Annotated in this window: 89 protein-coding genes and 16 pseudogenes; 38 read left to right on the forward strand and 67 right to left on the reverse strand. The window is 59.1% G+C overall.

Translation table 11 applies throughout. The features are described 5' to 3' along the window. Window positions 1–72 precede the first annotated feature (72 nt). Both tnpB and tnpA read right to left on the reverse strand, forming a co-directional pair. A complete protein-coding gene (gene tnpB, locus AC0L2U_RS27750; RefSeq protein WP_473602919.1) occupies window positions 73–204 on the reverse strand; it encodes an IS66 family insertion sequence element accessory protein TnpB in 132 nt (43 codons plus the stop codon). Next, on the reverse strand, window positions 201–590 hold the full coding sequence (tnpA, locus tag AC0L2U_RS27755; protein WP_473602920.1) for an IS66-like element accessory protein TnpA: 390 nt from the start codon (window positions 588–590) through the stop codon (window positions 201–203). Before tnpA ends, tnpB begins: the two co-directional genes overlap by 4 nt. A gap of 144 nt (window positions 591–734) precedes the next feature. Between tnpA and AC0L2U_RS27760 the strand changes: the two are divergent. Continuing rightward, window positions 735–1,663: pseudogene (locus AC0L2U_RS27760) on the forward strand (IS630 family transposase); the annotation flags it as partial. Between the two features lie 47 nt (window positions 1,664–1,710). Then, window positions 1,711–1,845: pseudogene (locus AC0L2U_RS27765) on the forward strand (transposase); the annotation flags it as partial. Between the two features lie 647 nt (window positions 1,846–2,492). Here the strand turns inward: AC0L2U_RS27765 and AC0L2U_RS27770 are convergent. From AC0L2U_RS27770 to AC0L2U_RS27780, 3 genes are all read right to left on the reverse strand, one after another. Further along, window positions 2,493–3,242 carry a LuxR family transcriptional regulator gene (locus AC0L2U_RS27770; RefSeq protein ID WP_473602921.1) on the reverse strand — a complete coding sequence of 250 codons (750 nt, stop codon included), beginning with the start codon at window positions 3,240–3,242 and terminating at the stop codon, window positions 2,493–2,495. A gap of 294 nt (window positions 3,243–3,536) precedes the next feature. Beyond that, window positions 3,537–3,779 carry a hypothetical protein gene (locus AC0L2U_RS27775; protein WP_473602922.1) on the reverse strand — a complete coding sequence of 81 codons (243 nt, stop codon included), beginning with the start codon at window positions 3,777–3,779 and terminating at the stop codon, window positions 3,537–3,539. 178 nt (window positions 3,780–3,957) lie between these two features. Next, a complete protein-coding gene (locus AC0L2U_RS27780) occupies window positions 3,958–4,083 on the reverse strand; it encodes a hypothetical protein (protein WP_473602923.1) in 126 nt (41 codons plus the stop codon). A 561-nt stretch (window positions 4,084–4,644) separates the two neighbouring features. Here AC0L2U_RS27780 and AC0L2U_RS27785 point away from each other — a divergent pair. From AC0L2U_RS27785 to AC0L2U_RS27800, 4 genes and pseudogenes are all read left to right on the forward strand, one after another. Continuing rightward, window positions 4,645–5,163 (forward strand): asparagine synthase-related protein, encoded by a 519-nt coding sequence (locus AC0L2U_RS27785; protein WP_473602924.1) that lies wholly within the window; start codon window positions 4,645–4,647, stop codon window positions 5,161–5,163. A 53-nt stretch (window positions 5,164–5,216) separates the two neighbouring features. After that, window positions 5,217–5,270: pseudogene (locus AC0L2U_RS27790) on the forward strand (asparagine synthase-related protein); the annotation flags it as partial. 17 nt (window positions 5,271–5,287) lie between these two features. Then, a pseudogene (locus AC0L2U_RS27795) lies at window positions 5,288–5,707 on the forward strand (asparagine synthase-related protein); the annotation flags it as partial. Beyond that, window positions 5,704–5,925, forward strand: coding sequence for a hypothetical protein (locus AC0L2U_RS27800; RefSeq protein ID WP_473602925.1), 222 nt, complete (start codon window positions 5,704–5,706; stop codon window positions 5,923–5,925). The pseudogene AC0L2U_RS27795 and the gene AC0L2U_RS27800, both read left to right, overlap by 4 nt. Window positions 5,926–6,099: 174 nt before the next feature. On the opposite strand, the gene AC0L2U_RS27805 is transcribed toward AC0L2U_RS27800, so the two are convergent. The 9 genes from AC0L2U_RS27805 to AC0L2U_RS27845 all read right to left on the reverse strand — a co-directional run bounded on the left by AC0L2U_RS27805 (window position 6,100) and on the right by AC0L2U_RS27845 (window position 15,963). After that, window positions 6,100–7,113: a 1-aminocyclopropane-1-carboxylate deaminase gene (locus AC0L2U_RS27805; protein ID WP_473602927.1), complete on the reverse strand. Its 1,014-nt coding sequence runs from the start codon at window positions 7,111–7,113 to the stop codon at window positions 6,100–6,102. Between the two features lie 299 nt (window positions 7,114–7,412). Further along, window positions 7,413–7,700: an exopolysaccharide production repressor protein gene (locus AC0L2U_RS27810; RefSeq protein WP_473602988.1), complete on the reverse strand. Its 288-nt coding sequence runs from the start codon at window positions 7,698–7,700 to the stop codon at window positions 7,413–7,415. Window positions 7,701–7,771: 71 nt separating this feature from the next. Continuing rightward, window positions 7,772–8,089, reverse strand: coding sequence for a ferredoxin III, nif-specific (gene fdxB / locus AC0L2U_RS27815; RefSeq protein WP_473602928.1), 318 nt, complete (start codon window positions 8,087–8,089; stop codon window positions 7,772–7,774). Then, window positions 8,086–8,535 (reverse strand): CCE_0567 family metalloprotein, encoded by a 450-nt coding sequence (locus tag AC0L2U_RS27820; protein ID WP_473602929.1) that lies wholly within the window; start codon window positions 8,533–8,535, stop codon window positions 8,086–8,088. The genes fdxB and AC0L2U_RS27820 overlap by 4 nt, the downstream gene beginning before the upstream one ends. Before the next feature lie 552 nt (window positions 8,536–9,087). After that, entirely contained in the window at window positions 9,088–10,242 is a 1,155-nt protein-coding gene (locus AC0L2U_RS27825) for a TlpA disulfide reductase family protein (protein WP_473602930.1), read from the reverse strand. Window positions 10,243–10,952: 710 nt separating this feature from the next. After that, a complete protein-coding gene (locus AC0L2U_RS27830; RefSeq protein WP_473602931.1) occupies window positions 10,953–12,224 on the reverse strand; it encodes a class I tRNA ligase family protein in 1,272 nt (423 codons plus the stop codon). A 2-nt stretch (window positions 12,225–12,226) separates the two neighbouring features. Beyond that, the gene (locus AC0L2U_RS27835) at window positions 12,227–12,934 is read right to left on the reverse strand and encodes a cupin domain-containing protein (protein WP_473602932.1); all 708 of its coding nucleotides are present in this window, start codon (window positions 12,932–12,934) and stop codon (window positions 12,227–12,229) included. Between the two features lie 324 nt (window positions 12,935–13,258). Beyond that, window positions 13,259–14,038, reverse strand: coding sequence for a phytanoyl-CoA dioxygenase family protein (locus tag AC0L2U_RS27840; protein WP_473602933.1), 780 nt, complete (start codon window positions 14,036–14,038; stop codon window positions 13,259–13,261). A 644-nt stretch (window positions 14,039–14,682) separates the two neighbouring features. Beyond that, a complete protein-coding gene (locus AC0L2U_RS27845) occupies window positions 14,683–15,963 on the reverse strand; it encodes a lysine N(6)-hydroxylase/L-ornithine N(5)-oxygenase family protein (protein WP_473602990.1) in 1,281 nt (426 codons plus the stop codon). Between the two features lie 1,933 nt (window positions 15,964–17,896). Here AC0L2U_RS27845 and AC0L2U_RS27850 point away from each other — a divergent pair. Continuing rightward, window positions 17,897–19,467: pseudogene (locus AC0L2U_RS27850) on the forward strand (peptidase domain-containing ABC transporter); the annotation flags it as partial. Window positions 19,468–20,373: 906 nt separating this feature from the next. On the opposite strand, the gene AC0L2U_RS27855 reads toward AC0L2U_RS27850, so the two are convergent. The 9 genes from AC0L2U_RS27855 to nifH all read right to left on the reverse strand — a co-directional run bounded on the left by AC0L2U_RS27855 (window position 20,374) and on the right by nifH (window position 30,210). Next, window positions 20,374–21,264: a universal stress protein gene (locus AC0L2U_RS27855; RefSeq protein ID WP_473602934.1), complete on the reverse strand. Its 891-nt coding sequence runs from the start codon at window positions 21,262–21,264 to the stop codon at window positions 20,374–20,376. Window positions 21,265–21,342: 78 nt separating this feature from the next. Next, on the reverse strand, window positions 21,343–22,047 hold the full coding sequence (locus AC0L2U_RS27860) for a response regulator transcription factor (protein WP_473602935.1): 705 nt from the start codon (window positions 22,045–22,047) through the stop codon (window positions 21,343–21,345). Between the two features lie 98 nt (window positions 22,048–22,145). After that, on the reverse strand, window positions 22,146–22,625 hold the full coding sequence (locus AC0L2U_RS27865; protein WP_473602937.1) for a NifX-associated nitrogen fixation protein: 480 nt from the start codon (window positions 22,623–22,625) through the stop codon (window positions 22,146–22,148). 14 nt (window positions 22,626–22,639) lie between these two features. Continuing rightward, the gene (gene nifX, locus AC0L2U_RS27870; protein WP_473602938.1) at window positions 22,640–23,137 is read right to left on the reverse strand and encodes a nitrogen fixation protein NifX; all 498 of its coding nucleotides are present in this window, start codon (window positions 23,135–23,137) and stop codon (window positions 22,640–22,642) included. Further along, on the reverse strand, window positions 23,103–24,485 hold the full coding sequence (gene nifN, locus AC0L2U_RS27875) for a nitrogenase iron-molybdenum cofactor biosynthesis protein NifN (RefSeq protein ID WP_473602939.1): 1,383 nt from the start codon (window positions 24,483–24,485) through the stop codon (window positions 23,103–23,105). Before nifN ends, nifX begins: the two co-directional genes overlap by 35 nt. Further along, the gene (gene nifE, locus AC0L2U_RS27880) at window positions 24,482–25,984 is read right to left on the reverse strand and encodes a nitrogenase iron-molybdenum cofactor biosynthesis protein NifE (protein ID WP_473602941.1); all 1,503 of its coding nucleotides are present in this window, start codon (window positions 25,982–25,984) and stop codon (window positions 24,482–24,484) included. The genes nifN and nifE overlap by 4 nt, the downstream gene beginning before the upstream one ends. 62 nt (window positions 25,985–26,046) lie before the next feature. Next, complete coding sequence (nifK, locus tag AC0L2U_RS27885) at window positions 26,047–27,588, reverse strand: nitrogenase molybdenum-iron protein subunit beta (protein WP_473602942.1); 1,542 nt, start codon at window positions 27,586–27,588, stop codon at window positions 26,047–26,049. Window positions 27,589–27,721: 133 nt separating this feature from the next. Continuing rightward, the gene (gene nifD, locus AC0L2U_RS27890; RefSeq protein ID WP_473602943.1) at window positions 27,722–29,224 is read right to left on the reverse strand and encodes a nitrogenase molybdenum-iron protein alpha chain; all 1,503 of its coding nucleotides are present in this window, start codon (window positions 29,222–29,224) and stop codon (window positions 27,722–27,724) included. 92 nt (window positions 29,225–29,316) lie between these two features. Next, window positions 29,317–30,210 (reverse strand): nitrogenase iron protein, encoded by an 894-nt coding sequence (gene nifH, locus AC0L2U_RS27895; RefSeq protein WP_404926324.1) that lies wholly within the window; start codon window positions 30,208–30,210, stop codon window positions 29,317–29,319. A 625-nt stretch (window positions 30,211–30,835) separates the two neighbouring features. Here nifH and AC0L2U_RS27900 point away from each other — a divergent pair. Then, the gene (locus AC0L2U_RS27900; RefSeq protein ID WP_473602944.1) at window positions 30,836–32,053 is read left to right on the forward strand and encodes an MFS transporter; all 1,218 of its coding nucleotides are present in this window, start codon (window positions 30,836–30,838) and stop codon (window positions 32,051–32,053) included. Window positions 32,054–33,017: 964 nt separating this feature from the next. Here AC0L2U_RS27900 and AC0L2U_RS27905 read toward each other — a convergent pair. The 3 genes from AC0L2U_RS27905 to AC0L2U_RS27915 all read right to left on the reverse strand — a co-directional run bounded on the left by AC0L2U_RS27905 (window position 33,018) and on the right by AC0L2U_RS27915 (window position 36,160). Further along, window positions 33,018–34,181 carry a DUF418 domain-containing protein gene (locus AC0L2U_RS27905; RefSeq protein WP_473602945.1) on the reverse strand — a complete coding sequence of 388 codons (1,164 nt, stop codon included), beginning with the start codon at window positions 34,179–34,181 and terminating at the stop codon, window positions 33,018–33,020. Between the two features lie 696 nt (window positions 34,182–34,877). Further along, window positions 34,878–35,612: an AAA family ATPase gene (locus AC0L2U_RS27910; protein ID WP_473602946.1), complete on the reverse strand. Its 735-nt coding sequence runs from the start codon at window positions 35,610–35,612 to the stop codon at window positions 34,878–34,880. Then, window positions 35,558–36,160, reverse strand: a complete 603-nt coding sequence (locus AC0L2U_RS27915) for a hypothetical protein (RefSeq protein WP_473602947.1) — start codon at window positions 36,158–36,160, stop codon at window positions 35,558–35,560. Before AC0L2U_RS27915 ends, AC0L2U_RS27910 begins: the two co-directional genes overlap by 55 nt. A gap of 919 nt (window positions 36,161–37,079) precedes the next feature. Here AC0L2U_RS27915 and AC0L2U_RS27920 point away from each other — a divergent pair. Both AC0L2U_RS27920 and rpoN read left to right on the forward strand, forming a co-directional pair. After that, window positions 37,080–37,613: a redoxin family protein gene (locus AC0L2U_RS27920; RefSeq protein WP_473602991.1), complete on the forward strand. Its 534-nt coding sequence runs from the start codon at window positions 37,080–37,082 to the stop codon at window positions 37,611–37,613. A 177-nt stretch (window positions 37,614–37,790) separates the two neighbouring features. After that, window positions 37,791–39,200 (forward strand): RNA polymerase factor sigma-54, encoded by a 1,410-nt coding sequence (gene rpoN, locus AC0L2U_RS27925; protein WP_473602948.1) that lies wholly within the window; start codon window positions 37,791–37,793, stop codon window positions 39,198–39,200. Here the strand turns inward: rpoN and AC0L2U_RS27930 are convergent. From AC0L2U_RS27930 to AC0L2U_RS27950, 5 genes and pseudogenes are all read right to left on the reverse strand, one after another. Further along, complete coding sequence (locus AC0L2U_RS27930) at window positions 39,179–39,820, reverse strand: nitrogen fixation protein NifQ (protein ID WP_473602949.1); 642 nt, start codon at window positions 39,818–39,820, stop codon at window positions 39,179–39,181. The genes rpoN and AC0L2U_RS27930 overlap by 22 nt on opposite strands. Window positions 39,821–40,223: 403 nt before the next feature. Beyond that, the gene (locus AC0L2U_RS27935) at window positions 40,224–40,793 is read right to left on the reverse strand and encodes a nuclear transport factor 2 family protein (protein ID WP_473602992.1); all 570 of its coding nucleotides are present in this window, start codon (window positions 40,791–40,793) and stop codon (window positions 40,224–40,226) included. A 126-nt stretch (window positions 40,794–40,919) separates the two neighbouring features. Continuing rightward, window positions 40,920–41,102: pseudogene (locus tag AC0L2U_RS27940) on the reverse strand (ferredoxin); the annotation flags it as partial. Window positions 41,103–41,133: 31 nt separating this feature from the next. Then, window positions 41,134–42,351 (reverse strand): cytochrome P450, encoded by a 1,218-nt coding sequence (locus AC0L2U_RS27945; protein ID WP_473602951.1) that lies wholly within the window; start codon window positions 42,349–42,351, stop codon window positions 41,134–41,136. Between the two features lie 1,340 nt (window positions 42,352–43,691). Further along, a complete protein-coding gene (locus AC0L2U_RS27950) occupies window positions 43,692–44,753 on the reverse strand; it encodes a hemin-degrading factor (protein WP_473602952.1) in 1,062 nt (353 codons plus the stop codon). 319 nt (window positions 44,754–45,072) lie between these two features. Between AC0L2U_RS27950 and AC0L2U_RS27955 the strand changes: the two genes are divergently transcribed. From AC0L2U_RS27955 to AC0L2U_RS28025, 15 genes are all read left to right on the forward strand, one after another. Beyond that, on the forward strand, window positions 45,073–45,393 hold the full coding sequence (locus AC0L2U_RS27955) for an iron-sulfur cluster assembly accessory protein (RefSeq protein WP_473564609.1): 321 nt from the start codon (window positions 45,073–45,075) through the stop codon (window positions 45,391–45,393). A 169-nt stretch (window positions 45,394–45,562) separates the two neighbouring features. After that, window positions 45,563–46,780, forward strand: a complete 1,218-nt coding sequence (gene nifS, locus AC0L2U_RS27960) for a cysteine desulfurase NifS (RefSeq protein ID WP_473602953.1) — start codon at window positions 45,563–45,565, stop codon at window positions 46,778–46,780. A 571-nt stretch (window positions 46,781–47,351) separates the two neighbouring features. Beyond that, window positions 47,352–47,729, forward strand: coding sequence for a nitrogenase stabilizing/protective protein NifW (gene nifW / locus AC0L2U_RS27965; RefSeq protein ID WP_473602954.1), 378 nt, complete (start codon window positions 47,352–47,354; stop codon window positions 47,727–47,729). A 158-nt stretch (window positions 47,730–47,887) separates the two neighbouring features. Further along, entirely contained in the window at window positions 47,888–48,736 is an 849-nt protein-coding gene (locus AC0L2U_RS27970; RefSeq protein WP_473602955.1) for an electron transfer flavoprotein subunit beta/FixA family protein, read from the forward strand. Between the two features lie 18 nt (window positions 48,737–48,754). Then, window positions 48,755–49,864 carry an electron transfer flavoprotein subunit alpha/FixB family protein gene (locus AC0L2U_RS27975; protein ID WP_473602956.1) on the forward strand — a complete coding sequence of 370 codons (1,110 nt, stop codon included), beginning with the start codon at window positions 48,755–48,757 and terminating at the stop codon, window positions 49,862–49,864. Between the two features lie 11 nt (window positions 49,865–49,875). Then, complete coding sequence (locus tag AC0L2U_RS27980; protein WP_473564650.1) at window positions 49,876–51,183, forward strand: FAD-binding protein; 1,308 nt, start codon at window positions 49,876–49,878, stop codon at window positions 51,181–51,183. Window positions 51,184–51,196: 13 nt separating this feature from the next. Next, a complete protein-coding gene (locus tag AC0L2U_RS27985) occupies window positions 51,197–51,496 on the forward strand; it encodes a ferredoxin family protein (protein ID WP_473564604.1) in 300 nt (99 codons plus the stop codon). Window positions 51,497–51,660: 164 nt separating this feature from the next. After that, window positions 51,661–53,421, forward strand: a complete 1,761-nt coding sequence (gene nifA / locus AC0L2U_RS27990; protein WP_473602957.1) for a nif-specific transcriptional activator NifA — start codon at window positions 51,661–51,663, stop codon at window positions 53,419–53,421. Window positions 53,422–53,918: 497 nt separating this feature from the next. Continuing rightward, a complete protein-coding gene (gene nifB, locus AC0L2U_RS27995; protein WP_473602958.1) occupies window positions 53,919–55,400 on the forward strand; it encodes a nitrogenase cofactor biosynthesis protein NifB in 1,482 nt (493 codons plus the stop codon). 32 nt (window positions 55,401–55,432) lie between these two features. Beyond that, a complete protein-coding gene (locus tag AC0L2U_RS28000; RefSeq protein ID WP_027162783.1) occupies window positions 55,433–55,627 on the forward strand; it encodes a 4Fe-4S dicluster domain-containing protein in 195 nt (64 codons plus the stop codon). 88 nt (window positions 55,628–55,715) lie between these two features. After that, window positions 55,716–56,018: a nitrogen fixation protein NifZ gene (locus tag AC0L2U_RS28005; protein WP_473602960.1), complete on the forward strand. Its 303-nt coding sequence runs from the start codon at window positions 55,716–55,718 to the stop codon at window positions 56,016–56,018. After that, window positions 56,015–56,227 (forward strand): putative nitrogen fixation protein NifT, encoded by a 213-nt coding sequence (nifT, locus tag AC0L2U_RS28010; RefSeq protein ID WP_027162785.1) that lies wholly within the window; start codon window positions 56,015–56,017, stop codon window positions 56,225–56,227. Before AC0L2U_RS28005 ends, nifT begins: the two co-directional genes overlap by 4 nt. Before the next feature lie 39 nt (window positions 56,228–56,266). Beyond that, window positions 56,267–57,151, forward strand: coding sequence for an SIR2 family NAD-dependent protein deacylase (locus tag AC0L2U_RS28015; RefSeq protein ID WP_473602961.1), 885 nt, complete (start codon window positions 56,267–56,269; stop codon window positions 57,149–57,151). Between the two features lie 92 nt (window positions 57,152–57,243). Beyond that, window positions 57,244–59,106 (forward strand): ABC transporter ATP-binding protein, encoded by a 1,863-nt coding sequence (locus AC0L2U_RS28020; RefSeq protein ID WP_473602962.1) that lies wholly within the window; start codon window positions 57,244–57,246, stop codon window positions 59,104–59,106. After that, on the forward strand, window positions 59,106–61,010 hold the full coding sequence (locus AC0L2U_RS28025; protein ID WP_473602963.1) for an ABC transporter ATP-binding protein: 1,905 nt from the start codon (window positions 59,106–59,108) through the stop codon (window positions 61,008–61,010). Before AC0L2U_RS28020 ends, AC0L2U_RS28025 begins: the two co-directional genes overlap by 1 nt. A 155-nt stretch (window positions 61,011–61,165) precedes the next feature. On the opposite strand, the pseudogene AC0L2U_RS28030 reads toward AC0L2U_RS28025, so the two are convergent. The 7 genes and pseudogenes from AC0L2U_RS28030 to AC0L2U_RS28060 form a co-directional block, all read right to left on the reverse strand. Further along, window positions 61,166–61,951, reverse strand: a pseudogene (locus tag AC0L2U_RS28030) (transposase); the annotation flags it as partial. Between the two features lie 23 nt (window positions 61,952–61,974). Continuing rightward, window positions 61,975–63,012 carry a type III secretion protein gene (locus AC0L2U_RS28035; RefSeq protein ID WP_473602965.1) on the reverse strand — a complete coding sequence of 346 codons (1,038 nt, stop codon included), beginning with the start codon at window positions 63,010–63,012 and terminating at the stop codon, window positions 61,975–61,977. 203 nt (window positions 63,013–63,215) lie between these two features. Further along, window positions 63,216–63,437 (reverse strand): DUF4172 domain-containing protein, encoded by a 222-nt coding sequence (locus AC0L2U_RS28040; RefSeq protein ID WP_473602993.1) that lies wholly within the window; start codon window positions 63,435–63,437, stop codon window positions 63,216–63,218. Window positions 63,438–63,678: 241 nt separating this feature from the next. Continuing rightward, window positions 63,679–64,707 carry an LLM class flavin-dependent oxidoreductase gene (locus AC0L2U_RS28045; RefSeq protein ID WP_473602966.1) on the reverse strand — a complete coding sequence of 343 codons (1,029 nt, stop codon included), beginning with the start codon at window positions 64,705–64,707 and terminating at the stop codon, window positions 63,679–63,681. A gap of 87 nt (window positions 64,708–64,794) precedes the next feature. Continuing rightward, a pseudogene (locus AC0L2U_RS28050) lies at window positions 64,795–65,450 on the reverse strand (aminotransferase class I/II-fold pyridoxal phosphate-dependent enzyme). A 222-nt stretch (window positions 65,451–65,672) separates the two neighbouring features. Next, the gene (nifA, locus tag AC0L2U_RS28055; RefSeq protein ID WP_473602967.1) at window positions 65,673–67,457 is read right to left on the reverse strand and encodes a nif-specific transcriptional activator NifA; all 1,785 of its coding nucleotides are present in this window, start codon (window positions 67,455–67,457) and stop codon (window positions 65,673–65,675) included. Between the two features lie 73 nt (window positions 67,458–67,530). After that, a complete protein-coding gene (locus tag AC0L2U_RS28060; protein ID WP_473602968.1) occupies window positions 67,531–67,815 on the reverse strand; it encodes a hypothetical protein in 285 nt (94 codons plus the stop codon). Between the two features lie 787 nt (window positions 67,816–68,602). Here AC0L2U_RS28060 and AC0L2U_RS28065 point away from each other — a divergent pair. From AC0L2U_RS28065 to AC0L2U_RS28075, 3 genes are all read left to right on the forward strand, one after another. Continuing rightward, window positions 68,603–69,898: a dicarboxylate/amino acid:cation symporter gene (locus AC0L2U_RS28065; RefSeq protein ID WP_473602994.1), complete on the forward strand. Its 1,296-nt coding sequence runs from the start codon at window positions 68,603–68,605 to the stop codon at window positions 69,896–69,898. A gap of 277 nt (window positions 69,899–70,175) precedes the next feature. Then, window positions 70,176–71,240, forward strand: a complete 1,065-nt coding sequence (locus AC0L2U_RS28070; protein ID WP_473564649.1) for a LacI family DNA-binding transcriptional regulator — start codon at window positions 70,176–70,178, stop codon at window positions 71,238–71,240. Between the two features lie 830 nt (window positions 71,241–72,070). After that, complete coding sequence (locus tag AC0L2U_RS28075) at window positions 72,071–72,751, forward strand: transposase (protein ID WP_473602969.1); 681 nt, start codon at window positions 72,071–72,073, stop codon at window positions 72,749–72,751. A gap of 38 nt (window positions 72,752–72,789) precedes the next feature. Here AC0L2U_RS28075 and AC0L2U_RS28080 read toward each other — a convergent pair. The 4 genes and pseudogenes from AC0L2U_RS28080 to pdxR form a co-directional block, all read right to left on the reverse strand. After that, window positions 72,790–73,639, reverse strand: a pseudogene (locus AC0L2U_RS28080) (TIM barrel protein). A 577-nt stretch (window positions 73,640–74,216) separates the two neighbouring features. Then, window positions 74,217–74,652: pseudogene (locus tag AC0L2U_RS28085) on the reverse strand (FMN-binding negative transcriptional regulator). Between the two features lie 1,525 nt (window positions 74,653–76,177). Beyond that, a pseudogene (locus AC0L2U_RS28090) lies at window positions 76,178–76,843 on the reverse strand (B3/B4 domain-containing protein). 186 nt (window positions 76,844–77,029) lie between these two features. Continuing rightward, window positions 77,030–78,568, reverse strand: a complete 1,539-nt coding sequence (gene pdxR / locus AC0L2U_RS28095) for a MocR-like pyridoxine biosynthesis transcription factor PdxR (RefSeq protein ID WP_473602995.1) — start codon at window positions 78,566–78,568, stop codon at window positions 77,030–77,032. Window positions 78,569–78,636: 68 nt separating this feature from the next. Between pdxR and AC0L2U_RS28100 the strand changes: the two are divergent. Together AC0L2U_RS28100 and AC0L2U_RS28105 are read left to right on the forward strand one after the other, a co-directional pair. Then, a pseudogene (locus AC0L2U_RS28100) lies at window positions 78,637–79,874 on the forward strand (trans-sulfuration enzyme family protein). Between the two features lie 40 nt (window positions 79,875–79,914). Further along, entirely contained in the window at window positions 79,915–80,817 is a 903-nt protein-coding gene (locus AC0L2U_RS28105) for a dihydrodipicolinate synthase family protein (protein ID WP_473602970.1), read from the forward strand. 264 nt (window positions 80,818–81,081) lie between these two features. Here AC0L2U_RS28105 and AC0L2U_RS28110 read toward each other — a convergent pair whose 3' ends face one another. Beyond that, complete coding sequence (locus AC0L2U_RS28110) at window positions 81,082–81,330, reverse strand: DUF982 domain-containing protein (protein ID WP_473602971.1); 249 nt, start codon at window positions 81,328–81,330, stop codon at window positions 81,082–81,084. A 537-nt stretch (window positions 81,331–81,867) separates the two neighbouring features. Here AC0L2U_RS28110 and nodU point away from each other — a divergent pair. Continuing rightward, window positions 81,868–83,553 (forward strand): nodulation protein NodU, encoded by a 1,686-nt coding sequence (nodU, locus tag AC0L2U_RS28115; protein ID WP_473602972.1) that lies wholly within the window; start codon window positions 81,868–81,870, stop codon window positions 83,551–83,553. A 997-nt stretch (window positions 83,554–84,550) separates the two neighbouring features. Here nodU and AC0L2U_RS28120 read toward each other — a convergent pair. The 5 genes from AC0L2U_RS28120 to AC0L2U_RS28140 form a co-directional block, all read right to left on the reverse strand. Next, entirely contained in the window at window positions 84,551–84,739 is a 189-nt protein-coding gene (locus AC0L2U_RS28120; RefSeq protein ID WP_473602973.1) for a hypothetical protein, read from the reverse strand. Window positions 84,740–85,261: 522 nt separating this feature from the next. Continuing rightward, window positions 85,262–86,167 (reverse strand): LysR family transcriptional regulator, encoded by a 906-nt coding sequence (locus AC0L2U_RS28125; RefSeq protein ID WP_473564586.1) that lies wholly within the window; start codon window positions 86,165–86,167, stop codon window positions 85,262–85,264. Between the two features lie 51 nt (window positions 86,168–86,218). Then, window positions 86,219–87,340 carry a nodulation factor fucose acetyltransferase NolL gene (gene nolL / locus AC0L2U_RS28130; protein WP_473602996.1) on the reverse strand — a complete coding sequence of 374 codons (1,122 nt, stop codon included), beginning with the start codon at window positions 87,338–87,340 and terminating at the stop codon, window positions 86,219–86,221. Continuing rightward, window positions 87,333–87,680 (reverse strand): hypothetical protein, encoded by a 348-nt coding sequence (locus tag AC0L2U_RS28135; RefSeq protein WP_473602974.1) that lies wholly within the window; start codon window positions 87,678–87,680, stop codon window positions 87,333–87,335. Before AC0L2U_RS28135 ends, nolL begins: the two co-directional genes overlap by 8 nt. A gap of 46 nt (window positions 87,681–87,726) precedes the next feature. Beyond that, complete coding sequence (locus AC0L2U_RS28140) at window positions 87,727–87,903, reverse strand: hypothetical protein (protein ID WP_473602998.1); 177 nt, start codon at window positions 87,901–87,903, stop codon at window positions 87,727–87,729. Window positions 87,904–88,055: 152 nt separating this feature from the next. Between AC0L2U_RS28140 and AC0L2U_RS28145 the strand changes: the two genes are divergently transcribed. Continuing rightward, entirely contained in the window at window positions 88,056–88,997 is a 942-nt protein-coding gene (locus tag AC0L2U_RS28145) for a LysR family transcriptional regulator (RefSeq protein ID WP_473602975.1), read from the forward strand. Window positions 88,998–89,035: 38 nt separating this feature from the next. Here AC0L2U_RS28145 and AC0L2U_RS28150 read toward each other — a convergent pair. From AC0L2U_RS28150 to AC0L2U_RS28185, 8 genes and pseudogenes are all read right to left on the reverse strand, one after another. Next, window positions 89,036–89,375, reverse strand: a pseudogene (locus tag AC0L2U_RS28150) (TIM barrel protein); the annotation flags it as partial. 72 nt (window positions 89,376–89,447) lie between these two features. Further along, complete coding sequence (locus tag AC0L2U_RS28155) at window positions 89,448–90,086, reverse strand: FMN-binding negative transcriptional regulator (protein WP_473602976.1); 639 nt, start codon at window positions 90,084–90,086, stop codon at window positions 89,448–89,450. Window positions 90,087–90,350: 264 nt separating this feature from the next. Further along, window positions 90,351–91,010, reverse strand: coding sequence for a chitooligosaccharide deacetylase NodB (nodB, locus tag AC0L2U_RS28160; protein ID WP_473602977.1), 660 nt, complete (start codon window positions 91,008–91,010; stop codon window positions 90,351–90,353). A 93-nt stretch (window positions 91,011–91,103) separates the two neighbouring features. Continuing rightward, window positions 91,104–93,119 carry a carbamoyltransferase family protein gene (locus AC0L2U_RS28165; protein ID WP_473602978.1) on the reverse strand — a complete coding sequence of 672 codons (2,016 nt, stop codon included), beginning with the start codon at window positions 93,117–93,119 and terminating at the stop codon, window positions 91,104–91,106. A gap of 277 nt (window positions 93,120–93,396) precedes the next feature. Beyond that, window positions 93,397–94,185: an ABC transporter permease gene (locus tag AC0L2U_RS28170; protein WP_473565008.1), complete on the reverse strand. Its 789-nt coding sequence runs from the start codon at window positions 94,183–94,185 to the stop codon at window positions 93,397–93,399. Window positions 94,186–94,188: 3 nt separating this feature from the next. Continuing rightward, window positions 94,189–95,211: a nodulation factor ABC transporter ATP-binding protein NodI gene (gene nodI / locus AC0L2U_RS28175; protein WP_473602999.1), complete on the reverse strand. Its 1,023-nt coding sequence runs from the start codon at window positions 95,209–95,211 to the stop codon at window positions 94,189–94,191. Between the two features lie 49 nt (window positions 95,212–95,260). Beyond that, window positions 95,261–96,535 (reverse strand): chitooligosaccharide synthase NodC, encoded by a 1,275-nt coding sequence (nodC, locus tag AC0L2U_RS28180; RefSeq protein ID WP_473565006.1) that lies wholly within the window; start codon window positions 96,533–96,535, stop codon window positions 95,261–95,263. Window positions 96,536–96,662: 127 nt separating this feature from the next. Continuing rightward, window positions 96,663–97,256: a NodA family N-acyltransferase gene (locus AC0L2U_RS28185; RefSeq protein ID WP_473565005.1), complete on the reverse strand. Its 594-nt coding sequence runs from the start codon at window positions 97,254–97,256 to the stop codon at window positions 96,663–96,665. Window positions 97,257–97,619: 363 nt separating this feature from the next. Here AC0L2U_RS28185 and AC0L2U_RS28190 point away from each other — a divergent pair, with 363 nt between their 5' ends. Beyond that, window positions 97,620–97,952, forward strand: a complete 333-nt coding sequence (locus AC0L2U_RS28190) for a hypothetical protein (protein WP_473602979.1) — start codon at window positions 97,620–97,622, stop codon at window positions 97,950–97,952. 182 nt (window positions 97,953–98,134) lie between these two features. Here the strand turns inward: AC0L2U_RS28190 and nodS are convergent, their stop codons facing one another. The 4 genes from nodS to AC0L2U_RS28210 form a co-directional block, all read right to left on the reverse strand. Further along, on the reverse strand, window positions 98,135–98,749 hold the full coding sequence (gene nodS / locus AC0L2U_RS28195) for a nodulation methyltransferase NodS (RefSeq protein ID WP_473602980.1): 615 nt from the start codon (window positions 98,747–98,749) through the stop codon (window positions 98,135–98,137). A gap of 955 nt (window positions 98,750–99,704) precedes the next feature. Next, entirely contained in the window at window positions 99,705–100,658 is a 954-nt protein-coding gene (locus tag AC0L2U_RS28200) for a GDP-L-fucose synthase family protein (RefSeq protein WP_473565000.1), read from the reverse strand. 87 nt (window positions 100,659–100,745) lie between these two features. Next, the gene (gene gmd / locus AC0L2U_RS28205; RefSeq protein ID WP_473602981.1) at window positions 100,746–101,846 is read right to left on the reverse strand and encodes a GDP-mannose 4,6-dehydratase; all 1,101 of its coding nucleotides are present in this window, start codon (window positions 101,844–101,846) and stop codon (window positions 100,746–100,748) included. Window positions 101,847–101,985: 139 nt separating this feature from the next. Next, window positions 101,986–102,978, reverse strand: a complete 993-nt coding sequence (locus AC0L2U_RS28210) for a nodulation protein NodZ (RefSeq protein ID WP_473602982.1) — start codon at window positions 102,976–102,978, stop codon at window positions 101,986–101,988. A gap of 700 nt (window positions 102,979–103,678) precedes the next feature. Here AC0L2U_RS28210 and AC0L2U_RS28215 point away from each other — a divergent pair. Next, window positions 103,679–104,090, forward strand: a pseudogene (locus AC0L2U_RS28215) (transposase family protein); the annotation flags it as partial. A 109-nt stretch (window positions 104,091–104,199) separates the two neighbouring features. On the opposite strand, the gene AC0L2U_RS28220 reads toward AC0L2U_RS28215, so the two are convergent. Continuing rightward, window positions 104,200–105,366, reverse strand: a complete 1,167-nt coding sequence (locus AC0L2U_RS28220) for an NAD(P)/FAD-dependent oxidoreductase (protein WP_473602983.1) — start codon at window positions 105,364–105,366, stop codon at window positions 104,200–104,202. Window positions 105,367–106,071: 705 nt separating this feature from the next. Between AC0L2U_RS28220 and AC0L2U_RS28225 the strand changes: the two are divergent. After that, window positions 106,072–106,736 (forward strand): annotated as a pseudogene (locus tag AC0L2U_RS28225) (helix-turn-helix domain-containing protein); the annotation flags it as partial. 65 nt (window positions 106,737–106,801) lie between these two features. Here AC0L2U_RS28225 and AC0L2U_RS28230 read toward each other — a convergent pair. Beyond that, window positions 106,802–107,329 carry a hypothetical protein gene (locus AC0L2U_RS28230; protein ID WP_473602984.1) on the reverse strand — a complete coding sequence of 176 codons (528 nt, stop codon included), beginning with the start codon at window positions 107,327–107,329 and terminating at the stop codon, window positions 106,802–106,804. 604 nt (window positions 107,330–107,933) lie between these two features. On the opposite strand from AC0L2U_RS28230, the pseudogene AC0L2U_RS28235 reads away from it, so the two are divergent. Next, window positions 107,934–108,184, forward strand: a pseudogene (locus tag AC0L2U_RS28235) (aspartate 1-decarboxylase); the annotation flags it as partial. 87 nt (window positions 108,185–108,271) lie between these two features. Here the strand turns inward: AC0L2U_RS28235 and AC0L2U_RS28240 are convergent. From AC0L2U_RS28240 to AC0L2U_RS28260, 5 genes are all read right to left on the reverse strand, one after another. Next, a complete protein-coding gene (locus tag AC0L2U_RS28240; RefSeq protein ID WP_473565042.1) occupies window positions 108,272–108,457 on the reverse strand; it encodes a hypothetical protein in 186 nt (61 codons plus the stop codon). Between the two features lie 316 nt (window positions 108,458–108,773). Further along, window positions 108,774–109,364, reverse strand: coding sequence for a NodA family N-acyltransferase (locus AC0L2U_RS28245; protein ID WP_473602985.1), 591 nt, complete (start codon window positions 109,362–109,364; stop codon window positions 108,774–108,776). Between the two features lie 443 nt (window positions 109,365–109,807). After that, the gene (fabG, locus tag AC0L2U_RS28250) at window positions 109,808–110,545 is read right to left on the reverse strand and encodes a 3-oxoacyl-[acyl-carrier-protein] reductase (RefSeq protein ID WP_473602986.1); all 738 of its coding nucleotides are present in this window, start codon (window positions 110,543–110,545) and stop codon (window positions 109,808–109,810) included. Window positions 110,546–110,858: 313 nt separating this feature from the next. Beyond that, on the reverse strand, window positions 110,859–112,067 hold the full coding sequence (locus AC0L2U_RS28255; RefSeq protein WP_473565045.1) for a beta-ketoacyl-[acyl-carrier-protein] synthase family protein: 1,209 nt from the start codon (window positions 112,065–112,067) through the stop codon (window positions 110,859–110,861). After that, on the reverse strand, window positions 112,068–112,343 hold the full coding sequence (locus tag AC0L2U_RS28260) for an acyl carrier protein (protein ID WP_473565046.1): 276 nt from the start codon (window positions 112,341–112,343) through the stop codon (window positions 112,068–112,070). Between the two features lie 599 nt (window positions 112,344–112,942). Between AC0L2U_RS28260 and groES the strand changes: the two genes are divergently transcribed. Both groES and AC0L2U_RS28270 read left to right on the forward strand, forming a co-directional pair. Continuing rightward, on the forward strand, window positions 112,943–113,239 hold the full coding sequence (gene groES, locus AC0L2U_RS28265; RefSeq protein WP_006203049.1) for a co-chaperone GroES: 297 nt from the start codon (window positions 112,943–112,945) through the stop codon (window positions 113,237–113,239). Window positions 113,240–113,303: 64 nt separating this feature from the next. Next, window positions 113,304–113,839: TCP-1/cpn60 chaperonin family protein (locus tag AC0L2U_RS28270; protein ID WP_473602987.1), on the forward strand; the 536-nt coding region annotated here is incomplete at its 3' end.

The raw sequence follows: 113,839 nt of genomic DNA on the forward strand, positions 1-113,839 counted from the left end.
AAATATTATGTGGCGGAGGATTCCAGATTTGGCAGACCCCGGCTGGCACGAGGACGGCTCCGCCACAAAATCTCACCCGATGCATAAGAAGGGATCGGCGGCCAGCACGTTCTGGATCTGGGCGGCCAAGCCATCCATCCCTTTGCGCATATCGCACGGCTGCGTCGCCAGATAGACCCGCACCCCAGACCCAGGCGCTATCATGCCACCGCCTTCAGAGCCGACAGCACCCGCCGCAGCACTGCCTCGCTGACCTCGGCGTCCACCCGCACGCGCACACCGCCGACCAGGACGATCTCAATCATGCCGCGCTGTTCCGCCCCGGCCGCCGCGGCTGGTGAGGCAGCCGACGCGCTGCTGATAACTTCGACGGGGACCAATTCCAGCGGCGAAGCCGCCGACGTCGGCGTGCGCATCTGCCTGCCCCACGTGAACAACAGGTTCGCATTGATGTCATGCCGCCGCGCCACCAGCGACACCGACGCCCCAGGCTCACAGCTCTCGGCAACCAGCCGCTGCTTCTCTTCGAGAGTGTATGACTTGCGCCGGCGGGCGCGCACCGTCTCGCCACGAGAATGTTGGCCTGCCACTCCATCCGTCGCGATCGTGTCCGCTCGTGGACACTATCTTCAGCGTCCAGAGCCCGACCAATATCCGATCCGAACCCCGCCAGGGAAGGCGGTCGTCACCGGGCACTTACGATTCAACATCCACCTCGATGGAGGTGGACGACGATGGGAAGAGCATTGAGCGGGGATCTTCGATCGCGGGTTTTGAAGGCTTCGGACGAGGGCATGTCCGCGCGGCAAGCGGCGGCGCGGTTCGGCGTAGGAGTGTCCAGCGCGATCCGCTGGATTGCGCGAGCCAAGATCGGCGAACTGGCGCCACGCCCGCAGGGCCGCCGTCGCGCCTCCAGCCTCGATGCGCATGAAGCCTTCATCGTCGGGCTGATCGAGGAGCGCAAGGACATCACGCTGAACGAGATGGTGGAGCGGCTCGTCGCCGAGCAGTCGGTGCGGATCAGCCGCAGCGCCTTGAGCGCCTGGCTTCGCGGTCACGGCTGGACATTCAAAAAAAGTCCGCGCACGGACTGGAGCAGGATCGCCCCGACATCCTGAAGCGGCGCCGGGACTGGTTCGACGGCCAGCTCGATCTCGATCCGGCGAAGCTCGTGTTCAGCGACGAGACCGGACTCTCCACAAAGATGGCCCGCCTGCGTGGCAGAGCGCCGCGCGGCGAGCGCTGCCGGGCCGGCGTGCCGCATGGCCACTGGAAGACCACGACCTTCACCGGAGCGCTGCGGCTGACGGGCATGACTGCGCCCTTCGTCTACGACGGCGCCATGAACGGCAACGTGTTCCTGGCCTATGTCGAGTAGGTGCTGGTCCCGACATTGTCGGAGGGCGACGTAGTCGTCATGGACAACCTGCCCGCCCACAAGGCCGCCGGCGTGCGCGACGCGATTGAGGCCGCAGGGGCAAACCTGCTCTACCTGCCGCCTTACAGTCCCGACTTCAATCCGATTGAGAACGCCTTCGCCAAACTCAAGGCGATGCTGCGCGCAAAGGCCGAAAGAACGATCGCCGCGCTGTGGGACACGGTCGGCCTGGTCATCGACCTCTTCACCCCAGCCGAATGTGCCAACTACTTCAAAGCCGCAGGATTGAACCGGATTAAACAGGACGGTGCTCTAGGCATGAAGACCAGCACGAGCCGATCTGGACGGAGTTCCTGCGCAAGCTCACCCGCGGGGGGGTACATGGCGTCAAGCTCGTCGTCTCCGATACCCACCAGGGCCTGAAGGCCGCCGTCACCAAGGTGCTCAACACCACGTGGCAGCGCTGCGCGTCGCGCAACCCATGCCGGCAAGATCGGCCGGCGCGGACTCCATCGCCACAGCTTCCCCAGGAGGCCGAGCCAGCAAATGCCCAATGGCGCGCCGTCGTCGACGAGATCCGGTGGAAGGTTCTGAAACTGGCGACAATTACAAGGCTGAGCCCGACGTCCCCTGCATCAGCTTGTCTTCAGGACTCCTTGGGGCGGTTGCGCAATCAGACCTTCTTCTCGCGGGCAGAAGCCAATGCGGCCATTCGTCAGGCACTTGATTGCATCAACGACCACATCATGCGCCGGCTGTGGGCGTCAGTTGCCGGCAACTGTTCGAGAGTGTCGAGCGTGCCGCACCCGCAAGCCTTATAAGGTGTTTGTGCCTGCGCTGCTGGCTTTACGGGCGAGACGCGCGCGTGCGAGATGGTCAGGGCTCAAGGGTCAAGGAGGAGGACCACCGGCGACATCGGCTGTGAACGCGAGGAGGCTGCGGTCTCACAAGCGAACGAAGCACCCGCTCGGTATTCGCCACGCCCCACCGGCCGACTGTCTGTTCGGGACGCCAGCCCCTTTCTCCTGGCGTACCCGATCAGAATTTCCAGGGATGCGAAGTTCTTTGCAGACGTGACATACCTGCCTTATCCTTCACTATATTGACGCACGCCTTACAATTGTATTATGCCGGCACTGGCCGCCTTGATAGCGGCGACCGTTCTGTTAGCAACGTCCAATTTTTTCATCACATTCTTTATGTGGAAATTCACGGTGTTATCCGAAATCTTCAGAATTTTTCCTATTTCCCACGATGATTTTCCTCTGGCCACCCATAGAATGCACTCCGTTTCTCTTTGCGAGAGACTAACTGGCTTTTCGTTGCCACTCGAATTCGCGAACTCGGCGATTCTAAGGTGGAAGTGTAAGGCTGCGAGCTGCAAGTATGTGATAGTTATATTTTGTAACTCTCGGTCGCAACTCTGAGCGAAGCTCACGACTGCAAGGCTACCATCCGGGCGGTGCAATGGAATGCTAATGCCCGACTTTAAACCAAACGTCGCAGCCTCGTCGAAAACGCGACGTTCGTCTTCTGTCGTACTTGAGTCGTTGTACACGTCGCTCCAACGAAAGGCTCCTGTCCGCTTTCGGCTTGTCTTAATGATGGGATCTATTTTGTCGTATCCCATATCGATATAGCGCTGCAGCCATTCATCAGGATAATTCAGCATGACCGCAGGATCGCGCCGGACCGGCCTCAAAAATTTCTGATTGGGGGTAAGAAGGCCATATGCGATCCACGGGCAATCAAACTTCAGGGCAAAAGAACCTACCAGGCCGAACAACTTTTCCGGTTGAGCAATATCATAAGACTGGTCGAGAAATCGGCCGAACTCGACCGCAAATGCCTCCTTGGTTGCCATTCGCAAATCCGTCGTGGGGACCAAAGAAACCTGGTCGGGAACTCCGATTGCCAACTTTCCAAGTTGAGGAACTGCAGTCATCCGCGAGCTTCCATAGTCTCTGCTCAGCCGCGATCGCGCAGGTGTGTTCACTGGTGCACGAAGCTGCCGGGTCTAAGGTGCCGTATTCGGCACACAAGGCACCGCTAACCTCTACTCCAGCCAACCGCGGCATAAAGTTATTTTATGTTAAGTTCAGTTTTTGAGCGCTTTTTGTAAAAGTCGTATATTGTAAACGCACATGACATAATGGATTTAGCGGTCGGTCATGGGCGGAATATTGTATTCGTTTTCCTGATTGAGTTTGTTTGTTGCTGCGGTATAGCCAGATGATGCTGGCGGGAGAGCCGATCGATAGTTCCGCCCGCCGTAGCTACAATTGTCGTCATCAAAAAAGACGACGCCGCACGCTGACACATGCGCGCTCGAATGCTCGCTGGAAAAATCCTTGAAAGCCTCATTTATCCATAAGCGGAGTTGTTTAAGAAGATTATCCAATATTCCATCTCCAGGTCGTGCCAGCGTTGTTAGACGGTGATTTAAGCCCGAGGATCCCAGCCCAGTGACGAGAGCGACAGTCATGCCGGCGACATGTGGTTCGTGGGCGGGATCGACGTATGTCCTAGTTCCGACCGCCTCGATGACCGCGTCGCCGTCAGCGAGATGCTTTCCAAACCTATTCCGGATTTAATCCGGCGCAGCCGCCCGCCTCGACCATGATGCGCCGACCTTCGGCCGGCTTGGCGGCCAGCGAGAGCGCGGCCTTAAATGCGGCGCGGGCATTTTCGGTGAGCCTGATCATAGGACGACATCCGCTGATGCGTTCGGAAAGTCTCAAGCATGGAACGTGCCAAAAAGGAAATTATCATTAAAGCAATGGGTTAGCAGGTTTGTGTTCCTGTCGGGTACCCGACATTCAGGGGGAAACCTTGCGCCGACGCTAGTCCATGCCGTTCCGTTAAGGCGCAGCGCCACTTGATCGCGATCGCGCGCGGCGTAGCCAATGCTGAGACCGGGCTGAGCGGATGGCCCGGTCGGGGCTAGTTGAGCATGTGCGCATGCTGAAACGACTAGCGTGTTGCACGGGCATTGCTGCCGCAGACCACAACGAGGAAGAGAATTTAGAGGAAAAAGAAACACGGACGCTGCTGCGCCAGTCCTCCTCTCCGCCAAATGTCTGGGCTCGTTCGCTTCAATCAATGTCGATTGGCAATAATGCTCCGGTCCGAGATATGTGCCTCTCTGGTCTTCGACCGAAAATAGCGGGACTCTCGCTCTTTCGCCAGACATTCGCCTAATAGCGCTGTCCCTTGTTGACGCCGGCGCGCATTCACCCGCTCCTAATAGTCTCGCGGAACGGGCCATGGACGCCGACGGGCTTCGTCGCACCCTATGCTCCGTCGCCGACCCGTACAACACCGTATTCCGCGGTATGCGTGAGGTACGTCCTGGCCACATCGTCCGCGTGACCCGCGACGGCGTCCAGCAGATGAGCTACTGGCAGCTCACAGACAGAGGGCACACCGACGATGTGCCTACCACCGTTCGGCACGTCCGCGAGTTGCTGGATGACACAGTTCAGCGGCAGCTCATCGCCGACGTGCCGCTATGCACGCTCTTGTCGGGCGGGCTTGATTCCTCGGCCATGACCGCACTGGCCGCGGGCTTCAGCGACGAACGGATACGGTCGTTCGCCGTCGACTTCGTCGGCTACACTGACAACTTTGTCCCCGGCCCGTGGCGCCCCACACCCGACGGGCCGTACGTGCAGGAGGTCGCGAAATACCTTGGTACTGACCATACGGACATCACGTTGTCCGCAGACGACCTCATGGACCCGAACGTGCGGGCCGCTACCCTTCACGCCCGGACCTGCCGTTGACATTGATAACCTAGAGAGCTCGCTCTACCTGCTGTTCCGGGCCATCGGGCAAACACTCGACGGTGGCCCTGTCTGGGGAGGCCGCGGACGAGCTTTTCGGCGGCTACTCGTTTTCCACGATCCCGCGCACGTTCAAGCCGACACGTTTCCCTGGATCGAAGACAGCGACGATATCGTTCGGCGGTCCCTAGACCCCGGCTTGGTCGAGAAACTCGACCTTCCCGGCTACCTCGACGAGCAGTACCGCAGGGCACTTGCGGAAGTACCCGCTCTGACCGGGCCTGCCTCGGCCGATCCGCACGAGCCTCGCATGCGCGAGGTCTGCTACCTCTTTCTCACGCGTCACCTGCCGACGCTGCTCGACCGCAGGGACCGGATGAGCATGGCTTTGGGTCTCGAGGTGCGGGTCCCTTTCTGCGACCACCGCCTCGTCGAGTACGTGTTCGGCACCCCATGGGCCCACAAGACTTTCGACGGGCGCGAGAAGAGCCTGCTGCGACCGCCACCGCGGACCTGCTCCCGCAGTCGGTGGTGCAGCGAGTGAAGAGTGCGTATCCCGCTATCCAGGATGCCACCTATGACAGAATGCTGCGCATGCGGTTCACCGCGCTGCTGAATGACCGCAATGCGGCAGTGGCACCGCTGTTGTCCGTCGACAGGTCCCGCGCGTTGCTCGATACGACCGACAACCTCAGGGGGGTAGAGCAAATCCTGACCCTGCAGGATTTCCTGACCGATTACAACGTGAGCTTCACCATCTGAGACGACAGAACACGCAAAAGGATAGCAAGGAGGTCCGGCGTCCCAACGGCGTTGGGCTCCATGGCCAGGAGACGACGGGCCTGATATCGGGTGGCACTGAATTAACAGCATGCTGTAACTTGCAAGTGCGACATGCTAATAAAACAAGACTTCTGCCTTTAAGACTATCGAGCCTCAGCCACTGCGAAAGGTGTAGCCGTAACCATTGATCGCGGGCGCGCCGCCGAGATGCGCGTAGAGGATCCTCGACCCTTCTGGAAAGAAGCCTCTGTGGACGAGGTCGATCATGCCTTGCATTGATTTGCCCTCATACACGGGATCGGTAATCATGCCCTCGAGCCGCGCGCACAGACGGATCGCCTCCTTGGTTTCCTCCGATGGAATGCCATAGCGCGGATACGCGTAATCCTCGAGCAACACCACGTCATCCTCGACAAGTTCCGTTCCGAGCTCGACGAGGGTCGCTGTATGTCGGGCAATGCCAAGCACCTGCGCCTTTGTCTTTGCGGGAGTGGCAGAGGCATCGATACCGATGACGCTGCGCTGGCGACCGTCCTCGGCGAACCCGACGATCATGCCGGCATGCGTTGAACCCGTCACAGTGCAAACGACAATGTAGTCGAAGGCAAACCCAAGCTGTTTCTCCTGGGCGCGCACTTCCTCGGCGAACCCGACATAACCAAGGCCGCCGTATTGGTGGACAGAGGCACCGGCTGGTATCGCATAAGGTCTGCCGCCCCTTGCCTTGACATCATAGAGCGCCTTTTCCCAACTGTCGCGGATACTGATGTCAAAGCCCTCGTCGACCAGGCGCACCTCTGCGCCCATGATGCGGCTCAAGAGAATATTGCCGACCCGGTCATAGACGACATCTTCATGTGGGACCCAGCTCTCCTGAACCAGAAGACATTTCATGCCGATCTTGGCGGCGACCGCGGCGACCATGCGCGTGTGGTTGGACTGCACGCCGCCGATGGTGACGAGCGTATCGGCATCTGACGCGATCGCATCAGGAACAATGTATTCGAGTTTGCGCAGCTTGTTTCCGCCGAATGCGAGACCGGAGTTGCAGTCCTCGCGTTTGGCGTAGATCTCCACCTTGCCGCCCATATGGTTGCCGAGGCGGTCGAGCTTCTCGATGGGCGTAGGTCCAAAGGTGAGCGGGTAGCGTTTGAACTTTTTCAGCATGTTTTCTCCAGCGGCACGTGGTTGAGCTGAACGAGCGACGCAGAGCTTTTTGTAAGAGGCTTATTTGACGGTGAAGTCGGCTGCCTTCGGATGTTCAAACAGAGCGCCACTGTTATGTTTTCCGGCGCTTCGTTCGCCAGCGAGACGAAGCAATCCATGTCTATGGACCGAAACTGCACCCCTGGCGTTAGAACAATCAGAATGCCATCACCCGCAACCATACCAGGCATCGATCAGTTCAATATTCAATAGTAGATCCAAAGTGATGAATCCGTGCTCCTATCTTGTTATAAGGCGCCTCATGGGAGGAGCAGCGATATGCCTAGCATTCGATTGCGCTGGGACACGTCTTGAGTTTCATTCCTACGTTCTTCTTCATCGGGCGACTGGTGTCGAACTTCCTGGGAACCGAAAAGCTCAGCACCTTGCCCGGCGTTTCCAGCGCAGCTGGATCGCCAAATCAGAAACAGCACACTTACGAAATAGCCGATCTGGAGCAGCAACGAACAGCCCAGCGTCGTGACCACTGCTAGACGGATCGAATGCGAGGCGCAGTAAACCGTCACAGCGTTGATGCACAGGACCACTCCGAGGAACCGACAAAAGATTATGAAGCGCAATGCCGTTCTCCTCGTTTTGTCTCGTCAAATCATCCAGCTCATGCTGCGATCTGATCTGCCGCGACATGGGTCTGGCAGTTCTTTGGGCAGACCCGCCCGCAGGCTCCGCAACCAATGCATCGGCCGGCATGGTCGACGACCATGATCATGCGATTGAGCTCGCCATCGAAATCGTCGTCACCGCCGTCGCAGGCGCCGAGGATTTCACCCGTGTCATCTACTCCGTAAAGGTGCATGACCTCCCGAGAGCAGACCTTGAAACAGCGCCCGCAGCCGATACAGATCTTGCCATCTATGGTCGTCAGATATTCCGGTATCCATCTGGAACCGTCACGCGTGATGAATGCGCTCCTCACTGTAAACTCTTCATTTTCGCGAGCTCTCTCCTGGCACCGTGCAACTCCGCGTAAACGGCGTGCGCCTTGTCGGCCACTTCCTCTATCTCAGTCCATTTCACCGGAAGACCCTCGGCAAGGTCGCGCAGGTTCGTCTTAGCAATTGCTGCGCGCAGTTGAAGCTTTCGGACCTTCTTCACCATCTCATCCAAGCTTGACATGATCCTTCCTTGAAAATCGGTCTTTTCACGCCCGCGACATCGCAATAGCTGCAATCGCATCATCGACCAGTTTGGTTCCGTCCGCGACTTCCCTGAAAGCCTGGAAGCCCAACCGCCGGACGCCTCGACAGAACGACCAACTGCCGTCCGCAAAAAGCATGAGCCAGAGGCCCAGAAACTTTCAATCCTATTGTGGCGTTTCATCACGCCTGAGCTCACCTCGATCGCTATCTCCGCCGGAAACATAGTGCCTCCACATGCAGATCCGGATCGCGCATGATCGGATCTTCCGGCGCAGTTCCTTGACGATGAAGCCGGCCAGCGGCTCGATCCCCGATTTCCCTTGCATGAGCCCTGTGAGTCCCTGAGCATCGGATAAGCCGCAGGGGAGGCGTTGGTCCACAGGGGCAAGTCGCTCCTTTTTGACGGCAGGCCAGGCGAGAGATTTCGTTTCCTCAATCCACTCCTCGTCCGCAACGGAGGATTTCCGCTTTCCGATACGCCGAGTTCGGGCACACCTGCGCAATCCACGGCTGGCGTGGGAAGCGCGATTCCACGCAGTTGACGTCTTCGTGGCCGATCTCGAATACGCCCTGAACTGTGATGCCTTCAAAGACAGGCCAAATTTGGCTCGAACTTCTCTTCCGCGCCGTGTCCGCTTGTTGGTCACTAATGTCTGAGCCTCTATTTGCAGCAAACGATCCCGCCTCTACTGCCCTGGGCATACTTCCTGCCGACGCGCCGCCGCAGACAGTCGGCCAGGTTCAATTCCACGTGTTCCTTTGTGATCTTTGCTCATCAGGCGGCTGCGGTTTGAGTTTCCGGAGCCTTATTTTGCGGAACTACGCAGAGATCCGCGTAAGAGGCGTTCTCACCCGTGTAGTTGGCCATGGCTTGGAGCAAGGGGGTAAGGTAGTACTGTTCGATGTGGGCTGGCATTGGCTCCGGAAGGTCGAGCGATTTCAGCGCAACCTCGATCAGCTCGATCGCGCGAACCTTGTTGCCACACTCATAATAATACTGAGCGACCGGAACGTACCAAACAAATTTGAGGGGGCCGTCGCTTTGTGGGGAACTCAGTGCCAAGATCTGTTCAGACAGCTCTTTGCCCATCGCGAAGCGCTCAGCAGGAGGAAGATGGGAGTTGTTCGTCGAGGAATCGAAGAGTTGCTTCAGGGCCATTACCATCCAGGACACGGCCTCAAACTTCTTGTCGATAGCGTCGTCGACTAGTTGGCGCATAACTGGCAAGCCGGTCTCCAAGTCGCGCATCTTGTGAAGCAGAAGATCCGCATGAGTATGCCGGAACCCGTAATTGTCTGGCATCAAAGCGAGGCCTTCTTCGACGGCCGAGAGTGCCGCCTTCCATTCCTGCGCCTGCATCGCCGGCTGGAGTTTGGCGTATATCGGTTCGGTCAGCGCCAGTTCGCGCGCTGTGCGCTGGTTCCCATCGATCCGCCCTTTGTCGGCGGCTTTCGCTTCGTCGCTGCTGCGCCAGCTTCCTCCTATAACTCTGGGTAAAACGTCATCGAGTTCCGATGGGTGGCCGATGAATGCGATGCGGCCGTCGCGGTCCACCAGGAACGAGGCAGGAATCCCGAGAGAAGAACTCGCCTTCATCCAAAGTCTGTTCATTTCGCCTGTATAATCGAGGGCAATCCGATAATTTAAATTGGGGAATCTCTGAACCAGCCAAGCATCCAAGCTCGTCCGCGTCTCCTCCGCGGTCGGGCCATCTTCGCTAGCTGCGACTCCGACCACCTCAAATCCGCTATTTTTAAATTTGTCCTGTAGCTGCATCAGATGGGGCATCGCCGCCACACAAGGTCCGCATCCAGTCGCCCAAAACTCAACAAGGTACACCTTGCCGGGTTGAAAGTTCGCGAGGGGCTTGCCACGGACCCAGTTGCTGACTTTGATCGGAGGAGCCGGGGACTCGATACGCAACACCATGTTGTTCTCCAAAAGCTTTTCCCGGACCTCGTTAGCGCCCATAAGCGATCTGGCACTACCCTCAGGACCGGAACACACGGAAGGCCATCACACCTGTTGCGTGGTCTCATGCGGGTCAACCCACCATCGCCGCCCCTCAACGAGCAAAGGCCGTGCCAGCGCGCCTGGCACGCTGCAAACGCTTTATTGGCTTCAATAAGTTGGACAGAGCCAAGAGGACGGTTGTTTCCATCCCGACATGTTTTCTGCCGGCTGTCAGGTTTTGGACACGCATCTCTGGTGCGTAAATCGCTTAGAACAGCGAACAGCGCCGGGTCGATGAGGCCGGGCATATCGAGTGCGAGCTGCCGGAGCGCGTATGCTGTTTCGCTAGAGGGCGGATGCCGCATGCACCTTCCATTATTTTCATGACAGAGGTTCGGCAGCGTTGCAGATTCCAGTGCCTCGACCCATGGCGGGTTTGACCGTACTCGGACGGCAATCCCCCAATGCCGGAGCGGTTGTTCAGCGCAGAGCCCACACCGGCATTTGCGGCAGTAAGGACTGGAAGCTCGGCGTCAACCATTTGCTGGTTCAGTTGGCAAATCTGGTCTCAAGAGCTAGGTAGCGGCCTTCAGGCGTCAGCGGCAGCGAGTAAAGACATTGTCTTCATCGGGCTTTGATTGCCGCGCACCTCCGGTCGAGGTTCGGCTAGCTCATACGCTCGCTGGTCATTTAAGGTTTTCTGACTTGGCATAGAACGCGAGCAGGGGTCCGAGATCAAAGATCGTCCCTGGCGCAAGTCGCCGCACGGACGTGGGCCATGTTTCGGGTGAGACGCCGTCAATGCCTCGCGCAAGCGTTGTGGCAAATCGGGGCATCAGCGGTGCGAGCGTATGCGCAAGGATAGCAGCGGCCGTTGCCTGAAGCGCGAGCCAAGTCCGGGTGCGAGCGAGATAGAGACTTCGCGCCACTGCATAGTCTTGCGCCTGACGGTAGATTACGCAATCGCGCACGAAATCGCAGGCCTGCACGGCCGCGCGACGGACCGAGAAGCCATCATCCGAATAGGTGCGTTCCATCGCTGCGCGATGGTTCTCTATCCGAGCAAGGAAAGCGCGATCTGTGGGAGCCCAGTCGCCTGCGTCGGGCACACAGCCACCAAAGTCCTGCTTGATTTCCCGGTGCAGCGCATCAAGCCAATTCAGCCAGATCGCCTGGAACACCTCATTGTCGGTGGGGTGTAGCGCGTCCAGCGTGAAGTTCGTCCGCTCACCTTCCGGGCGTGTCAGGCCCAAATGAAGGCGCACGACGTCGACTGTCCTTGGACCCAGAACCTCCTTACCCCACACCGCATGGCGGCGGCTGGTCGAGAACTTCTGCCCATCGAGCAGGTAGAACTCATTCACGTGATACCGGACTCGCGGGGTCCAGTGGGAGAACACCTCGGCATAAACAGCGGGGTAGAGTAGCGCGTGGTAGAAGGAATTGTCGAAACCGAAGAAATGGACAATCTGCCAGTCGTTGCTGGGCATGGCCGCATTCCAGTCGCGCCCAAGCATGCGAGCTAGCGTCTGGATGTTGTAAAGGAATCCGAAAGCCATCTCCGGCCAGACCCAGATGACCTGCCCAGGCAGTCCTTCGGCCGGCAGGCCCCAGTTCGAGGGGTGGGTTATGGGCACGGAAAGGTCGGCGCGTTGGCGTAGACGCGCGAAGAGGTCCAGGATCCGAACGGGGGCGCCCGACGCCCTTAAATGCCGGTCTATGTTGACATAGCACCGTTCCAGAGCGAGTTCGGGGCGGCGCACGAAGCCGACCAGCGGCGCCTGGGCCGAGTGCCGCGACCGGACTGCACCCAGGTCGTGGCATAGATTCGGGGCGCCGCATTCCTCGCAGATGTTGCCACCGGCGGAGGCGCCGCAATCGGGACAGAGGCCGCTAACATCCGGTTCGTAAAGGTAATCGCCTGTCACGGCGTCAAACAGCGCAGGGCTCTCGGTCACATCTACGGCCGGCTGCTCAGAAGACTACGGAAACACGCGGCTTGAAATTCGCCATAAGCGGCATCGCCCATCGTCTGTAGGAAGCTGTGGATCTCGCAGTCAAGAAGACCAAGCGTGGTGCGAACCTCGTGCGCGTAGTGGCGAGCCACCTTTGCGGGCGTCGATTGATCGGCATCGGCACGCGTCACAACGTAGCTTTGGTAATCGTCGCTCCCAGTCAGATGATAGGCCTCGGCCCCTTTCATGCGCAGGAAACGCGTGTAGACATCTGCACCCAAATAAGGACCAGAAAGATGCCCCAGATGCAGATCGCCATTAGGCGTCGGCGGCGTGGAGAAGACGAAGATCGGCCGGCCGGGAGCCGCGACCTGTGCAGCGGCATCGAGGGCGACCTTGCCGTCACGCCAGTAGACATCCACGAAATCTAGATCTTCGTCCCCATCGTTATGTAGTACATGGGCTTCAAATGGGTCGAACAGAACTACGTCGCCGGCTTTGATCGAGATTTCCCCTTGGTCGGTCCTGACCTTGCCCGCGCCAGACAGGACTACGAAAGCCTCGATTTCGTCGTGCCGGTGGAGCTCGGATGTGACGCCCGGTGCCACCTTGCCAAATGAAAATCCGGTGCCCGCGCTTCCGGTTCCAAACGTGGCCACGTCAATACCGAACGCCCGCGACAGTTCCGTTCGAGAAAACGTGGATTTGCGCATAACGAACCTCAGCTATTCAAGCAGTGGTATCTTCGGCCGCCAACGCAAAGCCTCTGCCGCAAGTAACGAAGAGAGGCGGCAGCCCGGACCCGTTGGCGCTCCCTCCAGAATAATCCAACTCTAGCCCCCAGGCGGGCCAAGACGGGCACGCCAGTACGGCTTTAGGCGTCACGGAAGACCGCCCGGCGATCACCCCACAATCGTCGTGCCAAAGCCGTGACGGCTGCGGCGCTGCTCCAGCAGCCCACAATCGAAAACGCAATGCTCTCCGCATTTTGAGCAGCCGATCAGTTTCCTGTGCATGCCTCGCCTAGCTGCGTGAGTTCAATCGCGGTAGAAGATGCCGTTTGGCGGCTTGAGATTGTCTAGATCGGCCACTTTGCCCTCTGGCGGATTAACGGCGCGCTTAAGCACATTATATTCGGCGCGGGTCGGCCCACCGGTTGAAGCACGCCGGAAGACCAAGTAGAGCGTCCGCCGCGAACGGTTGCTCTTGTTCGGTTGCGAGTAATGCGGTGCGTAATCGTCGAAGATGAAGATGTCGCCAGCCTTCCATATTACGGGTTCCCAGGAGAACGTTTCGGCGACCTCAGGATCAATCACGCCACAGGCATCCATGGGAAAGATCCCCTTCTTGTGGTTGCCGGGGCTGAAGAAAAGGCCGCCGTTGTCCGGGTCGGAGTCGTCGATGCCTACCGCAACGACCGCATGGACCATCCGGTCGGGCAGTCCGTGTGGAATGTGATAGATGTCCTGATGCGGGCGATAGCCGCCGCTGTCGGGATACTGGATAATCAGCAACTCCTTGAGCCTGCGCGACCGTTCATCAAGCAGCTCCTCGACGGCAGCCTCTATGCGCTGATCGTCGAGGAGCAGATGACGCAATGGATCATGGAAGTCGAGAATATTCTCGGCCTTCGAGGTGATCTTTCGATTATCCGTCGTCTTCTCGAACCACATGAGCCATTTGTCATCGCTGACCTCCCAGCGTGATACGTCTTCAACAAAACTGGAAATGCATTCCACAGCCACGGCATCGAAAAACCTTTCGAGCCTGACATAGCCGTCCTTATGCCACTTTTCTCTTTGTGCGTCAGTCAACATACGAAAAGCCTCCTGTTCGTAGGACGGTGGTCTAACTCCCGCTTATGGCAGTCGGGCTCGGGTCAGGCTGTGCATCGACGCAGACGGTACTCCACGGCATCTGGGGCGGCGGTGCTAAGCACGTTCCGCTCCGGGTATGTTGCAGGGCTTTGTTGTCCCTCCTCACTGGAGAGATCGTCGAGGCTTGTAAACGTCTGCGGGGCGGTACGTCTAAAGGGTACACGGCCGACCATGCTATTGATGATGCGGCTGCTCGGTAGGCGACCTTTCGTGCGGTCTGATCCAGCACAAGCCGTGCCCCACACAAACTTCTGCGACACGGTCCCATTGGGGCTGGGCGATCAGGGCCGGCACATGCGCGACATGAGCTCCACCGATGAGCCACGACGCCCACTGCTACGGGCCGGTACCCTCCGCTGAGCGTCGACCAGGAATGGCCACCAAGGCCACTGCGCAGTTTCGAGTGAGCGACCTGCTAGGGTCTTTGCGGCCGAAGGCGAAATGCTCGCTCGCGGAGTCATGAGATGGGCCGCTGAGTCCAGCTGGTTCAGTTGCGATGTTTTCGGAGAAGGCTCCGGCTTTCGCTACGGCGAAGGACGACATCGTTCCTTGGATGCCACCGCTGATGATCCGTAGTCGGCGGGTCATATCCCGCCGCCCATTTCTGCAACGGGGTCGAACCAGCTGTCGGCGGAGGTAGGGCTGATGAAGCCGGGATGCTCAGAGTCGGCGCGCGGCGCGCGCCCCAGAAGGCTGTCGAGGATGCGACGCGCTCGCCAGGCCAGTAGGCTTAGATTCGGATCAGCCAGCCCGCGCTGCCCGAGGCTCGCGTTTTGTACGAAGATGCGTCTGTCACACGGTCCGTCCCAGCTCACCGAAAAATCGTCGCCAATGGCCAGTTCATTGTCGATCTTTTCCAGCCGGTCCGCCATCGGTTCCAGGAAGGCTGGTATCGCGTTCTCGTAACCGGTGGCCAGGATGACGAAGTCGGCCGTGACTTCTTCGAACTCGTCCATGCCGTGCCGCAGGGTCAGCCTGTGAGCCGCGCCGGCATTGGTGCAGTGCAAGACCGTGCAGCCCGGCCGCAGTGCGATTGCGCATTGGTTTGGCTCAAGAAATGCGTGGCGGTACAGCGCCCGATAAACAGCGCGCAAAGTGCTTTCCGAAATGCCGTCCGAAGCAAGCATAAAACGCCTCAGGAACAGCCTGCGGTGTGACTCGCTCATAGCCGCAAAACGATCCGAAAAGCAGGGCATGAACAACTCGTTTGTGAACGGGCTGTCGTCGAGGGGCAGGTAGTTTTCGCGTTGCGAGGCCCAAGTGATTGAGGCAGGCCGCCCTTCTTCCGGCAGGCCGACAAGATGCAACAGCACCTCGGCTCCCGACTGTCCCCCGCCGACCACACAGACACGCTTTTTGTGCACCTCAGGGTGGATGTGCAGTAATTCAGATGAGTGGAACAGATTGCGTCCAGTCCACCCCTTAAACTGAGGCGGAACTTTCGCCTGCTTGCCAATGCCGATCACGACGTTTCTGGCGCTGAGAGCCGCGTTATCCGTGCGCACCCGAAACTCGCCGTCAAAGCGAATTTCGCGCACCGTCTGGCCGCCCCTGACAAGCGGGTTCCTCTGGAAGGCCCAGCTCAGATATTGCTCGAACTCAGCTCTGAGCACGGCCTCGAACTGTGCATTCAGGAAATGGTAGAGACGCCCGTTCTCGTGCAGGTAGTTTATGAAAGTGTAGGCTGATCGCGGATTCACGAGCGTGACCAGATCCTTGAAGTGGCTGACCTGGAGCTCCGAGGAATCGAATGCGCTGCCTGGGTGCCAGCGGAAGTCGACTTGCCGATCCAGGAACAAGGCCCCTTGCCCAATTTGCTCGTGTATCTGACACGCAAGGCTCAAATTAGACGGCCCGGCACCCACTCCAATGCAAGAGAGCTCTACTTGCTCTGCTCGTGTAGGTGTTTCCCAATCAGGCGACGATCGCGGCGAATATCGGCCACTTGGTTTACGCTCCACACGGGCATTCTCCTCCGCGCCGCTGGAGTTGCTAGAAGCTTTCGAGTGGTTAGCTGTGAAGCCCGTGGATCCCAGCATAGTGATGAGATCGACACTCATGTCGGCGAGGTGTGGGGCGGCGCGATCGACGGCCCGCTGCCCGCTTCGAATGATCGCGTCTCGGTCAGCGAGATGCTTTCCAAGCTTATCCCGTGTTTTGATCGAGCGCAGTCGCTCCCTCCAACATAAGCCGCCGACGTTTGAGCAGCTTGAGGATTCGCGAGGGCGCGGTCTCGAATACGGCGATAGCATTTTTCCGTGGGCCTGATCATAGGAGGCATCCTTGATGTGTTCAGAAGGACCCTTGCATCTAGCGTGCCACAAGGAAATTGACCGATATCGGACAGTGAGGGGTAAACCGTACGCCGGGCAAGGCCCAAGCGGCCGATCGGTCGAATTGCGTCATGGCAGGCACTATGACCCAGTGGACACAGCCTCGGTTGCTTAGGCCGTCCGGCCTCTGTCCGACATACGGGTCCTGACCTCATTGCCAACCCAACGCGACGACTTAGTCCCTGCTGGCGGTTTTCCGGTTGTCGGGTCCGCCATCCGCGATGCTTTGCTGGTGACACGCGCGCACTCCATGTAGCCGTCGAATCTGCTGAACAGGGTTCTAAGACGCTCCCCGTGGGATTGGGATGTCTTTTGAGGTTCTCTTTGCCTGGCACCACACGCCGCCGACCGGCATCACGGATTCATTCTCTTGGGCTCTATGAGAGGAGGACCGGCGATCTGCCGGCCGACAGCATCGTTGACTGATGTGCCTGTTCTCTACGGGAACAATGAAGCATACGTGTACGGAAGAGAGCATCCTCTCCAGACGATCAGAACGACTTTGGTAGACTGTTGTCGGGTTTGTCGAATTCGCGACATGGTGATGTTCGGCCCGATGTGTGGCCGCGTTCGCAACTAAGCCTCTAACGATGCGCAAGCGCTGTTTGGAGTTTCCTGTACAGTTGGCACGACATTTGATGATCTCCTTGTGCGGCGGCACACGCCGCTACGATGCAGCTATTGTTTCATCCCGTAATTTCACGATCTATGAAAGAAAAAATGAAGATCAATATGCAAGCCTATGGTTTGATCGAGTTAACGCGCGAAGAAGCACGTGCAACGTCCGGAGGGTGGTTCTGGCTAGCGTCGTAAATATTTGGCTGAGTTGCTGCGATAGCTCTTGGTATAGCAGCTGTGATAGAATATGTTAAGCATCATTAAGTGATTTATTTTATTCGAGACTGCTCTGGGGTTGACCTCGGTCATCTCCAGGCAGTTGTCGCCTGGGTTTGCCGGCAGCGTGATGTTCGGCCGACGCAATCTCAGTTGGATTGGGAATAAAGCTACAGAACGCCTTTTTGGCCTCTATTTGCGTGGTCGGCATGGGTATCGCCGCCATTGGACGCGGGGGAGTGCTGCCAAGCGGCAGAATGATAGGCCGACATTCATCGTTTTGAAAAAGAAAACCAATGAATACCGAGACATCAGTATACGGATTGACCGCGCCAACCCGAGAAGCGGGATCGTCAACTTCCGGTGGTCTTTGGTTCATAGCCTTAGCTTCTGCGGTAGGATTCGTTGGTGTACGCGCCGAAGACATGGTGAATGATTGGCAACATTATCGACCAATATCATTGTAACCAGCGAGATCGGCATCATTATCTCACTTGTTCCTGAGCTCGCCAACTGCACTGCAGAGAGCATCCTTTCTCGAGGATCAGAGAGAGCTTTGATCATCTACAAGATTATCGTGCTCTCTGGGCTGCGGCCTTGGCGTCGCTGCCTTTCATCACCGTAATGCTGGGGCAACCGCAATCTGCTCAACCTGATGAGTGTCGCCATGCTGCTGATGTTGGTTGTGCAGATCCTGGTCGATCTCCTCAGAAACCGGCTCGTGCTGCAAACGGGGCAGAAGATCGACGTCCAGCTGATCCTCGGCTACTACAATCACATCCTGAGCTTGCCTCAGAACTTCTTCGACAGCATGCGCATGGGCGAAATCATCTCCCGCATGAATGACGCGGTGAAGATCAGGAGCGTCCTGAACGACGTCTCGATCAACATGTTCGTCGACGTGCTAACGATACTGTTCTCGTTAGGGCTGATGTTCCTCTACTCGTGGAAGATCGCCTTGGTCGTGGCGGTCTCCATCCCCTTGTACCTCTCAGTCTATTGGACCATTAACCGGCTGAATAGGGGCCGCCAGCGCGCTGTGATGGTGAGCGCTGCCGAACTGCAGACGCAACTGGTGGAATCACTCGGAACTGTCTCCACGATCAAGACCTCCGGCATGGAGAGCTTTGCCAACTTTAAGATGGAGACCCGCTTCATCAAAATGCTGCACTCCGTCTACAGCTCCGGCCTGATCTCGATCTTTGGAAACAGCACCTCGACTTTCCTCGCGACTCTATTCACCATCATGCTGATGTGGTACGGAACGACGCTTGCCCTGGATTAAACCGTCACACCCGGCGAATTACTGTCCTGCTATACCTTGCTGGGCTATGTCACCCGGCCGGTTGCCAGCCTCATCCAGACCAACCGGGTCGTTCAGGATGCTTTTATCGCGGCAGATCGCCTGTTCGATATATTCGACCTGGAGCCGGAAAGCGGTGGGGGCATCGACGCCACCAAATGCGGCATTGGCGACATCCACCTGGGGAATGTCACGTTCCGCTATGGCGGGCAGCTGGACCTTTTCCAGGATCTTAGCGTCACCTTCCCCCGCGGGGAATGACTGCGGTTGTGGGTGAAAGTGGCTCGGGCAAGAGCACCCTTGCGGCGCTGCTGCAGAATGTCTACCCCCTTGAGGGTGGGCACATCCGGATTGGCCCCTATGCTATCCAAGACCTCTCGACCGTATCCCTGCGCAAGGTCGTCGCTGCGGTGCCCCAATCGATCGACGTGTTCTCGGGATCGGTCATCGACAACATCGCAATTGGCGAATTCGAGCCGGACATCGCGAAGATCCATCGCATCTGCGCTCAAACAGGGCTGAGGGATGTGATCGAGCGCTGGCCGGGTGGCTTCCAGGCCTATCTCGGCGAGAACGGCGTGCGCCTCTCCGGGGGCGAGAAGCAGCGCCTAGCGTTGGCTCGTGCTTTGTACCGGGATCCGGAGAGCCTGATCCTCGATGAAGCGACGTCATCACTCGACTCCGTCGCCGAGGCGTTTGTCCTACGCGTGGTCGAGGATCTGCGTCGGGACGGCAAGACTGTCGTCGTCATCTCTCATCGACTGAGCACCATCCGTGGGGCCGACAAAATAGTCGTCTTAGAAAAGGGGCGGGTCGTTGCGGAGGGAAAGCATGCTGATCCGGTGACAAGTGAAGGCGCCTACACCCGCTTGTGGCGAGCGCAAACTGAATCCAGCTAACAGCTGGGTGAGGCTTGATCGCAGAATCTCCCAAGGCCATAAGCTAGACTAGGGTGGCGTAATGTTGTTGCTGTCCGGCCTCAGGGGCGCACTCCAAATCTGCGGCCGCCCGTCGCCTCATGGGATCTTTGTATCATGCGGGCGGTCTGCCTTCGCCGCGCGGAGTTGGTTAGAATTGCGCAGCCGGGGCGAACGCGGATGGCACTTCGCAGTTTGATGAAGCCCCAGGACGGTCTCATCGATTTCGCAATGGTGGGCAATGTTGGTGGTGGTCCACGCACTGCCCGCGAAAACTCCTGCCGCCCGGCAAGTCGGCTGGAAGCCCGTTCTTAAAAGGCCCCGCCTTTATGAAGGTAGAACCTGAATTCGCGTCGCGATCTGGCATGGAGTCCTTAGTCGCATTTGGTGGCCCGCATTCTTGCCGTAGATGCGCTTCATCGAAAAACGATTAAATTTTACAAACGCCAACGAATGAAATCGCTGCTCGGGACCTTCTGAGGACGATCAGCTGCATGAACTTCCGTCGACGTTGTTTCGGTTGTCCTATGTCATGCTGGTTTTTCAGCTGTCAGCAGCGCGTTCGCTATGGTCGACTATCTTCTTTGTGATCTCGGGATTCCTGATCAAGTCCGACATCGTCGAGCGGACAGACAGAGCCTAATTCTCGCTACTGGACGTCTGTCCCCGCCGTATTCGACGGAATTTTCCCTGCCCTGCGCGTGCGGTGTCATCTCGGGTGAGCAGAACCACAGGCGCAATTGAAGAAGGGGGTCATATTCCCAGTGGCGCCGCGTGCAGATCCTGCAAGGGGCTTCTCGCCGTCCCCTTTCTTGTGCAGCTAGCATCAGAATAGGTCACCCGGGAAGAAGCAGAGCGTCGAACAGCGTCGTCGCAACTCCGGACGAGTCAGCGCGCCAAAAACAGCGGCAATGTCGGCTTCTCGAATATCCATCGCGTCACACCGCCAAAGAGTCGCTCACGTAATCCACGGCTGCCATAAGCGCCCATGACGATCATTTCGGCAGACGTGTCGATTGCGTGCTGCGCAAGCACCGAACCGGCCGATTTGCCGGCACTTGGCAGAAGGTCAACCGACACCGGAACACCATGTCGAGTGAGATAGGCAGCGATGTCGGCTCCAGGCTCCGCGCCCTTCCCGTTGTAATTCGCCTTCGGGTCGACCAGGGCGACACGAACGTCCTCAGCAACGCAGAGGAGACCTAGCGCTTCCCGAACCGCACGGGTAGCCTCGACGCGCGAATCCCAACCGACCAGAACGCGCCGTGGCCACAGTGTTGCCTCAGCCCCCATCGGCACAACGAGCACCGGCGTTCCCGTATCGAACAAGCAGCCGTTGACTACAGGAGGTCCGAGAGTCTCGTCATCCAGAAGGCCCGGTCCGATGATCGTGAGATCGGAACAGCGCGCCCGCTGTCGTGCCAATTCACCCAGGCTAGCCGGATCGCAGCAGTCGGTGTCGATGTCAAATGAGAGCGACATGGATCCCAGCAGCTTCTGGAGATCTTTGGAGCGTCTTTCCAGTCTCGCCACGTCCTGTGTAAATCGATCGATTGCCCGAAAACGATCGTTCAATCGGGCAATTGCCAGTCCACGTCCCACAGGCCATTCCGGGACACCATCTCCAATCGACGGATAATACGACATGATGAGCATCGGAGGCGGTAGGATCAGCACGGAAAGATGCGCGCCGACTTCGACACACAAGCGGGCGGCAGTTCTGACGTCCTGATCGGAACCGTCAGCGCCGGTCACGCAGAGTACGCTTTTGAAACCCATTTGCCTATTTCCTCCCGAGTTCAAGCCGAACCAGCTCACAGCGAGGAAAGGGCTGCGGGACCAGACCTGGCAGGTGATTTAGCCGTCCGGATTATCGAGCGAGTAGCCGGCCGACCTGACGGTTCGAATGACGCTGCCGGGCGAAGCCGCCTGAAGGGCTTTTCTGATCCGGCTGATATGGACATCGACGGTGCGTGCACCGACATGGATGTTGGGCGGCCAGGCCGCCCGGATAAGTTCGTCCCGGCTGAAGACCTTCCCGGGGGCTTTGATTAATAGCCGCAGCACGTTGAACTCGATGGGTCCGAGATGAATGTCGTGGCCGTTGCCGCGAACCCGGTGGGCATCGAGCTTCATCTCGAGGCCGCCACAGGAGAGCCAGCCGCCGTTTTCAAGACCATTTTCGCCCCGTAGGGGCAGCGCCAGCTTCGCTCGCAGACAGTCCAGCAGCTTGGCCGGCGCGATCGGCCGCACAAAGCTCTCGTCAATGCCAGCCTTGAGGAGGCTGAGGTGCTGGTTCTCGGCGCCGGGCGCGATCAGGGCGATAACGGGCAGACCGCCGGTCCGGGGGTGCTGTTTGAGCCGGGAGCAGATTGGGGAGCCGGATATGCTCGCTGGCCCGCAGTCCAGAACCACGGCCTGAAATTCCCGTTCGTCCGCCAGTGCAAGCGCTTCCTTTGCGCCCCCTGCCAGTTCACTGTCGAAGCCGTCCACCTCCAGTATGTGGCTGAGGAACAGATAGAGCTCGGCATCTTGGGAACAGATCAGGACGAGTGGCTTCATCGCCGCAGCCTCATGAGCCGATCGGCCTGGACCGCATTGGCTGAGTAGATCGCGCCGCTCAAGACCTGTCATGACCCCTTTGCTCAAACCCGTTTCCATTACGCACGCGCCACCTCGGGATAGGTTTCAATGGCTGCGATGGCATCGTCGACCAGTTTCGTACCAGCCGCGGAGAGTTTGCAGAACGTCTCGAAGCCAAACCGATGGACGTCTCGCAGGGTCTTGGACAGAACGACCAGCCGCCCGGCGGAGAAAAGCACGCGCCCGAAGCCCTCATGGCTCATTTCGATCATCGGTGTTGCCATCAGGCCGCAGCGCTCCTCGATTGCAAGGGCGACGGCAGTGTAGAACTTGTCGAGCCTCCACAGCACGTCCGGATCGGGATCGCCGATGAGTGGAATCGTACGGCGCTGTTCCTTGCTGACGATGAAGTCGGCCAGCAACTCAGCGTCCGCTTTGCCGTCCCATGACCCGTGGGAATCTTGAGCACGGATAAGCCGTACGAGGGATTGGAGAAACGGGCTGGCAAGCGCCACCTCGTCTTCGGCGACAGCAGGGCTAACCGCAGGGTCGGTCATTTCGCCTCCTCATTTCAGTCGTCGTCCTCAAAGGACGGTTTCTGTTTCGCAACGCCGGCTTCAGCCAGAACCTTGCGCAGCCAAGGTGGGGGGCAGGTCCTGAGCATTACCTGCGTTCGAAACAGCACCTCCTGGATGCTCTGAGCCTGCCGCACCTTGATCGGATGGATTTTTGCCGAAACGAGCTTGGCTGCCGAAGGTCCGCCGATCGCCAAGCAAAACAGGAGGTGGCAGCCCTTCAGCGCTTCAACCTTGGGTGTGATGCGGTCATCCCTCTCGGCCCGATGTTTCCCACTTTCGTCGGAGACGTCGTCGAACTCGATCACTTCCACGAGCTCCCACTCCTCGCGCGTCATATCGTAGATAACAAAGCGCTTGGCCGACCCGAAATGGGCATTGAGTTGCTTGACGTCCTGAGTAGCGATTGCCACCCGCAAGGCGCCTGCTTGTCGTACCCGCATCGGACGGTGAACCTCGTCAGTGACGAGTGAGAGGCGACGCATCGGGCTCACCTGGCGTTTGCCGCTTGCGGAATGGATCAAGCTCGTCAGGCGTCGGCGCACGCCTGTCGGCCTGGAACAGGTTGGCAACCTCGAAGATCAGATCACGGGTTCCTTGATAGAGGATCGAGAGCTTGTGCTGGCTGCCGAGCCGGTCGAAGACGGGGAAGCCGATGCGCATGAGCGGAATGCCAAGGCGTTGCGAGGCCTGGCGTCCATGTGAATGGGTGACCAGAAGATCCGCGCCGCCCGCAAGCGTTTCCAGATCGCCGAGATCGCCGACCTGAATCGACTCCGCCGGTACCTTTTCCAGAATTTTCGACATATCGGTCGTCGTGACCGCCGCCGTGATTTCGGAGCCCATGTCCACGAAGAACGTTGCGAATTGATAGAGTTGGTCAGGTTCAGCAGCGATCGCAATTTTCTTGCCTCCGAAATGGAAATGTCCGTCGAGCAGCGCATCCTGCAATTGCGCCCGCCGGCGGCGGACCCTTGCCGGCGCAGGCTGGCCAGAAATAGAGGACAGCAGGGAAACGAGCTGATCGGCGCCCTTTAATCCAGTCAGCGACTGAAACAGCACGTAAGGCACGCCGGTCGCCCTATACAGAACCTCGGCCGGGCGGCGCATATGCTGCCCGACGGCGATGCAGTGCCCAGCCGTGCCCAGATCGCGGATATCCTCGATGCTCGTACCGCCATAGGTGGTCGGGACCCAGTGGTCTGGCACGGTACCGTCAAGCGAGCCTGAGAGGTCCGGCAAAATCACCGATTGCAGCCCAAAGCTTTCGACCATCTCGCGCAAATGCTCGATGTCCGCCACAGTGAGGTTCCAGCCGGGCAGGATTGCAACCTTCTTCGACTGGCGCGCCCGTTCGCCAGGTCGCGTAATATTTTCCATCATCGCGGTGACAGCCGTGGCCCAGCCCTCTTCGAGGGCGCCGGCGAAATCCGGCGTGTTGGCCAGGACGATCTCCGTACCCGCGAGTTCTGTCGCGCGTTTCAGTCTGATCTCGGCGATGTCGCCTGCCGAATCTTCACCACGGGTTTCCACCAGGGCCGTCGTGCAGACCCCGATCAGCTTTGGCTTCGTGCGGGTCTTGAGATTGAGGATCGCCTCTTCCAGATTGTCCGACCCGCCGAGGATGGTTGTTACTTCATCCATCGCGGTGGTCTGCAGGGGGATCGTTTCCTTGAAATGCCGCACAAGCAGCACGAGGGCGAAGCTGGTGCAGCCCTGGGTGCCGTGGAACAGCGGCACTGCGCCGTCGATGCCGAGAAAGGCCAAGGCTGCACCCAGCGGCTGTGACGATTTCAGCGGGTTGACCGAGGCTGATTTGGTCTGGGGAAGGATACGGGTCATCGCATCTCCTCAACGTCCATTAAATTCGACGGCGCCTTGCCGGCGAATTCCCGGACGGCGTGCACGCTCTCGGTGTCGTTGCTCTTGCCCGGCGGTTCGTCCTTCACATGGGGTGGGCAATCCCACGGAGCGCGCTCGCGCACTTGGGTCCAGATCGGGTTGTGGATGGCGAGGTCGATCTGCCGTACGAGTTCCACCACGCCGTCATAACCGGCATACGGGTGCTGGCGCTCCTGGTTGATGTCGAGCCAAGGCGTCTTGGCCTTGAGCGCGACGAATTGCGTGCGCCCGCCCGACAGCATGATATCGGCCTTGCCTCCAGAGAGCATGGCGTAAAGGTCGCGCGCTGGCATCTGCTCGAATGTGTGATTGTCGTCCTTGAGGACCTGCTTGATGCGCTCCTTGTCTTCGACGGTGGATTTCTTGATCGAGGTGCCGACGATCTCGATGCCGATCTCCATCAACGCATGGACGACCGACCAGGACTTGACACCACCCGTGTTGAGCAGCACGCGCTTGCCTTGAAGGCGGGCTCGGTAGGCCTCGAGCTTCTTCCATGCAATCGCCTCCTGCTCGACGATCAGCGTCTCTGTGTGGTCCAGGATTTCCGGATCGGCCCCCTTCCTCACCAGCAGTGTAGCAATTTGGCGGAGTGCCCCCGAAGTGTCCGAAATCCCGTAGAAGGAGCCTTCGAAGAAAGGGATGCTCCAGCGCTCGTCCATCTTGCGGGCTAGACTGACGAGGGCCGTCGAGCACACCACCATAGCCGCGCGGGCGTGGTGCGCGGAAGCGATGTCGAGATAGCGCGCGTCGCCCGGAATGCAGGCGCGAACCCGGATCCCGAGCCGATCGAGGAGCGGCTTTATCAGCCAGAATTCGCCGGAAAGGTTGAATTCACCAAGGATGTTGATGTCGTACGGCCCGGCGTCGTCGGGTTCCACCGTGCCGATGACATGGTCGAGCAACGCCTCGGCGGCAAGCTTGTTGCCGAGGTTCTTGGAGCCGGCCAGGCCCGGCGCATTGATCGGAACCACGGCCAAGCCGAATTTTTCGGCGGCGCGTTTGCAGACGGCGTCGATATCGTCGCCGATGAGCGCCGTCACGCAGGTCGAATAGACAAACACTGCCGGTGGCGCATACGCTTCCTTGATTTCGCGGATCGCCTTGAAGAGCTTCCGCTCGCCGTGCCCCATCACCACCTCGAGTTCGGTAAGGTCGGTCGTGAAGCTTGTTCGCCACAAGCTTGGCCCGGACGAAGCTGCACCGCGGTTGTCCCAGGAATTGCCCTCGCAGGCGAGCGGCGCATGGACCAAATGCGCAACGTCCGTGATCGGCTGCAGGACGATCTTGGCCCCGTCAAAGGCGCAACCGCCCGCCGCCGCTCCTGGCGTCAGCGCCCTCGCGCAGCCCTGCTTGCGCGCCTTGGCATCCTTGCCGCGGTTCTTGTCGCAGGCGGGCTCGTTGAAAACGTCCTGGATCTTCGCACTGAGCGAGCTCATGGCGTCAGTCCCAAAGCCAATTCGGCAATGAACCGCCTGGGCGAAAAGCTGGTCCGTGTCTTCTAGCGGGTGAGGTCATAGGAATAGTCCGTCACGCCCGTCTGGCTCGTCTCGCGATCGAGCTTGTCGAAGATCTTGTCGAGGATCGTGGTCAGCACGCGCAATCCGCCCTGGTAGCCCATGAGCGCAAAGCGGTGGTGATGGTGCCGGTCGAAGATCGGAAAAGTCAGCCGGATCAGCGGCGTGCCCGTGTCGCGCTCCAGATACTTGCCATAGGAATTGCCGATCAGCAGGTCCACTGGCTCGGTGAAGAGCAGCGACCGCATAGCCCAGAGGTCCTTGCCAGCCCAGACCTGAGCGTCCTTGCCGAAGGGCGAGGATGCAAGCAGTTCCTTCAACTCGGATTCCCAAGTCGAGGTGCCGTTGGTGGCGAGGCAATGTGTCGGCTCGCCGCCCGTTTCCATGACGAATCGGGCCATGGCGTACACGAAGTCCGGGTCGCCGTAGATCGCGTATTTCTTGCCGTGCAGCCAGGACTGGCTATCCGCAATGGCATCAATCAGTCGGCCGCGCTCCAGCCGGATTGCCTCGGGGATTTCCTTGCCGGAAAGCGCCGAGACCTTCATCAGCAATTCGTCAGTCGCCTGGACGCCGAGCGGATAATGGAAGGAAGCCGTGGCCTGCCCAACTTGCCCACAATAGTCCAGCGTTTTTCGCGTGTTGTAGTGCTGCAGCGAAAGCGTTGCCTCGGCGTCGAGTGCCCCCCTCACCTCTTCGATCTTCGTGCCGCCATCGTACATGCGGTATTCTCCGTCCGACGGCGTGTCGAACTGGTCAGATGCGTCCTGGATGAAGGTGTAGGACACACCCATCACATCGAGCAGACGTTTGAGCTCCCGGTTGTTGCCAACGCAAAAACCGTCGAAGCCCGGAATGACGTTGATGCTTCCCTTGGTTTCCGTGCGCTGCTGGCCTTTCCAGAAGTGCTCCAGAATACCCTTGAGCATGCCGTCATAGCCGTCGACATGGCTACCGACGAAGGCTGGCGTGTGGGCAAAAGGCACGTCAAAGTCGCGCGGGACTGAGTTTTCGTCTTTGGCGTTCTGGATGAAGCTGTGCAGGTCGTCGCCTATGACCTCGGCCATACATGTCGTCGACACCGCGATCATCTTCGGGTCGTAAAGCTGGTATGTGTTGGCGAGCCCGTCGACCAGGTTCTTCAGGCCGCCGAACACTGCCGCGTCCTCTGTCATCGAGGAGGAAACCGCCGAAGCAGGTTCCTTGAAATGGCGTGACAGGTGGGAGCGGTAATAGGCCACGCAGCCCTGGCTGCCGTGGACGAAGGACATGGTCCGCTCGAAGCCCGCTGCCGCAAACACCGCGCCGAGCGGCTGGCAAGCCTTGGCGGGATTGATCACAAGCGCTTCCCGGGCAAGGTTCTTTTCGCGGTATTCCCAGGTCTTGGTGAATTCGCCTTGATCGGTAACGACCTGATCCGGGTGCGGACATTCGAAATTCAGCTTCTTCTCGGCGAGCATTTGCCTGTATTCCGGCTCGCGGAACAGGGGAGCGTGGTCGAGAATCTTTTCGGCCGACTGCGGCATTGGTATTCCTCTTTTTAATCTGGCCGCGCCATTCCGCAGCTCAGATAGTCGAGACGTTTCCGTTAGTCCCGAGGCTCACAAGCTCGCGGGGTTTCATGGTCTCTCTGGGGAGACCGGGCCAAGGACTGGGCGTCTATTCGGCAGCTATCGCCCGCCCACTGGGCGGGCGTTCTTTCCACGGAGCGTGGTAGAGATCCCAGACCGGATTGTTGATGGCAAGATCCACGTCACGTGCGAAAATGGCAAAGCCGTCATAGCCGTGGTAGGGTCCCGAATAGTCCCAGGAGTGCATCTGACGGAACGGAATGCCCATCTTCTGCACCGGGTATTTTTCCTTGATGCCGGAGCCCACGAGGTTGGGGCGAACTCCCTCGATGAATTTCTCCAACTCGTAACCGGTAACGTCGTCGTAGATCAGCGTGCCGTTCTTTACGTAATGAGCGGTGCGCTGATAATCATCATTGTGGCCGAACTCGTAGCCGGTGCCGACGATGACCATGCCGAGGTCCTCGTAGGCTGTTATGACGTGGCGTGGGCGCAGGCCACCGACATAGAGCATGACGGTATTGCCTTCGAGGCGCGGCCGGTACTTGGAGATGACGGCGTCGACAAGCGGTCTGTACTTGGCGATCACCTTCTCGGTTTTCTCCTCGATTTCGGGCCCGAAATGCTTGGCTATGCTGCGCAGGGAGGTTTCGATCTGGGACGGTCCGAAGAAATTGTACTCCATCCAGGCGACGCCATACTTTTCCTCCATATGCCGGCAGATGTAGTTCATTGAGCGGTAGCAGTGGATGAGATTGAGCTTGGCCTTTGGCGCGCGTTCAATCTCGGCCAGTGTTGCATCGCCCGACCAGTTGCCGACCACGCGCAATCCTATCTCCTCGAGCAAGATGCGCGAGGCCCAGGCATCGCCGCCAATATTGTAGTCGCCGATCACGTTGACGTCGTAAGCACCGCCCTCGAAGTCGACATCCTTCTTGTCGAAGACCCAGTCGCGGATCGCGTCATTGGCGATGTGGTGGCCGAGTGATTGCGAGACGCCGCGGAAGCCCTCGCAGCGCACCGGCACGATAGTCTTTTCGTGCTCCTTGGCCTTCTTGCGAGAAACTGCCTCGGTGTCATCACCAATGAGACCGATCGGGCATTCGGATTGCACGGTGATGCCGTTGTTAAGCGGAAACAGCACCTCGATCTCGTCGATGATCTGTTCCAGTTTCTTGTCACCGCCGAAGACAATGTCTTTCTCCTGAAAATCGGAGGTGAACTGCATTGTCCCGAATGTGTCGATGCCCGTTGTGCCCACATAGTAATTGCGGCGCTGTGACCAGGAATATTGGCCGCAGCCGACGGGGCCGTGCGAGATATGGACCATATCCTTGACTGGGCCCCAGACCACGCCCTTTGAGCCGGCATAGGCGCAGCCACGGATTGTCATCACCCCGGGGATGGACTTGATGTTCGATTTGACGTCGCATTCGGAAAGGATCTCACTTTCCCCGCCAGCCTCATCCCCGCTCTTTGCGATGCTCAGGTGTTTTTTGCGGCGCTTCGCCGCCTTGTCGGGATATTGCGATAGCACCTCCTCGATAAGCTTCGCATGGAGAGCACCATCATTCTCATATTCCAGGCTCATGGGACCCCTTTCAAGTTGTCTGATGACGCCTCACCGATGAGGCGTCGTTCTTGGCAAGGCGCCCCAACTCGAGAGGCGACCAATATCGGTCGTTACTGGGCGGCCGTCTTGGCCGCTTCCTTGGCCTGCAGCTCGGCAAGCATCTGCTCGTCGGTTTTCATGATGCCGAAGTCGAGCAGCATGTCCTCGAGCTCCTCCATGGTGATCGGCGTCGGGATGGTGCCCTGGCCAGAATTGGCATGGATCTTCTCGGCCAGCGCGCGGTACTCTCCGGCCTGCTTGGAATCCGGCGCATACTGGATAACTGACATCTTCCTGAGCTCGGCGTGCTGGACGATGTTGTCGCGCGGCACGAAATGGATGAGCTTGGAGTTGAGCCTGGAAGCCAAGGCTTCAGCGAGGTCGAGCTCACGGTCGGTTTGACGTTCGTTGCAGATCAGGCCGCCGAGCCGCACGCCACCCGAATGCGCATATTTCAGGATCCCCTTGGCGATGTTGTTGGCGGCATAAAGCGCCATCATCTCCCCGGACATGACGATGTAGATTTCCTGCGCCTTGCCCTCGCGGATCGGCATCGCGAAACCGCCGCAAACCACGTCGCCCAGCACGTCGTAGGAGACATAGTCGACATCGTCATAGGCGCCGTTTTCCTCGAGGAAGTTGATCGATGTTATGACGCCTCGGCCGGCGCAGCCAACGCCCGGCTCCGGGCCGCCGGACTCCACGCATTTGATTCCTCTGTAGCCAATCTTGAGCACGTCCTGCAGCTCGAGATCTTCCACCGAACCTTCCTGTGCCGCCAGGTGCAGGACAGTATCCTGAGCCTTCGAGTTCAGGATCAGGCGGGTGGAGTCGGCTTTAGGGTCGCAGCCGACGATGAGGATTCTCTGGCCGAGGTCGACCAGGGCGGCGAGCGTGTTTTGGGAGGTGGTGGACTTGCCGATGCCGCCCTTTCCGTAAAAGGCGATCTGACGCAGACCTGACATTATAGATTTCCTTCCTTCGTTCCATCCGTCGCGGCTGGCCGCAATATGAATGCCGATGGGCAGCTCTTGCCGCCTCAGACCGAACGGGTCTCAAGACTCGTGCCAAGTTGACTGGTTGATAACCAACAGGGATTTTTTCGTTTGTTGGCCGCGAGTTAGCCTTAGCACCAACAAGTGTTTGCTGCCAGACAAGTGATCGTCGGAACAAGCGCTGTAGCGGACCCGACAATGCCCGACACAAGGCGTCAGCTTCGAGACCGATACCGAAAGAACTTGGGCCTTCGAGCCAGAGCCGACCTTTGGCCTGCGTACAGGCGGCGGTAAACGATCGGCTTGCGCGCCTCCCGTCGCGGGGCATCAGACGTGCGTGCTGGCAGCTGATTGCGCATGGCTGTTCGAGACTGACCCGCGAAGTCGGCATGGAACATGCGTGATGCTACGACTGCCGACGACCACATCCCGTCCCGACTCGGAGAACCCGGCACTGATATTGCACGCGGCTGTCACAACATGTCGGTCAGCGATGACCATTCCCTGCGTGCGGGGCCGGCAACAACGTGCTCCTGAATGCCGGTCAATGCAGCCAACCCATGTTGCCGTTGCACCCAAGCTGGCGAGCTTCTTCATGACCAAATCCGCGACAGGCTTCATGGAGACTTTTCTGCACGGCCCAGAAAAGCCGGATCGACGATCTCGTCCCGCATGGGGCGCGGTTATATCGCTTGGCCTGGGCACCTTCGGGCTGGTGGCGGCAGAGCTTTTGCCTGCCAGCGTGCTGACGCCGCTCGCGCATGATCTGCATATCACAGAGGGTGCGGCTGGACAGACGATGACAGCGACTGCGATTGCCGCGGCGATTTCAGCGCCGACGATCGCCTTTATAACAAAGCGCCTCGACCGCAGAGTCGTCCTGTGGGCCATGATGCTGCTTCAGATCCTGTCCAACCTTCTGGCCGGGGTCGCGTGGTCGCTGCCGGCTTTCCTGGCGGCACGCGTGGTGCTCGGCATTGCGCTTGGAGGCTTCTGGTCGATTTCGGCATCGCTGGCGATGCGACTGGTTCCAAATCACCTCCTGCCGCGCGCACTATCAATCATCCTCACCGGCGTGTCGGTCGCTATCGTTTGCGCGCCTCCAATCGGCGCCTATGTCGGCGACATCTGGGGATGGCGAGCCACCTTCATGATCGCCGCAGCCGTCAATGCCGTTACATTGCTGGTGCAACTCGTAACCCTTCCGACGTTGCCGCCGGTTGAAATGGCTGGATTCCGCGGCCTGCTGAATGTGGTCAAGAAGCCAACCATCAAGGTCGCGCTTTTGGTGGTGCTGCTGGTCGCTTCTGGGCACTTCGCCAGCTTCACCTATGTCCGGGCTTATCTCGAGATGATTCCCGCGCTCCATATCGAGACGATCTCGCTGCTGTTGCTCGTTTCGGGGGTTTGCGGATTCTTCGGGAATTTAGCCGGCGCGTTCCTGGCCAAACACAGCCTCAAGGCGGTCGCGGCGCTGCCGCCGCTGCTCATGGCGATAGCCGCTGTCTCGTTGCTGATGCCTGGAGCATCGGCCTTAACCTCGGCCGTTGCGGTTGCTGTATGGAGTTTTGGCTTTGGTGCGGTGCCGGTGGGGGTACAGACTTGGATGGTGCTGCGCGCCGTTCCCGAGCAGGCCGAAAGCGCCGGTGTGCTGATGACCTCAACGTTCCAAATTGCCATCGCGGCCGGCGCAATCTTCGGCGGAGTGCTTGTGAATAATGCGGGCGTCGCCAGTGTGTTCGCCTACAGCGCAGTTGCCACCTTCCTTGCCGCCCTCACAGTGCTCCTATTCGGCCCGCAATCTAACCTCTGACGGGGCAGGCCCACAGCTCAGCGCTTGCGATGCAGCCGCACCAGCCGCGCGGCGCGATCCTGCCCCACACTTTGTCGGTCATCTCGCCTAGCCACATGGATCGCGGGCTACTGCCGAGGGGGCTTTGACCAGTACCGGCGCCTCGCCGGCCCTAGCCGTTCGCGGCTCCGGGCAGTGCATCAGCGTTCGCCCGGGCGGAGTTGGTCAGGTTACGCAGCCCGCGCGACCGCGGTCGCGCTTGGCAGCGGGGGGCGACCAGGCGCCGTTCTTGAGGTGCCGACCCTCCAGGTCTCGATTTGGAACTCCGCGCGAAACGCCGGGTCCTCCGTAGGTCGGCTTGTGCGCGCCACCATCGTACGAAACCGCCGCTGAGAGAACAGCATTCCCGGCAGCACACCTGCATGGCCCTAATCTCAATTCCAACCCACACGATAGGCTGCGCGAATGCCGGCCAAAGAGAAGGCGCACGCAGAATGTCTGCTCGCCAAAGGAATTCACCAAGCGTCAACTCACTGTCAGCTCGTTAATCCTCTCTTTGAGAGCGACCTGACCAGCTTGCTGTCGACGGCAACCGAATGCGATGTACGGGATCGGTAGCCCATCAGCGAGCTCTGCCAGGCCAGCGGGTATGGTCGACCGACAGCGACAGCTTTGGCAAGCACCTGCGCATGCCGCCGCGTCATCGCAATGCGACTTCGCTTCAGCGCCGGAACGGCGTTTTGCTGGTTTCGCAACCTCCGATCGTGGAGATCGACAGAGCTTCGTTCAGTCCGAAACAAAGGACCTTCTGCGACGATGGTCAAACACATGACGGACAATGCCGCCAGAAGACTTGGATTTCTATCCTCAAAGCCGCGCGCAGGGCAATGGTTGCAAGGCGTGGCGATTGCCCCCAGATGGTACGGAGCGGGCGATTTTCAAGTTACCAGCTATGTCGTCGGTCAGGTTCGCTTTCTTTGGCGCACTATCGATCCGAAAGTCGGGGCGACGTGGTGCTCAGCGGACGTCGCGTCGCTCGATCTGCGATCCAACCCATCAGCGCTTCCATCGGTCCTCGCTGGAATAAGCGCAGCCAAAGTACCGCGAAAGCGCTTGCAGCCACGATGAAGCCAAACAGCGCGGACAGCGAGTGAGGTCTTCCAAGCATATATATTCCCAGAATGTGCAGAAGATAGGCCGTCAAAGGCATCGAGCCGACCGCGATTATTGGCGAGACCAGCTTTCGCACGAACGGGAGCGCATCCATAGCAAGCGAGCAAGCCGCCACGACGATCATTGCGCAACCGGCGCTGCCAAAAATCCAAAACGTCGTTTCTCCATGAGGCGAGGCAGTCCATAGCCAACTCGTTGTGAGATCGTCCAAGTCCAGCCACCACCAGGGCTGAGGTGTCAGCTCAAGTTCTTGCAAATTGGCCAGCTCTGCGCTTACCCCAGGCATTAAATGCAGCGCGAGCCAGGATCCTCCAAAGCCGAACACGGCCAGCGCGACGCCGGCTACACCAAGGCGCAAATGCATTGCGCGGGTGCGAAGGTCAAAGCGCGCAATGGCCATGCCTGCGATCAGCAAAGGAGCCCAGGTCAAGGCGGGATAGGTGCCGCTAACTAGGAGGGTGAACACCTCGGGGTCTGAGCTCCCGGTGCCAAACATTTTGAGAAGGAGGAAACGCACCTGCGGGAGAACCAATGCTGTCACCGCCGCGAGCAACCAGAGCCGCTGTGCGCTGAGCCGACATAGCGGCAGGACCAACAGGAAGCAGACGCCGTAGTATGCCAGAATGACCGAGACGGGCGCGTTGACATAGGTGAGGATTTCGCCAAGGGCGAGCAGAATAAGGGCGCGAATTGCAATCTTGGCAAGAGCCTGTCTACCGGCTAGCGTCGATTTTGGAGGGTTGCGGCCGGTAATCAGGATGAGCGAAAACCCGGTTATTACGGCAAACAGGACGGACGAGCGCCCAAAGGCGAAGTCCATCACACTCCCGACCACTCCTTCGCCGTCTAGGGGACCCACATGGACGGCATACATGCCGAAGACTGCCAAACCGCGAGCAAGGTCGATGCCGACCAGCCGAGCTGCAGCCCACCCGTCTCGTGACCCGCTCCCGAAGATGCGGTGCGGTATTGCCATAGTGGAATTCCTTCGTTGGTTGCGTCCATCGCGGGACGATAGGAGGCCATCGGCTGCTGCCGTGGTCTCGCCCCAGGGCGCAAAGCTCGTGCCAAATCCGACAGATCGAGCTATAGCCTGCGGCAATCACAGACTTAGGCCCCCGAGACTGTGGCGCGGACCTGACAATTCCGACACCTGTGTCGCGGAGCCGACGTGTTGGACGGATGGCCGGCCCGGGGGCTCACTGAACAGGCTGCGAGAGGCGCAGCGACAGCGGATTATCCGACCAGCATGCCGCGCGGACCCCAGTGATCGCGGCCAGCTTCAGCCCGGTGGTAAACCGGCAGCGCAAAGCCCCCCTGCCAGATCACCTTCTAGATCCGCCCAAACAGAATGAAGGCCCAAACGATCGGGTTCAGGGCCTCCTGGGCCCTGCAGAGCGGCGGACGGAAGCGCTTGCACCTCGGAAAGACCGGTGGCAAGCTCACCCGGCGGGAATTGAGGCCGACGGCTCACCGGGGCGGTCCACCTGAGTCGGATGGACTCGCGCCTAGATGGAAGCGTCTTGCTTACGATCGCTCAGGTGGCCTGGCAGGGGCATGACCGCCCGAAGAGGCGGACGTATGCGGCATCTTCCGCGCCGTGCAAGAGCTCAGCATTGAAAACCAGCGCAGCAGAACACTAGCTGCAGCAGCCACTCTCATCTTCTGCTCTTTACCCCGTTGAGGTTTTCTCGCCGAGGCCGACAAGCCGCCTCTTGAGACGGCTCGACACAGTTTCGGTGTCGCCGAAGACCATCTCCACATCCTCGCGCGAGACGACATCCCCGCCATCCCGTGCCAGGCTCCGTTGAGCCAGACGGCGGACCATTTCCTTGATATAAGCCGCGCTGCTGTTTTCCGATCGTGCGACGACGTCCGCAAGCGCTCCGTCTTGGAAGACGAGCGCACGACCATACAGCGTGATCAGCCGCTCGCGGCAGCCGGCGTCGGGAAGCGGGATCTCAATTGCTTCGTCCACCCGGCCTGGGCGCGAGGCGAGCGCGTCCTCAATGTCCTCCGGCCGATTCGTCGTATGGAGGAAGAGGATATCTGCATTTGAGGCAAGACCATCCATTTCGTTCAACAGACGGTTGAGCAGTCGTTCAGCGTTCGGGCTAGATACGTTTTCTCGCGACCGACCCACCAAGTCGACGTCCTCCAGTACGACGATGCTCGGCTGAAGCGTGCGGGCCAACGCTATGTAGAACCCAATCGCCGCTGTCTGCTCAGCCGTAACCAGAATAGTAGTGCGTCCGGGCAGGTTGGCAGAAACATAACGGATGACGTGCGTCTTGCCTGTACCAGGGGGACCATGAAGCAGAATACCCTTTTGCGCGTGCTGGCCGAGGCGCTTCAACCCCTCTCGGTGTCGATCATGGTCGAAGATGTTGGCATCAAGACGCGCCATAGTTGCTTCCGAAAGCACCACGTCGTCCCGGGATACGGCAGGTAGGCGATGAACCCGCATCGCTCCCCGCATCCCCCAGTTGCGTGCATCGTATTCAAAAGAGAGAACCTTGCTGCGGTAGTATTGCGAGCTTTCGCCTGCCGCCTGGATTTTGCTAAGAAATCCGCGCGAGAAGGCACATGCCTGCTCGCCAGGCAGATAAGCGATTTCCACTTGAACCGTTCGGCCGCCCCAGCGGTCAAAAACTGCGACAGGAGGACCGCTACAGGCTCTTCGCCGATAAGGAATAGCCACAGGCCATTGTGCAGTGCCGCGTAGGGCACGTCTTCGCCGATATCCATGTCCTGATATTGCAAGGGTGTCACCGCAATGACGGTTCCACCCTCGCGAATGACCATGTCGGACAGCTTCATGGCATCGGACTGGTGCCGCTGGTGGACGCCGATGAGCTTGGGAGACAAGGGCGCAATCTGCTCTTCAATGACGGTTTGAACGTCCGGCAGCAAATGAGCAGCAAATTTTCGGCGCGAGCTGGCGAGACCTGTCAAATCATCGGTTTTGAAATGCGAATTAGTGCTTGCCAGACATAGCAATCGAGATCGGTCACAGCAGAATCCTTTGCGAGTTGAGGTGAGCGGAAGCTCTGCATCGAGCGCCGTTAGAGTCGGCTAGGCTCTCCTCGCATTCGCGGCCGTCCCACCGACAAGATCATTGAAGCAAGTTGCGTGCCCGTGGCGTGGCACTCCGTTGCGTTCTGCCGGTTCGCGCTAATCAGCGGCACTTGTTCCTGACGTTTGGGTCGGCCTTGCGACAATTCTGGTCCAGTTTCCGACACAAGAAGGTTTCGATGGACGCCTACGGCGTTGGAAAGCAAACCGCGCAATGACCGTGACCGAGCCGAATTCGATCTTCATCGACTCTGGACCATGGCAATACCGAAGAGAGGCCGCCATGAACTGCTGCCACAGGCCTGCGTTCGCGTCAGTCATGCCTCTGCGAACACGGCTACGCGCACACCGTGCCCCTTCGCTGCGGTGATGCCCGCGGCCGCGCCGTGCGCATGTGCTTGCGGTCTATGGTGCATCGTTTGCCAGCCTGCGGAAGCTCAAGCGCTACACACCTGACCTCGAAACTTTGATGCAGAAGCAGCTTCGTTGCAAATGGCATGCCTCTTGCTGCTCGTGCTCGGAGCCCATTGAACACGATGAAAGCCGATACCGAACCATGGCTGGCACGCCAAGCTCTAAACGATCGACAAAGACGGCGGCGGTTGTCCTCGCTGAGCACTGGGCATCGCCCGGTTTGGAGATCCGAGCATCTGGAGCCGGGCCGTTCCCCATACATCCGACGGGGGAAAGAGTGGGAAGCCGCGTAGGCATCGTCTCGCACCTCGGCAGCACCCCAGCGCGGCAATCCGCCAGCCTCAGTAAAATCCAGTGCGCCAGTTTCTTCAAAAGGAGCAAGTTGATGACCGGTCAGAAGAAGGTCCCCTTCGTCACGTTTCTCACGCGTGTTCGCGATGATTCGGTCCAGGGGCCAAATCCATATCGTTGGGAAGAAAAAACATCCGACGACTACTTTGCCGGCAAGCGTGTCATCCTGTTCTCGCTCCCTGGCGCTTTCACCCCGACATGCTCGACCTACCAGCTGCCCAATTTCGAAGATCTCTACGAGGATTTCAAGAAACAAGGGGTCGACGCGGTCTACTGCCTCTCGGTCAACGATGCCTTTGTCATGAATGCATGGGGAAAGTCCCTGGGGCTGCAGAAGGTCGAGCTGATCCCGGATGGGTCTGGCGAGTTCACGCGCAAAATGGGCATGCTGGTTGCCAAGGACAATCTGGGCTTCGGAATGCGCTCCTGGCGCTACGCGGCTCTGCTCAGCAATGGCGTGGTGGAGCAGTGGTTCGAGGAGGAAGGTTTCTCCGATAACTGCGAGACCGACCCCTATGGCGTCTCATCCCCGCAGAACGTCCTTCAATCGTTGAAGGACGCGGCGTGACCTGGTGCAGATCGACCATGCGCAACTGGTTTTGGGCGACGCTTGGGACAAAGGGCGAGGCCCTGAAGCCCGCGGCCCGTGAGGTCGTTCAAACGTGACGCGGCTTTGCAGCGTCGACCTGTGAGAGATCCAATTAGCCACGGCCAAGAGCTTCTTTGACAGGAACACCGAACCGACATGAAAACGTCCTTCAGCCTCCTTCAGAAACAGTCTCTTGCGGCATCGCCTCAGCTCATCGAGTCGATTCGTCTGCTGCAACTGACGCATGCTGAACTGCATCAGTTCGTGGACCAGGAGCTCGAGAAAAATCCGCTGCTGGAGCATGCGCCAAAAGGCGAAGGGCTGTCCGGTGAGGTTGAAGGACCGGCCTGGGCAGGGTCCCCTGACCTGCCCAGGCAAGGGAAATCCCAGCCGAACTCGACAAACGCCACGCCGGGCGAACGGCCTGCCTACGAGGAGTTTGTCGCACTAGCCGAAACGTTGCACGACCATGTCGCTCGTCAGATCTCCCTCACCGCCTTCACACCGCATGAGCGGCTGATAGCTCATCAGCTCGCCGGTCATCTGGATGACACCGGCTATCTTCGGGTAAGTCCTTCCGACCTGGCTGAGACCCTAAACGTCGGGCTGGCTCAAGTGGAACGGGTGCTGGGCGTCTTGCAGCGCCTCGATCCTCCGGGAATCTTCGCACGATCGCTCAGCGAATGTCTCGAGATACAGTTGCGCGAGAAAAACCGCTTCGACCCGGCGATGGCGGTGTTGGTTGCCAACCTTGAGTTGCTTGCGCGACGCGATTTTCAGACCCTAAAGCAGCGCTGCGGCGTCGATGAAGAAGATCTTCTCGACATGCTGCAGGAAATCCGCGCGCTTGACCCCAAGCCTGGAAACACATTCCAGTCTGGAACGCCGGAATGCGTGATACCGGACGTATGGGTGCTGCGCTCGCCCGGAGGTGGATGGCAGATCGAACTTGATCCGAACACGCTGCCCAAGGTGCTGATCAACCAAAGCTATGTCGCGGAGGTTTCCTGCCGAGCCGCCAAAAAATCAAAGGACATGACATTTCTCAATGAGTGCTTGCAAAATGCGAACTGGTTGATCCGCAGCCTCGATCAGCGCGCCAAGACCATCCTTAAGGTCGCCACCGAAATCGTACGTCAGCAGGATGCTTTTCTGGAATATGGCGTCGCCCACCTGCGGCCTCTCAATCTCAGGACGGTCGCTGAGGCGATCAACATGCACGAGTCAACCGTGAGCCGGGTGACGTCGAACAAGTACATGGTTACCCCACGCGGCGTGTTCGAGCTCAAATATTTCTTCACTGTCGCGATCGCCTCCTGCGAAGGCGGTGACGCGCACTCCGCGGAAGCTGTCCGTCATCGGATCAGAGCGATGGTCGCCGAAGAATCGCTTGATAACATGCTCTCTGACGACGACATCGCTGACCGGCTCAAGGAATGCGGCATAGATCTCGCTCGCCGCACGGTCGCCAAATATCGCGAGGCGATGAACATCCCCTCCTCCATACAGCGGCGCCGGGAAAAGCGCTTGTGGCGCGACGGCGATCAAGGGCTCAAGGCCTCGTGACCAAGCGTGGCCCCTAAATCAAATGTGATGCGTTCTTCGCGTTCGTGCTCCTCCGGGCCGAAGCAACTGTCGAAATCGCGGCATTCCCGGCAATTGGGCGCAGTACATAGCGAGAACCCTTCGGCCTCACAGAGTTTGCGGTAAAAGTACTTCTTCCATTTCATGTTTCGTGTGTTGCCGGCCGCGAGCATTGGGAAATGCGCAGCAAGCAGGCGATTGAGCTCGGCCCGATCGAGAAGACCAAGATCCTGCCACAGATGATCATCGCGCATGGCACGCCGGGCAACGATCTTGGCGAAGCGCACGCTCGCCGGGTCGCTCGGCCGGGCATGCGCCAGGAGCAGGCCGCGCAGAAGTTCTTCCTCCATGCCCGTCTCAGGATCGCTGACGTCTTCCAAGGCTAAGGTTGCCAGTGCGGTTGCGGAAAAACCCCGAGGCAGGACCTGGCGCAGCTCGGCGAGGGACAGGCCTGTCGACTCTGTCGCAGTCGCTTCGCCAGCCTCGACCTCCTTGAGCGCACACGAGAGAACGCAGGCAAGAACATGCTCGTCGAATCCCCTCTCGGGCTCGATGGCGGGGCATTGGCCGGCGCCGACACATGCGTCTTTCTGGGCGGACATGGTCCCGTTCTCCTGGTTTGTTTTCGCGATGCAGCGGCCCTGCCGAGAGCGCATGGGTCCCGACTACGGGCACGCGCCGGCGCGGGCTCAACCCCAATACAGCTGACCAAGTTGGCCTTCGAAGTCACCGCGCTAGACATGACCCATAGCGTTGTTGATGGGGATGATCCGGTCTCCCAGTTCGGGTTTGGCATCATTGTCCCTGGTCAAAGTCTCCCAACTCGGTCCGTAGCGCGATTAGACCAGTTCAAGATCGATGAGCGGCTCTGCCAAGCTCCAGCAAATCGATACCACCGGCGTCCTCGGTGCGCTCACGGTTTCAGACCGGGGCGTTGCCGCTCTCACGCCGGGGTTCCTGCCGGCCCATCCCTGCCTTGCAGGTGTCGCGGTGGCGTTGGAAGGCTCACAGTACGTAGTCATATTGATGCGGTTCAGAGGTTGTGAAGGCATCGTCATGAGAAGCAATGCGACGCTTGCCCAGCGCATAGACCGGATCGTGCGGATATGGTGCTCCAATCGGCTGTCGCGTGCCGAAGCGTTCTGCCTCCAGGACCAAGGTTGGGATCTGCTCCTCCAGCCAGTCATAGACAACGGTCCGTTCGGCAATCCGCCACTCCCCTTCCCGCTTTTGAAACAGATCGCAGTAGCGCCCGCATAAAAAGATCTGACGCACTTCTCCGCCTTTGTCCGGTCCGCGTTGCAGCGCGGTGAAATAGCTCTCGACCGTGGCCTCCGCCGCGTTGATGAATTCGATCAGGATGTTCGTGATCTGATGGATGTTGCGCGGTCCGGTCTTGAAGACATCGAGCGCATATCGAATGAAGCCCTCGGCCGAGCCGCGATACGCCCCGTGGCTGTCCTGCGCGTCGGGCCAGTAAGCGCTGCGCAGCACCGCCTCATCGGCGCGGTCTGTCCCGCGGCAATACCGATAGAGGCAGTCGCGGATCGCCTCGCGGTCGAGCAGTTCGGCAATTTTTGCTTGGCCCGTTTGGTCTGTCGCAAATTCGGCGGTTCCGACGTGTTCCGGGACCTCTGTCTTCGGTTTGAGGGTGGCCTCCGAAACGGTTCGCACAGCGGGTGGATCGTCGATTTCCAGCGCAAGTTCGGGGCAGGATCGCACCCCATCCGACGCAAGCACTTGCTCCCCGTCCGCAACCTCGATGTCACCGGGGAGGATGTAACCCGCCTCATCCAACTTGAAGACTGCCGGCGCTCGCGCCGCGCATTGCGCATGCCCCTGACATCTGGCTTGGTGAACGGTGATGCGCAAGGCGACCTCCAACGTCTGTGCCCCGGCTCAGGCCGGGCCAGGTTTAGCCCCACTCCAGGATCAGATTTTCAATCCCGAACAGTTGGCCGCCATGGGTGATGGGTGCTGTTCCCTCCTTGATCCGAAAGGACGGCAGGCGCGCTAGCCACTCCTCCAGGCCAATGACAATTTCCCGCCGGGCAAGATGTGAGCCAAGGCAACGGTGGGGACCATAGCCAAATGCGGCGTGGCGGATGCCTTCTCGCGTCAGATCGATCGTGTTGGGGTCTTCGAATTCCGCCGGGTCACGATTTGCAATCATTGTGGCGCAGGAAACGAAGTCCCCCTTGCGGATCGGCGCGCCTTCGAAGTCGATATCTTTTCGTGCCACGCGGATCAGATGGACGGTCGGAAAGGCGCGCAGCAGTTCTTCGGCTGCGCGCACGATCCGGTCCGGTTCTTTTCGCAGCAATTCCTGATCTTCCAGGTTTCGCGCTAGATAGGCCAAGTCAAAGCCTATGGCTGTAGCGACCGTGTCGAGCCCCGCCACCAAAACGAGCACGCCAATGCCACGGACCTCCTGGTCTGTCAGTCCGCGGCCCTCGACCTGCGCCTGCACAATGAAGCTCATGAAATCGTCGACGGGCTTCTTGCGGCGCATCGCCGCCAGTTCGTCTACGAACGCCACAATCGTCCGAGCTGCCGCCGGCCGTCTCACATCATCGCCGTGGAGCAGATCTCTCGCCCAGGCAACAAACGTCTCAAGACGGTGCTCCGGCAGTCCGATGAAGCGAAGGAAGATGCTGACCGCGAAAGGAAAGGCGAAATCCTTCATGACGTCGCAGCTTGTCCCCGACGAGGCGATCCTCGTGAGAAGCGCTATCGCTCGCTCGCGGATGGCAGGCTCGAGTTCCGTTACGCGCTTGGGCGAAAAGAGCGGATTGAGCAACGAGCGAAAGACTGCATGGGAAGGGGGATCGAGTTCGAGCGGGATCGTCGGCCAGTCTTCGCCCAGCGCGGATGCGAAGACGTTGCGATGACTGGAAAAATTTTCGGTCTCCTGCAGCACCCGGCGCTGATCTGCGGCGCGAGTGATGACCCAGGCACCCTCGCCCGTACGCGTGTTCCAGGGGGAATAAAAGATTCGCGGCCCGGCATGCACGCAAGCGACTGCAGCGTGCGGGTCGCCGTTGGGCGCCGGAGACATGCCTGGCGACGAAAAGAGGCTGAAGTCGCGCACCATCTCCGGCGGGACATGATCTGGAACCGGGTTGGTCGCCATTTGGTTCTCCTGCGTTTAGGTGTTTACGCGCTCGGCTGAGATCGCAAGGCGTTCGTCACTGCTGAGCTCCGCAACGCACGGCCGACATCGCCTCCGATGACAAAATCGAGCAAGTTGCGTGCCGAGCAAGCGCACCATTGGCGCGCGCTCATTCTGCGTTGCAGCGGTCCGTATGAGGCTACCCTTTTGGCAGGGCTCAGACATTCTTGTCCGTTGCAGACACGACAGGATGGTACATGAGGATCGAACGGGGCGCCTCGTGGTCCGAGGCCAAGTATCGAACGAGGTCACCTGCCACTCCAGACGCAGTTCGGCGGCGGAAAAGCCGCTCGCCGCGCGCCCTCCACAAGCGCCGTAGCGAGCGAGCGGCTTTGCGTTGTCATCGACACTTGCTCGATATTCGGATTCCTGGGACCAATCCGGGGGAGGCTCGAGGAGCGACGACATCCTGAACCTGCGCGCACATGGAAGAAACCTGCCGATACCCAATCACTTGCGCGAGACGATTGCTTTGCCGTCGAGCGGCTGGGCGAGCCGTAGATCAGCGCCGTGATCGTCCGCGCTTGTGACATGAGGCCTACGTCGGACGGCGTCTGTGCCATCAAGGCGCCCACAAATAGCCAACGCCGGATCGGCAGCCCCACACTGGTCTGCGTGGGGATCGCATCGGCTTGGCGATGGCGGTCGTCTGATATTTGCTGGTAGCCGGAGGAACGTGCAATGCCGAGCCCACGATGCCCACTCCTCGACCGCCCTGGTCGTAGCGCCGACCCGGCCGTTGTTGCTGTGCTCCAGTTCGTGGCAACAATCTACCCGCGCTGCGGATAGCGCCGAACACGATGCGATACCGTTTTTTGGTTGGGTCTGCCTTGGCCCGCATTCAGTTTTGCATTCGGACGCTAGTTTTCGAGCTCGGCATCAGACGCCGAGGGTCCTGTAGCTGATAGAAAATTCGAGGATGCCTTTGTGGAAGCGGTCCTCTGGAATTTAACGCAGCCGCCAATCGGCTTCACCTGGACCAATGCCTCCCGCCCGCAGCCGTACATGGCGGGCACCCGGAAAATTGATTGACACACACCGCCGGCGGCCAGCGGACGCGTTGTGCCTGCATTGAGCAGCTTTACCGCGGGGTTCGGGTTGGGGCTCACCGCAACGGCAGCGATTCTCGCCAAACGCGGAAACGCTCGAGGGAATGGAGCTTGTGACTGGAGGCGATCCGCGGCGGCCCCAAATCGCAGCTGTGCCCTGGTTGGCGTTCGCGGCACAGCGATGGTCGGAAAAGTCCAAAGTAGCGGCCTGCACACCGCGCGAGAACGGAAATCAAGACGAATCGTTGTTGATCAAGCAGCGGTCGAACGGGGAATGCGCGGGAGGTTCTCGGCTAGTAACCGCCAGTCGTCGCGCTCGGGTGCGCCTTCCTCGCGCATCCCAAAGAACTGGATGATCATCTTGCCGTCAGCGCCATAAGCTTCAAGTGACGTGAGATGGCCATCCCGGGTCGGCTTGCGCACGGCCCAAACCTCGCGGATGTGGTGGGTCCTGAGATGCAGGCGGAAGGTCTTGTCGAGCACATTGATCCAGGGCCCGATCTGCTTGATCGTCTTGATTGGGCCGGAATGGATCTGGATGCAGCCACGATTGCCGACGAAGCACATGATGGGCATCTCGTCTTCGGCCGCACGATGGAACATGGAGCCAAGCGCAGCATGGTCGAGCAGCCACGCGTAGTCTTCGCCGACCATGCGCACCGCCTGGCGGCGGCTAAGGTTGAGCGCCTTCAGCATGCCAAAGAACTGGTGTACGTCGGTCAGCTGACTCCAGTGCTCGCGCAGGTCATCGACCGTAGCGGCTTGGTTCGGAATCTTTGCGTCGTTTTCGGCCGACCTCGTTTCAACCGAGATGATCGGCTCCTGGTTGGAGGATTGGAGCTCGTCTATCAGTTTTCGATAGGCATGGAGGCTTGAGGACGGTCTCAGATATACCTTGTGCACTGCCTCGCCTGCCGCATCGAAGAACAGCAGCCCGCGGCGGATTTCCTCCGCTTCGCGTGTCTCCACGGCAAAGCCATGCGTCCACACCTTCGGAAAGATGCGCAAATCAATGTCATTGCCGAGCACCATGGCGCGATGGTTGCCGGTGAACACCTTGTCGTAGACGCCTATCTTCTCATGCATGGCACTGTCATTGCGGGTCAGCGCCATCACCTCGCCGACGGCCTCGAGGCCGGTAAGCACATCATTGACGCGCGGCTCGATACGCAGCCCGCCAAAGCCGCAATGTGCCGCGTAGAGCTCCGCTTCCGAAATGCCCAGTTTGGCGGCGAGATCGCGGCCGCGGATGGTGGGACAGTCTTCGCGTGCACGCCGGATTGCCTCCGGCGAAAGTTTCTCGCGCTGGTGCATGTTTTAACCCCTGCGTTGCGCATATTCTCGGTGTTGGGAGCCTTAGCCCTCGCCACGAGGAGTTCAAAAGGCGTACCAATTCCTGGAATCATCCCGGAAACCTCGCTTGCATGCAGTTCGACGAGGAACTCGGGTCCATGCAGGTGTGGCGAAACCGACAAATCCGACAATACGCGTCGATGCTCGACGTATACGCGGCAATTCCGAAAGCGAATCCTGGGCGTGTTGAGGATGTCACGCTGTTCGAAAACGGCTTTTTCCATTGGCACGGTCCATGCACGGTAATCCGCAATTCGTCCGCATCGAGGAGAAACGAGCCATGATCACGCTCACCGACAAGGCGGTTGCCGCCGTCAAGACCGCTCTGTCCGCCGCTAGCGAGCCCGCAGACGGCTTTCGTATCATGGTTGAGGCCGGCGGCTGCTCCGGCTTCAAATATTCATTGGGCCTGGAGAGCGTCTCGCGCGAGGGCGACGCCATTGTCGAGACAGATGGGATCAAGGTGTTTGTTGACGCCGACTCCCAATCGCATGTCGCCGGCATGGCCGTCGACTTCGTCACGGGTCTCGAATCCTCCGGCTTTGTTTTCGACAATCCTAACGCGCGACAAAAGTGCTCCTGCGGCAAGTCATTCGGCTGATCGTCGAAGAAGGGAGAGGGCGCCTTCGGTGAGCTTGGCGGTGGCCCTGGTCCCGGGCCTGCGTTCAATCTGTGGAGACTTGCGCAGGCTCTGGATCGCACTCTCAACGGCGCAGGCTCGATGCGACCAGGCCGCGCTTGACGGCATTCCGCTCGATTGGAGACCACCGATGACAGTTGTCTATCTCGACAACAACGCAACGACCCGGGTCGATCCCGCGGTCGTTAATGCGATGTTGCCGTTCCTTACCGATCAATTCGGCAACCCTTCGTCGGCGCACCGTTTTGGCGCCTTTGCCGGCGCTGCTTTGGCAAAGGCGAGGCGTCAGTTGCAGGCGCTGATCGGGGCGCAGTTCGACGATGAGATCACCTTCACCTCGGGTGGAACGGAAAGCGACAATGCGGCCATTCTTTCGGCGCTCGAGGTGATGCCGGACCGAACGGAGATCGTGACGTCCGCTGTGGAACATCCTGCTGTGCTGACCCTGTGCGCTCATCTTGAGGAGACGGGCCGCGCTAAGGTGCACAGGATCCCGGTGGACCGCCATGGCCGGCTGAACGTCGATGCTTACCGGGCCGCGCTTACCCCAAACGTGGCGGTCGTCTCGATCATGTGGGCCAACAACGAGACTGGTACGATCTTCCCGGTCATCAAGCTCGCCGAATTGGCCAAGGATGTCGGCGCCATTTTCCACACTGATGCCGTGCAGGCCGTCGGCAAGCTCCCGATCGACCTGAAATCAGCCCCTATCGACATGCTGTCGCTCTCCGGCCATAAATTCCATGGGCCAAAAGGGATTGGCGCACTTTTCGTCAAGCGCGGCGTGCCGTTCCACGCTATGATCAAGGGCGGTCACCAAGAGAGCGACCGGCGTGCGGGCACCGAAAACACGCCCGGCATAGTCGGGCTCGGCATGGCCGCCGAACTTGCCTTGAAATTCATGGATGACGAGACCAAGCGGATAAAGTGGCTCCGCGACCGGCTGGAGAACGGGCTTATCCAGCGTGTCCCAAACAGCTTCGTCAATGGCGATCCCCTGGTGCGCTTGCCGAACACCGCAAACATCGCCTTCGAACGTATTGAAGGCAATGGGATCCTGCATCTCCTGGACCGCGAGGGTATCGTCTGCTCCTCGGGGTCCGCCTGCACATCAGGCTGTGCGGAGCCAAGCCATGTGCTGAGAGCGATGGAAATGCCACATGCGGCGGTCCGCTTCTCTTTCGCGCGTGACAACGGACAAGAAGACGTGGACCGGGTGCTCGAGGTCTTGCCTTCGATTGTGGAGAAGCTGCGCCACGCCCACAGTTCCGGGTCGAATAGAAGCAGCGCCGATGCTCTCCAATGCGTTCCAGGTCTCAGCGGCAGAAGAACTGGCGTCCATTCGTGAGCAGCCAGGTCTTCTCGAGGAGGCCACCCTGCGCGAGGTCGAGCAGGCTCCCGGCGTTGCCTCGAGGGCGGAAAGCTTGCGACCGCCGGCTCGCGGCAGCCGGCTTGCCTGGGATCGAGATCGGCACGCGGTCATGGGGACTGACGGTTCGAGGCAATCTGCGCCGTGGTCGTACGGAGGGTCTCGGTGCGCTCACGACATGGTGCCGGATGACCTCACAGGACCTCCATGCGTCAGTCGAGAGCGGCGTCTGCGCCCTCAATTTGTCTTCCATCGGATATGTGCAGCTGCCACCAAGCGGGCTCAGGGAAGGAGCGCTACAGCTCATCGAGCAGATGGTCGGGGGCGGCCGCGACCGGCTCTCAAGGCGCGTAATCCGGCCTCTCTTGTCACTGGTGCTCGCGCCAGACCTCAGTGTGGCCGAGCGCCAGGCAACGAGGCCAGTTGTGTCGACGAGGCGATTGCCGCGTCTGGCTGAGCCGCATTCGTTCATCAAACCGCGGCTTTCGGGGCTGCATGTCGAATGTGCGACGAACGCACAAAACCACCGTTTCCGACAAGGGAGAATGCAATGAATTGTTCCGCTGACAGCAGTCCCATCGACGTCACCAACATACTCACGCGCCTGAAAGGCCTCTCATCTGCCGAGGAGTTCTTCGCTGTCCTTGGCGTCACGTATGATCCGAAGGTGCTCAATGTCTCGCGTCTGCATATCCTCAAGCGTGTGGGCCAATACCTTGTCGAGGAAGATTTCTCCGGCCTGCCCGACCAGGTGATCGCCGCGCGCATGCGCGCCATGCTGGTACGCGCCTACGAGGAATTCGCGATTTCCTCGCCGCTCACCCACCGGGTTTTCAAGGTGCTCAAAGACCATGATCCGGACAAACCTCACACGCCAGGCCGCACATTCGTTCCGTTCGACACGGTCCTGAAGCGGTTCGGCGAATAAGCCACATAGTTGCGACGCGACAATGTCGACAAACCGACAATTCGGACGTCGAAACCGGGGGCTTCAATGGACACGGGCGCCCGCAAAATGCCTGGCACGAATGATGCAAACAGGAACGCGCACCGCCAGCCCGCATCGGGATAACGCAGAGAACGCCAATGCATATCGTCGTCAGCATCAAGCAGGTGCCGGACTCGGCACAGATACGGGTCCATCCGGTGACGAACACCATCATGCGCCAGGGCGTGCCGACCATCATCAACCCTTACGATCTGTTCGCGCTGGAAGAAGCACTCAGGCTACGCGACGCCTATGGTGGGGAGGTCACCGTGTTGACCATGGGTCCACCTATGGCCGAGGACTCCCTGCGCAAGGCGCTTGGCTACGGCGCCGATCGCGCGGTGCTTTTGACCGACCGCTACTTTGCCGGTTCCGACACGCTGGCCACCTCCTTTGCTCTTTCCCAGGCAATCGCGAAGATCGGCGATACGTTCGGCACGCCGGACGTGGTCTTCACGGGCAAACAGACGATCGACGGCGACACCGCCCAAGTCGGGCCCGGCATCGCCAAGCGTCTCGATCTGCTCCAACTCACCTATGTCGCGAAAATCGCCTCCATTGATCTCGCCTCAGGCGAGATCACGGTCGAGCGCCGCTGCGAAGGCGGCACCCAGAAGCTGAAGAGCAGGCTGCCATGCCTCATCACCATGCTGGAAGGCACAAACGAGATGCGCCGGGGCTCGATCGAAGACGCGCTTTGCGCCGCCCGCAGCCAGATTGTGAAATGGAGCGCGGCCGAGGCCGGCATTGAAGATCTCACCAAATGCGGCTTGCGTGGCTCGCCGACGGTCGTCAAACGCGTTTTTGCCCCTAGCGCCCGGTCGGAAAAGGCCGCGCAGATTGAGACCGCGGAGAAGACACTGCGCGATGTCGCCGACGAACTGATCGGTGCAATCTTCACCCGCCAGCCGGCGCTGGAACCGGAACTCGCCTTCGAGGGCGCGTGACGGCAAGGAGCAGACCATATGTCGAGCACGAACTCAGACGCCCCTCGGCAGCCCCCCGGCCGTGCCGGGATGAAGAAAGAGCTTCCCGAGCGTTTCAGGGACTATCGGCACGTCTGGGTTTTCATCGAGCTCGAACGCGGCCATGTCCACCCGGTATCCTTCGAGCTGCTGGGCGAGGGCCGCAAGCTGGCGGACGAACTTGGCGTCCAGCTCGCGGGTGCTGTGCTCGGACCCCCGGGAGATGCCACCCAGAACGCAGTCGCCGAGGCCTTCGCCTATGGCGCCGATCTCGTCTACCTCGTTGAGGCGCCGCTGCTCGCCGACTATCGCAATGAGCCTTTCACCAAGGCGATGACGGATCTGGTTGATACTTACAAACCCGAGATCCTGCTTCTGGGCGCAACCACGCTCGGCAGGGATCTCGCCGGGTCCGTCGCAACCACCTTGCTGACAGGGCTAACCGCCGACTGCACCGAACTCGACGTGGATGCTGACGGTTCGCTCGCCGCGACCCGCCCGACTTTTGGCGGTTCCTTGCTATGCACGATCTACACGCTCAACTACAGGCCGCAGATGGCGACGGTGCGACCGAGGGTCATGCCAATGCCGCAGCAGACCGACAGAGCGATCGGGCGTGTCATCCCGCACAAGCTGTCGCTCGCCGAGGACGACATCGTCACCAAGGTGCTGGGATTCCTTCCGGATAGCCAGTCGGGCATCGCCAATCTCGCCTATGCGGACGTGGTCGTTGCGGGAGGGCTTGGTCTCGGCGGAGCGGAGAACATGCAGCTTATAAAGAGTCTCGCGCGCGTGATAGGCGCCGAATTCGGCTGTTCGCGGCCCCTGGTTCAAAAGGGCTGGATGTCGGCCGATCGGCAGATCGGCCAAACAGGCAAGACAATCCGGCCAAAGCTTTACATAGCGGCCGGCATTTCCGGCGCCATCCAGCACCGCGTTGGAGTTGAGGGAGCCGATCTCATCGTGGCCATCAACACCGACCCGAATGCGCCGATTTTCGATTTCGCTCACCTCGGGATCGTCACCGATGCGGTGCGCTTCTTGCCGGCTTTGATCGAGGCCTTCACCCGGCGGCTGTCACCACACAGTCGCGACAAGCTTGCGAGCTAAGGCAGATGCAGATGATCAAGGAAGAGTTCGACGCCATTGTCATCGGCGCCGGAATGGCCGGGAACGCAGCTGCCTACACTTTGGCAAGCGATGGCTTGAATGTGCTCCAGTTGGAGCGAGGTGAATATCCGGGTTCTAAGAATGTCCAGGGTGCCATCATGTATGCGAACATGTTGGAGAAGATCATTCCGGATTTCCGCGATGATGCACCTCTCGAGCGGCATCTGGTTGAACAGCGGTTATGGGTTATGGACGACACCTCCCACACCGGAATTCACTATCGGTCCGACGACTTCAACGAGGTAAAGCCCAATCGCTATACGATCATCCGTGCCCAGTTCGATAAATGGTTTTCGCGCAGGGTGCGGGAGGCCGGTGCGACCGTTTTGTGCGAGACCACGGTGACGGACCTCGTCCGCGATACCAAGGGCAAGGTGATCGGCGTCCGCACGGATCGGGCTGGCGGAGTGATCTACGCGGACGTGGTTGTTCTTGCAGAGGGTGTCTGCGGACTGCTTGGCACACGGGGCGGCCTGCGCAAGATGCTGAAGCCGCAATCCGTTGCGCTCGCAGTCAAGGAAATGCATTTCCTGCCCGAAGAGGTCATTGAGCAGCGGTTCGGCGTGAAAGGGGGTGAAGGCTGTGTGATTGAAGCAGTCGGCACGATCTCCCGCGGCATGGCCGGGCTCGGGTTCCTCTACACCAACAAGGAATCGATCTCACTGGGCATCGGCTGCCTCGTCTCGGATTTCGCCGCCAAGATGGAGAGCCCGTACGCCCTTCTCGACGCATTCAAAAACCATCCTTCGGTCCGGCCGCTGATTGCCGGTTCGGAGGTGAAAGAATATGCCGCGCATCTCATTCCCGAAGGTGGCTACAAAGCAATTCCGCAGCTCTTTGGCGACGGTTGGGTGGTTGTCGGCGATGCCGCGCAATTGAACAACGCCGTTCACCGCGAGGGCTCTAATCTTGCCATGACCTCGGGCCGCATGGCGGCGGAGGCTATCATCCAGGTCAAGAGACGCAACGATCCTATGACCAAGCGAAACCTGGCCCTATACAAGGCAATACTGGACAAATCCTTCGTGATCAAAGACCTGCGGAAATACAAAGACATGCCCGCTTTACTGCACACAAACGCCTCCAATTTCTTCACGACCTACCCTTGGTTGATGTCGCAAGCCGCGCAGAATTTCATGCGTGTCGACGGCACGCCAAAGATCGAGAAGGAAAAGGCGACGACGGCCGCCTTCATCAAGGCGCGCTCGCGCTGCGGGCTGATCAGCGACGCGGTTCGCTTGGCGTTGGCGTGGCGGTGAGGGCACTGACGACATGGCGAACCCGGTGACGAAATCACGTGTCGAAGACAAGCTTTACCAGAACCGTTATTTGGTGGACCCCGGCCGTCCGCATATAAAGGTGCGACCGCACGAGCAACCGAGCGCAAGTCTGCTCGCGCTGACCCACGTCTGTCCCGCGAAATGCTATGAGCTGAACGACAAAGGTCAGGTTGAAATAACCGCCGATGGCTGCATGGAGTGCGGCACCTGCCGCGTTTTGTGCGAGGCCAGCGGCGAGATCGAATGGAACTATCCGCGTGGTGGCTTCGGCGTCCTCTTCAAGTTCGGATGATCGGCCTTGGCACCCGTTTCAGTGGGTGTGCAGCTGTGCACCCCGAAATTCGACGAAGCGCAATCTTGTCGGCACCATCGCGCCCCAAGTGCGGAGGGGTGAAACGTCCTGAACTGATGGTGCTTGGGAGGAGCACCCCTGACCACAACCGCTGAGGTCTTTCCATGGCTCACATATCCCCGGATCGGGTCAACGAAGCAGGACGTCGAGACACCTTCCGCAAACCCGCCAGTGAGGGGATGTTCGAAGCAGATGACTGGCTCAGGGGACTCTACGAGCTCTCGAAGGCGCTGATGGCTCCCACCCGGCTGGAGGTTACGCTCACCGACGTCGTGAACACACTCCCGTCATTTGTGCCAATGCGTCATGGAGCCATCTTTGTCCTTGAGTCAGAAGGTGAGCCGGAGATCGCCGCGAGTGCTGGCAGCGGCGCCCCATCAGGCACGCGTCCCGTCATACCAAAGGCCGCAATAAATCAAATTGTCGCTACCGGCACGCGGCTCGTCATCGCGGACCTCAGCACGTCCGAGTTTTTTCAGAGCGACCTTCAGACACGTCCTGGCGTCAATTTTCTCCCGATGGCCTTTATCGGCGTCCCGGTTAAGGCCGAGGACAGGATCCTTGGGACGTTGTCGATCGTAAGAGACAACGCCTGCGGGTCCCGCTACGATGAGGACATCTGCTTCCTGACGATGGTGGCCGACCTCGTCGGCCGCACCGTTCGCCTCCATCGCGGCTTGACCAGCGATCGTGAGCGGCGCGTCGATGAGCTCTGGGGAGCGGAGACTTCGTCCGATGAGGCCCGGACCGACGCGGTCCCGCGTGCGCCTGTCAGAATTGATGGGATCATCGGGGAAAGCCCCGCACTCAAGCAGGTGCTCGAAACAGTCTCCATTGTAGCAAGGACGAATTCCACCGTGCTTCTGAGGGGCGAGAGCGGCACCGGCAAGGAGTTTTTCGCGCAAGCCATACACAGGCTCTCGCGCCGGCGAGCGAAGTCTTTCGTCAAGTTGAACTGCGCCGCACTGTCCGAAAGCGTTCTGGAGTCGGAGCTATTCGGACATGAAAAAGGTGCCTTCACAGGGGCAATTTCCCAGCGCGCCGGCCGTTTTGAGCTGGCAAATGGGGGAACGCTGCTCCTCGACGAAATCGGCGAGATTTCGCCTGCCTTCCAAGCCAAGCTGTTACGCGTCTTGCAGGAAGGCGAACTGGAGCGTGTCGGTGGTAGCAAGACGCTGCAGGTCGACGTGCGACTTATATGCGCCACCAACAGGGATCTCGAATCGGCTGTCGTAAACGGGGATTTCAGGGCCGACCTTTATTACCGCATCAATGTGGTGCCAATCATCCTGCCTCCGCTCAGAGAGCGGCCGGGGGATATTCCTCGGCTTGCGAACGCCTTCCTCGAGCGATTCAACAAGGAGAACCATCTCGAACTCGCCTTCGCGCCGCCGGCGCTCGAGTTTATCTCGCAATGCTACTTCCCCGGTAACGTCCGCGAATTGGAGAACTGCATACAAAGGACGGCTACGCTAGCGCGTTCAAGGACAATCGCTCCATCGGACTTTGCCTGCAACAATAACCAATGCCTGTCCTGGCTCCTTTGGAAAAGAGCTGATCATTCGCACAGCGGCAATACCGGCAACCAGCGCTTTCGAAGCAATATGATGCCCGCCGGATTGCCGATGCCGGGCGGGCGTTTCGGCGCCCCGCAGGACAACGTGCGACCCCATACTGCCGACCCTGCAAAGGAGGATCCCGCTCTCCCCGCAATAGGCCCGCGCCTGACGGAACGCGACCGGCTGATCGATGCGATGGAGAAGGTGGGCTGGGTTCAGGCCAAGGCCGCTCGTGTCCTCGGCGTCACGCCGCGACAGGTCGGGTACGCTTTGCGCCGACACGGTATCGAGGTGAAGAAATTTTAGCATCCTAATGACGTGGAGAACGAGAACACTGCGCCAGCTACGCGAACTGTGTCGGAGCCCAGGCCAAAGTAGCGCGAGCGTGTGATGCGGTCACGCCCCCTTTATCCCCTGCCCTTTCCGTCGTCTTGCCGATCGCAGAAAGGAGAGCCCCACCCTCCTGGATCGGAACCCTGCAGACTCAGTCGAGCAGTGGCAACTTCACCACGGACGAATGCGCGTGGCCGAGAGCCGGCTGAGCGGTCGGCGCGCGTGATCGCCCTCGGCGCAACTCCGACCGGTCTTCCGACGAGCATGTTGTCTTTCTTGAACTGATTGTCCGGCCACAGTCGTCTTCCCCTCCTTCTAAGCGTGCCCCTGTTAGAAGTCCGACAAAGCTATGTCGGAGCAACTCCACGATCTCAGACGCGGAAACCCAATTCGTGAGCTAGCGCCACGTTTTGAGTTGGCATTGCTCTTGCGCTTCGAACGGCGACGTTAACCCGTAATGGAGCCGCTCAATGGCCGCACCGGCGATTTCAGTTGAGAGCCTGACCGGGGCGAGGGTCTCCGACCGGTTGCTGGTGAGTGCCCAGTCGGGTGGTTGCACATCTTCCTCCTGCGGAGCGTCGACAGGGCCGGACGATGTGGATCCGACCATCTGGGACAAGATCAAGGACCACCCGTGCTTTTCAGAAGAGGCGCACCACTATTTCGCGCGCATGCACGTCGCCGTCGCCCCGGCCTGCAATGTCCAGTGCAACTACTGCAATCGCAAATATGACTGCGCCAACGAAAGCCGGCCCGGGGTTGTCTCGGAAAGGCTGACGCCCGATCAGGCAGTACGCAAAGTGATCGCGGTCGCCAATGAAGTGCCGCAGCTTTCGGTGCTTGGCATCGCCGGACCGGGTGATGCCTGCTACGACTGGGAGAAGACGAAGGCCACGTTCGAACGCGTCGTCAGGGAAATCCCCGACCTCAGGCTTTGCGTCTCCACGAACGGGCTCGCGCTGCCGGACCATGTCGACCAGCTTGCCGACATGAATGTCGATCACGTGACGATCACAATCAACATGGTCGATCCGGAAATCGGTGCAAAAATCTATCCCTGGATCTTTTACGGTCACCGCCGCTATTGCGGCGTCGAAGGCGCCAGAATCCTGCACGAGCGGCAGATGCTGGGGTTGGAGATGCTCAGCGCACGCGGCATCCTCACCAAAATAAATTCGGTGATGGTCCCTGGAGTGAATGACCAGCACCTGATTGAGGTGAATAAGTGGGTCAAGCAGCGCGGCGCGTTCCTCCATAACGTCATGCCTCTGATCTCGAACCCGGCGCACGGCACCCACTACGGGTTGACCGGACAGCGTGGCCCAAATGCAATAGAGATGAAGGCTCTTCAGGATCGTCTCGAAGGCGGCGCCAAGTTGATGCGGCACTGCCGGCAGTGCCGGGCAGATGCCGTCGGCCTGCTGGGTGAAGATCGTGGCCAGGAATTCACGATGTCCCACATCCCCGGTGAGCTCACCTACGATGCCGGCAAACGCGGAGCCTACCGGGAGCTGGTCGCGGGCGAGCGCCGTGATCACTTGGCGGCCAGAACCGAAGCGCTCGGAGTGGTGAAGACATCGATGTCCGGGAAGTCCCTTCTCATCGGGGTGGCGACCAAAGGCGGCGGCCGCGTCAACGAACACTTCGGCCATGCCAAGGAATTCCAGATGTATGAAGCCTCGACGCGCGGGATCAACTTTGTCGGGCACCGCAAGGTTGAGCAGTATTGCCTCGGGGGTTGGGGCGAGAAGGCCACTCTCGACGGGGTCATCGCTGCGCTGGAAGGGGTGGACGTCGTGCTTTGCGTCAAAATCGGGGACTGCCCCAAGGATCAGCTCGCGGCCGCCGGTATCCGAGCAACCGACGCTTACGGCCATGACTACATCGAAACGGCAATCGGCGCGGTTTACGCCGCCGAGTTCGGCGTCCAGGCACGCGCGGCGACGGCCTGAACCCACCTCATCTACTCGAATCAGGAGTCAAAATGGCTTTCAAGATCATCGCATCCCAATGCACACAATGCGGCGCTTGCGAATTCGAATGCCCGTCGGGCGCTATCAAGTTCAAAGGCGAGAGCTACGTGGTCGAGCTGCAGAAGTGCACCGAATGCGAGGGAGCTTTCGAAACGCAGCAATGTGCTTCGGTGTGTCCTGTGCCGAAGACCTGCGTTCCTGCCTGAGTCCACGGTTACCCACACAAGTGCCTGCCCCCGGGAATGCCTGCGCGCCTCATCAATGACAGTAGCCCTAGAGAACCAAGGATCCGCCATGTGGCTCGCACGCGAACAGGAGGTGGAAATCCGCAGACCTCCCCAATTTCAGCCGGGAGAGCGGGTTCGTGCGACTCGTCACGTTAGGAATGACGGCACCTATCCTGGCAGGGAGATCGGCGAAAATTTGGTGCGCAAGGGTGAAGAGGGTTATGTGCGCGACATTGGCACTTTTCTCCAGCAGTTCTTCATCTACGCGGTCGAATGGATCGACCGTGGGACGGTCGTGGGCATGCGAGCGCGTGAATTGATGAGCCTGGACAAACCCGAAGAAAACGCCAAACAAGGAACGGCCGGATGAAAGTAATGATCCGCAGGACCGATTCGGGATTGTCGGCGTATGTCCCCAAAAAGGATCTCGAAGAGCCGATCATCAAGTTCGAGAACCAAGACCTCTGGGGCGGGGTCGTAACGCTCAGGAACGGGTGGCGGCTCCTCCTACCCGATCTTCCGCCGCATACGCGCCTGCCAATCACCGTCGAGGCAAGGAAGCTTCCCGGCGAGGACTGATGCTGCCCCTTCAATGAGAGGCGTCAAGAGGAAAAGAGCATGAACACGATCCCGACTTCGGGCCACCTCGTCGTCGTGCGGGACAGTTTCGCCCGAAAGCTGCTTGAGCTGGCCAGACAAGCGCTCGTCTCGGATCAGGTGATCCCATATCTCGGTCCGGGTCTGCTGCAGCTAAGCTCAGCGGAGTCGGCTGTACCGTGTACCCCGGAGGCCGTCGCCGCCGCGCTCAACACGCGGGCGCCAGCCCCCTCGAAGATCCGCACCAACATGTGGTCAGTCGCGCAATTCATCGAGCAGCGCCGGCATCGCCGCACACTTCAAGCCTGGATGACAGATATATTCGCCGGGCCGACGGCGCCGACGCTCCTGCACACATGGCTCGCAAAGCTCCCGCTCTCCCTCATCATCGACAGCTGGTACGAAGGCGCCATGAGGGCGGCGCTGGCTGAGACCGGGCGAACCGACGTTGCCGAGATACAAGGCGTCACGCGGGCGAACGAAATTCGCGACATCTGGACCAGAACCTACGATTTGTTCGGAAAGGAGCTCGAGGCCGGAGCAGCGACAGAGACGGTTCTCTATGCGCCTCACGGCAGTATCAGGCCGGCCGGGAATTTCCTCATCGCCGACTCTGATTATGTCGAAGCCCTGACTGAAATCGATATCCAGACGCCCATTCCTGACGTGGTCAAGGAACGACGCGTCCACCGAGGGTTTTTCTTCGTCGGCTGCCGCTTCAATGATCAGATGCTGCGCATCTACGCCAGGCAGATCATGAAGCGCTCGGAAGGCCCCCGTTACGCGATCATGGATGGTGAAACGCTGACCAGAAACGAGGCCCGTTTCCTTGCGGCAAGCGGAATCACGGTGATCGACATGCCAGCGAGCGAAGCCGTGGCGCAACTCGCCGGCTCAGCGTCTTGAGCCGATGGTGGCCAGGATCACCTTGGAGGCAATCTTTGGTGTGAGTCGACCGGCTCGCTTCCGAAGGCACAAAATTCAGTCGGGGACATTCTGTGGGCAGTGATGCTGTTGGCGCGACCCTTCTCAAATCTTCCGCGCATGTGAAAGCGGCCGCGTGGGGCGGGGGCTTGAACATACTACTGCGCATTACGCGCATCAATTTGAGGCACCCGTGGCAGGTCGCGCTAGCTATCGGTTCGACGATCATAGCCGTGATCCTGCAGTTGCTAATTCCGTGGCTTCTCGGCTGGGCTGTCGACCAGACCCAGGTGGCAATCGGGAGTGATCTCACGGGGGAGGCCGCAGAACAAACGCTCTGGACTCTGGCTCTCCTGCTGCTCGCAGCGAGTTTGCTGCGCGGCCTCTTCACGATGGCGCAAAACTATTTTTCCGAAGCCGTCGGGCACCACGCCGCGTACGAACTGCGACTGGCTTGTTATGAGAAGGTCCAGCGCCTGAGCTTTTCCTTTCACGACCGGGTGCATTCAGCCGACCTGATCACCCTCGGCATCCTCGATCTCGACGGCGTGCGGATGTATTTTTCCACCGCTCTGGTTCGGTTGCTTATGCTAATCATGCTGATTGGGATCGGCGCGGGCATGATGATCTCTACCGACCCGGTGCTCGGTCTCATCGCGCTGAGCTTCATGCCTTTCGTGGCCTGGCGGTCGTCGGTCACACAGCTTAAGCTACGCGCTATCTGGCTCGAGCTGCAGGAGCGGCTTTCCGTCTTAGGCCGCGTTATGGAGGAAAACCTCGCGGGCATCCGCGTTGTCCGGGCGTTTTCGGCACAAGCCTATGAAATGGTAAAGTTCGACCGCGCCTCGAAAAATGCGCTCAAACTCGCCCACAAGCAGGTTAACGTTTATGTGACCAATACCTCGGCAATGACCCTCGCCTTCTTTTTCGCCATGGGGTTGGTTCTTTGGATCGGTTGCAACAAGGTCATCGCCGGCCAGATCAGCGTTGGAACGCTGACGATGTTTCTGACGTTCATGACCATACTGCAAATGCCCGTCCGCCAGATCGGGCTGATGGTGAACGGCTTCGCCCGCGCTTACACTTGCGGTTCGCGTGTATTCGGTCTGCTCGACCAGGACATCACGATCAGTGATGCTTCCGGTGCAAGACAGCTCGAGATCAGCGAAGGCACCCTGCGCTTCGACAATGTCTCGTTTGCATATCCCGGCGCCGGAAACCGCGTTATTCTGAAGAACATCACGTTTAGCGCCCATAGGGGCGAGACGATCGCGATCGTGGGTCCGCCGGGTTCGGGAAAATCGACCATCGCTCACTTAATTCCTCGCTTTTATGACGTGACTGGCGGCACCATCATGCTTGACGGGCAGGATATCCGCAGGGTGACCCTGGCTACGCTTCGCAAGGCGGTCGCCATCGTACAGCAGGATGCATACCTGTTCACCACCACGATCGAGAACAACATCGCTTATGGCGACCCCTGGGCGAAGGAACAGCGGATTGAACGCGCTAGCGAATCCGCCCAGTTGCACAATTACATCCTTGGCCTGCCCGCGGGCTACAAGACGGTCGTCGGCGAACGTGGTGGATCTCTCTCCGGTGGCCAGCGTCAGCGTCTCACCATAGCTCGCACGATGATGTTGCGCCCATCAATCGTCGTTTTCGACGACTCAACGGCCGCGATCGACGCCGCCACAGAGCAGCGCATCAGCGCGGCGATAGGGCGTTTCGCCAAAGATAGGGTGACGATCATCATCGCGCACCGGCTGAGTTCCCTCAAGCACGCCGACCGGATCCTGTTTGTCGACAACGGCGAGATCGTGGAACGCGGCACCCATCAAGAGCTTTTGGCCAAGCGAGGACGCTATAAGGCCCTTTATGATCTTCAGTTGCGCCCTGGAGATGACATCGCGACCACGTTTGGAGGCGCGCCCTGATGCCCAAGCGGCACGCCAACGAACTCGAAGTCGAACCGAATGATAGCGGTAGACGTCCTCCGCGCGCGGTCGTCGGGTCCCATCGCATCGAGGAGGAGATCTTTGGCCGAGCTTTTGACAAGAACATCATTCGCCGCATATGGGCCTTCGTTCATCCCTACCGAGCCATGGCGGTCGTCTCGCTTGCCACATTGTTGATTTTCACTGGCACGCAGCTTCTTATCCCGCTGATCATCCGCTACGCCATCGACCACGCCATAACTCCCGCGGGCGCTGATGCCTCCGCCCTGCTTAAGGCCGCCGTCGCGTTTGCGCTTGCCATTCTGGTTAATTTCGGGGCCGCTTACGCGCAGGAAACCGTGGTAGGGAAAATGGCCGAGAGCGTCCTTTTCGACATTCGCCGCGCCATGTTTGCCCATCTGCAGAAGGTATCGCTCTCCTTCATGGACAAGACCGAGGTAGGACGCCTGATGTCTCGCCTTCAGGGCGACGTCAACTCTATCCACGAATTTCTCGAAAACTCGATCTACTCCGCGGGCGACATTGCGCTTCTCCTCGGCATCATTTTTGTAATGCTGTCGGTCAACTTCAGCCTCGGCTTTCTGACGCTCTCGGTCTTACCGGCCCTGTTAATTATTCGCATCGTGTGGCTGCCGCGTGCTCGCGAGGCCTTCATGGCTGCGCAAGAGACCAATTCAGTCGTCAACGGCGCATTGGCCGAAGCGATTCAGGGCGTGCGCACCGTCCAGTCCATGGACCGCCAGTGCGTAAACTTCGTATTGTATGACGATAAGGCACATGCCGACCTCCGGACTCACCTGACTGCTGCCAGGTATGCACAGGTCATGGTCCCGATCGTCGATGGCCTCACCGGTCTCGCCATGGCCGTCGTCATTGTGGTCGGCGGCTCCATGATTATGAATGGCCGCATCGGTGTAGGCGTATTGGTGGCCTACATATTCTATATTCAACGCTTCTTTGATCCAATTCGCTCCCTTACCCTGCAGTATTCAGTCATGCAGCGCGCGATGGCCTCCGGCAAGCGCCTGATCGATGTGCTCGACGTCAAGGTGGAAGTCCAGGACAAACGGGATGCGAGGGTCCTTTCGCCGGAAACTGACTGCTCGGTCGAGTTCAGGAACGTCACGTTCGGCTACGAGCCCAACCATCCGGTGCTGAAAAACGTCTCCTTCCGGGTCAATCCCGGCGAGACGGTCGCATTAGTCGGGCCGACCGGCTCTGGCAAATCGAGCGCGATGGCCCTCGTTCACCGCTTCTATGATGCTCAGCAAGGCCAAGTGACGGTCGGTGGACATGATGTGCGCGATCTCGCACAGGAATCGCTAGGCAACCAGATCGCCATGGTGCTGCAGGAGCCGTTTCTGTTCACCGGCACGATCTTCGAGAACATCCGCTACCACAAGACGGAAGCCACGCGGGACAAAGTGATCGAGGCCGCCAAGGTGGTCGGAGCCCACGCTTTCATCATGAGCCTTCCCGACAGGTATGAAACTCAACTCGTCGAACGCGGCGGCAATCTTTCTCTCGGCCAGCGCCAGCTTGTCAGTTTCGCCCGCGCTCTCGTCGCCGACGCCAAGATCCTCGTTCTTGACGAGGCCACCGCCAGCATCGACAGCTACACGGAAATGCTGATCCAGAAGGCCCTCAGAAAGCTCCTTGAAGGCCGGACTGCGCTTGTCATCGCTCACCGTCTCGCCACAATCCGAGGTGCCGATCGTATCATCGTGCTTCAGAACGGCCGGGTTATTGAGACCGGCAACCATGAAAAACTGATGGCTATGGGCGGGCTCTATTCCAAACTCTATAATCTGAACTACTCGTCATTTGACGATATTCCCGAAGAGGGAGCCGATCCGAACGGACAAGCCGCCTCTCGTACCTGATGCTCCTTGCGAGCCGTATCTGATCGTCTAGCCCGCGCGCTCGTCCCTCCGCATGTGGCTCCAGCCGACGGGAAACATCTCGAGTGACACGCAGCAATCGTGAAGAATGATTGGCCATCACCGATCCAGGCACAACTACAACAGGACGCCCGCGGTTTCCCGCCCAACACTCGCCTTTCGCTCTGTGTGATGATGCGTTCGATCAGCGGCCGATAGTGGCAAACCTGAGCTTGCCAAAGTTCGACGAACGGAGTGGTCGCCACCGCCAACCCGCGCCGCTGCCTGCTGCAGATAGGCCAGTGTGGCGCGGATGATCCCGATCAGCTCACGGTAGAGTTCGACGCGGTTGGGTCGACCACGTGTGAACTGGATCTTGCGGGCACGCTTCTTGGCCGCGCGGCAATGATCGCGCCATGCCAAACCTGCGCTGCCGATCAAGGTATGAGCGTCCTTCAACAGGCGCGCCATGACCCGGACTGCGTCCCACAGCAGGCTGCTGTCGCTCGGTTCGTGCGTGAGTGCTGAAGTCACGGTGCTGTCCAGCCGCACGACAGCGCCGTCTTCCGGCTTTGCCCGCCGGGCATTGGTCATCAGCACGCGATTGATCGCTTCCCAGCTTTCGGACCGGATCGCGCTGATCGTCTTTTGCAGCACCGACTTCTGCGGGCTCCATGACCGCGGCAGGCAGGCAAAGGCTCGAACGACGCGGAGTCCTTGAGATGGAACGCCAGCTCCTGGCAGCTCAGCTGGCGGTACTGCTTGAGCAACGCGCAACGCAAGACGGCTTCGGCGGGCAGACCTTGCCGTCCCCGGGTGGCCTTGACGTCGTCTCGACCCAGGTGTCGGGCCACCAATCCGAGCAGATCACGATGTTCATCCAGCCATTACGACATCGCTTTCAGCTCGTGGCCGATCTCGTGTGTCACGAAAAGATCGAATATGCTGGCTTACCATGGCCCAGACCTCAACGGCCGGAGCGATCTCTGCTTCTCGAGGCAGCCATCAGGTCGTCTCGGGCGTGACTGAAGTCGCGGTCTATGGCCTGTCCGACTAGACCACCCCGCCGCAGCTGTTCATAGGAGATTTGCGTACCTGTCGCACGGACTTCAGCCTCAAGACCTGCTATGTGGCCGTCCAGATTCGTATTCCGTTCCTCTGCTGCATGCTGCGGCGGAGGCATGTGCGGCAAGATATCTTGCATGCCGGGAACTGCTTGAGCTTGGGCCTCTTGATTTGCGTCGAACTGGTGATACGCCGCCAATTCCGGCGGCTCGACAGGAGGCCGGGGCAGCGAGTCCAGTTGGTTGGCGGCCACCAGAACTGATTCCACTGCGTCTTGGTGCGTGCACAAGGAAGGATCCATTCCGTAGGCTTCCTGAATCATCCGTGATGCGATTTCCCTTTGTTGGTCTTCAGGAATACGGGACAATGCGTTGCGTACACTTTCGGCGAACTCGGGTGAGATCACCTGTACTTCTGCATATTTCTCCCACGACACGGGTGCGTTTTGCTTCCGGCGCAAATCGTTGGCAGTTTGTTCATTTGTGTCCGGGTGCACGAACGGAATCAACCCCTCAACACGGTTTTTCAGGAATTCGGCGGTGCTTTTGTCCATCGACCAATGACCTTCCCTGGCCGGCACTCCGCTCCATGCGCTGTCTTTCAACCGAACAGCGGGACCGTTGGCCCAGGCATCCATGACAACGGTCGACCTCGGGTCGCGGCTTCCGCGCCGCAGTTCGTTCCAAATGTGGCCCGTCTTAACTGGGATCTCATCACCTTCGTCGGTTATCTCCTTCATTGACACGGAAGCACTAGAGGTAATACTCCGCTCGTCGGCCGCCATGTGTGGGGCGTGGACGATAGCGGAAAGGGGAGCGGTCTGATTGCAGCACGCGGCTCCCATGACTACGGCCACGGCAACCTTAATGTTGTGGTCTGCTCCCATCATTGCAACCGACGATCCGATGCCGTTGTGGCCGTGAGAGGGAATGTCGTCCACCTTAACGTTTCCCCGGCCATGCTTGAGCAGCAGGCGAACGTCGTGAACTGTTTGCCCCGCTGTCGCGAGTCTTGTCGGGCTCGTGACGTCGTCACCGACGACACATGCTCCCATATGGTAGGCGGCCTGCTGGATCTGATGTGGCTCCAGAGGAGCATCTCCGCCCCGTCGCAACCTGTCGGCAGGCGTTCCCAGGGAGACTCTCAGCGCTGATATGCTGCCCTCAATCCCCGACGCCGTTGATTCTCGCGGCGACTCTTCCGTGTCTGTGGCATGTCGAGTCGATCCGGAGGATTTGGAGATGCAAATTCCCATAGCTGTTCACCTGTAGTGGAGTTTCTGATCGCGAGACTCTCGCGGTTGAGGTACTCGCCTTCGATTGCTGAGGTCTTCAAGGCCTCTTCGCTGATAAGATCGATGCATATCTGGTCGCGGTCGTTAGAATCGACGTGCGGAAAACACCCAGGAACTCACCCGATCGCAGCAGGAATTCGCTTTCCAGCGGTTCCAATCGGGGCGATTTCTTAATCGGCGGGCCGGTCGCTCCAACTGTCCACGGCCTCCACAAGCGTGCCCGCCCTCCCACACACCAAGCACTATGTCGGCATCATGCGCGGGACCGGTGCGCCGAGAAATTCGACTCCGAACGCGGAACGCGCATTTCCGTCAGGTAACTTGAGCCATGATTTCAGATTGGATCGCCCTGGCGGTGTATAGCGAAGCGTCTAAGGGCAGATTCCCAAATGCAAGTTGGCAAAGTAGATAATTAGCACCGGCCTCTTCGAGCTGATCAAGAAGAGCTTGTCGCGCGGAAGATGCCGTCCCCACCACGCACAACTCGCTCTCGATTGCTGCATCCAAGCTCAGCGGCAGATTTGGGGGCGTCTGGAACGCATTAAGGTCGTAGAGGAACCTGAAGCTCTTGAGCCATCGTTCGTAAGCGGGTGCCGCGAGCGCATGTGCATCCGTTTCCGATCGCGCGATCACGACCATTCGGAGCATCCCAAGAAATGGATGTCGCTCGTCCGCGTCGGCACTGCGCTCCAGGCAGGCTCGGAAGGCATCCGTAATTCTGCGAACCGAAGAGGCCGGCCCCAAGCACGCGATGTTGGCGCCACTGACAGCGGCCCAGGTGGCGGACTCCGGTCTATTGGTGGCGATCCATGTCGGTGGATGGGGGCGCTGATGCGATCTCAGCGTCAAAGGGACGTCATTCAACTCAAAATGGCGGCCACGATAGGACAGCGTGTCGCCCTTCATCGCCTTGATGAGGATTTCGCTGGCTTCCGCATAGTGACCTAGCGCCGCCTCCGCAGCAATCCCGAAGTAACCCAGTTCGACCGGGAGAGAGCCGCGCCCTATACCCAGTTCGACCCTGCCACCGCTCAATTGATTGAGCATGCAGATCTCCTCGAAGGCACGCAGCGGATGATAAAGGGCAAGGAGCATTACCATCGGGCCGACGCGAAGGTGCCGGGTGCGTTGGACGACGCTGGATAAGAACAGATTCGGCGATGGCCCCATCCCGTGCGGAGTGCAGTGGTGCTCTGCCAGATGATATGCGTAGAAGCCAAGCTCGTCGCACGCCTCTGCCAAACTCAGGCGATCGGCGTATTGCCGCGCAATCTCGCAGCCGTCCTCGTTGAGATGGTCGAATATGCCGAAGGTTAGGCCGCCGGGGAAGGCATTCTTCACGAATTTTCTCCAACTCTTAGCAACAGTTCGTGGCTCGCTATGGTGCAAGCAAGTTCAAATTAATGGTGCGCTGAAATCGCCGGAGAACTACCGACTGGCTAAGGCAGAAGCAGCGGCCGCCGAGGGCCGGCACAACGGGATCGTTTCCTTCGCCGTTGCAGCTATCTCTGTGGCGACCTCGAGAAATTCATCCATCTCGGCTTTTGTACCGATGCTGACGCGGATGTAATTTTCCAGCCCTGCATCCTCAAAGAAGGCAACGAGTATCTTTTGCCTTTCCAAGGCTGCTTGCCACCATGAGCCTTCCTGCCCCGCTGGCACACGCGCTAGCAGGAAATTTGCGTGAGAAGGTATTACGGAAAATCCGAGTTTCGACAGGGCCACCGTCACTCGCCCGGCGATAACATCGCCATCCTGTCTCCTGGAACCAGGAAAGCTCTGTAGATAAGCCCGAGCAGTTCAGACGATCCGTTTCCGGCGATCACCTGATCCTTCGAGACGCCGTAGGCTTCCGACGCTGCTTGCCTCAAGCTGGCGTTGTCGTCTTCTGGATATAGATATTGCTGTCCGAGAGCAGCCATCGCACTTTGCATTATGGCTTCCGGCAACGGAAACGGGTTCTCGTTCGTGTTTAGCTTGACGCAACAAGGATCCGACGCCGGTTTGTCGCACAGCAGAACATCCAACTGTCTCGCGACTTGCGAAAGGGAAGAAAGCACAGCTTGAAGTTTTGCATCAGACATTAATTTTTCTCCGTTTCTGGTTCCGTGTGTCGGGCACGAGTTGGGATTGAGACATGGGCTGGACCACCGAAAGCGCCGCCGTCGGACCGCTCGTGGGGACTACCGTGGGGGCAGCGCGGCCTATGGGATCGGATCGGAATTGGACGAGCACCGCATCACTCGTCTCAAGGCGCCAAGGCACGAATGCTTTATTGTCCCAGATGCTCGGCTCCGGTGATTTGTTCAAAGACGCTTGATCTCGATGCCGTATTTCCTCAACACGTAGCCAATCTGGCGCGGCGTCAGTCCGAGCAGGCGTGCCGCCTTTGCCTGAACCCAGCCACATCTCTCCATCGCCTGGATGACACGTTCGGCATCGGCCATTTTTGCGGAGTGGACGACCCCAGCTGCGTTCAGCGGCGGCTGCCCTAGGGTGTCTGATGGGGCTGCGACGGCGGCAGAGCTAACCCCCGCAGCCGGCGATGCGGCCCGATCCAGTGGCAGCGCCCCGATGGGCGAAGGTTGCAGCGCGACTTTGCCAAGTTTGCAATTATGCAGCGCCTCGGCGAAGCATTTGCCCTGGCAGCATGCAAAGTCCTCTTTCCCGATTGATGGCCCCGCCGCCAGAACCGCGGTCCGATACACGCAATTTTCCAGTTCGCGAATGTTGCCGGGAAAGTCGCAGTTTATCAGCACTTCGATTGCGCTCGGATCGAACGTCAGCATAAGGCCGTTCTCATCGTTGAAATTCTTGAGAAACTCAGCGGCAAGGAGCGGAATATCGCTGCGCCTTTCGCGTAGCGCCGGCACCAGCAACGGAACAACACTGATGCGGTAGTAGAGGTCGGCACGGAACTCGTTTCTGGCAACTGCCTCTTCCAGGTTCTTGTTCGTGGCGGCGATGATGCGGACGTCGACTTTAATGGTCTGGTTGCCCCCAACGCGCTCAAACTCCTGCTCCTGCAGCACGCGCAACAGCTTTGCCTGGAACGAGGCCGAAATCTCGCCGATCTCGTCTAGGAACAATGTCCCCTTGTCGGCGAGCTCAAAGCGCCCCTTGCGCGAGTTGAACGCGCTCGTGAATGCACCCTTCTCATGGCCGAACAATTCGGATTCCAGCACAGTCTCGGGCAGCGCCGCGCAATTGAGCTTGATGAAGGGCCGCTTGGCGCGCGGGGACAATTCGTGGATAGCCTTGGCGACCAGCTCCTTGCCGGTACCGGATTCGCCTCGCAACAGAACCGCAATCTTGGCCTTGGCTACGAGCGCGACCTTCTCAAGCAAACCGCGCAAGGCCAAACTGTTGCCAATCATCCCCTCCACGTGAGTGTTACGCTGCGGGGCCAGGCGCTTCTGCTTTGGCAGGGAGTCCTGCCTTGCCGTCGGTTGCTCGCGGTCGCCCTCCAAAGAGCGATGCGACTTCACCGTCTGCCCTACCAAGTTGGCGATTAGCGGGAGCAGACAAAGGCCGTAGTCGAGCCAAACTCTGGAACCATGCCGCAGTGCGTGGTCGATGGTCAGCGTGCCCACGACATTTGCATCGACGCGAATGGGAACGCCGATGAAGGATACTGGTATGTCGTCGCAACCCCCGAGCACGTCCCTGTCGACGGCGGTGAAAGCCGAATGAACCGCGATGTTCTCGGTGGCCAGCGGCTTGTCCGTTGCCAAAACCTGGTCGATTGCATTCCGCGGCAGGTAGGTCCGGCAGCGCTCACTGCAGCTCTCGGCCCGGTCGGCGCCTGCGATGATTTCCAGTTCGCCGTCAGCGTCGACAAGTGAGATGAAGCCGTGCCGCATCTGAAGAAACGATCGCAGCAGATCTACGACCTTGGCCAGCCTGACCTCGAGCGCGGAGGAGGCGGTGAGTGCTTTCGAAATTTCGTGGATGCCGGCAAGCGCGCTCGCGCGCGACGGCAGAATGGTGGGTTCCCAGTCGTCCCTTTTGGAGTCTTGGAGTGATATGCAGCTTGACGAAGTCTCCTCAGCACTGTCTTCAGCTCGGCGACCATTGTTCTGATCTGACATGTCATCCTCGATCTTGGGCCGCGACAGCAACGCCGCGCCACCTGGATCTGCGATGTCCCCCGGCGCAGACGCATCAGATGGCATCAGGACCCAAGCCACCGATGGCCGGCAGCAACAAGAATGTCTTCGCCACACGAGCCGCCAAATAATCGGCGAACTTGCTCGCGCCTGGGAGCCGCTTGCCGGAACGCTTGAGACGTTGATGCGGGTAGTCGTGATGTGTCGGCGGCAGTGCGCCAGATTTCCGCAGGTGACATACTGCCTTGCATAGGATCAAGATTGGGTCATGGTTCTGGGCGTCCGTCAGGCCCTGACCAGGGGCAAGCACGAAAGAGGCCGGAGGCAAGGCTTGATGCATGGCTTGGCTATCCTTACTGAACGGAGGCGCGGCTCAGGCTCCGGAGCGCAACCACACGTTGCCCTACAGAGCGGGAATGAGGATGGCTAGTCAACCGAGCTTTTCTTGCATTTATGAAAGGAAAGCAGGAGGACATGATAGAAATCCATCAACTGAGACTTGCCGACAGATGGACGTCGAACAGCAAAGCTACCCCGGCTTTCAATGCCCGGCGCGCGAAGCCTGCTGATGTCGAAGCTTGCGGGATGCTGTCGGCATTGAGACGGCTTGGGCACACAGTACGGCTAGAAGTGTCGTCGAGCGGCAAAGGTGTTGGCGCTATGAAGCATCTTGTGACTCGCATCGATGCGCGCCAGGTCCGGCGAACTATTCGGTCGTATAAACGACCCGTCGGGTGGTCGTGGCTGCAGCGGAAGAGCAGTTAGAAACCGGTCGTGTAGGGAGTCCTCCACTGCCGCCCGGCAGGGTCGCAAGTGCGACCAAGATGCGAACGGGCACCGCGGATCCCGGGATACCGACTTGTGGCTACCAAGCTTACAGCCATGGGTGCAAAGCTGGGCGTAAGGGCGGGATTTCGCCCGAGATGACGGCAAAAGTGCGAAAACCCGCACAACCAGCCCTTACTGAGGCTGCCTCACCGAGCGGAGGAATACGCGTATTTGGGCGCGCCTCAACTTGGCACAAGACTTGCGGCGACATGCCAGCAGCGCGTGACCGGAGCGCCGCGATGGGAGAAGCGCGGGAAGGGAGGAGGCCCAGCCCGATTCGGTCAGGGAGAGAAAAGCTGTTGGTTTCACCAATCCGAAGCGCGGGTCCAACGCCCCGCAAGGCCTTGTACGCGCAGCTCTATGTTCAGGTGCTTACCGCCATCGCGCTGGGTGTCGCAGTTGGGTATGTCTACCCGGACGTCGGCGAGAGCCTAAAGCCGCTCGGCGATGCCTTCATCAAGCTCGTCAAGATGATCATCGCGCCGGTGATCTTTCTAACCGTGACGACCGGCATTGCCGGCATGAATGACCTCAAGAAGGTCGGCCGGGTCGCCGGCAAGGCAATGATCTATTTCCTCACCTTCTCGAGCCTCGCATTGATTGTCGGTCTCATTGTCGCAAACGTCGTTCAGCCAGGTGCCGGAATGAACATCGATCCGGCCTTGCTCGATGCCCAGGCCGTGAAGGGCTATGCCGCCAAGGTCCATGACCAGTCGGTGACCGGCTTCCTGATGAACATTATTCCATCAACGATCGTTAGTGCCTTCGCGGACGGCGACATCCTGCAGGTCCTGTTCTTCTCGGTTCTGTTCGGAGTCGCTCTCGCAATGGTCGGCGAGAAGGGCAAGCCTGTGCTTTCGTTGCTTCAGGCGCTTCTCGCGCCGGTGTTCAAGCTGGTCGGCATCCTGATGCGGGCTGCGCCTGTCGGCGCTTTCGGCGCCATGGCCTTCACCATCGGCAAATTTGGCATCGGTTCGGTGGCCAACCTCGCCGTGCTGGTCGCGACGTTCTATTTCACCGCCTTCCTCTTCGTCTTCGGGGTTCTTGGCGCGGTCTGCCGATATAACGGCTTCTCGATTTTCGCTCTCGTGCGCTACATAAAGGAAGAGCTGCTGCTGGTCCTGGCAACGTCCTCCTCGGAGGCCGCGCTGCCCTCGCTGATGGAGAAGATGGAGAAGGCCGGCGCCAAGCGTTCCGTCGTGGGTCTCGTCATCCCCACTGGATATTCCTTCAATCTGGACGGCACCAATATCTACATGACGCTCGCCGCCCTCTTCCTGGCGCAGGCGACGAACACGCACTTGTCGGTTTATGACCAGATGCTGCTATTGCTCGTCGCGATGCTTTCCTCGAAGGGTGCCGCAGGTATAACAGGCGCCGGCTTCATCACCTTGGCCGCTACGCTTTCCGTAATACCAAGCGTTCCCGTTGCTGGGATGGCTCTGATCCTGGGCGTGGACCGCTTCATGTCCGAATGCCGAGCGCTGACGAATGTGGTCGGCAACGCGGTGGCCTCGCTAGTTGTCGCACGCTGGGAAGGCGAACTGGACGAAACGCGCATGAATTCCGCCTTCAGGGGTTGGCCGAGAGATTAAGAGCCCCTCGCCCGGCAAGATTGCTGCAGCGCGACCAACTCGCCGGGCTCATCAGCACCAACAATCGGCTCGCTGGTCTACACAGCGCTTCGCGGGGCCACAGATCAGAAGCACCAAACGCGGTGAGGACAAGAAGCATGGACGCCCTGAGAAAACGGACCGTAGACCGAGAAGCGCCCAGGTGCGCATGGAGCGCTGTTCACTGTATGGGCCGTCGATCGGGGAGGATGCCGAAATCTTCAGGTTGCCGCCGCAATTCATCGCCGGGATGCACCTGATGACGGAGAGCCAGCCGATCAAAATTGGAGCAACGGCAAAGCGCCCTACAATTGCCGATCTCGCCCGCGAAGCCGGGGTGAGCGTGGCAACGGTCGATCGGGTCCTGAACGCTCGCCTTCCGGTGCGGGAGGAGACCGTGCGGCGCGTTCACCACGCGGCCCACGCGATCGGCTATCATAATGCGGGACTTATCAAACAGCGCATGCGACAGGACCTGCCGCGCTACCGGCTGGGCTTCATCTTGAGAAAACCGTCCCAGCATTTCTACCGGGAGTTCGCGCGCGAGGTCGAGGCGTCTGTCAGTTCGGCCCACTGCTTCCACGGCATTCCGCTCATCGAATTCGCGCCGTCACATTTGCCGGGGGATCTGACGGCACTGCTTAAGGATCTGGGTAGCCGATGCCACGCCATCGCCATGGTGGCGCCAGACCACCCGAAGATCACGGCAGCAGTCGAGGAGCTCAAGGCGAAAGGCATCCCGGTCTTTTCGCTGCTTTCTGACTTCGCCGCGGGCGTGCGCGAGGGTTACATAGGTCTCAACAATCGCAGCGTGGGTCGGACGGCAGCCTGGATGTTCTCCAAGGTCGCTAAACGGTCCGGCAAGGTGGCCGTGTTCGTCGGCAGCCACCGTTTCCAGGGTCATGAGCTGCGGGAAAGCGGATTTCGCTCCTACTTCCGTGAGAATGAGCCGGCATTCGAGGTGCTGGATACGCTCGTCAATCTTGAGAAGCGACAGATCACTTACGAGGCGCTGCTGGATCTTGTGCACCGGGAACCTGAGCTCGTCGGCTTCTACATGGCCGGCGGTGGCATGGAGGGGGCTATCGCCGCGCTCCGGGAAGAGGGCAAAGGCCAGGATCTCGTCGCGATCGTGAATGAGATCACGCCGGAGTCGCGGGCGGCCCTCGCGGACGACATTATTACGATGGCGGTGGCGACGCCGCTGCGCCGACTTTGCCAGGAGCTGATGTTGCTGATGGATCGCGCCATCAAGACCAGCACCGCGGACGCCCCGGGGCAGACATTTCTCCCGTTTGACATCTACCTGCCGGAAAACATCTGAAATGATGCGAACTATAGCCCTGGCATTCCTTTCATAAACGCCGCAGTCCACTGCGCTGGGGACGGTGTGCGTATTTCAAATGAAGTGTACGCTCTGCTCATTCAGATCGAGGGCAAAGCCGTGCTGGGGGATCTCTTCAACTCAATAAGTTAGATGAAGCTGAGCGTGCAGCTCTTACAAAGGAGCTCCGTCAATTGTGGACGCTGCATTCGGATGCATTCCGCCCCTCGCGTCCGTCAAGGCGCCGATCGTTTGCTGGACGAAGCATAACGGGTCCACCAAAATGGCTCTTTCGCTTTATGCGGTGTCCCGAACAGGAGCGGCGCGTTGAAGCCTGTCATGCACGCAGCTGCCGGACGACGCTCCTGCGAGCTCGACGCGGTTCATGTCCTCCACTCTCCCCGCGCCCCAATTCCGGCAGTTGTCCGTTCCTCGGCGCAACCGATGGCGGTTCTCTGTTTTAATCAGCAGGCTAGCGTCGGTGGCAGCGGCCTTCGCAGGTATGCCGTCCTGCACTGCCAACGCAGATTGGATCACAGCTCTTGAGCAGCTCCTTTCAGTTCCGATGTCAGCCCTCGTCGCTCTGCCCTTGAAAACACGGGAGATAGCTTTTGCATGCTGCGGGAATCCACCACCTCCTCGTCCGACATGGCATTGCCTACTTGCTCCCAGGTACTCATAGGAACCGCTCTGTTCCGGAGTGTGCGTCGCCAGCAGGGCTTGCTCGGGCGCTCGGATGCATATAGCTCGGCTACAGAAGAGGCGGCCAGACCTTCATTCGTCGTCTGCCGCGACTTACTGCATAATTCGTGTTCAACAAGGAACGACCTATGAGGCGGCAGCCCCGAGCTTTCACGGTGGAGATCAAACAGAAGCGCAGCTCTCAAAAGCGGAGCGGTTCGATCTGGAGCGATGTCGATCTTACCGCAGCAATGGCCGAGACAACAAGGGAACTCGAGGAGATGGAGTTGCCAAATGGTCGCCCTGTTGACTCAAGTGTTGTTGCAATTGATGCTGAACACATTAACAAACCGCGAGCGGAGTATCACATGGCAAATTCCCTGGACGCAGAACCAATAGCAACCGCTATGCAACCGGCAGCCAAAGTAGAGAGGCCTCAGAAGAAGAATGCCCAACGGTCGCCGAAAGCGAAGGCCGAGCCCAGGCAGCCTGCTCGGAAGAATGTGCCCAATGCGGCGTCTCAGGCGGAGGAAGCAGCGGCTGTTCGGACCGGACGTAAGATCTACTCTGAAAAGGAGCGCGCCCAGATGCTCGCCCTGATCCAGAAGTCTATCAGTGGTGGCGCCACTCACAAGGGCGCCGTAAAGCAGGCCGGGATCTCGGAACAGACCTACTATCAATGGAAGAAAGCTGCGTTGCCTACACCGGTTGGTGACGATCTGAAGGACCTGGTCGCTCTTGAGGAAGAAAACAACCGACTGAAGAGCCTGCTCGCGGAACGCCTGCGCAAGGAAAACGCGGAACTGAAGAGGAAGCTGGGGTTGCAATAACCCTGAAATTGTTGTCCGACCTCCGAGAGCTCATAGCCTTAGACCGGCACTCGCGCCAGTAGCCCGTTTCGGATGAGATCAATGCTGGCGGCAAATGCGCCTGCAGAGTCATTCAACGCGTGGACTTCCTCGACGAGCTCAAGAGAAAAGGGACCCGTATAGCCGCCATCAGTAGCGCCCCAATCTGGCTGCAATTGTCGGAACCTCCCAGGATGCGATCCGGGTGAACCCAGAAGGTTGGATCGTTTATGCCTGAAAGGTGCACGAGACCGGTCAGATCGCAGAAGAAAGACGTCTCGCCGGCGAGCGTGTGGTGGAATGTATCGTGCACAAGCCGAAAGACGGACTGGCCATCAACCCAGGCAATAGCGTTAGCCGCTTCGTTCTTTAACCGAAGCGAGGAGGTCTGGAAGCCAAGCGGTTCGATGAGTCCGATCAGGCCCCGCGACTGAAGTATCGGCTTGAGCGCCTTCAAGGCGGCGCGCAGATTGCCATTGCGCCCGCCATTGGCGGACCACGAACCGTCGTTGACCGGCACCAGCATGAGCGCATGAGCGCCTGAGCGCCACAAGCGGCCGTATAATCGGCGAGCTTGCGGGCCTCGGCCCTGCGGGCGGGAGTCCATTCGTTGAACCGCTGTAGGGCGTTGACTGAGATAATGGTGACGCCCGCTTCGGCAGCGGCAGACCGGACATCCGCCGGCGGCTTGCCACGCACAACAGCCTTGCTGCAGGGACTATTCCGGATTTGCACGTCGGTCAGACCGAGATCGCGGGCGAGCGCGAAGAACGTCCTGACGTCAAGTCCGGGCGCCGCCATATAGTCGAGTGCAAACCGAAGTGGCGCCTGGCGCGCGGAGTGGCTTTCCTTCATGAAGGCGGCCGCCATTCTCGGCTGACTGGCCTCTGCCGTTTGGCCGAAATGATCGGCATAGGGAGGCGAGCCAATCGAACTGACCCGCTCTTTATTCACGCGATCGTGATTCATTGTGAGCCGACTTTCACGCAACGGAATACTGCCGCGCCTCTTGAGAACATTGATCTGCTGCGAAATGACGGAAGATCGCTCGAGGCTATCCAGTTGTTTCCGCAGAGTAGGCGCCCGGAAAGGAAGCTGGACCGATCCGGAGCCAAACTGATATGGCAGGCTGCTTCTTCGTAGCGAGGTGCCCAGCGCGATCCTAGCGCGCCTCTCCGCCCCTCCTCAGGCTCTGGATCCATCCAGGACGCGCTGCCGTGCGGCCTTGAATGCCGCTGGCAACAAGGGCAACATGTCGGCCAGCGTGTTGAACGCAATCGGCGTGACCGCCGGCGAGACTGCGGGCTATAACATAGAGTCTCCGCGGACCGGGCGTGATGGCGAGCACGGAGGCCGCGGCGAGGTACAGGGCGAATGGGGTCAGTTCTGGCATCATTGGTTCATTCCGACAAAGTTCATGATTATTCTGGAAGCGGCGATCTCGCGGTCAGATGCCCGTTCGCTCGGCCGCAAGGCCCCCAGCCACGCCAGCGCGATCGGCAGCGTTCCGGTTCCGAGTCAGTTTGCGCTTGCTCTCCAGCCTTGTGATCGGCATGCGCAAGCCAACAATTCCGCGAGAGTTGCGCCTGTGCAAAATCCGGCGGGCGTCCGACACCGCCCAAGGCGAGGCGCGCTCGCCCTCGTGGTGGTCAGTCAGGCCATTCACGACGTCCAGCACTCTTCCCGAACGCTCGAAGAACTCGACCGGATCATAGGCGTGGACGGCGATGTAATTCCAAGTCGGGACGACTTCCCGCTTCCTGCTTGGCCGCATACCATGCCGGCGTCACATAAGTGTCCGGCCCCATGAGATGGCCAAGCCGTCGCCCAGCGGCGGAACACGGCACCTGCGGATTAGCCTTCGCGAGGTGCCCGTAGATCACGCCGTGCTCGCCCTCGCTCGCATCAAGCAAGAGGGCGGTGACGAGGCGAAGAGCATTGGGCCGTGGCAGAGACTAAGTTCGACAGCGGCGCTGCGCGGATGCTCGCTCGCAGGAAATCGATATCATCATCATCTCGGAAGGCCGGAGAGGTCTACATCGGGGGAACTCCGTGTGTGCGTTACAGATCAGATACTTGCAATCTGGCCCTCTGGAAACAGCCAGTTAGTTGCATTTGAAGCCGTCCAGTTGGTGAAGTGGCATGGCGGGCCGGATCATCGGGCTAATATTTGGCGATCCAACAGAGAGGCCCTCCACGGCTTCTGCGCCCCGACATGTCTGACTCAACCGTCAGTGGCTCCGCCGTCGCCAGGCGTAGTGCTACCGATCGAGTTTCCGGCGATAAGGATAGAATCAGGGGCAGCCTCTCTGGCGCCCCTGATGGGTGCTGTTGAAGACATCTACGCCGGAGATGGCGCACCTCGGCGGCTCGTTCAAGGAAGTAGGAGCGGCCGGTGCCATTATGGCCCACGGCCACAACGAGCGCATGCTGCTTCCTATCGAGCGTGGCACGGCGCACGATGCCGTGATGCCATGCTGTCGGCCGGCCGCCTTGGCCGACTGCGCTACAGATGGAAGCTCGGGCGCCGTTGCGCGGCTGGCTGTTCCCGGCGCAGCACGCGGTTACCCGACGCTGCACATCCATCGGGTCGTCGCCGAGACTGCAACTGCGCCAACACCGTCAAGGGGTTCGGCCGGCACACGCTGCGTCAAAGCTTGGCCAGGCCTTGAGGCCGGCGCCGACGTCGGAATTACCCAGGTCCTTCTGGGGGGAAGCAAGCTCGACACACACGGCCTCTGCGCAAGCCCGACCTGTAGATGTGCTGCAGGCCAGTCCGCGCGAGAACTTGGCCTTTTCAAGGAGGCGGAAAGCTCGCCCGTGCGGCCACTCGATTGAGGATCGCCGATATGCTCCGTGCTGCCCGGCCTGCCTATCAGGTCGCGCATGGCATGCAGGCCAGTTCAGCCTCGGCAGCTCAAGGTCATGGGGCGATCGAGCACTGCCGCACGCAGCCGCGGCCCGAGGGCGGATCGGGTACAACTGCCGTGGTTGCCCCCCGATAAGGCAAGCGGAATGAATCATCATCCGCATCCCCTCCTCGGCGGAGCCACGAGTCTGCCCAAGGATGGCAGATGTCTCGAGACCGCTTCGATCCGAATTCCATCCGGCTTTCGCCACGAGATGTTATGACGGCTTGGAGTGCCAGGACTGGCGTCTGACGTCGAGATTGATCAACCCGAGCAATCTTTACCATGGCGCAGGGTCGAATCATAATGCGGTGCACCTTCCGCTGGCCTGCTGAGTACGAAATGGCCAGAGGCGTCACCTCCCCTCGCAGCCCCAGGAGACCCAGCCGCAAAGGAACTAACACTGGTTGCAAGCGAACCGATCACACCGGGGCGGGCACGTTCCTCAACCGACCCGCCTGTCGAGACCGGCGGCGAAAGGCTTTAGCGGCGCGATTTCCTACTTGTAGACCTTACACCCTGGTGCCAGCTCTCTCAGAGCGCTCACCAGCATGTCAGCCGCCTGCTCGAGCGCCTCTCCGGCATCGCCGCCAAGCTTTCCAAGATAAACCACATCCGGCCGCCCACCGTCTCCAACCGGGTGCGCGTGCCCTGCCGCCAATTCCAGCGGCGACATGTAGCTCCCAGATCGTCGCGCCAGATGACCTCCCCCTTGGAAGGGCTTTCGACGACCGCTTCCCCATTCAAAACAGTGTGGAAAGACTCCGTTCCTAGGGCAATCGTCAGCCGCGGTTTGCCGACATATGCATCAAAATTTTCGCCGCCAATCGGTATTGCAAAAACGCAGGCTCACGGCATTGTAGAGGTCAACAATAGGATTTATTGACGGGATTCGGCCATCCTTCTCCACCCGTTTTTTCAACGCGTGCGCCGAGCACGGCGTCCGGTTTGGTTTCGCGCCGAACCGAACGTATGCCTGCGCCCAATTGGCCAAGTGCGCGTCTCCCCAGGCGGGTCCCCCCGCTCGAGCGAAATCGCAAGCCTCTCCCAACACGTCCCGAGCCATGACGCCTCGCGCACTGTCCTGTGCATCAACAAGAATGCTGATTGCGCGAAAGTCAGGTGCGATCTCTGCTATTTCTTCGTCGATCAGCGCAAAATCCAACAACGCTTTCTCCTTTAAGCCAGTCGCGAGGGCGCCTTTGCTTCGACCGGAATTGAGAGCTCCACAAGAATTCCCTTCCCCGTTCCGAGGGGCATACTCCTGTCCTGGACCCGGACTGGCCGACAGTGCCAGTCCGGGCAAGTCTTGCTGATCCAGTCTGCGATCAATACCGGCGCGACTCTGAGGTCACGAGCCAGGCCCGCTCGCTGTCAGGGCGGCCATTGAGCGTCTTGCCGAATCTTCGGCAAAGCTTCTGACCCGCTGGACAGCGCCAGCAAGGAGGCGAACACCATTCTCGATCTGCCGAATGGTCAGGGCGGAATAGCCCATCACCAATCCAATCCGATCAGCGCGGCCTTCATCTCGGATGTACAGCGATGAAATCGGATGGATGCCAACCCCGACCCGCCGCGCCTCTTCAACCATGACCTCCTCCAGCGACCGAGAAAGATCCTTGAACCAGACGACGACATGCAGCCCTGCGTCGGCCCCCTCGATGGCAATGCTGTCTGCGAACGCACGTCGAAGGACAGCAAGCAGTGCCTCTCGCCGCCCCCCGTTAAGACGGCGGACGCGGCGCACGTGGCTTTCATAACCGCCGCTCTCAATGAGTGAGGCCAGGGCCTCCTGTTCCGCAACCGGAGAATGCCTGTCGAGAAGCTGCTTGGCCATCGCAAAGACGTCTTGCAACTCGGCCGGAACCACCAGGTAGCCGATGCGCAGCATCGGCGACAGTGTCTTGGAGATCGTGCCAACATAGATTACGGAACTGCGGTCTTCCAGCTTATGCAGCGGGGGCACCGGTCGAATGTCGTACCGGTACTCGCCATCGTAATCGTCCTCGATAATATAGGCGTCATTGCGCCGAGCCCATTCGAGGAGCTGATACCGCCGCGAAATCGACAAGACGCCGCCGAGCGGGAATTGGTGCGACGGGGTGACGTAGGCTAGCCGCGCTGGGATCTCCTGCAGCAGCTCGGTCTTCATGCCCTCGCTATCGACGGCGACAGCGACGGGCGTGGCTCCTGTGCTGGCAAAGACTTGGCGCGCCATGCTATAGCAGGGATCCTCGATCACGAAGCTGTCGGAAGGATCGAGCAGCAGGCGCGCGCACATGTCGAGGCACTGCTGTGATCCGCTTACGACGAGGATCTGCTCGACCTGGCAGCTCAGCGTTCGGGCACGCCACAAATATCCCTGCAGCGCCTGGCGCAAGCGATGCGAGCCGCGTGGATCGTGATAGGCTAGCCTTCCGGGACTTTGTGACATTGCCGCGTTCATCGCACGCTTCCACGTCAGCGCCGGGAAATCAGATGGGGCGAGGTCGCCATAACGGAAATCGACCTTGAAGCGGTTGGGGAGGTAATCGCGCCGTGGTGGACTGGCGCGCAGGCGCTCCCCGTAACGGGAAAGATGGATCGGGCCAGTCCGTTTGGGCACCGCGCTGGTCTCTTTACTCCGCACGAGCGAAGATGCAACGCGAGGTCTTGCGCCTTGAATGACCTCGATGAAACCTTCGGCGACCAGCTGGTCATATGCCACGGTGACCGTGGTCCGCGACACACCGAGTTCATTTGCTAGGCCGCGGGACGACGGCAGCTGGCTGCCCGTTTCATAGATTCCACCTAGGATCTGCTCGCGAAGAGCTTCGCAGATCTGGCGCGCGCCCAGACCTTGCGAGCGAGCTATCGACGCGGAAGGAGAAGGCTGGACCATTTCTTTCATCGCCAACTGGACGTTCCACCCGGGTTAGTGTGAAGGCATTGTCGCCGAAATCAAGAGGGCTAAAGCCGATGACCAGCGCCGAAGATCAGCTTGAAGCCGAGACAACATCAACGCCGTCCCGGAACGACGTCGGTCTCGCATTCGCCACCCGGGCCATCCATCATGGCTTCGATCCGGCGGGCTTTTCCAATTCCGTTCAGACGCCGGTGTTTCTTACATCGACCTATGGATTTGAAAGCGTGGCGGCAAACGAAGCCGCCGCAGCGCTTGGGGGAAGGCTCTACGCACGCGAATACAACCCGACCACCGAAAACATCGAAAAGCGGCTCGCCAATCTAGAAGGAGCCGAAGCTGGGCTGGTACTCGCCTCGGGGATGGCCGCCTTCGGTACGCTGATCCTTTCGCTGCTTTCCAAGGTGACGAACTCATTGTCCACAAGACACTCTATTCGAATAAGCTCGCCATGGTGGAACAGGGGCTGCCGCAGTTTGGCATCAAGGTCGTTGCCGTCGATCTGTCTAATCCCAGCAATCTCAATGGCGCCATCACTGACTGGGCCTGGCTCGTGTTCTTCGAGACGCCAATCAACAACCCGCTGGGCCGTTTCCTCGACATCGCCGCCATTGCCGAACACGCCCATTCTCGCGGCGTGAAGGTCGCCGTCGACAGCACCTTCGCCTCGCCCGCCCTCCAGCGTCCGCTGGAACTTGGAGCCGACATCGTGATCCATTCGCTGACCAAGTACATCGATGGCCATGGCGATGCTCTGGGCGGGGTGATACTGGGCGACGTAAAAACACTGCACCTGCTGCGCGAAACTGGCCTGCGCTATCTCACCGGGGCAGCGCTCTCGCCCGTGTCGGCGTTCCTGATCTTGCGCGGGTTGGAGACACTCACGTTGTGTATGGAGCGTCACAGTGCCTCTGGGCTTGCGGTCGCCCAGGCGCTCGAGGCGCACCCGACTGTGGCTTGGGTTAGCTATCCATTTCTCGGCTCTCATCCCGAACATGAGATCGCGCGCAGACAGACGTCGAAAGGCTCGGGCATGTTGGCACTCGGCCTCCAGACGGGGTTCGAGGGCGCGCCCGTATGATGGACCGGCTCAAGCTCATCATCAGGGTGGTCAGTCTCGGCGACGCTGACAGTCTCATCTATCATCCAGCAAGCCTGACCCGCTCGCGAGTCAATTCGCAAGGACGCGCATTTGCCTGACGGAGTCGGCGACGTTCTCATGCGTCTGTCGGTAGGGCTCGAAGACGCCGCCGAGTTGATCGCGGATCTAGAGCAGGCGCTGGACTGGGTCTGATGCCCAACGCTTGACCCAATATAACAACGGGAGCTTCAGCATGGGATTCCTGAGCGGCCTTTCAGCCTTCCCAATAACGCCAAGCGACAGCGACGGCGGCGTCGATGTCCTGGCGCTTCGAAAGCTGACAGCGCGGCTTTGCGCAGCAAAGGTGGATTCTATCGGCCTGCTCGGCAGCACCGGCACCTATATTTATCTGTCGCGCGAGGAACGCCGCCGGGCGCTTTGCGAGGCGCTGGACGAGACGGGTGGACGAGTCCCGCTCGTGATCGGCGTGGGCGCTTTGCGCACCGATGAAGCGGTGAAATGTGCAAGTGATGCGAAGGCCCTCGGCGCAGCCGCGGGGTTGCTCGCGGCTGTTTCCTACACCCCGCTCACTGAGAACGAAGTTTTCGAGCATTTTTCGACGGTGGCGCGCGACAGCGGCCTGCCGATCGTGATCTACGACAATCCCGCAAACACGCATTTTCGCTTCACGCCAGCGCTCATCGAGCGTCTGGGACAGCTGCCTGAGATCCTCGCTATTAAGAACTCGGCCGACCGGGGCGATGCCATCAAAGGCCAACTTGCGCACCAGAAAAAAATTGTGCCGAAAGGATTCTCGATCGGCTACAGCGGCGACTGGAACGCCACCGAGGCCCTGATCGCCGGAGCCGATACATGGTACAGCGTCCTCGGTGGCATCTTGCCCGACCCGTGCCTGAGGATGGTCAGAGCCGCTCAGCACGGCGACAATGCTGAAGCACACCGGATCGACGCCACCCTGGCCCCGGTGTGGGAGCTTTTTAAGACGTTCTCGAGCCTTCGCGTCGTATACGCAATCGCCGAGCTCCTCGAAATTTGTTCCGCCGAGCCCCCACGGCCGATCAAGCCACTTTCCGCTGCCGCGAAGTGCCAGCTCGCCGGCGTCCTGGATCGTCTAGGATCAGGTGTCGGATCGTAAGCCGCGCGACTTCATATCGCCGGGGGAAAATGTACGCACCGATCTTTCGATGGGCCTATAGTAGCCGAGATCTTCTCCATCATCTGGTCGGGAACAATGCGCTGCGTGTTGATCACCGATGGATCGACAGGTCTCGACGCCAATCTTAGCGTTCGATTGGCAGAACGTCGTATCGGCGAGGGAGGAAGGCTGCGTTCCGGGCCTGCCCCCCTACATTTCTCCGACTTCACACGAAGCATCAAAGCCTTGATGCGCCAACAGCATTCAATCGCTGCGCAGGATCTTTGCTTCAAGCGCGGCTGCCACAAAAGCCCTTCGAGCAGCTGGTGGATAGGCCTCACCACGCAATACCTGCAGACAAGCGTCCATCGCTACCTTCCGTTTCTCGGTCCGACGATGAAGGTCACGGATCAGGATAGCGGCCGCCTGGTTGACATCGAATACGATACGCTCAGAACTGTGGCGGCCAACCTGAACAACGACCGCCCTCTCAAATCTTTGCAAGCCGGTCATCTCTCCGCCCCCAAGGCGATCATCCGTCAATTGAGCCCAGCTCGTCTTTACCGAGCCGACCCGGTACCACTGATCTGTGAGCCGAGACAATGCCCTTTCTACCGACCCCGCGCTAGCCCGACACGCTCTTAGCTGCAGGCGGGATATTCCTTTGGGCGCTGCCCTCGCCGTCGAAAAAACTTTCGACTAGAGATTAAAAAGTGGCTTGATCGAGGAAGGCTCTCTTCTAAGCGACCACCTTCGTGCTCAGCGCGCGCACGCTCGGTGCCGAGGGAGCGCGGCACCTCCCGTGGCGCCGGTGACGTGTGACCGTGCACATCCTTGCCCAGCGGCTTGCGGTGGACAGCCCTTCTCACTGTGCCGCACAGTGCTGCCTCGCAATTGCATGTCAGCCATCTTGTTCTCGATCACGCGGCAAATCTTATCATTCACCGCGCGGATGCTCACATCCAAACAATCTAGTTTACCGCCCCCCCATCATCGCGCATAGCGCGACGTCAAAACCCGCGGTCACTCTCACTTTGACTAGGATCTACTATGCGCATTTGCGGTATCAAGCTGACGCACGACGGGGGAATCGCTATCGTGGAAGACGGCAGATTAGTCTTTTGCATCGAGCAGGAAAAGCTCGACAATAACCCGCGATACCAGCATATCGAGCGGCTTGAGACGGTCGCCGCCGTTTTGGCGGAAAACGGGCTTGCTCCGAGCGATGTCGACCGATTCGTTATTGACGGATGGGACGGTGAAATCCAGTCGGAATTTCAAGTTCTGAGTAACGGCTCCCCTATCACTCTCAACGGCGCGCCTTATGTGGAGCGGGACGCCGAAAATCCCCTGACAGCCTATCAAGGTTCCGGTCTCATGCTCGACAATGGGGCATTTTCTTATGAAAGCTACCCGCATGTTCTTGGGCACGTTGCTTCCGCATACTGCACCAGCTCATTCGCCAAACTAGAGGAACCAGCATTTTGTCTGGTTTGGGACGGCTGCATCTTTCCGCGGCTTTACTACGTAGAGCCAAGTGGAGTCCGATTTGTTGGGTGCCTGTTTCCGATGATAGGCCATGCGTATGCCGCTGCGGGCCAACATTTTGGTCCTTACATGCGAGAACTGCGGACTGGCTGGGATCTCGGTATCGCCGGCAAGTTGATGGCCTATATCGCGCTCGGAGTGGTCCATGAACACATCGTGAACGTGTTTCAGGAGCTTTACGACGACCATTTCGCCGGGGATACGGACCTTGCCTTTGGTTACAGGGAAAACAGCCACAGCGAAGACGCGTTACACACGGCTGTGCACAACTTCTTCGATGCAAGCGCGTCGCGGTTAATCCCCGAAACGCCCGAGGACATACTTGCTTCGTTCCATGCCTTCGTGGAGCGTCTTCTCGTCCGGGGGATGACCAGCGCTCTGCGTACGTACTCGGTTCCCAATACCCGAAACCTGTGCATAGCCGGCGGATGCGGGCTGAACATCAAATGGAACAGCGCCCTCCGGGCGAGCGGTTTGTTCGACGAAGTCTGGGTGCCTCCGTTTCCAAACGACAGCGGATCGGCGATCGGTGCCGCTTGCTGCGCGCTGGCCGCCGACAAAGGTTTCGGGCATCTCGACTGGTCAGTCTACAGCGGGCCAAATGTGAGCCACGGCAAGGTTCCACCTGGTTGGCAATCCGCTGCTTGCAGCCTGAAAGAACTTGCCAGTGTGCTCGCCGACAACAAGCCTGTTGTGTTCCTTGCAGGCCGCGCAGAGCTTGGTCCACGTGCTTTGGGAGGCAGAAGCATCCTGGCAGCCGCAACTTCGCCGGAAATGAAGGACCATCTCAACAAAATCAAAGTTCGAGAGCACTTTCGGCCGGTAGCGCCAATATGCTTGGAGGATCGTGCACCTGACATGTTTGACCCTGGCACGCAGGATCCTTACATGCTGTTCGATCACCGAACCCGTTCGGAGTGGAAAGAGAAAATCCCGGCGGTCGTCCATCTCGACGGGACTGCGCGACTACAGACAGTTTCGAGAACGTCTGAACACCCAATTGCAGAACTTCTGATAGAATATGAGAAGCTCACGGGCATTTCGCTGCTCTGCAACACGAGTGCAAATCTTAATGGACGTGGGTTTTTTCCGGATGCGGCTGCCGCCTGTGAGTGGGGATGCGTAGACCACGTTTGGTGCGATGGGTTGCTGTTGACCAAGACAGGTGCAAGTCAATTCGAGAGCTGAGCGTTAGGCTGTAACGAACCCGAGGTACCGCGGCAATCGCCGGCAGCATCGCTGAGGGAGCCGGATGGTGCGGGTGTGTGGGTCCTTGAAGCTGCCTTGATCTGAAGAACGAATCTGACCGATGGCCGACAGAGCGCAGAGACTGTGCAGTTAAGCTGGCAAGCATGCTTTTGCTTAGCGATGTGCTGGAGGATTCAAGGACCTGCACGGCCATTTTGCTCGGCCGAACTAATCCGCCACGGCGCCGGGCATGTAGCCGACCACGTTGACCCCGACAGCTTCGTCAGTGGTCAGGAAGTCAGAGTAGAGGTTCCACATCCTCAAGCATGCTCCTTGCAGGGTCCACGTGCGAGATCGATTGCAGCAACCCGAAGAGCACAATTGTGAGCACGGTCCGGTGCGAAACCCAGCACAGATTGTCAATGGCCGGGCACTCCGGATGGATGGCCTCGGCCCCCACTTTCTGGTCCCCAGGTAGCCGTCCTTCGGCTGAGATCGGCCAGCACCAAGTCGCGCTGTGAATGGGTTGAGTAGACTTGCTCCGCGACCCGCGCGGCGGCATCGGCGTTGTGGAAGGCGGCACACTTTTGAAGACCGCCTTGCCGATATGATAGCCCGAGCCCGGTCGGCCGGATCCGCTCGAAGCGGATCCGTATCGACGAAGGCTATTTTATTCGAAGGCCCTCGGGATCCTTCGGGTGCGGTTCGACGACTTCGACCTCAGCGATGTTTCGGAAGAGCATCTGATGCCGTCGCCGGGAAGAAAGAATGGTGGTTCGTTTCCCTCGACGAGGCAAACGTCGAAGAGTGTTGGCACCTCCCAACGCTGGGCGACTGCGCGCGTTTGATTGAGGAGAAGCGGACCGCACCTGTGGTTGAAACCTCGACACATCGGGGAGCGGAGTCGCCCCGCTGGCAAGTCCGAGGCGAGTACAGGCAAGGGCGGCGTACGACCGCGGTCGGCAGGAACGCACGCTTGTGGGTTTGGCAGGGGAAGCTATAGGGGACCGACCACGCCTTCCATCAGAAAGGCTCCCAGCGCACTCAGCAATGCCTCGGCGGTTTCCTTGTCGAGTTGCAGTTCGACCTCATCATCGTCATCCGTGATCAGCAGCAAGGTGCCACTCAGCGGGTTGTGCGACGTGACCAGCACATCGTCATCCTGGAACTCGACTTTGCGGGCCATAATTTCCGACCTCCGTTGCTCCTGCCGGAATGTCGCACTAGCCGCAGTAAAGAAAGTATTGAGAGATCCTGCTCCATAGCCTGCTGGCAATCGATCGAGCTATGCGAGTAGTCAAATTGACGTTTTTGGCGGAGTGATCATCTTGCCCCGGCAAATACTGGTCACTGTGCGCTCGATGCCCGAAGCAGAACGGATGCGGCTCTTGCCTTTGGCTTGGCAAAGCCGAACGGCGCACGCATCCCACATCCGGCATACTCGCAAATATGGTTTTCCACCCGTGCCCGCTCGCGCGGCATTGCCGTCATGCCTTTCGCGAGCCTCATCGGTTCGTCGCTGATGACTACCAAAGCGGGAAGACATTGGGCTGCTTGGTAATTTAGACCGCCTGACGCACGCCAGTGCAGCACGCGGCGCACCGCGCGGCTGATGCGATTGCATCTTCAGCATCGCCGGAAAATCAGCACCACACTGTCATGCAAGATCATCGATTTGCATGCCGTTGACCCGGGAGCGCCCGCTGCTTCACATGCGGGACGCCTCTTGCAACATTATCTGCCGCATCCAGGTGCTTGCCGGATCGCTGTTGTGAAGGGTGGGCCATTGGACGGCCTCGGTGAACGTGGGTAGTGGCCGCGGAAGTTCGACGATCCGCAGAGGGAAGGTCTTTTTGAAATGCTCAACCAGCCGGAAGGGCATGGTCGCTATGCGGGCTGTGCCTGAGATCATCGGCGGGATCATGCTAAAGGCCGGCACGATGATCTCGACTTGCCTCTTGAGACCATTCTCAAGCAAAAACCTTTCCTCGATGGATGGCATCTGGGCACGGCCCACCCTGTACGCAATGTGCTTCATCGACACGTACCTCTCGAATGTAAGCTGCTGTGGCAGTTGCTTGTTCGTCGGGCAGCCTACGCACACGAATGTCTCGTCGAACAGAGCCGCTCTCGGATGCGCGCTCGACATGAACAATTCCGGAAGAATCAGAAAATCGACGTCACCGCGCCGGAGAAGCTCATCGAGATCGTCGTCGAGCGGCAGCAATTCGAAGCTGACGGCGGGTGCTTCGCGTGCAACACGCTCCACGACCTTTTCAAAAAACACGAGTGTGACGAAATCCGAAACTATGATCCGGAAGCGGCGATCGGATTGAGCCGGTTTAAACGGATCCCAAGAAATTATCGAGCACTGGATGTGAAAGAGTGCGCCGCGAACAGCGGGCGCGAGTGTTTCCGCACGTGGGGTTAGAACACGTTCGCGGCCTCTCATCGTAAACAGTTCATCGTTGAAATAATCGCGCAGCCGGCCGACGGCCGCGCTCATGGCCGGCTGACTTAGGTTGATGCTGCTTGCCGCCGCCGTAAGGTTGCGCTCGGTCAGCAGTGCGTCGAGCACGACGAGAAGGTTCAGATCAAGGCCTTTGAAACGCATGCCTCATCTGTCCGTAACGTCGTTGCTTGTCATCGCGACCATTGTGGGCGGCTAATTTATTGCAGAGTGAGATTTGAGCAGACGTGGGCGTGGCGGCGCTCCGACAAGGATCTGCGACACATATCCAAGGTCGCGCGCAATCTTGCGAATTGCCATCGCTGCGGCGACAATCGTCACTCCAAGCACACTTGCGAAGGCAATTCTGGTCGTCAGATTCCAGGCTTCTCCAAACTGGATGAAATCCATGAGGCGAAACGCGGCACCCTGAACAAGATAAACGAGCAGCGTGCTCTGACCGAGCTGCATCGCGACAAACTGAGCTATTCTAGTGGAGGAGGCGGCTCTCCAGCATTGGACCATAAACTGCATTGCCACCGTGGAAGCCGCTGCAGAGCCGGCGAACATCAGCAGCACTTGTTTGGCTGATTCTTCATCATCTATCAAAACATGATTGTTGAAGGCGTAGGTCTGCTTATCCCACAGAAGTAAGGATATGAAAGCTACTATCGAAAGCAAGAGTACAAAGGTCGATTTGTGAGTCCAGATGATACTTTTCTGCCATCCAATTGGCTGGGCAAACAAGACCCCCAAACAATAAAATGGGTAAGTGTATCTTACCAACGGGGCTATTGACAATGTGACGGGCGCGAATGCGACCCCGATGGCGGATGCGCTTATGATCCACATCGGTAGCTGTTTGAAAGTTGCAAAAACACGAACTAGGACGAATGAAATAAACGCCGCCCATATGAACCAGTATGTTCCCATGATTTCCTTCGATAGATCCAGCAATACATCAGTTGGACTCTTCGTTGGATAGATCGTAACGGTCTTTAGGGCGAAAATAAACGCGCACCAAACAAACATTGGCAGTAGTAACTGTACTGCTCGATCACGGACCCCTTGAGGGAACGATTTTCGAATAATTGCCCCGGAAGAGACATATCCACTTATCGCCATAAAGAGAGGCATATGAAATATGTATATTAGGTTATAATACGGAGACGTCCAGAAGTCGTCGGTACCTCTATAAATTATATATTGTAATAGGTGTCCAATTATTACCAAAGTAATTAGTACACCTTTGGCGAAATCGAGGCTTAGGTCTCGATCTTTTATTTCCTCTGGGCGCGAGCCGCGTCCCTTCGCTCCAACTGTTATTTGATCAAGCATCAGAATCAAGCCCATCAGTTGCGGTTGCTACCGGCCGTGGGCACGGCGAGCGCGCCAGTTTCGGTGAAAAGGATCGGGACTTGCGCGGATCGCGGCGTGGTATCGAAGGCCGACTGGCTGCAACCGAGCGGACAAATTCCCAGTACCTGATCGCAAAAGCTGGAGCGCAGTGGCGGTCGCGATCAAGTGTGGCGACGCGAACGCCCGGAACTATTGTCGCCAGGCCGTCTCTGCAGGACCTCTCGCTACGGTTCCGCAGCGCGTGCCGAACCGTGCCAAATGCGAATGGAATGACAAGCTGCTGCAGCACCGGACGCATGACGCGGATAGAATGGCTCATTCGAGTCTCTCAAGATCCGGATGCACACTGTACAATCCGAGTTCGCCTACCAAGAATCAAACTCGCCAGGCAGGATGAAACGGCGGGTCCAAGTGAGCCACTGCGCTGTGCACATAGGGCCGATTTCGCGAACCTGCGGACTTGCACCGGCCCAGCTACGACCACCTGAAAACCCTTGTCGGCCAATTGCCTTTTCAGAAGATGGAGGAGAGTTCGAAATAATCGGCTACTTGCAAGTCATTTTCCCAGCACACCCTCAGAAGCAGTGGCCTGATCGGGTGCATCTCAGGTGCGGTCGTCTATGCAGCGCCCTGGAAGTTTGGTAAAATCGATTGTTTAGATCGCGAGCATCCACGCTATGGATAAGTGAAAGCGATGCGCTTCAGAGGCCTTGATCTGAACCTTCTCGTTGTGCTTGACGCGCTGCTGACCCAGCGCAACCTTACGGCGGCGGCAAGCAGCATCAACTTAAGTCAGCCGGCCATGAGCGCGGCCGTCGCCCGGCTGCGCGACTATTTCAAGGATGAACTGTTTACGATGAACGGCCGCGAACGTGTTCTAACCCCACGTGCGGAAACACTCGCGCCCGCTGTTCGCGGCGCACTCTTGAAAATCCAGAGTTCGATTATTTCTTGGGATCCGTTTAATCCGGCTCAGTCCGATCGCCGTTTCAGGATCACTCTTTCTGATTTCGCCACACTCGTGTTTTTTGAAAAGGTCGTGGAGCGTGTTGCACGCGAAGCACCCGCCGTCAGCTTCGAATTGCTGCCGCTCGACGAGGACCCCGGTGAGCTTCTCCGGCGCGGTGACGTCGATTTTCTGATTTGTCCAGAATTGTTCATGTCGAACGCGCATCCAAGAGCGGCGCTGTTCGACGACACGTTCGTGTGCGTGGGCTGCCCCACGAACAAGCAACTGCCGCAGCAGCTTACATTCGAGAGATACATGTCGATGAGGCACGTTGCGGCCAAGTTTGGGCCGACGCTGAAAGGCTCGATCGAGGAGCGTTTTTTGCTTGAGCATGGCCTCAAGAGACGTGTCGAGGTTATCGTGCAGGCCTTTGGCATGATCCCGCCGATGGTCTCAGGCACAGCCCGTATAGCGACCATGCCCTCCCGGCTGGTTGAGCATTTCAAGAAAACCTTCCCACTAAAGATCATCGAACTTCCGCTGCCGCTTCCCGCATTTACCGAGGCGCTGCAATGGCCCGCCCTTCACAACAGCGATGTGGCAAGCGTCTGGATGCGAGAGATATTGTTGCAGGAGGCGTCTCGAATGACTTCTCCGCGGGACGCCAAAAAGGGTCGCAAGCCCTGATTGATACCGCGTCTCACGCCGCCACTCGTGTCACCGGCGTGTCGATCGAGATCAATGCTCGCGGCAAGTGCGTCTGCGAAGTTCGTCCTGCGGGTCGGCTGCGTCGAGAAACGGTGCGAATGAGAAGGGTCCCCCGTAGCCGCCATCAAGCAGCGCCCGGATCTGGCTGCCATTGTCGGAACCGACTAGGACGCGATCCGGGTAGATCCAGTGGATCGGATCGTTCACGCTTGAAATGTGCACGAGACCAGTCAGTTCGCAGGAGAAGAATGGCTCCCCGGCGAGCGTGTGATGAAATGTGTCGTGCACGAGGCGGAAGACGGACTGGCCATCAATGGCGGCAATGGCCTTAGCCGCTTCGTTCTTCGAGCAAGTCTGAGACATCGCCTGAGCTAACTCGTAGCCATCCGTCTGCTTCATGCGCCAAGCATCGCCCCGCTTTGTACTCGATCACTGGCGACGCCCGGGCTTTGGGATGAGAGCGGCGATCTCGCGGTCAGATGCCCGCTCGCTCGCCGCAAGGCCCGCAGCCACGCCAGCGCGGTCGGCCGCGTTCCGGTTCTGACTCAGTTTTCGCTTGCTCTCCAGCCTCGTGATCGGCATGCGCAAGCCAACGATTCCGCGGAGTTGCGCCTGTACAAAATCCGGCGGTGCATCCGATACCGCCCAAGGCGAGGCGCGCTCGCCCTCCTGGTGGTCAGTCAGACGTTTCACAACGTCCAGCAGTCTTCCCGCATGCTCGAAGAACTCGACCGGACCATAGGCGTGGACGGCGATGTAATTCCAGGTCGGGACGACCTTCCCGGTTTCCTGTTTGGTCGCATACCATGCCGGCGTCACATAAGCGTCCGGCCCCATGAAGATGGCCAAGCCGTCGCCCATCGGGGGAACATGGCACTGGGGATTAGCCTTCGCGAGGTGGCCGTAGATGACGCCGTGCTCGCCCTCGCTCTCATCAAGCAAGAGCGGCAGTGGCGTTGCAAGCGGCCCTTCCGCGGTGACTGTAACGAAGTTCGCCAGCAGCGCCGCGCGGATCGTCGCGCGCAGGCCCTCCTTGTCGTCGTCGCGGAAAGCGGGAGGGATGTACATCGCGAAAACTCCTTGCGTTACCAACAGATACCGGCAACCTGGCCTGCTGGAAACAGCCAGTCAGAAGTCATCGACGTGGTCCAGATCGGTCGCGCGCCGGATCTCCGGGGGTGTGCGAAGTCGAGGACCCCTGGGTCATTTGCAGCCGAGGTCGGGCGTATCACCCCTAACGGCAATGGCGACTAGTTTGCCGGCAGGCGTAAACGGTTCTTCATAAGCGAGATCACGGTACTGGCTGGGAAAGCAGGGCGTAGGATCTCGCGTTCAGTGATGTTCTGGAAGCGAGCGAATTTCATATCCGCATGCATCTAATGCCGGAATCAGATTGGACAGTGCCGTAACCGTTTGGTCGCGCAGACTGGCTTGAGTGCTCCGTCTCGACTCGTCGGGAGGGCAACCGTCGTGCAGGAGCACGATTGCGCCGGGCCGGATCGAGGCGAGCACTGCGTCGACGATCGCGTCGGCGCCGGGACGCGACCAGTCTCTTGGGTCTATCGACCAATGAAGGGCCGCCAGACCGGCGATCTCTGAGGCAGTGAACACTTCTTCGCTCCAGGCGCCGTATGGCGCGCGAACGTAGCGGATCGAGGCCTGCGGGCATGCTACCATGATGGCACGGTTCGCCTCAAATACCTCATGTTGCACTTCGCCCAAGCCGCATTTGGATAGATCCGGATGAGACATCGTGTGGTTGCCTACCTCATGCCCTTCTGCGATCATGCGCTGGATGAGATCCGGGTGCTCTGCGGCGTAGGCACCAATGACGAAGAAAGTCGCTGGCACCTGATTTTGCGCCAGCACATCGAGTATCTGTGGTGTGAAAAATGGATCGGGGCCGTCGTCAAACGTCAGAAAAACGCTCCGACGGCCGGTTCCATCAGCGCATTCACTCCGCACCTCCCTTCTGTCATCAAGATGTTTCATAGAACCCTTGCCTCGGCCTACTGGATCGGAGACAGTCATATGAAGGTGCTGACCGGTGGTTCGGCCCTATTGTCGGTCGTCCAGACTTTGGCATCAGTTTTGGTGGACGCGAGCAGCTTGCGAGGGATGCATCCGAACGTGGCGCTGCTCCCACAATTGGCGCAGCTCTCCTGTAATAGCCTCGCGCAGGCCCTGATCCAGCGTAATTGTGTCGAGTAGATCCGCGAGCACCGCTTCGCCTTCGATCCGCGTCAGCAGATCGAACAAGTCATGTGAAATACGCGCACAGTCACGGTGATCCGTTCGGATTTCGCAGACGGTCTCGTGGCGATCCCGCGCCGTGTATTCGCGGACTTTATGCAGGGATGCATAAGGCGGCAATGAAACCGCGAGCGCAGTCCAATCCTGCAGCGTTGCGGCCCGTTTTTTGACGAGGTACGGCCCGACCACAAGTCCATCCAGCTCTGTTGTCAGGAACGTGGCAATCGAGTCTGCAACCGAATCTACGATCGGCTCTGCATTGTTGTTAAAGGACGTATTGAGCAGAATTGGGATGCCTGTCCGCCGCTTGAAGGCATTGATGACATCCCAGTAGGCCGGACTGGCCTTGCGCGATACTGTTTGCAGCCGCGCCGTACCGTCGACATGCGTGATGGCGCCGAGCAAATCACGCTTGGAATCGCGCACACGAACTACGAAATTCATAAAGGGAAATTCGCAAGCACTGCCCGGGAGGTCGAAAAATTCGCGCGCATCCTCCTCCAACACTGATGGGGCGAACGGGCGATATCCTTCCCTCTTCTTGACCATAGCGTTGATCCGGTCCTTGTTTGAAGCGGGCCTGGGGTCGGCAAGAATGCTGCGATTTCCGAGCGCTCGCGGCCCGAATTCCGAACGACCTTGCACCCAGCCGATCACGGCGCCACCGACCATCCACTCGGCTGCCCTATCCGCTACCTCCTCAGTGCGTTCAAACTCCAGGTGCCCCGCCCATGCCTTTAGTTCCTCTTCGACAGCGTGATCGCTCGCGAGTTCCGGCCCCCAATTGACCTCCTGCAATCGCGTACGCGGCGCTGGGCGGCCCAGCTCATTAGACACGATTAGCGCGGCGCCTAATGCGCACCCAGCGTCATGCGATGCGGGCTGCACGAAGATGTCTGCGAAAAGTCCTGAATAGAGCAGCTTGCCGTTCATGGAGCAATTGTGCGCTACTCCGCCGGCCAGGCACAAGCGCGTCATCCCGGTGGCCTCACGATAATGGCGAAGAATGTGAAACACGATGCGTTCGAGCGCTTCCTGTAAAGACGCACTCACATCCATATGCTGCTGGGTGAATGGCATTCCCTTTTGCCGAACCTGAATGCTGCGGAGCAAAGTCGGACCGATGCGGTCAAGGTGGACGCGATACTCGCCGTTTGCAGAGAGTTCATAGAATTGCTCAAAAAGCTCGCGATAGGGAACGGGAACGCCGTAGGGGGCAAGCCCCATGACTTTATACTCATCGAACATTCCGTAGCCGAGATACCGGATCGTCTCGAGGTAAAATTGCCCCAGAGAATTGTTCTCGGGGAAAGTCGCGAGTTGCGTAATTTCAGTACCAGATCCTACTGCCACAAGGCCCGACTGGAAATCACCTGAGCCATCAATCGCGAAAATCAGACTTTGCTCGAAGCCCGACATTGCAAAGGCACTCACGGCGTGCGCCTGATGATGACCTACGAATGAGATACGCGAAGCGTCGAGCTCGGTACCGAACTCCTGCGCCAGCAGCTGCTGCATCAACAGTTTGGCATCCAGTGGAATGGCGGCGTCCGGCTGGGAAACAAGCATGTTTTCAAGCATGGCGTTGCTATAGTCTTCGGTAGCGTAGAACGCCACTCGATCGATTTCGCTGAGCTGAACCCCAGCGGCTGAAAGACAGTATTGGACCGAACCAAGCGGCAGCTTGTTGGAGTGTTTGATCCGATTGAGGCGTTCCTCTTCTACCGCCGCGATGACCTGTCCGTCTCGGACGAGCACCGCAGCGCCATCGTGCATGAATGTGTTGGGAATCTGAAATCTGTTTTCATAGACTTTGTCCAATCCGCCGCTCAATCCTAGACACAGCATGTCGCTCTCCATTATCGTACAGGAAGACTAAATTGGCCTGTCTCAAGGCCGTTCGATCAGAAACAGGCTGCGTGGTCGTTCGCGCCACGAAGGCCAGCCAACATTACCGGCCTCAAAGAATTCTCATACGTCGGCCCGGACCAAGAGAGATCCTCTGCTCGAGGCACCAGGCGTACCATAGCGTTGTGGGATTGAATCGACGCCAGCCAAACCCTTCGTGGCACATGCTGGCGACGTCGTTTTATTTGCGTCCATAGCGCATGTTTATCTCCTTCTCTCAGCGCATCAGTCGGCGGCGCAACAGCGCCATCGAGAGGAAGAATGGCAACAGCGCGTAGAGGCCGAGCACCCCGATGTGCAGGGCGATGCCGCCGATCGGGCGATCAAGCATGACCGGCCGAATGAGGTCGATCGCATGTGCCAGCGGCATGCATCGCGCTATCTGCTGAAAGGTGTCAGGCAGCTGATTCAATGGGAAAACGGCGCCCGACAGGAACAGCATGGGTGTAAGGATAAGCGTCTGGTAAAATACGAAGTACTCGTAGCTGGGCGAAAGTGCGGTGACGACCATCGCGAGGCTGGCAAATACGAACCCTGTCAGAACAATGAATGGCAGCGCATAGAGGACGGACGGCCAGGCTGTATAGCCCAACGCTGCGGTGACAATGGTAATTGCCATACCGGCTAGGAAGGCCTTGCTGGCTGCCCACGCCAGTTCACCCAGAACGATATCGCCGAGGGTAACGTGCGTATACAGCATGGCTTCCCATGTGCGTTGAGAATGCATGCGAGCGAAAGCCGCGTACAGTGTTTCGAGGGTAGAGGCGGTCATCGCACCGACCCCGACCATGCCGGCCGCCAAAAAGGCGATGTACGGCGCACCGTCGACCCGGCCAACCATTATGCCGAGGCCGGTACCGAGGCCGAAAAGGTAGATCATTGGATCGGCGAGGTTACCGAGAATCGCTACGAATGCGACTTTCTTCCATGCCAGATAGTTGCGGCGCCACACCGCAACCCAGTTCCACGCATTGGCGGGCAGCACCGCCGCAAGACCTTCAATCATCGTTCACTCCTCCATCTCGCGCCCGGTCAGTCGCAAGAAAACATCCTCGAGATTGGCTGGACGCAGAAGGAGGCGCAGACTTGGTCGCCCCTGGAGTTGCGTGCGCACCTGATCGGGGTCTGGCCCATAGCAGTAGAGCGTTTCGCCGCTGACCTCGATGCGCTGAGAATGGGGCTTGACCAGCGAATGCAACTCGTGCGGATCGCCGCCGTAAATCTCCATGACCTGGCATCCGATATGCTCGTCGATCAGAGCCTGCGGGCGGCCTTCGGCGATGTAACGACCCCTTTCGAGCACGCACAGCCGATCGCATAATCGCTCAGCCTCTTCCATAAAATGCGTGGTCAGGATAATCGTCTTGCCGCGCGCCAACAGGGCGCGCAGCCGCTCCCAGATCAGGTGGCGCGCATGCGGGTCGAGGCCGGTGGTCGGCTCGTCCATCACGATGAGCTGGGGGTCGTTCATCAACGCCCGCGCCATCGTCAGGCATCGCTTCATGCCGCCGGACAATTCCAAGACGCGCGCATCCGCCTTGCGCTCGAGGCGAGCAAACTCGAGAAGCGACGGGATGACCGCTTCGCTCTGGCGTGTGCTCATGCCGAAGTAGCGGCCGAACACCAGCAGGTTCTCGCGTACGGTGAATTCCTGGTCAAGATTGTCGAATTGGGGGACCACGCCGATGCCCCTACGTGCCAGCCGAGCGCGCGCCGGCACCGGGACGCCGAGCACCGTGATGGTGCCCGCGTCAGGGCATGTCATGCCGAGGAGCATACGCGCAATCGTGCTTTTGCCCGCCCCGTTTGGCCCCAGGAGGCCGAAACACTCTCCCGACGCAACGGTGAACGACAGGTCGTCGACAACGACCTTGTTCCCATAGGACTTGGTTACGCCAGCGAAATCGACTGCCACGGTCGACAAAGAGCCAGGCACGGATCTCTTCGCGCTTGTTTGCCCCTGAGATTCCCGTTCGATCGCAGGAGTCTCGATCTGCCGCAGATCCTCTGGGTCCAACTTCAGGTTCAACACTTGCTGTTTCTGGTCCTGGCTCAAAACTCTTCCACCTGCGATCACGTGATTATTGCTGTTCGCTGTAAGCTGCGTCAGATCCAACCAAGTTGGGCTTTGGAATGGCGCCGCCGGTATCTGGCACAGTGGCCGCAGGGCTTCGCGACAACCAATCGCTATTGCTCAATGTACACAGCGCGTATGCTTTCAATGGGAGCAAGAGAAAGATGTTGATGAGTGTGTGGAGCGAGAAACCGAGAAATCGAAGTTGGCGCGAACGAAACGCTGCCACGCTGCAACGAACTATAGTCATGACCGCAATCGTCAGGCATGCCGTCCAAGGCACAGTACCTGTGGTAACGAACTGCGCGATCCCCGCCAGGAGCGACAAAGAGAGCAATAGTGGGCCAAGGTTCTGCCCAATCACGTCCAATGTGAGATAGATATTAAGACCGCGCAGCAGTTGGAGCGCCAGCAACGTGTCACGGAACGTGCTCCGAGCCCAGCGAAGCTGTTGGCGCAGATAGGGACCCATGCTGTTGGGAACGACTGTTGCTGCGACGGCCTCCGGGACATACTCTGTTCGAAAGCCTGCTTTCAACATCAGGATCGTAAGGTGGCGGTCCTCACCGAAGTCGCTCGGCTTCCCTCGAAAGCGCTGCGTCTCATATTGATCCAGCAGCGAAACAAGCGCGGTTCGCCGGTACATGGCACACGGACCGCAGCAACACATGACGGCACCGAACCGAGCCTGCGCTGCCCGCTCTTCGTTGCAGGCGAGCCAGTATTCCATGTCAATCAACCGCGTCAGCCAAGTTTCATCGCGATTGCTAGCCGCCAACTGGCCCATGGCGGCGCCGATCGCTTGATCTTGCATCTTCTGCGCAAGCCTTGTGACGACGTCCGGCGCGAGTATCGTGTCCGAATCGACATTGAGCACCAAATCTCCGCACGAGCGGCGAACCGCCACGATCTGTGCCTTGCGCTTTCCGACATTCTTTGGGAGCGCAATGAAGTTGAACCTCGGATCGCGAGCGTATTCCTCGTGTACACCTGCGAGCGCATCGCGGTTTCCGGAACCGTCATCAACAACATAGACCTGCAGTTTTCCGGCGTAGTCCTGACCTGCAATGGAAGCCAGGCAGTCCGAGAGGGTGCGAGGGGCCTCGTTGTAGCACGGGATAATGACATCGACGCTCGGCCAAGGCTCACAGCCGGCCGGTTCGCCCGAGGTCGGCGATACGTTTGCAGGCAGGGTGTAGAACACCTGCGCGGTTTTATAGATGCTCGACAACAGCGCGTAAGAGCAGATGGCAATAGTACTGGCTGGGGCAAATAGGTTCATGGGACGTCAGATTCTTCAGTGAAGTTGAGGAAGCGAGCGGATGGTAGATCCGCGATCAATGCTGGAATCAGATCGATCAATGCCATGAGAGGCGGGTCGCGCTGCCTGATATCATTGCGGGCGTTCTTCATAGCTCTGGACCGTTCCGATCGATCAAGGTGCCGGCCGGCCACTCGCTCATTGAGCATCCAATTGGGAGCACAATGACGAGTACGTCGTCGTCGACTCGCGTGGGAGGCAGATCGGGGTACACGTCCGGGAGGGTTGAGCGCACGCGAACGCCCGACAAAATGTTCGCCAAGCCTTTGCGGCAGAACCTCCCAACATGGTTCCGGAGCGCGGGCCGAACCGAGCCGAAAGCGAATGGAACGCCAAGCTGCTGTAGCACTGGATGCATCACGCTGATCGAGTGGGCGATTCCTAGCCCCTCAAGATCCGGACGCACCCCGTATAGACCGAGTTCAGCGACAAGCAGATCAGCGTCGCCAACTTTGATGTATCGGCGCAGCAGGCCTAAGTGAGCCGCTACCCCGTGCACATCATAGCCGATTGCGCGGACCTCCGGTCTTGCACCGGCCCAACTTCGACCGCCTGCGAATTGCTTTCCATTAAAGGCTCCGGTAGGCTCATAGGTCTTCCGGAAGAACTCAGAGAGTTCGAGGTGATCGGAAAGCTGCAACTCATTTTCCCAGCACAACCTCCACTGCACGTCAGAGCGCATGCGAAGACTTCCTTTTTTTCGGGTTCTTTTGTGCACCCCACGCGGTAAAGCAACGGCGGTGCGTGTCATGTGGGGGTCTATGAACCACCCCCCCAGATTGGTAAAATTGATTGTTTAGATCGCGAGCATCCACGCAATGGATGGCAAAACCATGCGTTCAAAGGCCTTGATCTGAACCTTCTGGTCGTGCTCGATTGGCCCGACAAACGACGACACCGAGGCAGCTGTCGGTGACACAACCTGCCTCAAGAGCGGCCGTCAGAGCGTGGCTGCGCCTCGTGCCGAAGCAGCGATTAAGTGGAACATGGGTCCGACTGTTAGGCGTTAGCAAACGCGGCGCGCGTTGACGCACGCTGATGATTGATGGCGATCGCGCAGCTTTTGACAGCGCCGGCGGCAAACAGGCTCCGGCGAAGCCTCTGGCTCGACAAGTTGCTGCAAAGGCGGCATCCCGATGGCGCGGCGGTCGCGCTCGCCAACAAGGATCGTTTGTTCGATGCTCTCGAGTGCCGCCTGGCAACCGGTACTGACGGTGAAGGCGGGCGGACGGACCTGGAGAGCGAGAAGGAGGGCGCACCTGCCTTGCAGCAAAATGGGAAAGGTGGGAAATGGTCATCCCGTCACTTCCGAACCTGCTGTGTGGACCGGAAAGGCTTCGGCCAACGTCTGGGGGCCGCTGAGTTGGAGGTCGGGTGAAAACCCGTTGAGGCTCGCGGCGCTGAACATCGAGCCGCATGAAGAAGCCGGATATCTAAGCAGTTGTGACCATCACCGGATCCAGCTAATTTGTTGATCGGCGCCCTTATACATCCACTTATATAAGGTCAGCTTGATACAGAGGCGCGGTGACTCCAAGTCAACCTCGACAATTCGTCTGATCAGGAAGCGGAAATCGGCTTTCGGAAGCGGGCCAGCAGGCAGTCTTCATTGATGGACGCGCCCCGGCACTCGATGCGCTTCATCTCGGTCAACGATTCGTTCAGTATGGCGATAGTGGTCTCTGCACCAGCAGCGTGCCCCCAACGTTGGCAACTGGTGTCGCGTGCCGACCCGAAAATCAGGTGCCCGCCTGGCGCAAGCAGGCCTACCAAGTTGCGGACTGCTGCGCGGATCTGAACGAGATCTCCGACGTAGTAAAGAACCTCCGCCACGACAATCAGGTCGAATGGCTCATCACTCGAAAACTGTTGAACATCGGAGATTATCCAGCTGATGTGCGACGCCTCTTTCATGCGCAAACGTGCTCGCGTAATCGCTGGCTCCACGACATCGATCACAGTGAGTCGCTTGCAATGGGGAGCTAGTCGCTCCGAAAAGGCGCCGGCAGCGCACCCGACTTCAAGCGCATTTGCGACAGGACCTTGCGCAAGCGACAAGCTGAGAATTTGCGTATGGCGCTCCCGCTCGAACGGATTGCCATCGAGCCGCCATGGATCGTCTGCGGCCATTTCTCGATTCAGCAGTTCATAATCGATCTTGTAGGTCAAATTCACACCTCGCTAAAGCAGCATCACCGGCGCTGCAAAATGCCGTCAGACGTCGGCAGGGTCGGGACCAAGGCACGCTAATTCTGAAGTCCCAGCACCAATTTCCACTGCCTTCGGATCGTTGCCTTCTGCACTCCAATGGGCATTGGTGATGGTGCTCAGGCTTTTTCGTCGGGCGTCCCCGCAGGCCGAGGCACTTGGTTTCGGTCACACCCCTCTAATAGGAGCGGCAGGATTGGCAAATTGATTGTTCGGATGACAACCATCCACGCCCTAAACACATCGAACGCGGAATTGGGCGTGGCTGGGTCGCCGCAACCGCGGTCGTCTGGTCCATGAAACAGCCATTCACCGGTGCTACCGAGCACAAGACGCCGCACGCAGATGGGCGTGGCCTGCGATGCGTTTGTCGGCTTCGCGGAGCGAGCTGGATTCCTGAAAGAGGCGGAAATGCCGCGGATCGCTGCTTCCAATTCGGGCGGTGGACAGGTTTAGGATCGTTCGTCCGCCCATCTCGTGTGCCGGCTGCGCCGTATGCGCTGACAATGGCGGAGAACGACAAGCGTGCAACCATGGAACCGGCTGCGCGCTGCGAGGGTCGAAAATCGCGGCTACGCCGGCACGCTGATGAGGACACAGGGAGACTGGGGTTCACCACCTCAGCATGGCCGCAACCCATGACGGACAACGGGAAGATTTTGGCCGAGGCGCAGGCTTGAGTTAAGGGCGCTCACGCACAGCCGTTCAGTGCGGCCCGTATACGGTCTTACCGGCGGCTTGGCCACGCTTCTGGGGTGATGCTTTGCATCGCCGGTCGCAGTGAGGTCGGCTTGGCAACGTTAGCACAGGCCAATATGGCGGCCGCCCTGGCTATGTATGCGTCCCTCTCTTCTGTTTGGACCTGGCTGAACAAGCTTGCACCGGTCGGACATGCAGTCCAACCAGGATGCGCGCATCCACATCAAGCCTTATGAACGCGGAGAAAATCCTCATACATCTTTTGCAACCCGGCACCAAGAGAGGTTTTGGCTTTCCAGCCAAGGTTACGCAAGCGCGTTATGTCCAGTAGCTTGCGCGGAGTACCGTCTGGCTTCGTCGTGTCGAATACCAAATTGCCCTCCCAGCCGACCGTCGCCTTAACCAGTTCCGCTGCCTCGCGAATTGTGACGTCCTCGCCAACGCCAACATTAATCAGGGGCGCTGTGTCGGGGGCTGTTAAGGCGTCAAAGTCCGAATCTGCCAAGCCAATCAGGAATGCAATGGCATCGCCTACATCCGACGAATACATAAACTCTCGCCGAGGCTTTCCGGATCCCCAGACCTCTACCGAGGCGTCTCCGTTCAATTTAGCCTGGTGAAAACGGCGTATCAGAGCAGGCAGAACGTGGCAATTTCCGGGGTCATAATTATCGCCGGGACCATATAAGCTGGTCGGCATCAACGTGAGATAGCGCGTCTGGTACTGCCGGTTAAAAGACCAGCATGATTCGACTCCTGCGATTTTTGCCAAAGCGTAGGGACGATTCGTCGCTTCAAGCGGACCGGTGAGAAGGTATTCCTCACGTATCGGCTGCGGGCAGTCGCGTGGATAGATACAGGAGGAACCAAGAAAAATCATCCGCTTGACACCGGAAGCGTAAGCGGCATCAAAAACACTAAGTTGAATCGCCAGGTTGTCATGAAGGAAATCGACGGGGGAGCTAGCGTTCGCCAGTATACCACCAACCTTTGCGGCGCACATAACGACGTAATCAGGCCGCCGCGACATGAAGAACCTGCGCGTCTCGCTACGGTCAAATAGATCCAGTTCTTCGCGAGTACGTGTTATTATCTCATAGGATCCTAGCGCCTCGAGGGCTCTCATAGTGGCGGAACCAACAAGGCCGCGATGGCCTGCCACATAGACTTTCTTCATCTTTTGTTTTCCATTGATATTGCTCTGGGCGCCCCTGAAGAAGGCCACCATAGCACTTAACAACAAGCCTGCATGGCGCCGCTGTTGTCAGCATAACTCTTGTGGACAGTGTGAATAATAACCTTGCTTCATCAGCACTGCGTCACGCTCTGCCATGCGCAAATCTTCCCGAACCATCTCCCTAACCAATTCGATGAAGGAGATTTTGGGCTCCCACCCAAGTTTTTCTTTGGCCTTGCGGGCATCGCCGAGAAGTGTCTCGACTTCTGTAGGACGAAAATAACGGGGATCTACTTTTACGATCAAAGCTCCCGTCTTTGCATCGTACCCCTCTTCGTCGACCCCTTCCCCTACCCAACGAACACCAATGCCGAGTTCAGCGGCCGCGACGGTGACAAATTCGCGCACCGAATGTTGCTCACCGCTAGCGATCACAAAGTCTTCAGCTTGCTCCTGCTGAAGCATCAACCACTGCATCTTGACGTAGTCTCGAGCGTGCCCCCAATCACGACGCGCATTAAGGTTGCCCAAGAATAACGTTGGCTGCACTCCAAGCTTAATTCGAGCCAAGGCACGCGTTATTTTCCGCGTTACAAAGGTTTCTCCGCGCGTAGGTGACTCATGATTAAATAAAATGCCGTTACATGCGTACAAATTGTAAGCTTCTCGGTAATTTACGGTCATCCAATGAGCGTACAATTTGGCAACAGCGTAGGGTGATCGGGGGTAGAACGGTGTCGTCTCGGTCTGTGGCGTTTCCCGCACCAGTCCGTAGAGCTCAGACGTCGAGGCTTGGTAGTAGCGCGTATGCTCGACGAGCCCCAGGATCCGAATTGCCTCCAGGATACGCAGCGCACCCAACGCGTCCGAGTTCGCGGTGTATTCTGGTTGTTCAAAGGAGACTGCAACGTGGCTCTGAGCTGCCAGATTGTAAATTTCGTCCGGCTGAACCAGTTGGATGACGCGCGTAAGGCTGGACGAGTCTGTCAAGTCCCCGTGGTGAAGTGTAAGATCAACCCCACTTTCATGAGGATCATGATAGAGATGATCTATACGGCCTGTATTAAAAAGGGACGACCGTCTCTTTATCCCATGCACAGAATAGCCCTTTTCCAAAAGCAATTCTGCGAGATAGGAACCGTCTTGCCCCGTGACCCCGGTGATTAAAGCGACTTTTCTCTTTGACAAGCTTGAATCCTTTGATTTTGGCGCGCCCGTGCAAATGCTCGCCTGCGGCGGCATTGCGTGGCGAGAAAGGGGCGCATTGGGCAGGGCGAACGGAGCCTCTGCGAAGGCTAGAGAGAGTTCGAGCGGGCAGCCAACCCTTTCATGGAGCCGGGGAACGTTCAAAAGAGTTATCAATCAAGATCAAATGAGGCGGGTCATTCAAATCGAATTCGATGATCCGCGGCACAAACAGGCGGGCATAGCGGGAGAAGGCGCTAGTCGGAGGAAAGCGAATGACAGTGTCACATCTACCGAGGAGATACATCTCAACGAGAGCGGAAAAACCCCCGTCGGTGCCGCCCAGTGCTGCACTGTGCAAGGGGCCGGCCTGATCCGCTTGGAAGTGTTTTGGGACGGTGAAGAGTTCGGGAAACATGCCCGACAAGTGATCAACAACCCGGGCGCTGTCTGTACACAAGAACACCCTTACAGGCCTTGCATGCCGTTGCGCTTTGGCCATACGAATGGCAGTGCATACCTGCTCTAAGGCAACGTTTGGATCAGCCCAGTAAGGGGCATGATCCATAATATTTTCGCCGTTGCCGTGACGGACATGGACTCCAATTATGCTGTACCCGTCAAAGTGTTCTTGGTAGAGCGCTTCAATCCGATCCTCAATTTCGGCCCTCGGCGTGATGCTCTGAAATATCGTTCGCTCGGCTTGCTCATCGCAACGCCACATCAAGCAAGCATCACACACTACTGTGTTGGCTTCACAATCATCTTGGAGCTGGAAAAGCTTGTTAAGCTCGTCACGTTCTTGGAAAATCTGTTCATCCGGACGGTACACGCAGTCGATGGATGGCCTGTTCCACCACGACGGGAAGAAGGGACCGGGGAATGAGACGTGGTTGATCTCGTCATCGCAAATGACCCGTACACCACCGATCTCTTCAATTGGCTTGAAAAAAGCCGGAAAGGCATTCGCAAACGGGTTGTCGAGGTAACAAGAGCCGCGCCAATCTATTGCTAAAGCCCGTCCCGTCCGATGTGCGTAGTCCCATGCCGACGCGAGAGACCACAGGCAATCACCGAGACCCTCGCGCCGTCGCGAAACAACGAACCGATCCATCCTTGAGCCATCAACAAGCATCTAAATTGCCTCTTTCCAAAACACCACAACCCTCAGCTTTGCTGCTGCCTTTGAGGCAAGCGCCTGCGCAATTCCGGGAGTTTGTCATGCTGCGCCAATGCGATGTAGCTTGCGTCCATCGCGGAAGTGCCTGGCCGCGATGGACGCGCGCCCTGGGCCGGTCTTCGGCGCAGACCAGAAAATGATCTTCGGAGCCAACGCAAACATCAACCACTTTCCCTCAGGGTTACATCCTTGAATTGTTTCTATGCAACGTGCCGTAACATCGGTAAAATCGTCTGTTTTGATGAAACGCATCCACGCCATGGATGGGTGGTGACATAGGTTCCAAGGGCGTTGACCTGAAACTCTCGTTGTGCTCGACCGACTGCTAACCCAGCGTCAGCCGGGCATTAGCGCGCCTGCAACGACGGTCCCTATGATCTCCTTCGTTGCAGGCGGGCAAGAGGATTGAATTTCGACTTTGTCGCAAGACACTTCGTCTGTAGTGCACGGCTCTACTGAAAGCGGATATTTGCCGAGCGGTTTATGGAGGGGGGTTGTCGCGGAGAGATTTCGCCGGACCGTTCACCAGTTGGGCTGGCGCTCGGCGGCAGGCCGGCGGCGAGCATTGCCAGGTGGCTCGCCGCAGCATAATCGGCTAGTCTGGTGTGTTCGATCCGAGGTTTGAATGGTTCATCATTGTCGTCCGACTAAAAGGATGCACCGATGGGCCGGGGGCGGGCATGGCCACAAGACAGAGGCGATCCGTCGAGCGATACAACACAGTGAAGCGAGCCTGAGGTCGCCCTCGATCCGCTATGGCATCAACCCAAGACCGAGCAATGGAGAAGCGGGTTCGACAGCCGATCTGCCCACCGGCCCAGGGAGCCGAGATCGACGGTCTCGTCTGCCGAGGAGAGGACCGTTCTTGTGGCCTTCCGCCGCAACACGCTGCTGCCGCTCGCGCGTTCAGCCGGCGATCCCGCATTTGACGCGCTCTTCATTGCACCGATGTCCGCAGCGCAAGCATCGGGCGATTGCCAGATGCCGACGTCGACAGGCCGGCGAAGAAGAGGTTCAAGGCCTTTCCGATCGGCTTCTTCCACATTGATATAGCGAAGGTCCGTACGACCGGGGCAAGCTAAACATAAGGCCTTGTACCGCGGCACCGCCTGTCGCTATTCTTGGCGCCGCTCTGTCCCGCCGGCACCAAAGGAGACCGTCGCGCCGCCGTTGTTGTTAGATCACATTCAATTCCCTAAACGCCCGCCCTTCCGCGACTCGACCATACCCGAACGCCGAACAATCCACCGTGCGATAGCCGCCATGCACGATCAGTTCGGCCAGCGCCTTGCCGACCGCCGGCGCCTGCTGCAGGCCATGGCCGGAGAATCCGTTGGCGAACAGGAAATTGCCGACTTCGGGATGCGGACCGATCACCGCGTTCTGGTCGAGCGTGTTGTAGTCGTAGTGGCCGGCCCAGGCGCGGGTCGGCTTGATCGCCTCGAAGGCGGGAATGCGGGTCGCCAGCACCGGCCAGATCACCTCTTCGAACAGCGGCCAGTTTACCTCGAAGTCACCGGGATCGGGTGCGCGGTCGCCTTCCGACGGTTCGGCGCCGCCGGTGAGGTAGACCGAGCCTTCCGGACGGACATAGATGCCGGAGGGATCGACCAGCAGCGGCATATCGGCATATTTCTCGCGCGCCTCGAAGACGAAGACATTGCGCTTGCGCGGCTCGACCGGCAGCTCAAGCCCGGCCATGGCAGCCACCTTGCCGGCGTTCGGGCCGGCGGCGTTGACGACGATGCCAGCCTCCAGCGTCTCGCCATTGCCGAGGCTCACGCCGGTGACGCGATTGCCATCGCGCGCGATGGCGGTGACATCGGCGGTGATGAAATCGACTTTCTTCTGCCGCAGCGCCTTGCGGAACAGCGTCAGCATCGCATGCGCGTCGAACCAGCCTTCGCCGGTGCGGCCATAGGCGCCGGCTGAAATGCCCTCGGTCGACAGCCACGGGAACCGGCGCACCAGCGCATCGGCATCCTCGAGCACGATGTCGGCGCCCTCGGCCATCTGCGCCTCGTGATTGCTCTTGAGGACCGGCAAGCCGTCCTCGCCGGCAAGGATGAGGTAGCCGCCTTCGCGAAAGCCGATATCGGCGTCGGCGCCGAACTCTTCCTTCAGCCGCCGGAACAGCTTTAGCGTGAACTGCGACAGGCGGATGTTTTCCGGGATCGAGAATTGCTGACGGATCGAGGCCATCGACAGCGTCGTTGCCGCATGCGCGAATTGCGGGTCGCGCTCGACCAGCACGATCGAACCGGAAAACCCTTCCTCGCGCAGATAATAGGCGATCGCAGAGCCGACGATGGCTCCTCCGATAATAAGGATGTCGTAGCGCATGTTTTGTCGCCTTTCCGGTAACCGCCCGTGTCGATCACACAGCCGTCAGCATGATGTCGAAGCGCGTGCCGCGGCCAGGCGCGGCTTTAGCGAGTTGAAACGTGTTATGGGATGCGCTGTCAGCGGGCCTTAATGCAGTTGCCGGTCCTGCTTCACGGAGCAAGTCGTCAGCTCTGTCCGTCTTCTCCTAGGTGAACTCAGGCTCATCACGCCGAAGTGTCCTGTCGCCGTCTCGCGGTAGGGATCAACCATCTTGATGATGCCCTTCAGTCGGAGATCGAAAATATGAGCATGCCCCGCGCGCTGCTCGAGATCCTGCCCTCGTCCTTCATTCACGCCCTAGCTTATGTCCGGCGACGGCTCGGTGAGAGCCAGACTACGGCGCTACTTCGACCGCAATGTCGAGTATCGTATCGCGGGCGACTTGGCTGTAATCGATCTGCGCATGAGTGGTAACCTCGTCCTGCTGGCTTGCCATTTGGCGCTCTTCGCAAATGCTGTTCGGCGACGGATCTCTGCCGCCCAATGAACGTGAAAGTCCCGGTGAGCGTACCATTGACAGCGATTTGCGGTCGCGAAGGTTCCATGAATTTCTTTGAAGGATCTGTTGCAAACAAGAACGCAACGAGATTGGCGGGTCGAGTGCGGCGCCGAATCCGATAGCAAATCCGGCGCCGATCGCGCTTCAAGCGATGAGATCGCCAATCTCCCAAGACGATTAAGGTCGACGTCGGCGTGATTGCCGCCACGAACAGGAACCTGGAAGACGCTGTTGCAAGGAACGAGCTACGCGCCGACTTTTATTATTGCATCAGCGTTGTTGCCTTGCTGGTGCCGCCATTGCGTGAACGGCGCAGTGATATTCCGCTCCTTGCCGCTTCGATTTCAAGAATTTGAACAGCGAAAAACGGCCCTACGATGGTGTTCGATGGGAGTGCGACTGAAGTGCTGATTAACTGTGCCTTTCCCGGTCCCCGAGTTTGAAAATTGCGTGCATCGGACGGGGACCCTGGCAGCGGGAGCGTCAATCGTCAGAAGCGACTATGATTGCTCACACGGCCGATGCCTTTCCGCCATGCTATGGAAGCACGCATCGAGGGAGACTGCGCCGAAATCCGAGCCGATCGCACGATCGCCACTGAACCCATGCAATCGTCTGGTGCTTTTGCTTCGGCCGCCGTGCGGCCCCGCCTGTTGACGGCGAGCAGGCACTGCCGGCGCCTGCTCGGATAGGCCGCGTGAGCGACAGGGACATGACCGATCGCGAGCGTCTCATCGCGGCGATGGAAAGATCCGGCTGGGTAACGGCAAAGGCAGCGCGCTTGCTGAGACTGACGCCGCGCCAGATTGGCTACGCGCTGAGGAAATAGGGTATCGAGATCAAGTGTGTCTGAACCGGGCTGGCGATAGGGTCGGGGCGCGACATAGCGACGAACTAGTTTAATGAGGACTTGCCTGTGTAAAACCACTTCGCCGGGTAGCCGGACAGTGCGCTGGCGTTGTCGAAGGAGTTCGTGCCAAAATCCTCCCTGTAGTATCCCACCGTATGAAAGATGAAGGCATCACGTTCGATATCGACGAGAGCGATAATGTGCGGCTTCCACCCTAACCTCGGATCGAAGCCGCTCGTCGGATGCTGGAAACGTGAGTCAACGCCCGCGCTCAGATAATCCTTGCTGCCTCCATCGAGGACGTGTTCGCCGAATCCGCAGAGCTTGTCATTGTCCTCCCCAAAAACATGCGGTTTGTGATGGTTTCTGTTACCGGAGAGTTCGTCCCATGCCTTATCGCCATAGGATTGGTGATCGCCCTCGCGGGCCAAAGATTGATAGTCGCCCGGACAAGCGTGGATTCTGTCGCTGCCATCACGACCCAAGCTCACATCGTGCCGCTCGTCGTCGATTGCTTCGGGAGCTGGTTGACCCCTAAGAAGCTGTTTCAGCTGCAGGATAAACTTTCTCATCGCAATCTCCCGATGCCCCCCACGACGAAGCGCCTTGTATACCGCTCGTCGAATCATGGCGGTAATCGTTTGCCGTTGTGAATACATTTAGGGGATGGATGTTTTCACGTGCTCTCGATGAGGGCTGCTTTTGCGCTAATTCAACCTCCCTCAATGGAAGCAGTCGGTGCGGATCAGCCGCAGCGCCTTGAGCGTCTCGCTTCGCGGGTCCAGCGAAGCTCGTGTGCATCGACGAGACGGCCTTGACGGCGAGCTCGCGGGCAACAGCAACTCGGGCTGGAGCCATGCCTCGCGGTTTGGCGACGTTCATGCCCCACGCTCTGAGGCCCGGCCATTTTCTTGTTAAGCACGAGCAGCCAATAAGCCGCGTTTGTAGAGAGCCGTGCTGGCCAGTTGGTCTGGTCACCGCATCGGCTACAGGCTGCCAGTCCTGCGCGCGGCAGCTCAGCTGCTTGAAGGCGCCAGCCTCGCTGACCGCAAGAGCATTGCGCCAAATGCGCTCGGCATCCTCGCCCTGCCCTGCAAAGGGCCAAGGAACGGCAGAGCCCTAGGCAAGTCCAATTATGTCAACGCGGACCTGATCGCACTCTTCGTTGCCATGACCGCAGCCGGAATCCTGCCGAACGAATTCGTGGAGATATGGAACAAGAATTCCGGCGCCCGGATTTCACCCTATGTCACCCTCGGCGATGGCGGTTCACGATGCTGCATCCATAGCCGAAGCTGCGGCTCGCACCTGTCAGCCCGACGGCCCGGTTATTATCTGCAAGGAAGCCGCGGATCGTCGCCTTCGATCGGGATAATCACCTACGCGACCGCCTGAGTTACTCCGTCGATCTTGACACAGACGGCCGCCCAAGCAGCATTGAATTGGCCTTCGGCAAAGTGTTTCCCGCCAGCGCCAGCGCTCACCAGCGCTCGAACGCTCGATCCGGTCACATGTCAGCGTTCGTCGATCGGTGGCTTGGCAGCAAGGCCGAGCCTAGCTCGTTGGCCATCGGCGAAATTCTCGGCGGGAGACTGTGTCTTGAACCGGAGAGCTGTCAGTTTGCCGTCCTCGATAATATGAACGAACCATCCCTCACCGCAACGCTTGACGCGCACGTCATTAGGTTCGCCAGCCACCATTGCTGCCCCCTCATTTCGTTGCACAGAGTGAGACTGGAAGTCGTTCCCGTGTGTCGGAAAAACACGGGATCTTACGTCACGTCAGGCACGGATTTTGCGAAGCCGGTGCTTGGTCGATTTCCAGCGATTCATGTCCGGAACGTCCGTGCGCGGAACTCGCGCTCGGATCGATTTAGATGCGCAGATTTTTTGTATTTCAAATTCGGCTTCATCATCCACAGCAAACGCGCATAGGAACGCGTATTCAGTCCGAGTAGCTCTGCAAAAGCCCGCTGCTCAGGTGCCTCAGCGCCATCACGCGGCACTCCGAGATGTTTTATAGCTCCGGACCGTTCCTAACGATCAGGGTGCCGGTTGGCCACTCGCTCATCGAGTGTCCAATCGGCACAACTACGACCAGCACGTCCTCGTCTCGCGTGGGCGGCAGGTCGAGATACACATCTGCGAGAGTGGACCGCACGCGAACGCCCGACACAATCGCCGCCAGGCCGTCTCTGCAGAACCTCTCCATATGGTTCCGCATCGCGTGCCGAACGGTGCCGAAAGCGAATGGAACTCCAAGCTGCCGCAATATTGGATATAAAACGCGCATTGAATGACCGATCCCTTGTCCCTCAAGATCCGCACGCACCCCGTACAACCCCAGGTCAGCCACCAGGAGCTCGACCTCGTCAACCTTGATGAACCGGCGTAGTATGCCGATATGAGCCGCTACGCCGAGCGCGTCGTAGCTGATTGCGCGGAGTTCCGGCCTCGCACCGGCCCAGCTACGGCCGCCTTCGAATGGCTCTGAGTTGAAGGCCCCGGTCGGTCCGTAGGTCTTTCGGAAAAACTCGGAGAGTTCGACATGGTCGGCCTGTTGCAAGTCACTTTCCCAGCACAACCTCCACCGCACGTCAGAGCACATGGAAAGACCTCATCTTTGTTGCTGTTTTGTTGGGGAGCGCCTAGCAGAGGGACGCTTGTCGCATCGAGCTGGCTCGATGTAGCTTGCGCAGGTCACCGAAGAACTAGCCACAACGAACACGCGTCTCCGCTGCGTTCCGAGTACACCGGAAGGCGTACACCGGAAAAATACTGCTCGGAACCAATACAAACATCGACAGTTACCTTTGGCTTACATATTTGAAGTCTTGCTATGCAACATTCTGCGGGATTGGCAAAATCGTTTGTTTCGATGAATGCATTCCACGCGATGGATGAGAAAGGACATGCGTTTCAAAGAGTTTGTCCTAAATCTCCGCCCAAGGCGGCCTTGATCACGAGGCTTCGACCCGGCCAGTTAACCGACCCGCTCGGCCCAGACCACTATCTGGGTGGGAATCTTCGGGGCCTACTGAACTTTTCATGCTAAATCATTGCCATACCACCGTTCACATGAACGGTCTGGCCGGTAATGTAGGCGGCCTCGTTCGAAGCCAGGTAGACCACAGCCGAGGCGACTTCCACGCCGGTGCCCATGCGCCTGGTCGGAATGGTGGCCATGATCGCTTCTTTCTGCTTTTCGTTCAGCTTGTCGGTCATGGCGGATTCGATAAAGCCCGGCGCCACGCAGTTCACTGTCACGCCGCGTGTTGCGATCTCGTGCGCCAGCGATTTGGACACGCCGATCATGCCAGCCTTTGAGGCGCAATAGTTCGCCTGGCCGGGATTGCCGGTCACGCCGGACACGGAGGTGATGTTGATGATGCGGCCGTTGCGGCGGCGCATCATCGAATGGGTCAGTTCGCGTGTGAGCCGGAACATGGCGGTCAGGTTGACCTCGAGGACCGCGTCCCAGTCGTCGTCCGACATGCGGATAAAAAGCCCGTCCTTGGTGATGCCGGCATTGTTGACCAGTATGTCGACGCCTTCGAGATCGGCTTCCGCCTTTGCGCCCAGCGCCTTGACCTCGTCGCGGTTCGAGAGGTTCGCCGGAAACAGTTTTGTGCGCCCGCCAAGCTCGGCAGCCAACGCATCGAGCTTTTCGACACGCGTGCCGTGCAGGCCGACGGTCGCGCCGTGCGCGTGCAGCGCCCGTGCTACGGCCTCGCCGATTCCACCGCTTGCTCCGGTGACGAGCGCCTTGCGGCCGGTCAGATCGAACATTGTTATCGATTTCCCTTTCTAAGGACTGGCTTCGCATGGAAGCGGCCATTGGCGGCCCTGCGTGCCTCCTGACAGTGTCGGGTAAAAGCTTTGGACAAACCTCGAGCCGAACTGAAGGACCTCGCTTAACCTTCCGGGTAGCGGTAGATCCGCCGCTTCAACAGTTGAGAATTTTGCAAAAACGAAGTCCGGTTCGTCGACCTTCCGCCGCCACTTGGCGCATTCACGAGGCGGTCCAAGGGACGTCCTTCACAACCGTGATCCGGCAAGGATTGGATGTGAGAGATAGAGTTACTTGCATCTCGCATGGCTTTTACACCTGCTTGAACGCCAGAACTGCGTTCATGCCGCCCATGGCGAAGGCGTTGCTCAGTGCCACGCGCACCTTGCGTTCGCGCGCCATATTGGGCGTGACGTCGAGATCGCAATCGGGGTCTGGCTCGCGATAATTGGCGGTCGGCGGCACGATGCCCTCCTGGATCGCCATCACGCAGGCGATCATTTCAAGTGCGCTCGCTGCGCCGAGGCAATGCGCGTGCATGGACTTGGTGGACGAGACAGACATCGAATGGGCATAGTCTCCAAAGACGCGCTTGATCGCCGCCGTCTCGGTTCGGTCGTTGGCCTTGGTGCCGGTGCCGTGGGCGTTGAGGTAATCGACGTCCTCGGCATTCAGCCCGGCGTCGGCAAGGCAAGCGCGCATCGCGGCCTCCGGCCCCTCGATGGACGGCGCGACGATGTGGAAGGCATCGCCGGAAAGGCCGATGCCTGCAATCTCGGCAAGCATTGTGGCACCGCGCGCCGCGGCATGCTCATAGCTTTCCAGCACGGCCATGCCCGCACCCTCACCTATCACCACTCCCTTCCTGTCGGCGGAGAAGGGCCGGCAAGTATCCGGAGCGAGGGCGCGCATTGCCTCCCATGCCTTCAGCTGAACGCATACGAGTGGCGCTTCGGCGCCTCCAGCAAGCATCACGTCGGCTCGGCCGAGCCTGATCTGATCCGCCGCCGAAGCGATCGCATGGTTGGCTGATGCGCATGCAGACGCGATGGCAAAGACTGGGCCGCGCAGGCCGAGGCTCATGCTTACCTGGCTGGCAGCGGCGCTCGGCAATCCCTTTGGTGCAGCGTAGAGGCCAGTACGCTTCGCGCCGTCCAAATAGAGGGCGCGGTAGGTTTCTTCGACCGTTCCCCAGCCCCAACCGCAGACGCCTACTGTCGCGCCGAAGCGATACGGATTCCCCTCGTCGCAGGAAAGTCCGGCGTGTTGCATCGCTTCGCGCGCTGCAAGCACAGCGAGCAGGCTGAGGCGGTCCATGGAGACGAGCTGGGTGCGGCCGATGTCGTGCTTCGGCAGCTCCTTTATCTCGGTACCGACAGTGCCCTTCATCTCATGAAGCTCGGAAGTTACCATCGGGCGGATGGCGGAGCGGCCTTCGCGCATCTCTTTCCAGATAGAGGCGGCGTTATTGCCCAGGCCGCAAAGCCCGCCCATCCCAGTAATGACGACTCGCCTATCCAATCAGACCTCCTTCGCGAGCAAACCGCGAACGGCTTCCACCATGTCGCCGACATTGTTGAGATTCGACCAGGCGTCGGCCGAGTTCATGTCGATCTTGATGTCATAGGCCTGCTCCACATCCCAGAGGAGATCCGCCAAACCCAGGGAATCGACTCCGAGCGAGGCTAGTTCGGTGGCAGTCGTTATTTCGCCGATATTGGACACGCTCTCGCCGCTTTCCGATTCGAGGCGGTTCTTGATCGTGGCAATGATTTCCGTTGCGAGTTGATCAGCCATTCTGTTTTTTTCCATAATGATGCCTTTTGACGTGGGCGCGGCGCCAGGCCTTTGCCGGTCACGTCGCGACGTCACACGACAAGGGTTCGGGCGATCGGGGCGTGTGAGGTGCTTCCAATGCGAGATTCCAAAAGATTGATAAAATCGTTTGTTTCGATAAGACGCATCCACCTTGTGGATAGAAATACATTCCAATGAACCGGCAAGCCCTCGTCATAAATCCCGCATGCCCCCTCCCAGGCAAAAGCTCGGCACGTCTCGGGGCGAGTAGATGCTCAGCGCCCGACTTGCTCTCTACGGCGCGACGAACCGCGCCGGCGGTCGCGGAAGGCACAAAAGTTAACCATCCGCAGGGTGGATTCATCCTGTGGGTCGAGCTCCGAACACCGTCGATTCGCTGAACTCTTTCAGGGTTGCATCGCCCGGAATATCGCGATCGCCCACCCTGTTGTCTTGACTAGCGCCGCGCCACGGTTTATCTCACCGCCACGTTAGCACTCGCCTTTGCTGAGTGCTAACTGCAGGTCCGCACAGCCGGGCTTTGTACGTGTCCGGCGCCGCCGGATGGTGTTTTCACCACTCTCATCGAGGAAGAAAAAATGGCAAAGTCGAAGTTCCGCCCGCTTCATGACCGCGTGGTCGTTCGCCGGGTCGAATCCGAATCCAAGACCGCTGGCGGGATCATCATCCCCGACACGGCAAAGGAAAAGCCGCAGGAAGGCGAGATCATCGCTGTCGGCTCCGGCGCCCGTGACGAAGCTGGCAAGCTGGTCCCGCTGGACGTCAAGGCCGGCGACCGCATCCTGTTCGGCAAGTGGTCGGGCACCGAAGTCAAGCTCAATGGCGAAGACCTTCTGATCATGAAGGAATCCGACATCATGGGCATCATCGGCTGATATCAGGCCTTTCCCCGTCAACTGAATTCCCGGGCTCGATCAAAGCCCCTGCCAGGAGCTAAAAATGGCTGCCAAAGACGTAAAATTCTCCCGTGATGCCCGCGAGCGCATGCTGCGCGGCGTCAACATCCTCGCCGACGCGGTGAAGGTCACGCTCGGCCCCAAGGGCCGCAACGTCGTCATCGACAAGTCGTTCGGCGCCCCGCGCATCACCAAGGACGGCGTCACCGTCGCCAAGGAAATCGAGCTTGAAGACAAGTTCGAGAACATGGGCGCGCAGATGGTCCGCGAAGTCGCTTCGAAGACCAACGACATCGCCGGCGACGGCACCACGACCGCGACCGTTCTGGCGCAGTCGATCGTCCAGGAAGGCCACAAGGCCGTTGCCGCCGGCATGAACCCGATGGATCTGAAGCGCGGCATCGACCTCGCGGTAACCGACGTCGTTGCGACGCTGATCAAGAACGCCAAGAAGATAAAGACCTCGGAAGAGGTTGCCCAGGTCGGCACGATCGCCGGCAACGGCGACGAGTCGGTCGGCAAGATGATCGCGGAAGCGATGCAGAAGGTCGGCAACGAAGGCGTCATCACGGTTGAGGA

This window comes from Mesorhizobium sp. WSM4808 (genome assembly GCF_055811675.1).

Coding starts and splice junctions, on each gene's coding strand:
- AC0L2U_RS28230 (WP_473602984.1), bottom strand. CDS start 107,329: ATGAGAAAGTTTATCCTGCAGCTGAAACAGCTTCTTAGGGGTCAACCA.
- AC0L2U_RS28145 (WP_473602975.1), top strand. CDS start 88,056: ATGCGCTTCAGAGGCCTTGATCTGAACCTTCTCGTTGTGCTTGACGCG.
- AC0L2U_RS28075 (WP_473602969.1), top strand. CDS start 72,071: ATGAGGCGGCAGCCCCGAGCTTTCACGGTGGAGATCAAACAGAAGCGC.
- AC0L2U_RS28135 (WP_473602974.1), bottom strand. CDS start 87,680: ATGAGCCATTCTATCCGCGTCATGCGTCCGGTGCTGCAGCAGCTTGTC.
- AC0L2U_RS27970 (WP_473602955.1), top strand. CDS start 47,888: ATGCATATCGTCGTCAGCATCAAGCAGGTGCCGGACTCGGCACAGATA.
- pdxR (WP_473602995.1), bottom strand. CDS start 78,568: ATGAAAGAAATGGTCCAGCCTTCTCCTTCCGCGTCGATAGCTCGCTCG.
- AC0L2U_RS27945 (WP_473602951.1), bottom strand. CDS start 42,351: ATGGCGACCAACCCGGTTCCAGATCATGTCCCGCCGGAGATGGTGCGC.
- AC0L2U_RS27785 (WP_473602924.1), top strand. CDS start 4,645: ATGGACGCCGACGGGCTTCGTCGCACCCTATGCTCCGTCGCCGACCCG.
- AC0L2U_RS28190 (WP_473602979.1), top strand. CDS start 97,620: ATGGCGATCGCGCAGCTTTTGACAGCGCCGGCGGCAAACAGGCTCCGG.
- AC0L2U_RS28155 (WP_473602976.1), bottom strand. CDS start 90,086: ATGTACATCCCTCCCGCTTTCCGCGACGACGACAAGGAGGGCCTGCGC.
- AC0L2U_RS28060 (WP_473602968.1), bottom strand. CDS start 67,815: ATGCATCAAGCCTTGCCTCCGGCCTCTTTCGTGCTTGCCCCTGGTCAG.
- AC0L2U_RS27920 (WP_473602991.1), top strand. CDS start 37,080: ATGACCGGTCAGAAGAAGGTCCCCTTCGTCACGTTTCTCACGCGTGTT.
- AC0L2U_RS28125 (WP_473564586.1), bottom strand. CDS start 86,167: ATGCGTTTCAAAGGCCTTGATCTGAACCTTCTCGTCGTGCTCGACGCA.
- AC0L2U_RS27860 (WP_473602935.1), bottom strand. CDS start 22,047: ATGAAGCCACTCGTCCTGATCTGTTCCCAAGATGCCGAGCTCTATCTG.
- AC0L2U_RS27855 (WP_473602934.1), bottom strand. CDS start 21,264: ATGGGTTTCAAAAGCGTACTCTGCGTGACCGGCGCTGACGGTTCCGAT.
- AC0L2U_RS28025 (WP_473602963.1), top strand. CDS start 59,106: ATGCCCAAGCGGCACGCCAACGAACTCGAAGTCGAACCGAATGATAGC.
- AC0L2U_RS28260 (WP_473565046.1), bottom strand. CDS start 112,343: ATGGCTGATCAACTCGCAACGGAAATCATTGCCACGATCAAGAACCGC.
- AC0L2U_RS28240 (WP_473565042.1), bottom strand. CDS start 108,457: ATGGTGGCTGGCGAACCTAATGACGTGCGCGTCAAGCGTTGCGGTGAG.
- nifK (WP_473602942.1), bottom strand. CDS start 27,588: ATGCCGCAGTCGGCCGAAAAGATTCTCGACCACGCTCCCCTGTTCCGC.
- AC0L2U_RS28110 (WP_473602971.1), bottom strand. CDS start 81,330: ATGACCGGCTTGCAAAGATTTGAGAGGGCGGTCGTTGTTCAGGTTGGC.
- AC0L2U_RS27975 (WP_473602956.1), top strand. CDS start 48,755: ATGTCGAGCACGAACTCAGACGCCCCTCGGCAGCCCCCCGGCCGTGCC.
- nifD (WP_473602943.1), bottom strand. CDS start 29,224: ATGAGCCTGGAATATGAGAATGATGGTGCTCTCCATGCGAAGCTTATC.
- AC0L2U_RS27980 (WP_473564650.1), top strand. CDS start 49,876: ATGATCAAGGAAGAGTTCGACGCCATTGTCATCGGCGCCGGAATGGCC.
- nifN (WP_473602939.1), bottom strand. CDS start 24,485: ATGACCCGTATCCTTCCCCAGACCAAATCAGCCTCGGTCAACCCGCTG.
- AC0L2U_RS27905 (WP_473602945.1), bottom strand. CDS start 34,181: ATGGCAATACCGCACCGCATCTTCGGGAGCGGGTCACGAGACGGGTGG.
- fabG (WP_473602986.1), bottom strand. CDS start 110,545: ATGTTCGATCTGACCGGCCGCAAGGCGCTCGTCACCGGAGCAAGCGGT.
- AC0L2U_RS28120 (WP_473602973.1), bottom strand. CDS start 84,739: ATGGCCCGCAAAGTCGAGTTCCAGGATGACGATGTGCTGGTCACGTCG.
- AC0L2U_RS27930 (WP_473602949.1), bottom strand. CDS start 39,820: ATGTCCGCCCAGAAAGACGCATGTGTCGGCGCCGGCCAATGCCCCGCC.
- AC0L2U_RS28005 (WP_473602960.1), top strand. CDS start 55,716: ATGTGGCTCGCACGCGAACAGGAGGTGGAAATCCGCAGACCTCCCCAA.
- AC0L2U_RS27865 (WP_473602937.1), bottom strand. CDS start 22,625: ATGACCGACCCTGCGGTTAGCCCTGCTGTCGCCGAAGACGAGGTGGCG.
- AC0L2U_RS27825 (WP_473602930.1), bottom strand. CDS start 10,242: ATGGTGTTGCGTATCGAGTCCCCGGCTCCTCCGATCAAAGTCAGCAAC.
- AC0L2U_RS28245 (WP_473602985.1), bottom strand. CDS start 109,364: ATGTGCTCTGACGTGCGGTGGAGGTTGTGCTGGGAAAGTGACTTGCAA.
- AC0L2U_RS28105 (WP_473602970.1), top strand. CDS start 79,915: ATGGGATTCCTGAGCGGCCTTTCAGCCTTCCCAATAACGCCAAGCGAC.
- nifS (WP_473602953.1), top strand. CDS start 45,563: ATGACAGTTGTCTATCTCGACAACAACGCAACGACCCGGGTCGATCCC.
- nifB (WP_473602958.1), top strand. CDS start 53,919: ATGGCCGCACCGGCGATTTCAGTTGAGAGCCTGACCGGGGCGAGGGTC.
- nifE (WP_473602941.1), bottom strand. CDS start 25,984: ATGAGCTCGCTCAGTGCGAAGATCCAGGACGTTTTCAACGAGCCCGCC.
- nodU (WP_473602972.1), top strand. CDS start 81,868: ATGCGCATTTGCGGTATCAAGCTGACGCACGACGGGGGAATCGCTATC.
- AC0L2U_RS27910 (WP_473602946.1), bottom strand. CDS start 35,612: ATGGCGCGTCTTGATGCCAACATCTTCGACCATGATCGACACCGAGAG.
- AC0L2U_RS27955 (WP_473564609.1), top strand. CDS start 45,073: ATGATCACGCTCACCGACAAGGCGGTTGCCGCCGTCAAGACCGCTCTG.
- rpoN (WP_473602948.1), top strand. CDS start 37,791: ATGAAAACGTCCTTCAGCCTCCTTCAGAAACAGTCTCTTGCGGCATCG.
- AC0L2U_RS27950 (WP_473602952.1), bottom strand. CDS start 44,753: ATGCACCAGCGCGAGAAACTTTCGCCGGAGGCAATCCGGCGTGCACGC.
- AC0L2U_RS28070 (WP_473564649.1), top strand. CDS start 70,176: ATGACGGAGAGCCAGCCGATCAAAATTGGAGCAACGGCAAAGCGCCCT.
- AC0L2U_RS27780 (WP_473602923.1), bottom strand. CDS start 4,083: ATGATCAGGCTCACCGAAAATGCCCGCGCCGCATTTAAGGCCGCGCTC.
- AC0L2U_RS28220 (WP_473602983.1), bottom strand. CDS start 105,366: ATGCGCTACGACATCCTTATTATCGGAGGAGCCATCGTCGGCTCTGCG.
- nifH (WP_404926324.1), bottom strand. CDS start 30,210: ATGTCAGGTCTGCGTCAGATCGCCTTTTACGGAAAGGGCGGCATCGGC.
- groES (WP_006203049.1), top strand. CDS start 112,943: ATGGCAAAGTCGAAGTTCCGCCCGCTTCATGACCGCGTGGTCGTTCGC.
- nifA (WP_473602957.1), top strand. CDS start 51,661: ATGGCTCACATATCCCCGGATCGGGTCAACGAAGCAGGACGTCGAGAC.
- nifA (WP_473602967.1), bottom strand. CDS start 67,457: ATGTCAGATCAGAACAATGGTCGCCGAGCTGAAGACAGTGCTGAGGAG.
- AC0L2U_RS28200 (WP_473565000.1), bottom strand. CDS start 100,658: ATGAAGAAAGTCTATGTGGCAGGCCATCGCGGCCTTGTTGGTTCCGCC.
- AC0L2U_RS28185 (WP_473565005.1), bottom strand. CDS start 97,256: ATGCGCTCTGACGTGCAGTGGAGGTTGTGCTGGGAAAATGAGTTGCAG.
- AC0L2U_RS28210 (WP_473602982.1), bottom strand. CDS start 102,978: ATGCTTGTTGATGGCTCAAGGATGGATCGGTTCGTTGTTTCGCGACGG.
- AC0L2U_RS28000 (WP_027162783.1), top strand. CDS start 55,433: ATGGCTTTCAAGATCATCGCATCCCAATGCACACAATGCGGCGCTTGC.
- AC0L2U_RS27805 (WP_473602927.1), bottom strand. CDS start 7,113: ATGCTGAAAAAGTTCAAACGCTACCCGCTCACCTTTGGACCTACGCCC.
- AC0L2U_RS28165 (WP_473602978.1), bottom strand. CDS start 93,119: ATGCTGTGTCTAGGATTGAGCGGCGGATTGGACAAAGTCTATGAAAAC.
- AC0L2U_RS28170 (WP_473565008.1), bottom strand. CDS start 94,185: ATGATTGAAGGTCTTGCGGCGGTGCTGCCCGCCAATGCGTGGAACTGG.
- nifT (WP_027162785.1), top strand. CDS start 56,015: ATGAAAGTAATGATCCGCAGGACCGATTCGGGATTGTCGGCGTATGTC.
- AC0L2U_RS28015 (WP_473602961.1), top strand. CDS start 56,267: ATGAACACGATCCCGACTTCGGGCCACCTCGTCGTCGTGCGGGACAGT.
- tnpB (WP_473602919.1), bottom strand. CDS start 204: ATGATAGCGCCTGGGTCTGGGGTGCGGGTCTATCTGGCGACGCAGCCG.
- AC0L2U_RS27840 (WP_473602933.1), bottom strand. CDS start 14,038: ATGTTGACTGACGCACAAAGAGAAAAGTGGCATAAGGACGGCTATGTC.
- AC0L2U_RS27820 (WP_473602929.1), bottom strand. CDS start 8,535: ATGTTTCCGGCGGAGATAGCGATCGAGGTGAGCTCAGGCGTGATGAAA.
- AC0L2U_RS27770 (WP_473602921.1), bottom strand. CDS start 3,242: ATGGCAACCAAGGAGGCATTTGCGGTCGAGTTCGGCCGATTTCTCGAC.
- nifW (WP_473602954.1), top strand. CDS start 47,352: ATGAATTGTTCCGCTGACAGCAGTCCCATCGACGTCACCAACATACTC.
- AC0L2U_RS27835 (WP_473602932.1), bottom strand. CDS start 12,934: ATGCGCAAATCCACGTTTTCTCGAACGGAACTGTCGCGGGCGTTCGGT.
- nodC (WP_473565006.1), bottom strand. CDS start 96,535: ATGAACCTATTTGCCCCAGCCAGTACTATTGCCATCTGCTCTTACGCG.
- AC0L2U_RS27900 (WP_473602944.1), top strand. CDS start 30,836: ATGACCAAATCCGCGACAGGCTTCATGGAGACTTTTCTGCACGGCCCA.
- AC0L2U_RS27985 (WP_473564604.1), top strand. CDS start 51,197: ATGGCGAACCCGGTGACGAAATCACGTGTCGAAGACAAGCTTTACCAG.
- nolL (WP_473602996.1), bottom strand. CDS start 87,340: ATGCTTGATCAAATAACAGTTGGAGCGAAGGGACGCGGCTCGCGCCCA.
- nodB (WP_473602977.1), bottom strand. CDS start 91,010: ATGAAACATCTTGATGACAGAAGGGAGGTGCGGAGTGAATGCGCTGAT.